At 31.4% G+C, this 115,343-nt stretch carries 121 protein-coding genes (1 of these 121 running past the window's edge); 69 read left to right on the top strand and 52 right to left on the bottom strand.

Annotated elements, in window-relative coordinates:
* The 7 genes from Q361_RS09605 to Q361_RS09575 form a co-directional block, all read left to right on the top strand.
* Positions 1–212 carry the end of an SDR family oxidoreductase gene (locus Q361_RS09605; RefSeq protein ID WP_169929290.1) on the top strand. The gene continues 670 nt to the left of window position 1, outside the view, so only the last 212 of its 882 coding nucleotides appear in the window; the start codon falls outside the window, past its left edge; the stop codon is at positions 210–212.
* 112 nt (positions 213–324) lie between these two features.
* Positions 325–1,092, top strand: a complete 768-nt coding sequence (locus tag Q361_RS09600; RefSeq protein ID WP_103726511.1) for a ParA family protein — start codon at positions 325–327, stop codon at positions 1,090–1,092.
* 3 nt (positions 1,093–1,095) lie between these two features.
* Positions 1,096–1,995: a ParB/RepB/Spo0J family partition protein gene (locus Q361_RS09595; RefSeq protein WP_103726510.1), complete on the top strand. Its 900-nt coding sequence runs from the start codon at positions 1,096–1,098 to the stop codon at positions 1,993–1,995.
* Positions 1,995–2,558 (top strand): DUF5683 domain-containing protein, encoded by a 564-nt coding sequence (locus Q361_RS09590; RefSeq protein WP_245874624.1) that lies wholly within the window; start codon positions 1,995–1,997, stop codon positions 2,556–2,558. Before Q361_RS09595 ends, Q361_RS09590 begins: the two co-directional genes overlap by 1 nt.
* Before the next feature lie 72 nt (positions 2,559–2,630).
* Positions 2,631–3,332 (top strand): 4-hydroxy-tetrahydrodipicolinate reductase, encoded by a 702-nt coding sequence (gene dapB, locus Q361_RS09585; RefSeq protein ID WP_103726509.1) that lies wholly within the window; start codon positions 2,631–2,633, stop codon positions 3,330–3,332.
* A 10-nt stretch (positions 3,333–3,342) separates the two neighbouring features.
* Positions 3,343–5,103, top strand: a complete 1,761-nt coding sequence (gene lepB / locus Q361_RS09580; protein ID WP_103726508.1) for a signal peptidase I — start codon at positions 3,343–3,345, stop codon at positions 5,101–5,103.
* A gap of 66 nt (positions 5,104–5,169) precedes the next feature.
* Positions 5,170–5,781 carry a WbqC family protein gene (locus Q361_RS09575; RefSeq protein ID WP_103726507.1) on the top strand — a complete coding sequence of 204 codons (612 nt, stop codon included), beginning with the start codon at positions 5,170–5,172 and terminating at the stop codon, positions 5,779–5,781.
* A 6-nt stretch (positions 5,782–5,787) separates the two neighbouring features.
* Here the strand turns inward: Q361_RS09575 and Q361_RS09570 are convergent, their stop codons facing one another.
* The 6 genes from Q361_RS09570 to Q361_RS09545 form a co-directional block, all read right to left on the bottom strand.
* Positions 5,788–6,837: an endonuclease/exonuclease/phosphatase family protein gene (locus Q361_RS09570; protein WP_103726506.1), complete on the bottom strand. Its 1,050-nt coding sequence runs from the start codon at positions 6,835–6,837 to the stop codon at positions 5,788–5,790.
* A 3-nt stretch (positions 6,838–6,840) separates the two neighbouring features.
* Entirely contained in the window at positions 6,841–7,731 is an 891-nt protein-coding gene (locus tag Q361_RS09565) for a rhomboid family intramembrane serine protease (RefSeq protein WP_103726505.1), read from the bottom strand.
* A gap of 7 nt (positions 7,732–7,738) precedes the next feature.
* Positions 7,739–8,533: a rhomboid family intramembrane serine protease gene (locus Q361_RS09560; RefSeq protein WP_103726504.1), complete on the bottom strand. Its 795-nt coding sequence runs from the start codon at positions 8,531–8,533 to the stop codon at positions 7,739–7,741.
* Positions 8,533–10,383, bottom strand: coding sequence for a DNA mismatch repair endonuclease MutL (gene mutL / locus Q361_RS09555; protein ID WP_103726503.1), 1,851 nt, complete (start codon positions 10,381–10,383; stop codon positions 8,533–8,535). Before mutL ends, Q361_RS09560 begins: the two co-directional genes overlap by 1 nt.
* Positions 10,384–10,502: 119 nt before the next feature.
* Entirely contained in the window at positions 10,503–10,991 is a 489-nt protein-coding gene (gene ribH / locus Q361_RS09550; RefSeq protein WP_103726502.1) for a 6,7-dimethyl-8-ribityllumazine synthase, read from the bottom strand.
* A 116-nt stretch (positions 10,992–11,107) separates the two neighbouring features.
* A complete protein-coding gene (locus Q361_RS09545; RefSeq protein ID WP_103726501.1) occupies positions 11,108–11,914 on the bottom strand; it encodes a tetratricopeptide repeat protein in 807 nt (268 codons plus the stop codon).
* A gap of 146 nt (positions 11,915–12,060) precedes the next feature.
* Between Q361_RS09545 and recF the strand changes: the two genes are divergently transcribed.
* The 5 genes from recF (at position 12,061) to Q361_RS09520 (ending at position 16,135) form a co-directional block, all read left to right on the top strand.
* On the top strand, positions 12,061–13,140 hold the full coding sequence (gene recF, locus Q361_RS09540; RefSeq protein ID WP_103726500.1) for a DNA replication/repair protein RecF: 1,080 nt from the start codon (positions 12,061–12,063) through the stop codon (positions 13,138–13,140).
* 65 nt (positions 13,141–13,205) lie between these two features.
* A complete protein-coding gene (locus Q361_RS09535) occupies positions 13,206–13,943 on the top strand; it encodes a thioredoxin domain-containing protein (RefSeq protein ID WP_103726499.1) in 738 nt (245 codons plus the stop codon).
* Between the two features lies 1 nt (position 13,944).
* Positions 13,945–14,619, top strand: coding sequence for a DUF2461 domain-containing protein (locus tag Q361_RS09530; protein WP_103726498.1), 675 nt, complete (start codon positions 13,945–13,947; stop codon positions 14,617–14,619).
* Between the two features lie 2 nt (positions 14,620–14,621).
* Complete coding sequence (murB, locus tag Q361_RS09525) at positions 14,622–15,635, top strand: UDP-N-acetylmuramate dehydrogenase (protein ID WP_103726497.1); 1,014 nt, start codon at positions 14,622–14,624, stop codon at positions 15,633–15,635.
* A complete protein-coding gene (locus Q361_RS09520) occupies positions 15,635–16,135 on the top strand; it encodes a GNAT family N-acetyltransferase (RefSeq protein ID WP_103726496.1) in 501 nt (166 codons plus the stop codon). Before murB ends, Q361_RS09520 begins: the two co-directional genes overlap by 1 nt.
* On the opposite strand, the gene Q361_RS09515 is transcribed toward Q361_RS09520, so the two are convergent.
* The 6 genes from Q361_RS09515 to Q361_RS09490 all read right to left on the bottom strand — a co-directional run bounded on the left by Q361_RS09515 (position 16,123) and on the right by Q361_RS09490 (position 22,254).
* A complete protein-coding gene (locus tag Q361_RS09515; RefSeq protein ID WP_103726495.1) occupies positions 16,123–18,777 on the bottom strand; it encodes a peptidase associated/transthyretin-like domain-containing protein in 2,655 nt (884 codons plus the stop codon). The genes Q361_RS09520 and Q361_RS09515 overlap by 13 nt on opposite strands.
* 61 nt (positions 18,778–18,838) lie before the next feature.
* Positions 18,839–19,594: a GLPGLI family protein gene (locus tag Q361_RS09510; RefSeq protein WP_103726494.1), complete on the bottom strand. Its 756-nt coding sequence runs from the start codon at positions 19,592–19,594 to the stop codon at positions 18,839–18,841.
* Between the two features lie 35 nt (positions 19,595–19,629).
* Positions 19,630–20,319: a GLPGLI family protein gene (locus Q361_RS09505; RefSeq protein ID WP_262496233.1), complete on the bottom strand. Its 690-nt coding sequence runs from the start codon at positions 20,317–20,319 to the stop codon at positions 19,630–19,632.
* Positions 20,320–20,337: 18 nt separating this feature from the next.
* Entirely contained in the window at positions 20,338–21,078 is a 741-nt protein-coding gene (locus tag Q361_RS09500) for a GLPGLI family protein (RefSeq protein ID WP_103726492.1), read from the bottom strand.
* Positions 21,079–21,139: 61 nt separating this feature from the next.
* Positions 21,140–21,406, bottom strand: a complete 267-nt coding sequence (locus Q361_RS09495) for a hypothetical protein (protein WP_103726491.1) — start codon at positions 21,404–21,406, stop codon at positions 21,140–21,142.
* A gap of 173 nt (positions 21,407–21,579) precedes the next feature.
* Complete coding sequence (locus Q361_RS09490) at positions 21,580–22,254, bottom strand: GLPGLI family protein (protein WP_103726490.1); 675 nt, start codon at positions 22,252–22,254, stop codon at positions 21,580–21,582.
* Positions 22,255–22,372: 118 nt separating this feature from the next.
* On the opposite strand from Q361_RS09490, the gene Q361_RS09485 reads away from it, so the two are divergent.
* From Q361_RS09485 to gap, 6 genes are all read left to right on the top strand, one after another.
* Positions 22,373–22,987 carry an FMN-binding negative transcriptional regulator gene (locus Q361_RS09485; RefSeq protein ID WP_103726489.1) on the top strand — a complete coding sequence of 205 codons (615 nt, stop codon included), beginning with the start codon at positions 22,373–22,375 and terminating at the stop codon, positions 22,985–22,987.
* Between the two features lie 67 nt (positions 22,988–23,054).
* Entirely contained in the window at positions 23,055–24,167 is a 1,113-nt protein-coding gene (locus tag Q361_RS09480) for a glycosyltransferase (protein ID WP_103726488.1), read from the top strand.
* Positions 24,158–24,712 carry an RNA polymerase sigma factor gene (locus Q361_RS09475; protein WP_103726487.1) on the top strand — a complete coding sequence of 185 codons (555 nt, stop codon included), beginning with the start codon at positions 24,158–24,160 and terminating at the stop codon, positions 24,710–24,712. Before Q361_RS09480 ends, Q361_RS09475 begins: the two co-directional genes overlap by 10 nt.
* Positions 24,713–24,825: 113 nt before the next feature.
* Entirely contained in the window at positions 24,826–25,653 is an 828-nt protein-coding gene (locus Q361_RS09470; protein WP_103726486.1) for an energy transducer TonB, read from the top strand.
* A gap of 135 nt (positions 25,654–25,788) precedes the next feature.
* A complete protein-coding gene (gene lipA / locus Q361_RS09465) occupies positions 25,789–26,661 on the top strand; it encodes a lipoyl synthase (protein ID WP_103726485.1) in 873 nt (290 codons plus the stop codon).
* 573 nt (positions 26,662–27,234) lie between these two features.
* Positions 27,235–28,242 carry a type I glyceraldehyde-3-phosphate dehydrogenase gene (gap, locus tag Q361_RS09455; protein ID WP_103726483.1) on the top strand — a complete coding sequence of 336 codons (1,008 nt, stop codon included), beginning with the start codon at positions 27,235–27,237 and terminating at the stop codon, positions 28,240–28,242.
* Positions 28,243–28,266: 24 nt separating this feature from the next.
* Here the strand turns inward: gap and Q361_RS09450 are convergent, their stop codons facing one another.
* A complete protein-coding gene (locus tag Q361_RS09450) occupies positions 28,267–29,079 on the bottom strand; it encodes a purine-nucleoside phosphorylase (protein ID WP_103726482.1) in 813 nt (270 codons plus the stop codon).
* A complete protein-coding gene (lpxK, locus tag Q361_RS09445; RefSeq protein ID WP_103726481.1) occupies positions 29,051–30,076 on the bottom strand; it encodes a tetraacyldisaccharide 4'-kinase in 1,026 nt (341 codons plus the stop codon). The genes Q361_RS09450 and lpxK overlap by 29 nt, the downstream gene beginning before the upstream one ends.
* A gap of 185 nt (positions 30,077–30,261) precedes the next feature.
* Between lpxK and Q361_RS09440 the strand changes: the two genes are divergently transcribed.
* From Q361_RS09440 to Q361_RS09385, 13 genes are all read left to right on the top strand, one after another.
* On the top strand, positions 30,262–31,356 hold the full coding sequence (locus Q361_RS09440) for a Nif3-like dinuclear metal center hexameric protein (protein WP_103726520.1): 1,095 nt from the start codon (positions 30,262–30,264) through the stop codon (positions 31,354–31,356).
* Positions 31,357–31,358: 2 nt separating this feature from the next.
* Positions 31,359–32,138: a zinc ribbon domain-containing protein gene (locus Q361_RS09435; RefSeq protein WP_103726480.1), complete on the top strand. Its 780-nt coding sequence runs from the start codon at positions 31,359–31,361 to the stop codon at positions 32,136–32,138.
* 79 nt (positions 32,139–32,217) lie between these two features.
* Positions 32,218–33,018: a 23S rRNA pseudouridine(2604) synthase RluF gene (gene rluF, locus Q361_RS09430; protein WP_103726479.1), complete on the top strand. Its 801-nt coding sequence runs from the start codon at positions 32,218–32,220 to the stop codon at positions 33,016–33,018.
* Entirely contained in the window at positions 32,984–33,487 is a 504-nt protein-coding gene (locus Q361_RS09425) for a hypothetical protein (protein WP_103726478.1), read from the top strand. Before rluF ends, Q361_RS09425 begins: the two co-directional genes overlap by 35 nt.
* A 5-nt stretch (positions 33,488–33,492) precedes the next feature.
* Positions 33,493–35,703: a M20/M25/M40 family metallo-hydrolase gene (locus Q361_RS09420; protein ID WP_103726477.1), complete on the top strand. Its 2,211-nt coding sequence runs from the start codon at positions 33,493–33,495 to the stop codon at positions 35,701–35,703.
* Positions 35,704–36,072: 369 nt separating this feature from the next.
* Positions 36,073–37,143, top strand: coding sequence for a 3-phosphoserine/phosphohydroxythreonine transaminase (gene serC, locus Q361_RS09415; protein ID WP_103726476.1), 1,071 nt, complete (start codon positions 36,073–36,075; stop codon positions 37,141–37,143).
* Between the two features lie 2 nt (positions 37,144–37,145).
* Positions 37,146–37,661 carry a hypothetical protein gene (locus Q361_RS09410; protein ID WP_103726475.1) on the top strand — a complete coding sequence of 172 codons (516 nt, stop codon included), beginning with the start codon at positions 37,146–37,148 and terminating at the stop codon, positions 37,659–37,661.
* 3 nt (positions 37,662–37,664) lie between these two features.
* Complete coding sequence (locus tag Q361_RS09405; protein ID WP_103726474.1) at positions 37,665–38,273, top strand: GNAT family N-acetyltransferase; 609 nt, start codon at positions 37,665–37,667, stop codon at positions 38,271–38,273.
* Positions 38,274–38,356: 83 nt separating this feature from the next.
* Positions 38,357–39,313, top strand: coding sequence for a D-2-hydroxyacid dehydrogenase (locus Q361_RS09400; RefSeq protein WP_103726473.1), 957 nt, complete (start codon positions 38,357–38,359; stop codon positions 39,311–39,313).
* Between the two features lie 59 nt (positions 39,314–39,372).
* Positions 39,373–39,939, top strand: a complete 567-nt coding sequence (locus Q361_RS09395) for a hypothetical protein (protein WP_103726472.1) — start codon at positions 39,373–39,375, stop codon at positions 39,937–39,939.
* A 16-nt stretch (positions 39,940–39,955) separates the two neighbouring features.
* Positions 39,956–40,084, top strand: coding sequence for a hypothetical protein (locus tag Q361_RS13970; RefSeq protein ID WP_262496232.1), 129 nt, complete (start codon positions 39,956–39,958; stop codon positions 40,082–40,084).
* 77 nt (positions 40,085–40,161) lie between these two features.
* The gene (locus Q361_RS09390) at positions 40,162–40,590 is read left to right on the top strand and encodes a DUF6146 family protein (RefSeq protein ID WP_169929289.1); all 429 of its coding nucleotides are present in this window, start codon (positions 40,162–40,164) and stop codon (positions 40,588–40,590) included.
* A gap of 9 nt (positions 40,591–40,599) precedes the next feature.
* Positions 40,600–40,917 carry a DUF6787 family protein gene (locus Q361_RS09385; RefSeq protein WP_103726471.1) on the top strand — a complete coding sequence of 106 codons (318 nt, stop codon included), beginning with the start codon at positions 40,600–40,602 and terminating at the stop codon, positions 40,915–40,917.
* 23 nt (positions 40,918–40,940) lie between these two features.
* On the opposite strand, the gene Q361_RS09380 is transcribed toward Q361_RS09385, so the two are convergent.
* The 4 genes from Q361_RS09380 to argS form a co-directional block, all read right to left on the bottom strand.
* Positions 40,941–41,429: a GNAT family N-acetyltransferase gene (locus Q361_RS09380; protein WP_103726470.1), complete on the bottom strand. Its 489-nt coding sequence runs from the start codon at positions 41,427–41,429 to the stop codon at positions 40,941–40,943.
* On the bottom strand, positions 41,429–42,313 hold the full coding sequence (locus Q361_RS09375) for a bifunctional 5,10-methylenetetrahydrofolate dehydrogenase/5,10-methenyltetrahydrofolate cyclohydrolase (protein WP_103726469.1): 885 nt from the start codon (positions 42,311–42,313) through the stop codon (positions 41,429–41,431). Before Q361_RS09375 ends, Q361_RS09380 begins: the two co-directional genes overlap by 1 nt.
* 95 nt (positions 42,314–42,408) lie before the next feature.
* On the bottom strand, positions 42,409–43,752 hold the full coding sequence (gene ffh, locus Q361_RS09370; protein WP_103726468.1) for a signal recognition particle protein: 1,344 nt from the start codon (positions 43,750–43,752) through the stop codon (positions 42,409–42,411).
* Positions 43,753–43,874: 122 nt separating this feature from the next.
* Complete coding sequence (gene argS, locus Q361_RS09365; RefSeq protein ID WP_103726467.1) at positions 43,875–45,653, bottom strand: arginine--tRNA ligase; 1,779 nt, start codon at positions 45,651–45,653, stop codon at positions 43,875–43,877.
* 115 nt (positions 45,654–45,768) lie between these two features.
* Here argS and Q361_RS09360 point away from each other — a divergent pair, with 115 nt between their 5' ends.
* Positions 45,769–48,168 (top strand): TonB-dependent receptor domain-containing protein, encoded by a 2,400-nt coding sequence (locus Q361_RS09360; protein WP_103726466.1) that lies wholly within the window; start codon positions 45,769–45,771, stop codon positions 48,166–48,168.
* A gap of 73 nt (positions 48,169–48,241) precedes the next feature.
* On the opposite strand, the gene Q361_RS09355 is transcribed toward Q361_RS09360, so the two are convergent.
* The 3 genes from Q361_RS09355 to Q361_RS09345 all read right to left on the bottom strand — a co-directional run bounded on the left by Q361_RS09355 (position 48,242) and on the right by Q361_RS09345 (position 49,988).
* On the bottom strand, positions 48,242–48,499 hold the full coding sequence (locus tag Q361_RS09355) for a DUF6576 domain-containing protein (RefSeq protein ID WP_103726465.1): 258 nt from the start codon (positions 48,497–48,499) through the stop codon (positions 48,242–48,244).
* A 9-nt stretch (positions 48,500–48,508) separates the two neighbouring features.
* The gene (locus tag Q361_RS09350) at positions 48,509–49,516 is read right to left on the bottom strand and encodes a 3-oxoacyl-ACP synthase III family protein (RefSeq protein WP_103726464.1); all 1,008 of its coding nucleotides are present in this window, start codon (positions 49,514–49,516) and stop codon (positions 48,509–48,511) included.
* A gap of 136 nt (positions 49,517–49,652) precedes the next feature.
* Positions 49,653–49,988, bottom strand: coding sequence for a YegP family protein (locus tag Q361_RS09345; protein WP_103726463.1), 336 nt, complete (start codon positions 49,986–49,988; stop codon positions 49,653–49,655).
* Between the two features lie 130 nt (positions 49,989–50,118).
* Between Q361_RS09345 and Q361_RS09340 the strand changes: the two genes are divergently transcribed.
* Entirely contained in the window at positions 50,119–52,527 is a 2,409-nt protein-coding gene (locus Q361_RS09340) for a prolyl oligopeptidase family serine peptidase (RefSeq protein WP_103726462.1), read from the top strand.
* Between the two features lie 35 nt (positions 52,528–52,562).
* On the opposite strand, the gene Q361_RS09335 is transcribed toward Q361_RS09340, so the two are convergent.
* From Q361_RS09335 to Q361_RS09325, 3 genes are all read right to left on the bottom strand, one after another.
* Entirely contained in the window at positions 52,563–53,486 is a 924-nt protein-coding gene (locus Q361_RS09335) for an ABC transporter ATP-binding protein (protein WP_103726518.1), read from the bottom strand.
* 113 nt (positions 53,487–53,599) lie between these two features.
* On the bottom strand, positions 53,600–54,295 hold the full coding sequence (locus Q361_RS09330) for an OmpA family protein (RefSeq protein WP_103726461.1): 696 nt from the start codon (positions 54,293–54,295) through the stop codon (positions 53,600–53,602).
* A gap of 58 nt (positions 54,296–54,353) precedes the next feature.
* Positions 54,354–54,824, bottom strand: a complete 471-nt coding sequence (locus Q361_RS09325; RefSeq protein WP_103726460.1) for a lipocalin family protein — start codon at positions 54,822–54,824, stop codon at positions 54,354–54,356.
* Between the two features lie 155 nt (positions 54,825–54,979).
* On the opposite strand from Q361_RS09325, the gene htpG reads away from it, so the two are divergent.
* The 6 genes from htpG (at position 54,980) to Q361_RS09295 (ending at position 61,572) form a co-directional block, all read left to right on the top strand.
* Positions 54,980–56,863 (top strand): molecular chaperone HtpG, encoded by a 1,884-nt coding sequence (gene htpG / locus Q361_RS09320; protein WP_103726459.1) that lies wholly within the window; start codon positions 54,980–54,982, stop codon positions 56,861–56,863.
* 146 nt (positions 56,864–57,009) lie between these two features.
* On the top strand, positions 57,010–59,082 hold the full coding sequence (locus Q361_RS09315) for a prolyl oligopeptidase family serine peptidase (protein WP_103726458.1): 2,073 nt from the start codon (positions 57,010–57,012) through the stop codon (positions 59,080–59,082).
* A gap of 221 nt (positions 59,083–59,303) precedes the next feature.
* Positions 59,304–59,819 (top strand): GNAT family N-acetyltransferase, encoded by a 516-nt coding sequence (locus Q361_RS09310; protein WP_103726457.1) that lies wholly within the window; start codon positions 59,304–59,306, stop codon positions 59,817–59,819.
* A 69-nt stretch (positions 59,820–59,888) separates the two neighbouring features.
* Positions 59,889–60,701, top strand: coding sequence for an alpha/beta hydrolase (locus tag Q361_RS09305; protein WP_103726456.1), 813 nt, complete (start codon positions 59,889–59,891; stop codon positions 60,699–60,701).
* Entirely contained in the window at positions 60,702–61,106 is a 405-nt protein-coding gene (locus Q361_RS09300) for a DUF2721 domain-containing protein (protein WP_103726455.1), read from the top strand.
* Position 61,107: 1 nt separating this feature from the next.
* The gene (locus Q361_RS09295; RefSeq protein WP_146047001.1) at positions 61,108–61,572 is read left to right on the top strand and encodes a hypothetical protein; all 465 of its coding nucleotides are present in this window, start codon (positions 61,108–61,110) and stop codon (positions 61,570–61,572) included.
* On the opposite strand, the gene Q361_RS09290 is transcribed toward Q361_RS09295, so the two are convergent.
* Positions 61,562–62,155, bottom strand: a complete 594-nt coding sequence (locus Q361_RS09290; protein ID WP_103726453.1) for a murein L,D-transpeptidase catalytic domain-containing protein — start codon at positions 62,153–62,155, stop codon at positions 61,562–61,564. The two genes, Q361_RS09295 and Q361_RS09290, sit on opposite strands and share 11 nt — an antisense overlap.
* A gap of 190 nt (positions 62,156–62,345) precedes the next feature.
* Here Q361_RS09290 and Q361_RS09285 point away from each other — a divergent pair, with 190 nt between their 5' ends.
* From Q361_RS09285 to Q361_RS09250, 8 genes are all read left to right on the top strand, one after another.
* A complete protein-coding gene (locus Q361_RS09285) occupies positions 62,346–63,242 on the top strand; it encodes an EamA family transporter (protein ID WP_103726452.1) in 897 nt (298 codons plus the stop codon).
* Positions 63,243–63,324: 82 nt separating this feature from the next.
* Positions 63,325–64,023, top strand: a complete 699-nt coding sequence (gene aqpZ, locus Q361_RS09280; RefSeq protein ID WP_103726451.1) for an aquaporin Z — start codon at positions 63,325–63,327, stop codon at positions 64,021–64,023.
* 61 nt (positions 64,024–64,084) lie between these two features.
* Positions 64,085–64,681: an alpha-ketoglutarate-dependent dioxygenase AlkB family protein gene (locus Q361_RS09275; RefSeq protein WP_103726450.1), complete on the top strand. Its 597-nt coding sequence runs from the start codon at positions 64,085–64,087 to the stop codon at positions 64,679–64,681.
* A 13-nt stretch (positions 64,682–64,694) separates the two neighbouring features.
* The gene (locus Q361_RS09270; protein WP_103726449.1) at positions 64,695–65,519 is read left to right on the top strand and encodes a sterol desaturase family protein; all 825 of its coding nucleotides are present in this window, start codon (positions 64,695–64,697) and stop codon (positions 65,517–65,519) included.
* A 118-nt stretch (positions 65,520–65,637) separates the two neighbouring features.
* Positions 65,638–65,922, top strand: coding sequence for a TIGR03643 family protein (locus Q361_RS09265; RefSeq protein WP_103726448.1), 285 nt, complete (start codon positions 65,638–65,640; stop codon positions 65,920–65,922).
* Between the two features lie 90 nt (positions 65,923–66,012).
* On the top strand, positions 66,013–66,471 hold the full coding sequence (locus Q361_RS09260; protein WP_146047002.1) for a WG repeat-containing protein: 459 nt from the start codon (positions 66,013–66,015) through the stop codon (positions 66,469–66,471).
* A gap of 15 nt (positions 66,472–66,486) precedes the next feature.
* Entirely contained in the window at positions 66,487–68,343 is a 1,857-nt protein-coding gene (locus Q361_RS09255; protein ID WP_103726446.1) for a M61 family metallopeptidase, read from the top strand.
* A gap of 83 nt (positions 68,344–68,426) precedes the next feature.
* On the top strand, positions 68,427–69,143 hold the full coding sequence (locus tag Q361_RS09250; protein WP_103726445.1) for a DUF4369 domain-containing protein: 717 nt from the start codon (positions 68,427–68,429) through the stop codon (positions 69,141–69,143).
* A gap of 79 nt (positions 69,144–69,222) precedes the next feature.
* On the opposite strand, the gene Q361_RS09245 is transcribed toward Q361_RS09250, so the two are convergent.
* The 7 genes from Q361_RS09245 to Q361_RS09215 all read right to left on the bottom strand — a co-directional run bounded on the left by Q361_RS09245 (position 69,223) and on the right by Q361_RS09215 (position 76,200).
* Positions 69,223–70,764: an acyl-CoA carboxylase subunit beta gene (locus Q361_RS09245; protein WP_103726444.1), complete on the bottom strand. Its 1,542-nt coding sequence runs from the start codon at positions 70,762–70,764 to the stop codon at positions 69,223–69,225.
* Positions 70,765–70,804: 40 nt separating this feature from the next.
* Complete coding sequence (locus Q361_RS09240) at positions 70,805–72,244, bottom strand: acetyl-CoA carboxylase biotin carboxylase subunit (protein ID WP_103726517.1); 1,440 nt, start codon at positions 72,242–72,244, stop codon at positions 70,805–70,807.
* Positions 72,245–72,316: 72 nt separating this feature from the next.
* Positions 72,317–72,802: an acetyl-CoA carboxylase biotin carboxyl carrier protein subunit gene (locus Q361_RS09235; RefSeq protein WP_103726443.1), complete on the bottom strand. Its 486-nt coding sequence runs from the start codon at positions 72,800–72,802 to the stop codon at positions 72,317–72,319.
* Positions 72,803–72,939: 137 nt separating this feature from the next.
* On the bottom strand, positions 72,940–75,114 hold the full coding sequence (locus tag Q361_RS09230; protein ID WP_103726516.1) for a B12-binding domain-containing radical SAM protein: 2,175 nt from the start codon (positions 75,112–75,114) through the stop codon (positions 72,940–72,942).
* A gap of 102 nt (positions 75,115–75,216) precedes the next feature.
* The gene (locus Q361_RS09225) at positions 75,217–75,531 is read right to left on the bottom strand and encodes a hypothetical protein (RefSeq protein WP_103726442.1); all 315 of its coding nucleotides are present in this window, start codon (positions 75,529–75,531) and stop codon (positions 75,217–75,219) included.
* Complete coding sequence (locus Q361_RS09220) at positions 75,518–75,919, bottom strand: hypothetical protein (RefSeq protein WP_103726441.1); 402 nt, start codon at positions 75,917–75,919, stop codon at positions 75,518–75,520. The genes Q361_RS09225 and Q361_RS09220 overlap by 14 nt, the downstream gene beginning before the upstream one ends.
* 8 nt (positions 75,920–75,927) lie before the next feature.
* Positions 75,928–76,200 carry a YtxH domain-containing protein gene (locus Q361_RS09215; protein WP_103726440.1) on the bottom strand — a complete coding sequence of 91 codons (273 nt, stop codon included), beginning with the start codon at positions 76,198–76,200 and terminating at the stop codon, positions 75,928–75,930.
* 156 nt (positions 76,201–76,356) lie between these two features.
* Between Q361_RS09215 and pyrF the strand changes: the two genes are divergently transcribed.
* Both pyrF and Q361_RS09205 read left to right on the top strand, forming a co-directional pair.
* Positions 76,357–77,184, top strand: a complete 828-nt coding sequence (gene pyrF / locus Q361_RS09210; RefSeq protein ID WP_103726439.1) for an orotidine-5'-phosphate decarboxylase — start codon at positions 76,357–76,359, stop codon at positions 77,182–77,184.
* Positions 77,181–77,969: an alpha/beta fold hydrolase gene (locus Q361_RS09205; protein WP_103726438.1), complete on the top strand. Its 789-nt coding sequence runs from the start codon at positions 77,181–77,183 to the stop codon at positions 77,967–77,969. The genes pyrF and Q361_RS09205 overlap by 4 nt, the downstream gene beginning before the upstream one ends.
* Before the next feature lie 197 nt (positions 77,970–78,166).
* Here the strand turns inward: Q361_RS09205 and Q361_RS09200 are convergent, their stop codons facing one another.
* Entirely contained in the window at positions 78,167–78,877 is a 711-nt protein-coding gene (locus Q361_RS09200; protein WP_103726437.1) for a DUF4197 domain-containing protein, read from the bottom strand.
* 137 nt (positions 78,878–79,014) lie between these two features.
* On the opposite strand from Q361_RS09200, the gene Q361_RS09195 reads away from it, so the two are divergent.
* From Q361_RS09195 to Q361_RS09175, 5 genes are read left to right on the top strand one after another with little or no spacing between them, the layout of a single operon-like run.
* Positions 79,015–82,440: a methylmalonyl-CoA mutase family protein gene (locus tag Q361_RS09195; protein ID WP_103726436.1), complete on the top strand. Its 3,426-nt coding sequence runs from the start codon at positions 79,015–79,017 to the stop codon at positions 82,438–82,440.
* Positions 82,441–82,449: 9 nt separating this feature from the next.
* Positions 82,450–83,079, top strand: coding sequence for a hypothetical protein (locus Q361_RS09190; protein WP_103726435.1), 630 nt, complete (start codon positions 82,450–82,452; stop codon positions 83,077–83,079).
* Positions 83,080–83,553 (top strand): GyrI-like domain-containing protein, encoded by a 474-nt coding sequence (locus Q361_RS09185; protein ID WP_103726434.1) that lies wholly within the window; start codon positions 83,080–83,082, stop codon positions 83,551–83,553.
* 1 nt (position 83,554) lies between these two features.
* Positions 83,555–84,166 (top strand): uracil-DNA glycosylase family protein, encoded by a 612-nt coding sequence (locus Q361_RS09180; protein WP_103726433.1) that lies wholly within the window; start codon positions 83,555–83,557, stop codon positions 84,164–84,166.
* Positions 84,159–84,494 (top strand): hypothetical protein, encoded by a 336-nt coding sequence (locus Q361_RS09175; protein WP_103726432.1) that lies wholly within the window; start codon positions 84,159–84,161, stop codon positions 84,492–84,494. The genes Q361_RS09180 and Q361_RS09175 overlap by 8 nt, the downstream gene beginning before the upstream one ends.
* 10 nt (positions 84,495–84,504) lie before the next feature.
* On the opposite strand, the gene mtaB is transcribed toward Q361_RS09175, so the two are convergent.
* The gene (mtaB, locus tag Q361_RS09170; RefSeq protein WP_103726431.1) at positions 84,505–85,824 is read right to left on the bottom strand and encodes a tRNA (N(6)-L-threonylcarbamoyladenosine(37)-C(2))-methylthiotransferase MtaB; all 1,320 of its coding nucleotides are present in this window, start codon (positions 85,822–85,824) and stop codon (positions 84,505–84,507) included.
* Between the two features lie 175 nt (positions 85,825–85,999).
* Between mtaB and Q361_RS09165 the strand changes: the two genes are divergently transcribed.
* Positions 86,000–86,419: a nucleoside-diphosphate kinase gene (locus Q361_RS09165; RefSeq protein WP_103726430.1), complete on the top strand. Its 420-nt coding sequence runs from the start codon at positions 86,000–86,002 to the stop codon at positions 86,417–86,419.
* A gap of 56 nt (positions 86,420–86,475) precedes the next feature.
* On the opposite strand, the gene Q361_RS09160 is transcribed toward Q361_RS09165, so the two are convergent.
* The 4 genes from Q361_RS09160 to Q361_RS09145 are packed head-to-tail and all read right to left on the bottom strand — an operon-like array spanning position 86,476 to position 89,297.
* Positions 86,476–87,537 carry a mannose-1-phosphate guanylyltransferase gene (locus Q361_RS09160; RefSeq protein ID WP_103726429.1) on the bottom strand — a complete coding sequence of 354 codons (1,062 nt, stop codon included), beginning with the start codon at positions 87,535–87,537 and terminating at the stop codon, positions 86,476–86,478.
* Positions 87,538–87,539: 2 nt separating this feature from the next.
* Positions 87,540–88,001, bottom strand: a complete 462-nt coding sequence (locus tag Q361_RS09155) for a hypothetical protein (protein WP_103726428.1) — start codon at positions 87,999–88,001, stop codon at positions 87,540–87,542.
* A 1-nt stretch (position 88,002) separates the two neighbouring features.
* Positions 88,003–88,605, bottom strand: a complete 603-nt coding sequence (locus Q361_RS09150; RefSeq protein ID WP_103726427.1) for a SprT-like domain-containing protein — start codon at positions 88,603–88,605, stop codon at positions 88,003–88,005.
* An 11-nt stretch (positions 88,606–88,616) separates the two neighbouring features.
* Positions 88,617–89,297, bottom strand: a complete 681-nt coding sequence (locus Q361_RS09145; RefSeq protein WP_103726426.1) for an SDR family NAD(P)-dependent oxidoreductase — start codon at positions 89,295–89,297, stop codon at positions 88,617–88,619.
* Positions 89,298–89,406: 109 nt separating this feature from the next.
* Between Q361_RS09145 and thrS the strand changes: the two genes are divergently transcribed.
* From thrS to rplT, 4 genes are all read left to right on the top strand, one after another.
* Positions 89,407–91,353 (top strand): threonine--tRNA ligase, encoded by a 1,947-nt coding sequence (thrS, locus tag Q361_RS09140; RefSeq protein ID WP_103726425.1) that lies wholly within the window; start codon positions 89,407–89,409, stop codon positions 91,351–91,353.
* Between the two features lie 76 nt (positions 91,354–91,429).
* Positions 91,430–91,927, top strand: a complete 498-nt coding sequence (gene infC, locus Q361_RS09135; protein WP_103726424.1) for a translation initiation factor IF-3 — start codon at positions 91,430–91,432, stop codon at positions 91,925–91,927.
* Between the two features lie 133 nt (positions 91,928–92,060).
* Positions 92,061–92,258: a 50S ribosomal protein L35 gene (rpmI, locus tag Q361_RS09130; protein WP_103726423.1), complete on the top strand. Its 198-nt coding sequence runs from the start codon at positions 92,061–92,063 to the stop codon at positions 92,256–92,258.
* Between the two features lie 128 nt (positions 92,259–92,386).
* Positions 92,387–92,731: a 50S ribosomal protein L20 gene (gene rplT, locus Q361_RS09125; protein ID WP_103726422.1), complete on the top strand. Its 345-nt coding sequence runs from the start codon at positions 92,387–92,389 to the stop codon at positions 92,729–92,731.
* Positions 92,732–92,820: 89 nt separating this feature from the next.
* On the opposite strand, the gene Q361_RS09120 is transcribed toward rplT, so the two are convergent.
* From Q361_RS09120 to prfA, 4 genes are all read right to left on the bottom strand, one after another.
* A complete protein-coding gene (locus Q361_RS09120; protein WP_103726421.1) occupies positions 92,821–93,663 on the bottom strand; it encodes an isoaspartyl peptidase/L-asparaginase in 843 nt (280 codons plus the stop codon).
* Positions 93,664–93,673: 10 nt separating this feature from the next.
* Positions 93,674–94,546 (bottom strand): cyanophycinase, encoded by an 873-nt coding sequence (locus Q361_RS09115; RefSeq protein ID WP_103726420.1) that lies wholly within the window; start codon positions 94,544–94,546, stop codon positions 93,674–93,676.
* Between the two features lie 47 nt (positions 94,547–94,593).
* Positions 94,594–96,183 (bottom strand): bacillithiol biosynthesis cysteine-adding enzyme BshC, encoded by a 1,590-nt coding sequence (bshC, locus tag Q361_RS09110; protein ID WP_103726419.1) that lies wholly within the window; start codon positions 96,181–96,183, stop codon positions 94,594–94,596.
* Positions 96,184–96,257: 74 nt separating this feature from the next.
* Complete coding sequence (prfA, locus tag Q361_RS09105) at positions 96,258–97,331, bottom strand: peptide chain release factor 1 (RefSeq protein ID WP_103726418.1); 1,074 nt, start codon at positions 97,329–97,331, stop codon at positions 96,258–96,260.
* A 207-nt stretch (positions 97,332–97,538) separates the two neighbouring features.
* Here prfA and Q361_RS09100 point away from each other — a divergent pair, with 207 nt between their 5' ends.
* Both Q361_RS09100 and Q361_RS09095 read left to right on the top strand, forming a co-directional pair.
* On the top strand, positions 97,539–97,937 hold the full coding sequence (locus Q361_RS09100; protein ID WP_146047000.1) for a DUF6265 family protein: 399 nt from the start codon (positions 97,539–97,541) through the stop codon (positions 97,935–97,937).
* Complete coding sequence (locus tag Q361_RS09095; protein ID WP_103726416.1) at positions 97,937–98,431, top strand: DUF6265 family protein; 495 nt, start codon at positions 97,937–97,939, stop codon at positions 98,429–98,431. The genes Q361_RS09100 and Q361_RS09095 overlap by 1 nt, the downstream gene beginning before the upstream one ends.
* 27 nt (positions 98,432–98,458) lie before the next feature.
* Here Q361_RS09095 and Q361_RS09090 read toward each other — a convergent pair whose 3' ends face one another.
* Positions 98,459–98,902, bottom strand: a complete 444-nt coding sequence (locus Q361_RS09090) for a DUF4268 domain-containing protein (RefSeq protein WP_103726415.1) — start codon at positions 98,900–98,902, stop codon at positions 98,459–98,461.
* Positions 98,903–98,994: 92 nt separating this feature from the next.
* Between Q361_RS09090 and Q361_RS09085 the strand changes: the two genes are divergently transcribed.
* Positions 98,995–99,549 carry an NUDIX hydrolase gene (locus Q361_RS09085; RefSeq protein ID WP_169929288.1) on the top strand — a complete coding sequence of 185 codons (555 nt, stop codon included), beginning with the start codon at positions 98,995–98,997 and terminating at the stop codon, positions 99,547–99,549.
* 41 nt (positions 99,550–99,590) lie between these two features.
* Positions 99,591–100,400, top strand: coding sequence for a lysophospholipid acyltransferase family protein (locus Q361_RS09080; protein WP_103726413.1), 810 nt, complete (start codon positions 99,591–99,593; stop codon positions 100,398–100,400).
* Here Q361_RS09080 and Q361_RS09075 read toward each other — a convergent pair.
* Positions 100,397–101,014, bottom strand: a complete 618-nt coding sequence (locus Q361_RS09075) for a hypothetical protein (protein WP_103726412.1) — start codon at positions 101,012–101,014, stop codon at positions 100,397–100,399. The genes Q361_RS09080 and Q361_RS09075 overlap by 4 nt on opposite strands.
* A gap of 14 nt (positions 101,015–101,028) precedes the next feature.
* Positions 101,029–101,511, bottom strand: a complete 483-nt coding sequence (locus tag Q361_RS09070; protein WP_103726411.1) for an RNA polymerase sigma factor — start codon at positions 101,509–101,511, stop codon at positions 101,029–101,031.
* Positions 101,512–101,777: 266 nt separating this feature from the next.
* Here Q361_RS09070 and Q361_RS09065 point away from each other — a divergent pair, with 266 nt between their 5' ends.
* Together Q361_RS09065 and Q361_RS09060 are read left to right on the top strand one after the other, a co-directional pair.
* A complete protein-coding gene (locus tag Q361_RS09065; RefSeq protein WP_103726410.1) occupies positions 101,778–103,082 on the top strand; it encodes an NAD(P)/FAD-dependent oxidoreductase in 1,305 nt (434 codons plus the stop codon).
* Between the two features lie 49 nt (positions 103,083–103,131).
* Positions 103,132–103,542, top strand: a complete 411-nt coding sequence (locus tag Q361_RS09060; RefSeq protein WP_103726409.1) for a hypothetical protein — start codon at positions 103,132–103,134, stop codon at positions 103,540–103,542.
* A gap of 10 nt (positions 103,543–103,552) precedes the next feature.
* On the opposite strand, the gene Q361_RS09055 is transcribed toward Q361_RS09060, so the two are convergent.
* Positions 103,553–104,614, bottom strand: coding sequence for a DUF3810 domain-containing protein (locus tag Q361_RS09055; protein WP_103726408.1), 1,062 nt, complete (start codon positions 104,612–104,614; stop codon positions 103,553–103,555).
* Between the two features lie 147 nt (positions 104,615–104,761).
* Here Q361_RS09055 and Q361_RS09050 point away from each other — a divergent pair, with 147 nt between their 5' ends.
* From Q361_RS09050 to Q361_RS09040, 3 genes are all read left to right on the top strand, one after another.
* Entirely contained in the window at positions 104,762–106,225 is a 1,464-nt protein-coding gene (locus Q361_RS09050) for an aminoacyl-histidine dipeptidase (protein WP_103726407.1), read from the top strand.
* Positions 106,226–106,373: 148 nt separating this feature from the next.
* On the top strand, positions 106,374–107,402 hold the full coding sequence (locus Q361_RS09045) for a hypothetical protein (RefSeq protein WP_103726406.1): 1,029 nt from the start codon (positions 106,374–106,376) through the stop codon (positions 107,400–107,402).
* Positions 107,362–109,593: a hypothetical protein gene (locus tag Q361_RS09040; RefSeq protein ID WP_103726405.1), complete on the top strand. Its 2,232-nt coding sequence runs from the start codon at positions 107,362–107,364 to the stop codon at positions 109,591–109,593. Before Q361_RS09045 ends, Q361_RS09040 begins: the two co-directional genes overlap by 41 nt.
* 42 nt (positions 109,594–109,635) lie before the next feature.
* Here Q361_RS09040 and Q361_RS09035 read toward each other — a convergent pair whose 3' ends face one another.
* The 6 genes from Q361_RS09035 to Q361_RS09005 all read right to left on the bottom strand — a co-directional run bounded on the left by Q361_RS09035 (position 109,636) and on the right by Q361_RS09005 (position 114,217).
* Positions 109,636–110,361: a hypothetical protein gene (locus tag Q361_RS09035; protein WP_103726404.1), complete on the bottom strand. Its 726-nt coding sequence runs from the start codon at positions 110,359–110,361 to the stop codon at positions 109,636–109,638.
* A 54-nt stretch (positions 110,362–110,415) separates the two neighbouring features.
* A complete protein-coding gene (locus Q361_RS09030) occupies positions 110,416–110,706 on the bottom strand; it encodes a hypothetical protein (RefSeq protein ID WP_103726403.1) in 291 nt (96 codons plus the stop codon).
* A gap of 133 nt (positions 110,707–110,839) precedes the next feature.
* The gene (locus tag Q361_RS09025; RefSeq protein WP_211290373.1) at positions 110,840–111,430 is read right to left on the bottom strand and encodes a hypothetical protein; all 591 of its coding nucleotides are present in this window, start codon (positions 111,428–111,430) and stop codon (positions 110,840–110,842) included.
* A 747-nt stretch (positions 111,431–112,177) separates the two neighbouring features.
* Positions 112,178–112,804, bottom strand: a complete 627-nt coding sequence (locus Q361_RS09015; protein WP_146046998.1) for a hypothetical protein — start codon at positions 112,802–112,804, stop codon at positions 112,178–112,180.
* A gap of 226 nt (positions 112,805–113,030) precedes the next feature.
* The gene (locus Q361_RS09010; RefSeq protein ID WP_146046997.1) at positions 113,031–113,534 is read right to left on the bottom strand and encodes a hypothetical protein; all 504 of its coding nucleotides are present in this window, start codon (positions 113,532–113,534) and stop codon (positions 113,031–113,033) included.
* 176 nt (positions 113,535–113,710) lie between these two features.
* Positions 113,711–114,217, bottom strand: coding sequence for a hypothetical protein (locus Q361_RS09005; protein ID WP_103726399.1), 507 nt, complete (start codon positions 114,215–114,217; stop codon positions 113,711–113,713).
* A 287-nt stretch (positions 114,218–114,504) separates the two neighbouring features.
* Here Q361_RS09005 and Q361_RS09000 point away from each other — a divergent pair, with 287 nt between their 5' ends.
* The gene (locus Q361_RS09000; protein WP_103726398.1) at positions 114,505–115,287 is read left to right on the top strand and encodes a HipA family kinase; all 783 of its coding nucleotides are present in this window, start codon (positions 114,505–114,507) and stop codon (positions 115,285–115,287) included.
* Positions 115,288–115,343 lie beyond the last annotated feature (56 nt).

The raw sequence follows: 115,343 nt of genomic DNA, 5'->3' as shown, positions 1-115,343 counted from the left end.
TACCTCTTAAAAGAGTTGGAAACCATCAAGAATTGGCAAATCTAGCCGCTTATCTTGTTTCTGATTTTTCATCTTATATTAATGGAGAAGTGATTACCATAGATGGTGGAGAATGGCTACAAGGTGCAGGAGAATTTAATATTTTAGAAAAAATTCCGCAAGAAATGTGGGATATGCTAGAAATGATGATAAAAGCCAAAGGAAGCAAATAAGTTATTAACATTTCATGTAATTCATTTTAAAACTTTTACAATTTTGTTAAGAAAATACAATTGACAAAACAATAATAAATTGTATTTTTACCGCCTAAATCGAGTAAGATACATGGGTAAAATTATTGCAGTCGCCAATCAAAAAGGAGGAGTTGGAAAAACCACAACTTCAGTAAATCTTGCTGCTTCATTGGGTGTTTTAGAAAAAAAAGTATTACTGATAGATGCAGATCCTCAAGCAAATGCAACTTCTGGTCTAGGCATAGATGTTGAGAGTGTAGAAATAGGAACTTATCAAATATTAGAACATAGCAATACACCAAAAGAAGCTGTAATTGCTTCTTCTTCTCCAAATGTAGATGTAATACCAGCTCATATAGATTTGGTAGCTATTGAAATAGAACTTGTAGATAAGGAGCAAAGAGAATATATGCTTAAGCAAGCATTAGAATCTATTAAAAATGATTACGATTATATACTTATAGATTGCGCTCCTTCGTTGGGGCTACTTACACTAAATGCTCTTACTGCCGCAGATAGTGTGGTAATTCCTATTCAATGTGAATATTTTGCTCTCGAAGGATTAGGAAAACTATTAAATACGATAAAAAGCGTACAAAAAATACACAATCCAAACTTAGATATAGAAGGGCTTTTACTCACTATGTACGACGCTCGACTAAGATTGTCAAATCAAGTAGTTGAAGAAGTGCAAAAACATTTTAGTGAAATGGTTTTTAAAACTATTATTCAACGAAATGTAAAACTTAGTGAAGCACCTAGCTTTGGTGAAAGTATTATAAACTTTGATGCTACAAGCAAAGGAGCTATAAACTATATTAGCCTAGCTGAAGAAATTATACAAAAAAACAGTAATTAAAATATGGCAAAAGCAGTTAAGAAACAAGCTTTGGGTAGAGGACTATCTGCATTATTAAAAGATCCTGAAAACGATATTAAATCGATAGACGATAAAAATGCCGATAAAGTTGTAGGGAATATTATTGAACTTGATATTGATTCTATTGAAATTAACCCGTTTCAACCAAGAACCAATTTTAATGAAGACGCCTTACACGAACTTGCCACTTCTATAAAAGAACTTGGTGTTATTCAACCTATTACTGTTCGTAAATTAGATTTCGACAAATACCAATTAATTTCTGGAGAGCGACGTTTAAGAGCTTCAAAACTTGTTGGTTTAGAAACCATTCCTGCATTTATACGTATTGCCAACGACAATGAATCGTTGGTTATGGCATTGGTAGAAAACATACAACGTCATGATTTAGACCCTATCGAGATTGCTCTTTCGTACCAACGATTAATGGAAGAAGTTCAACTTACACAAGAACAAATGAGTGACCGTGTGGGTAAAAAACGCTCTACCATTGCCAATTATTTACGATTATTAAAATTAGATCCCATAATTCAAACAGGTATTCGGGACGGTTTTATATCTATGGGACACGGTAGAGCTATTATTAACATAGAAGACCAAGACGTTCAAACAGATATTTACCAAAAAATTGTAAGTCAAAACCTTTCGGTACGCGATACCGAAGCTTTAGTAAAAAAATACCAAGATAGCTTAAGACCAAAAGCTTCTAGAAACACAAACAAACAATCTTTTGAAATTGTAGAAGAGCAACAAAAAAGTTTCAACGATTTTTTTGGAACAAAAGTAGAAGTAAAAATTTCGGGTACAGGAAAAGGAAAAATAGCTATACCATTTCACTCTGAAGAAGATTTTTATAGAATATTAAAAAAGATTAACGGCTAGTGAGATTCATTTTTTTGATATTATTTTTCTTGTTAAGTCTACCTATTGTTTGGAGTCAAAATATACCAAACAAGCAGGAAACAAACTTAATTGTAAAAGACTCTGTTACTTTAACACCAAAAATAAATCCGCTAGCACCTTCAAAAGCAGCTTTTTACTCTGCTGTTTTTCCAGGAATGGGACAAGTTTACAATAAAAAATATTGGAAACTACCTTTGGTATATGGCGCTATTGGAACCAGTTTGTATTTTTATATCAATAATAATAAAAAGTATCATTTGTATAGAGATGCCTACAAAAATAGATTGGCAGGTATATCAGACAATTACAGTTATTTGGATAATACCAGATTAATACAAGCTCAAAAATTTTATCAAAAAAACAGAGATTTATCAGCACTTTTAATGGCTGCTTTTTACATATTAAATATTGTAGATGCCAATGTAGATGCACACCTTATGCAATACAATGTAAATGATAATCTATCTCTTAAACCCGATTTATATAAAAATGATTATACAGCAAAGCAAAACTTAGGGCTTACATTGTCTTACAAATTTTAGCTTTAGATTAACAATTTTCAAAGTAACAATACTTAAAAATAGGCTACTTATTAGCTCATAATACATTTTAGAATGAAGATAGCATTATTAGGTTATGGCAAAATGGGAAAAGTAATAGAGCAAATAGCGCTACAACGTGGTCATAGCATTGTTTTAAAAAAATCTAGTACTGATACATTTCTTGGAATTGAAACTGCCGATGTTGCTATTGATTTTAGTGTGCCGCAATCTGCTGTAGAAAACATAACATATTGTTTGCAAAACAATATTCCTGTGGTATCTGGAACTACGGGTTGGGTCGACCATTATGATACTATGGTCGATTTATGTAAAACAAAAAACGGAGCTTTTATATATGGTTCCAATTTTAGTTTGGGTGTAAATTTATTCTTCGAACTCAATGCGTATTTGGCTAAAATGATGTCAAAATTTAAAGACTATCATGTAAGTATGGAAGAAATACATCATACTCAAAAGTTAGATAAACCAAGCGGCACCGCTATTTCATTAGCAAAAGATATCATTGCCAATTCTACAAAAACAGATTGGAGTATTGAAAACAACAATGAAACCAACATTTATATAGATGTAAAACGCTTAGAAAATGTGCCTGGTACGCACAGTATACTATATCAATCTGAGGTAGATAGTATAGAAATTACACACACAGCTCACAACAGAAACGGATTTGCACTAGGAGCTGTACTAGCTGCAGAATGGTTATTTGGAAAAAAAGGCGTATTCACAATGCGCGATGTACTTAATTTAGAATAAAAAACACTATATGAACACTACAGAATGGATAATACTGATACTACTAATTCAGTTCATACACGGTCTAGGAACTTTTAAACTCTACGAAAAAGCAGGTAGAAAATCATGGGAAGCTTTTATCCCGATATATAATGCTATCATTTGGATGAAAATAATTCACAAACCAACTTGGTGGACATTTTTATTATTTTTACCTGTCATAAACTTAATTATGTTTCCTGCTACATGGGTTTCTTCTTTGGCAGCATTTAAAAAACCAGGCATGAAAGATGAAGCAAAAGAAACGTTATTAACCATTTTTACACTAGGTTTTTATTTATATACTTTCAATTTTAACCCTCAAACAGAATATATTGCCGAGCCTAAAAAAAATACCAAAGAAACGGCCTTTAGCTCGATATTGTTTGCTATAGTTGTAGCCACTTTTGTACACACCTATTTTATTCAGCCCTTTACAATACCTTCATCATCACTTGAAAAGTCATTACTTATTGGCGATTTTTTGTTTGTAAGTAAGGTAAACTATGGACCAAGAGTTCCTATGACTACCGTAGCTGCACCTATGGTTCACGATACACTTCCGTTTATTAAAACAAAATCGTATTTATACAGCGATAACGACACAACTTCTTGGAAAAATAAATTGCAACTTCCTTACATGCGCATTCCAGGTTTTGAAAAAATAAAAAACAACGATATTGTAGTATTCAATTGGCCAAGAGATACACTATATCATATGTATTTAGAAGCCGATAGACGTTACGACAAACCTATAGACAAAAAAACAAATTATGTAAAACGTTGTGTAGCCATACCTGGCGATAAAATGCAAATTATTGATGGCTTTGTTTATATAAATGATAAAAAATTAGAATTACCCGAAAGAGCCAAACCTCAATATAATTATACTATTTACTCAAAAAAAGGTATAAGTGGTAGCTTATTATCTGATGTAGGTTCAACCGAGTTTTTTAGAACTTATAAAATTCAGTTCTATAATGAAACAGAAGTAAATGCTGTAAGGCCATTTTTGGTTGCAGATCTTCAAGAATCAAATACAAAAGGATTTTATTTGGCATACACAACGTCTAATGGTATTCCTGATGAAATTATTAAAAAATATAATCTATCTGTAGAAGAAGTGATAGAAAATAAAATGATGGCAACTCTAACCTTTGATGCTGTAGATAAGTTAAAACAAAATAAATCTGTAGACTCTGTTATAAGAGTTATTAAAAAAGGTCGTGAACATGGTATTTTTCCAGACCAATCACATGATGGCGCAGACGAAACAAAATATGCTTGGAGTGGCGATAATTATGGCCCAATTACGATACCGCAGGCTGGAAAAACAGTTTCTCTTACTATAGATAATCTTCCGCTATATAAAATATTAATTAGAGAATATGAACACAACAAACTTGAGGTAAAAGGAAACGATATTTATATAAACGGTAAAAAAGCCACATCGTACACCTTTCAACAAAATTATTATTGGATGATGGGAGACAACCGCCATAACTCGCTAGATGCTCGTTATTTTGGTTTTACTCCTGAAAATCATATTGTTGGAAAACCTGTTTTTATTTGGATGAGTTGGGATAGTAATGGTAAAGGTATTCTAAATAAAATTCGTTGGGAACGATTGTTTACTACCGTTTCTGGAGAAGGACAACCAAAATCTTATTTCAAATACTTTTTAGTATTTTTAGCACTGTATTTTGTTGGAGAATATTTCTGGAAAAAGAATAAAAAAAATAAATCCGAATAAATATAGATATTTTATAGCTAAGAGTTTAGGAATTGTTTCTAAACTCTTACGCTTTTACATATACAAATGAATATACTACTCTACCCTAGCTATTTTCCTTCTATAAGTCACTTTATTGCTATAGCAAAATCAAATTTGGTTACGTTTGAAATAGAAGATAATTTCCAAAAGCAAACCAATAGAAATAGAATGTATATTTATAGCCCAAACGGAATACAATTACTAAATATACCTGTAAAACATAGCAAAGAGGCACACCAAAAAACAAAAGATGTTCGTATTGAAACCGCTTTCAATTGGCAAAAACAACATTTTAAATCGCTAGAAGCAGCCTATAGAACTTCTCCTTTTTTTGAATATTTTGAAGATGAGTTTTATCCAATATTTGAAAAAAAACATGAGTTTTTATTGGATTTAAACTACAAAACTATGGAAATAGCTTCCAAATGTTTGCAATTGGATTTTGATTACAACGAAACCGAAGAATACTTTACCGAAGTACCAAACAAAATAGATTATAGAAATTTAGTAAACGGGAAAAAAGACTACACCGTAATAACGCCATACAAACAAGTTTTTGATGACAAACATGGCTTTCTTAATAACTTGAGTATTTTGGATTTGTTGTGCAATGAAGGAAGATATGCCTTAGAATACTTAAAAAATCAAACGCTGTAGAGAATTTTAGTTAATACTCTCCAATCTTGTAATTACAGGGTAATGATCTGAATTTTTAAAGTTGGAGAAGTTTTCAAAAGATTTTACTTTTAATGATTTATCAGCAAAAATATAATCAATTCGAGCAGGATAATACTTAAAATTGTAGGTTTCCCCAAAGCCTTTTCCTGCCTCTTCAAAACAGTCTTGAAGTCCTCCTTTTATATTTCGGTATACATAAGAAAAAGCACTATTGTTCATATCACCGCAAATAATCATCGGATAATGGCAATTCTTTTTATGATTTACCAAAATTTCGGCTTGAGCTTGTTGCTTTTTAAAGGCTTCACTTATTCTATTAAACACCATTTGCGATTTACTTTTGTTGATAGCATCTACATTGTCTTGCATTTCAGTAACATCGGGAGATATTTTAATAGATTGTAAGTGCATATTATAGATACGCAAAGTGTCCTTACCTTTTTTAATATCAGCAAAAACCACCAAATTATCCGACTCGGGAAACTCTATATTACCTTGATTAATTATTTTGTATTTAGATAATATGGCTTGCCCTGTTTTTATGTTTTTTCCTTGCATAAAAATATATTTATGCTTGTATACTCGTAAATCTATATGTGCATTTTCAGAATACTCTTGAATACATAAAATATCTGGGTTTTGTTCGTTAATAAAAGTGCGTATCTCCTGCCCTACTGTTTCTTTGGGCAACCACTGAAATAGGTTAAATAAACGCACATTATAACTCATTACCGTAAAATCGTTTTCGGATACAGGTAAATCTCGATGCGAAAATTTATAAAATTTATTGATAAAGGTAATTCCTATTAACAAAAGTATGCCTGAAAGAAGCATTTGTTTTTTAAATTGAAAAAACCAATACACAAAAAACAACCCATTTACAATTAAAAACAAGGGTAAAATAAGTGTGAGTACAGACAAAAAAGGAAAGAAATTTGGAGATAAAAAAGGCAATACATAAGCCAATATGGTTAGTACTACAACTACCATATTGATAAAATACACCAATTTATTAAACCAAGATAATTTCTTCATTTACTATTTTCCGGCTTTAAATAAAAATTCCTTTTCTTCTTTGGTTAAACTATCATAACCTGATTTACTAATCTTTTCTAGAATTTCATCTATTTGTTGTTGCTCTTTGTTTTTAATAATTATTTTGGTTTTAGGAGCACTTTTTGGAGCTGCTTTTTTGTGATAATTTACATGAACTTTTTTAAAGGGTACAGCATTATCTTTCTTAAACAAAGTAACTATTTTATCGATAGCTTTATTAAAAAAACTAGTAATATCTGTTCCATTTATTAACGATTTTGCAAAAATAAATCCAAATAATGCACCACCTATATGCGATAAATGTCCACCTGTATTACTTACTGTTGCTTGTACTAAATCTAAAAAAATAAAAACAAAAGCAATATGCCAAAGTCGAACAGTTCCAAAAATTGATTTTATTTCAAGATAAGGTTGGTATGTTGTTACAGCAAACAAAAGTGCCATAATTCCGGCCGAAGCACCTACCAAATAAGTGGTTCCAACACCCAAAAGCGCAGGCAAATATTGATAACCTAATATATAAATAAACCCCGAAAAAATAGAACCCAAAACATAAACGGCAAACAATTGTTTTTGTGTAAAAAAAGAAACAAACCAATTAGAAACAAAATGCAACATTAGCATATTAAACAGCAAGTGCATAGCACCATTGTGGAAAAACGCATAGGTAACTATAGTCCAAGGCATACTCGCTAAATGTTGCCATGAAGACGACAAACTTATATAGCTTAAGTAAGGTATATTAATAGCAAACAGCTTGAGTACTGCAAAAACAACTTCGGGAATTACATATAAAAATACATTCCAAAAAATTATTTTTAGAGCAATATTGCCTGTTTTGTATTGGTATTTTAAATCCTTTACTATGCTCATTGTATACTTAATTCCATCGGTTGTGATTAAACTTATTGTTGCGCCAATACATCATGATTATAAAACCAAAAACAGCACCTCCTATATGAGCAAAATGTGCAATTCCTGCGCCAAAAACAGAAAACCCTGTAACTCCAGAAAACAAATCCAAACCAATTAAAATTGGAATAAAATATTTTGCTTTTATAGGAATCGGAATAAACATCATCGCCAATTCTGCATTTGGAAACATAAATGCAAAAGCTACCAACAAGCCATAAATTGCACCAGAGGCACCTACTGCAGATGTTTGATAAGACTGTATAGCTTCACTCAGTAAATTAAACTGCTGTTGGCTTACATGCAGTCTTGCTAGTATATTACTTGCTTCTCCATCTACAGCACCAGGGTTATAGCTGTAATTAAGAAGTGTTTGTATATCTTGTGGCGTAAAATTTATAGAAGACAATTGGTGTAACGTATTATGAATAACATAATAGTTTACTCCTGTATGTATTAATGCTGCTCCCAATCCGCAAGAAATATAAAAAAACAAAAACCGTTTGCTCCCCCAAAAATGCTCCAATACATTACCAAAAGAAACAAGAGCTATCATATTGAACAAAATATGAGTTAAATTGGGCATTTGAGCGTGCATAAACATACTCGTAATGGGCTGCCATATTCTAAAATTAGGATTTTCAAAATAGTATAGCGAAAATAGTTTGTAATTAAAATCTACATTTCCTATAAATTGGGTTCCTAAAAAGAAAACAATATTAATAATAAGTAGCTGTTTTACTACTGGTGTTATATTATTCATTATCTAAAAAATTTTTTATCCAATTCTTCTACATCAATAGTAATAAAAGTGGGTTTATTAAAGGGTGATACATCGGGTTCTTTACAAGCAAAAAGCTTATTTACAATAGCTTGCTGTTCTTCAACAGAAAGTTGAACACCGCTTTTTATAGCCATAGACTTTGCCATAGATTTTGCTACAGAATCATTCTGACTAAATCCAGCATTGGGAATTCCTTCGTGCAACTGGTGTAATAATGTATCTAGCACTGAGACGACCTCTCTTTCTTGAATAGATACAGGCACACCTTTTAAAATCAAGCCGTTGTCGTGTATGGTTTCAAACTGAAAACCTATCGCTTCTAGAGGTTGTTGCAATTCTTTTAGTAAATGTAATTCTAGAGTTGTGTACGACAACTCCAAAGGGAACAACAATTGTTGGCTTGGAGCTTGAGACAAAGTTAAATGAGTCAAAAATTGTTCGTACAATATTCTTTGATGGGCTCGGTGTTGATCTATTACAATTAATCCAGATTTTATAGGACTTACAATGTATTTTTTTTGAATTTGATAACTTATACCAAAATTATTCTCAGGTTCATCTTGTTCTTGAAACAAAGAAGATGTAACCACTTCATTTTCAAAGACAATTTCTTGTGCAGACTGTTGTAACCCCACATAAAGTGATTCCCAGTTTGCCGAAGGCTCTCTTTTATAATGAGAAGTTCCCGAAAACCCAGATTTTACTTTTTTTGGTTCTTCTTCTTTAAAAGGATTGTAAGTTGCATCTACTTGTATGGTAGGAAAACTAGCTTCTTTATTTTGAAAACTATAAGGTGTATCTAGATTTGGATCTCTATCAAAATCTAAAACAGGAGCAACATTAAACTGACCTAAACTATGTTTTACAGAAGCTCTAAGTATGGCATAAAGCGCCTGCTCGTCATCAAACTTTATTTCGGTTTTTGTAGGATGAATATTAATGTCTATCGTATGGCTAGGAACATCTAAGTAAATAAAATACGAAGGTTGTGCGCCTTCTTTCAATAAACCTTCATAAGCGCTCATTACCGCATGATGCAAATAACCACTCTTAATAAATCGATCGTTTACAAAAAAGAATTGTTCTCCACGTGTTTTTTTAGCAAATTCAGGTTTTCCTACAAACCCATGAATCTTTACTATTTCGGTACTTTCTTCAATAGGCACTAACTTTTCATTCGTTTTAAAAGAAAACAAATTCACTATCCGTTGGCGGTAGTTTCCAAAAGGCAAATTAAAAATTTCGTTTCCGTTGTTGTACATCGAAAAATTAATTTTTGGATGTGCTAGCACCACTCTATGAAATTCATCTAAAATATGACGAAGTTCTACCGTTTCCGATTTTAAAAAATTTCTTCGAGCAGGAATATTAAAAAATAAATTTTTTACTAAAAATGAAGTTCCTTTGGGCAACACAGCAGGATCTTGTGTCGTAACTTTACTGCCTTCTATAATAATATGCGTACCCAATTCATCTTGTTCTTGCTTGGTTTTGAGCTCCACATGAGCTACGGCGGCAATAGAAGCTAATGCCTCTCCTCGAAATCCTTTGGTGTGAAGCGAAAACAAATCTTCAGCGTTTCTAATTTTTGATGTAGCGTGGCGTTCAAAACACAACCTAGCATCTGTAACACTCATTCCTACACCATTGTCTACTACTTGTATAAGTGTTTTACCAGCATCTTTTATAATAAGTTTAATATCGCTAGCCTTGGCATCTACAGCATTTTCAAGCAACTCTTTTACAACAGAAGCAGGTCTTTGTACCACTTCGCCTGCCGCAATTTGATTGGCTACATGATCTGGAAGTAATTGTATAATGCTAGACATAGTTAAAACGTAAAAGAAATTGCAAGATAATCTACAAAAATAATCAAAATTAGTAGCGCGATTAGGTTAATAGATTCATAATTTATGCGCTGGTTTATAAAAATATTTAGAAACAGTTATTAAATATTCTTTCTTAAATAAGCCATTTTTATTGCTGCAATAGCCGCTTCAGTGCCTTTATTTCCATGTTTACCACCACTACGATCTATAGATTGTTGCTCGTTATTATCGGTAAGCACACAAAATATTACAGGCACATCATGTATAACATTCAAATCTTTTATACCTTGAGTAACACCTTCACAAACAAACTCAAAATGCATCGTTTCTCCTTTTATAACACTACCTATAGCAATAACACAATCTACATGTTGTGTTTTAATCATTTGACTAGAGCCGTATATGAGTTCAAAACTACCTGGCACATTCCAAGTAACAATGTTTGATTCTAGAGCACCGCAGTCAAGCAATGCGTCTATAGCGCCTTGATATAGCCCTTGTGTAATATGACTATTCCACTCAGAAACTACAATACCAAAACGAAAATCAGCCGCATTGGGTATCTCGTTTTTATTATATTCAGAAAGGTTTTTATTTTGTGTAGCCATTTTTATAGTAAAATTTAGAATGTTATAAGAACAAAAAATGCGAACTCAGATTGTATCTTAAAATTCGCATTTTTATAGTAAAAGTTAGGTATTAAACCGTAATTTGTTTTTTTATATTATTGTGCCATACCAATTAAAGCATCAATATTTTGAGCTTCTGGTGCTAATTCAAACTTATCTTTAATTTCTGTAAAATATTTTACAGCATCTGCTTTTTTATTCAATTGTAAGGCTGTTTGCCCAGCTTTAAATAAAAATCGAGGTGTAGTCAATTCATTTTCATTTTGATGTGCTGCTTTTTCATAATATTCTAATGCTTTGTTTGCATCATTTTTTTGAGACCAAGCATCACCTATAGCTCCTGTTGCTAACGGACCTAAAAATCGATCTTTAGAAGAGAATTTTTCTAACTCTTTTACAGCGTCATCGTATTTTTTCAAATTCAAATAAGCAATACCTGCATAGTAATGTGCTAAATTTCCAGCAGCTGTACTAGAATATTGGTCGGCAACTCCTAGAGCACCTTGTTTTCCTTCAGAACCTTTTAACACTAAATTAAATAAAGAATCTTGTTTTTTAGTATCTTGCTCATCTAGAGCCAACTGAAAGTTTTGTTGCGCTACAAACAAATCGTTTGTTGCTTCCTCTTCATTGGGAGCTACTACAAAACGTTGGTATAATAAATAACCTATAGTTACAAGTGCAATAGCACCTAATACGCCCAATATTATCTTTTGGTTTTTGGCTACCCACTCTTCTGTTCTAGAAGCAGTTTGATCTAATGTATCAAATGCTTTGGCTGTAGTACTATCTTTTGCATCAACATTTGGAACATCTTCAATATAGTTGTTATCCAATTGTACATTGTCTCCTTCAACCTTTTCTTTAGGTGCTTTATAACCTCTTTTATTATATGTTGCCATTTAGTATTAATTTATCGAGCGCAAAAATATAATATTTATTCAAATTTAAAAGTCATTTTTGTCGATATTTTTCAATAATTTGCGCACTTCTAAAAAATACATGATAAATTAAATGTATTTTCTGCAAAATTTAGTACTGTTTTTACATGTTTTTGAAAAAATTATCCTTACTCAATTATAAAAATTTTGACGAAGCAAATTTTGAATTTGACTCTAAAATTAACTGTTTTGTAGGCAAAAATGGTATTGGAAAAACCAACTTACTCGATGCAATTTATCATTTGGCAAACGGCAAAAGTTATTTTAATCCATTGGCATTACAAAATATTAAGCATACTAAAGATTTTTTTGTAATTGACGGTATTTTTGAAAAACAGAAAAGAACCGAGCAAATACTTTGTTCCTTAAAAAAAGGACAAAAAAAAGTATTAAAACGAAATGGTAAAGTGTATGAGAAATTTTCGGATCATATTGGATTAATTCCTCTGGTAATAATTTCTCCAAGTGACAGCAACCTTATTGTTGAAGGTAGCGATACTCGAAGAAAGTTTCTTGATAGTGTTATTTCGCAACTAGATAAAGATTATTTACAAAAGCTTATTCAGTATCAAAAAACACTTGCGCAACGCAATGCTTTGCTAAAGTATTTTGCACTCAATCATACTTTTGATAAAGAAACTTTGGAAATATACAACCAACAATTGGCTCAATTAGCAAAACCAATTTTTGAAAAACGAAAAGTTTTTTTGGAAAATTTTGTACCTATTTTTGAAAATTATTATCATGCTATTTCAAATGGCGTTGAAAAAGTAAGCATAACCTACCAAAGTTCTCTTTTTGAAGCAGACTTATTGACTTTATTAGAGCAAAATTACAATAAAGATAAGGCTTTACAGTATACCTCAACTGGAATACATCGAGACGATTTAGACTTTCTTATAGAAGGATATTCTATAAAAAAGTTTGGTTCACAAGGGCAACAAAAATCATTTTTAATAGCCTTAAAACTTGCTCAATTTCAATTTGTACAATCGCAAAGTGGCGAAAAACCCATACTTTTATTTGACGATATTTTTGATAAACTAGACGAATATCGTGTAAGTCAAATTATTAAAATGGTAAACCAAGAAGAATTTGGGCAACTCTTTATATCTGACACCCATGCAGAACGAACAGAAAGCATTGTAAAATCTACACATCAGAGCTATAAAATTTTTAATTTGTAACAATAGTTATACATTAACTATCTTTACCCTATTATTTTTGAAAAAAATTTAAACGGACAAATACAATGAAAACAAACTTTTTAATACTTACGCTTACCGCTTTACTTTTGGTAAATTGCAAACAAAACACTGAGTCTTCTTCTACAAAAACAGCTACAGAACTCAAGGTTACAACTATACAAACCATAGCTCCTGCCGAGTTTGCCGAGGCTTTATCTAAAGAACCGAATGCGCAACTTATCGATGTGCGATCGCCAAAAGAGTTTGATTCCGATCATTTGGAAGGTGCTATAAACATAGATTACAATAGCCCTGAGTTTAAATCGGAAATCGAAAAATTAGATAAATCTAAACCAACATTTGTATATTGTTTAAGCGGAGGAAGAAGCGCATCGGCTATACAAACCATGAAAGAATTAGGATTTACAAACCTTACTGAACTTGAAGGTGGTATGCTTAAATGGCGAAATTCTGGTGTACAACAAACCGCTGCTGTAGAAGCTAAGGGTATGACTAAAAACGATTTTGAAAAATTAATCAATTCAGACAAAAAAGTTTTAGTCGATTTTAATGCTACTTGGTGTGGTCCTTGCCGAAAAATGGGACCTTATTTAGACAAAATGAAAGAAGAATTTAAAGGTAAAGGTATCGCAATTGTTAAAATAGATGTCGATGAAAACCCTACGCTATCGAGCGAACTTAAAATAGACGGAATTCCGCACTTGATGCTTTTTGAAAATGGTAAAAAAGTGTGGGAAAATGTAGGCTATTTACCCGAAGAAGAAGTTCGAAAACATTTATAATATGGTTACTGCAGAAGCATTTCAATTTTTGGAAGAACTTAAAATCAACAATAATACCGAATGGTTTCACAGTCAAAAAAAACGCTATGAAGACTATAAGAAATGGTATTATGCATTGATTGCCGACTTGCTGGAGGAAATGAAAAAACACGATCCAAAGCTAGAACCCTTGGAAGTTAAACATTGTACTTTTAGAATAAATAGGGATATTCGTTTTTCTAAAGACAAATCTCCTTACAAAACCAATATGGGTATTTGGTTAAGTCAAAATAAAAACAGTAAAAATAGTCCAGGATATTATCTACACTATGAAAAAGGAAATTCTTTTATAGCTGGTGGCGTGTGGTGTCCAGAAAGTGAAGAATTAAAAAAAATACGCAAGGAAATTGCTTTTTTTTATGATGATTTAGAAAATATTGTATCTAATACTAATTTTAAATCGACTTTTACAAAACTTAGTGATGATGAGTCTAGTAAACTAAAAAAAGCACCTAAGGGTTATGAACCCGAACATCCCGCAATAGAATTTTTAAAACTAAAGAGTTTTACTTCTTCGTATAAAATTAATGATAAAGACTTTAACAAATCTAACTTTGTACAAGAAGTAACTCAAAAGTGGCTACATTTAAAACCTTTAAACGATTTTCTTACTAGAGCTCTAGAAACAGAAGAATAACTATGCAAATTCAAGAACATTTCCCTTTAAAAAAATACAATACATTTGGTATCGAAGCGTTTGCAAAACGATACATCAAGGTAACCAATTTATCTGAATTGGAGCACGTATTGCATACTTACAAAAGCGACAAATTATTTATTTTGGGTGGCGGAAGCAATATGCTTTTAACTCAAGATATAGACGCTTTGGTTATACATATTGACATCAAAGGAAAGAAAGTTGTTGAAGAAAATGAAGATTATGTTTGGGTAGAAGCAAATGCTGGTGAAAATTGGCACGAATTTGTAGTGTGGTGTATTGATCAAAACTTTGGCGGACTCGAAAATATGTCGCTTATACCTGGTAATGTAGGTACAACCCCTGTACAAAACATAGGTGCTTATGGCACAGAAATAAAAGATACATTTGTACGCTGTACCGCTATGGAAATAGCTACACAACAACTGAAAACATTCAGTAGAGATGAGTGTCATTTTTCGTATAGAGAAAGTATTTTTAAACAAGAAGCCAAAGGAAAATACATTATAACTTCGGTGGTTTTTAAACTCACAAAGCGCCATCATAACATAAATGTTGAATATGGCGATATAAAAAATCAATTGGCCTCAAAACATATAGAAAATCCTACTATAAAAGATGTTTCCAATGCCGTAATTGCAATAAGAGAAAGTAAATTGCCAAATCCAAAAGAATTGGGAAATAGCGGTAGTTTTTTTAAAAATCCTATTATTACAAAAGATCATTTTAATGCAGTACAGCAAAAATTTCCAGATATAAAACATTTTCAAGTATCGGATACTTTGGTTAAAGTTCCTGCTGGTTGGCTTATAGAACAAGCGGGTTACAAAGGCTTTAGAAAAGGTGATGCAGGCGTGCATAAAAATCAAGCATTGGTTTTAGTAAATTACGGAAACGCCACAGGACAAGATATTTTAAACCTTTCAAAAGAAGTACAAAAAGCTGTTTTAGATAAATTTGATATAGCTATTGAAGCCGAAGTTAATATCATATAATGAAAATTATAGAAACCAATCGATTCTATTTAAGAACGTTTCAAGAAACAGACGCTTTCCATTTATTTTCCCTAAACAGTGATTGTGAAGTATTAAAATACACAGGTGATGTACCATTTGAAACTGTAGATGATGCTTTAGAATTTATAAAAAATTACAGAGCCTATCTAGATTTTGGTATGGGGCGCTGGGCAGTAATTCTTAAAGAAAACAATGCCTTTTTAGGATGGTGTGGTCTAAAATACAATCCCAAAACCGAACAAGTAGATTTAGGATTTCGATTCTTTCAAAAATATTGGAATAAAGGTTATGCTACAGAAGCGGCTCAAGCTTGTATAGAATATGGCTTTACAAAATTAAAACTTCAAAAAATAGTGGGTAGAGCTATGCAAGAAAACAAAGCTTCTATACAAGTTTTAAGAAAAGTAGGTATGACGTATGTAAGCACTATAGATTTTGAAGAACATCGAGGGGTTTTGTATGAAATTTATAATTTATAACTTAAACTTAACAATACAATTCTCGGTAAAATATAGGTTGTTTGCTGTGATATTATGTAATCTGAAAAAGAATAATTATTTTTTTGTTTAGTATCAAAAACATTATTCACAGATAATTCAAAAGTAAAAGGATTGTTTTTCTTTTGGTAACGTAAAGAACAATCTGTAACTTGAAAAAAGTTTATGCTTTTACTGTTTTCAAAATTTGACAAGCTTACATAGTTTACTTTAAAAATTAGATTCTTAAAAAAGGTGATTTCGGTTTCTGCTCTAAACTCATTGGAGCTAAATCGAGAAGTAGATAAACCTGATAATTGGGTAAAGTTTTTTGTATATCCTAGCATAAAATCGGGCCATTTTTTGTGAGCTGTTTTTACAGAAGCACCAATACTTTGATTATTTCTATTTGTAGAAAAATTTGCATTATTTGTAGTTTGGATATAATTGTACCAAGATAAACTTGTTTTTAGTTTACATGTAAATCGGTATATTTTTTTACTCACATCTGTTAATAATCTCCACGAAGTTTCTGGATTATTTGTAACAACAGGAGTGTTTATTTGATTAATTCCAGAAAGTACCACCTGATTACGAAGTGTTTGTTCTTTTTTGTTAAAATACAAATACGCATTCATTAGTATACCCCGAAACATATTCATTTTATTGTAATACAAACTAGCGTTATGATACTGTTCGTTTTGCAACATTGCGTTTCCTTTGTAAACCAAATTATAGCTTTGCAGTGTATAATTTTCGGCATACGCAGAGGCTTCAGCAAAAGAATTTATCAACTTATAATCAAACTGTATTTTCTCAGATTTGTTAAATTCATATTCGCTTGTAAACTGTGGTTGCCAAAAGTTTTTAGTAATAGTATTGTTGTTGATTTGTTGCGTAATTAAATGGTATTTATGAAAATAAATTGCTGGTTTGTTAATCCATTTTCCAAGTTTAAATTTATACTCAAGTCCAACATAAAAATCATTTAATTGATAATGCAAACGATTACCAAAGCCATCAAAATTATTTACAAGATTGGTAGACAAGACTTGTTGCTCTTGTGTGCTAAACAATGTGTTTTCAAAGTTGTTACCAAACACAGAATAAATATGGTTTTTATTGTTTACTATCCAATAATGTTTGCCTAAAATATCAACACTATGATTTTGTATTTCTTTTGTTTGATTTATAACATAAAAAGCATCACTAACTATAGGTATAACCCCCGATAAAAAAGGTTGATCGGTAAACCAATGATTTTGTGGTTTTGTTTTTTGGTAAGCATGATTAATTACAAATGTTGTATTGTGGTTATCATTGTAAGATTTATGCCATTCAAAATAATCTTTAAAAGATATATTGTCTGCTTTGGATAGCGTTTGAAAATTGGTGTTTAGGGTATTCGTAACCGATTTTAACAAATTATCAGTATTGTTATTACTTGCTTGAAATTGAATATTATAAAAAACTCGACTTGTTTTACTAAAATTAAAATCAAACTTTATGTTGGTAATACCCAAAATTGATTTTGAACTATTATTTAATGTTTTATTTTCGAATGAACTAAAACTGCTCTGTAAGTATTGATTATTACTTTCTTGAAATGCATTTAATAGTATTTTAGAAAAAATTGAATAACCAGAAATTGTGATTTTTTTATGAGCTGTAAAGCTATAGTTTAACGCTCCAAATTGAGACTTATTTTGCACGACATCTGTATTATCGTTTGTAAATGAAAATAAGTTGGTAAGCGATTTTCTACCCGAAATAAAACTGCTTATTCCTCCATCAAAACGTAATAAATCTTCAAATGTAAAAGTACTTCGACCTACATTGTTTATATCACCAATAAAGCTAATATTGTTTTTAGGTGTATAATAAAACAAAGCTGCATGAGCTAGATGATACCCTGTAGTATTTGCCACTTCTGCGGCAGCTTCTAGGTCTCCAAACACAAATTTCTTTTTATCAGATTTGAGTTTTACATTCATAGCAAGATCTTCACTATCTGACACTTGTTTCATAAAACCAACTTCATTAAAATGGTCTATTACTTCAATTTTATCTAGAGCATTTGCCGGAATATTTTCAACAGCAAGTTTACTTCCTCCTCCAAAAAAAGATTTCCCTTCTACAAGCATTTTAGTAACCTTTTTTCCTTGAACCGTTACATTGCCTTTTTTATCTACTTCTACTCCAGGCAATTTCTCAAGAACTTCTTTCATTTTGCGCTCGTTACCATTTGCAAACGCTTTTATATCGTAGGTTAAAGTATCTTTCTTTATATCTATGGGTTTATACTCATGCTTTATTATTACTTCTTTTAGAGTTTCTCCTGTTGGCACTAACTTAAAATCGTGATTTGTAATGGTGCTATTGGGCTGTATTACAAAAATTTCTTCTTTATAGCTTATGTAAGATACACTTACCTCATATTCAATACCGTTTTCTAGTTCAAGTTTGTATCTACCCAAATTATCGGCTATGGCAAATTTAAGAGAGGCTTTTTGTTGAAGTGGCTTGGCTATTATATTGGCACTTTCTAAAGGCTTTAAAGTACTCTGGTCTAAAACTTTACCTGTAAGCGTTTGAGAAAAAATGATGTATGGAAAAAATAGAAAAAGAAATAGTTTTTTTGGCATTATGTGTAAGTTATGATTTTATGAGATTTAAGGATAACCGCTTCGACTAAATTTAAAATAACTAATTATTATTTTTTATTTTTTGAATTTCACGGTATATTTTTGCATTAATATCTTGAAATTCACTTTCTGTTACCTCCATTCCTTTGTTGGGTTTATCTACTTTATCTGTTGTATTTAAATTAATTTTTGTTGCATATAAATATTTTATTCCGTCTAGTGTACCTTCTAAAACTAAACCAGGTAAACCGTCTAATCCCATAGGGCCAAAACTTGAAGGTATATCTGGTGTAAACCAAACCACAGGATGCAAAATGGTAGTAGTTTCTCTACCTTTATCTATCTTCTCTATCGTTGTTATTGCCTTATAACATTTAAAACCATTTACAACTTTGGTTTCACTTGTGATTTCCCAATTATATTGTTGAAATGGTACTGATACGTTAAATTTTTGTCCTTGAAGCTCTGCTTGATACATTTTTTCTTTTTGCTTATTATTTTTATAATATACAAGAGTACCTCCGTTAATTATGGTTGCAATTCGGTAATCATGGTTACTTTTTTCTTCGAGTTTATCTACTATTTGATAAATACTTGAAATGGAATCAAATACTAATGAAAATTGTATTTTTTCTTGGTTTTTCAAAAATTTTGAAGGAACATCTTTCTTTATAGTATCTTTAGCATGCATATCTACTCTATTCAAACCTCCCAAAGCTATATTATAAATAACTGTAGTACTTTTTTGAGCATGCAATAGTAGAGTATTACATAGTATAAAAATAAATAGTAGAAACTTTATTTTTCTTAATATCATAAGCAACAAGGTTATATGCCACAATATTATTTTGGCTAATCGTGGTTATCAAAAATTTGTTTTTCGAGTAACTCTTCCAATTGCTTTTCTGTTACTACTTTACCTTTTGAAGGTTTTTTAATATTGACAGTTTCTTGTTTATTTAATTCTATTTTAACGAGTCCGAATAATGTGCTTCTTTCTTGTAATTCGAGAATTAATCCTGGCAAACCACCATAACCTTTAGGTCCATAAGGCGCTGGAATTTTTGGACAATACCAAGCAATAACAGGAAAAGTAAATGAATCTATCGTTTTTGTAGTTGTGGCTTTATAACACAAAAAATCATTTATCATTTTTGTTTCATTTGCAAAATTCCAATTGTAAACACAATCTTTTTGAACAACAAGATTTCCTAAACCTTCTATTTCTACTTGATTAAATAAAAAATCATCAAACTTGTTTTTGTAATAAACTCCGTTTACTCCAGAAAATGAAAGAGAAAAACTAATATTTTGATTATCCGACTCTAAGTGTTCATTGGTATAAAAAACCATTTCACTTTCGTTAAAATCAATAGTAAATGTAATGTATTTAGCATTTTGTTTTGCTATTTCGTAAAAACTAGAAATTTCACTTTTTTCAAATTTTTCGTCTTCTCCAAAAGTTAAACTATATTGAGCAGAGCCGTTTTTAATTTGCCCCATTACATACAACGGTAATAATATGTATAATAAATATTTCAAATGCGGTTAAATAATTTACTAATTTCTATCATTGTGAATTTTTATGAGCATGTTTTCTACATCTTTAAGTGTAATTTTTTTGCCTTCTGTAATTTTTTCAATTTTTGCATCTTTTACATCAAATTCAATTTTTGAAGCATAAAAATACATTTTATTGTTTATTGATGCTTCCAATACTAAACCTGGCAAACCATCTAACCCTATTGGCCCAAAAGAACTCGGTATACTTGGTGTAAACCATACTTCTTTCATTATTGTTAGTTTTCTTTTTGTAATTGGGTTATAAATATCCTCGTAGGTTGTGGTTGCTTTGTAACAAAGATAGCCATTTATGGTTTTGCTTTCGTTGGTTATATTCCATTTGTATTGGTCGTATGGCAATTCTACTATATATTTTCCATCAAACGATGAGTTATCAAAATAAAATTTTTCTTTAGTTTCTATGTTTTTATAATAAATTTCGTTATCAATTTCAAAATTTAATAGTTCTTTATCATTGTCATTCTTCATTACTTCAATTTTCTTAAACTGAGATTCAGTGTTATTGTACAGCAATTCAAACTCTCTATTAAATTCAAGTTCAAAACTTTTTTTAAGTTTTAAATACATTTCGCTATTAGCAACTGGATTGCTTGCATTTTTTAGTTTATCTGCTTCTGTTTCGGTATTATATCTGGCTTTTTTGTATATTACTCGTGTTGTTTGAGAGTAGACATAGAAAAAATTTAGCAACATTAAAATTATTATTAACTTTTTCATATAATATTATTTAAAAAATTACAACCAAACACAAAATTGAATTTGGTTGTAATTGGAATTATTAATGTTGTGAATTCATACAATTATTGTACATCATATTGTATAATGAATTATACATTTTCGAGCTTTCAATACAACCAAAACTGTCTTCAAAAAGTTCCATACATGCTCCTGCTACTTGATTGCAATCTGCTACAACAATCTGATTAGATTGTTCATTTTTTTGCACTTTATTCTCTTTCACTATTTCCTCATCGGCCATTGTACTTGCCATACTAACACCGCTAAAAGCTATAAAAGCTAGTGCAGTAAAAATTACTTTTTTCATTTTCTTAAAATTTAAAATTAAACATTTGCGTTGGTTAACCAATACAAATGTGAAAAAAAAAATGATAATTGCAAATTTTTATGTTAAATTTATCAATGAAATACTCAATAAATATATTTTTTGTAAGTAAAATATGTAGTTTTTTTTTGTTTAAGTACATTATTCTAGTGTATTTATTCTTTTAACTTATATACTTTTCTAAACAAATCTTCCATAGTAATCACTTTTTTATGAGTGTCAAAAAAGATATTATTTTCTGTAGATTTTAAAATAGTCTGCGCTGTATAGGTAACTATTTTATCTTCTAGTTCCAATATAAAACCCTCTGGCACACTTATACCTTTTGGGCCACAACCAAAAGCCAATTTTTCGGTGTACCAAGCTGTTATGGGATATAAGGTATCTAGCTTTCCGTTTCCATAATCTATTTTTAAAACACAAGATGCTTTCTTGCATGTATATCCTAAAATTTCCTTTACATCGGTGGCATATTCCCAATGGGTTATATACCTGTAAGACAGTAATGTATCTTTATGTAAGGGTTCTTTTTCTTCCAAAAAAACTACATTAGAATTATTTTGTTTATAATAATTTCCTTCTGTATACGTGGCTGCTTCTAGAATAGAATAGTCATCACGAGATAATTTGCTAGGATTTTGAAAATATTTCATAAAAGTATCATTAAAAAGCAAAGTGGTAGTGTAAAGCTTTACCTTATCTTGAGCGTTTTTACCCAAATAGTCTTCTATCATATCTACATCTGTATTAAAACTTATGCTGTATGTTACCTCTTGTGTTTGACTAAAAATTATGGAGGTATACATCAATAAAAAGGTTATTTTTTTCATATTTAATGGGTTTGACAATTTATTAACGCTTTGTTTTTATGTTTATTACTAATAAACATTACAAAATGGCAAAATCTATTAAGTATATTTGCTATATTAACATTCTATATAGATACAAATGTACATTCCTAAAATATATGCCCTCGAAAATTTAGAGGAAATTCTAGAGTTTATCAAAAAATATAGTTTTTGTACTTTGGTAAACCAAAATCACGAAAAAATTTGGGCAACACATATTCCTTTACTTCTAGAAAAAACCAATGAGCAGTTGCTATTGCATGGTCATATCTCGAAACTAAATGAGCAAGGCAAGCTATTTGAAAGCAATCCATCGGTATTGGCAATATTTACTGGACCTCATAGTTATATATCACCTTCTTGGTACGACCATGAAAATGTGCCTACTTGGAACTATACAGCCGTACATGTTTATGGAACACTGACTGTTTTATCGTATGAGGAAACATTAGTATCGTTGCAAAAAATGATGAATCATTACGAAAGTGAGGCTCAAAGTTCTATTCGTTTTGAAAATTTATCCAAAAAAGTACAGCAAGAAGCAAAAGGTGTTCTCGCTTTTACTATTGCCATTGAAGATATACAAGCCGTAAAAAAACTATCTCAAAACCGAGACGATAAAAATTACAACCATATTATTACCAAACTTGAACAAAGCCAAAACAACCAAGCGCAAGAAATTGCTTTAGAAATGAAAAATAATAGAAAATTATAAGCAGAGAATAATATTCTATATCATTGTCAAATTTTGTATTTTTGCACCCGTTTATTAATTTTTACAAATGTACTTATTAGATATATTATTTTGGTTTTTTATTCTTATTGTAGCAATTCAATTTGTATACTACATTATTATCTTTGGTAAATTTTCTTTTGCTAAAAAACAAAATAATACCCAAAAAAATCTTCCCGTATCTGTAATAGTATGTGCAAAAAACGAAGAAGAAAATGTAAAAAAATTTATACCTTTTTTAGCAAAACAAAATTATCCCAATTACGAAATAGTGCTTATAGACGATGCTTCTAGAGACGAAACTTTAGAAATTTTTGAAGCTTTTGAAAAACAATACTCAAACATAAAACTAGTAAAAGTTGAAAACAATGAGGCTTTTTGGGGTAATAAAAAATTTGCACTCACTTTGGGAATAAAAGCTGCAAAAAACGAATATTTGGTTTTTATAGATGCCGATTGTTATCCAGAATCTGAAGATTGGTTGAAAGAAATTACAGCTTGTTTTTCTATAGAAAAGAAAATTGTGTTAGGTTACGGTGCTTACGAAAAAATTAAAAACTCATTCTTAAATAAATTAATTCGATTTGAAACCTTACTTACTGCAACGCAATATTTTTCGTGGGCAAAATTAGGCAAACCTTATATGGGTGTTGGAAGAAATATGGCTTACAAACGCGAAGAATTTTTTAGAGTAAGAGGGTTTATGGATCACATGAAAATACGCTCTGGTGATGATGACTTGTTTATCAATCAAGCTGCAAACAACCAAAATACCGCTATTTGCTTTACCGATAAAAGTTTTACCTATTCGATGCCTAAAACACGCTTTAAAGATTGGTTTATGCAAAAAAGAAGGCACGTTTCTACAGCATCTCACTATAAACTTAGTGATAAAGTAAAACTTGGTTTATTTTATACTTCGCAACTCTTATTTTATATACTTGCCATTATTTTGTTAAGCACTTTATTTCAATGGATTGCAGTAGTATCCATAGTTGCGTTTAGATTTATTTTTGTGTATATTTCTATGGGATATTCAGCAAGTAAACTAAAAGAAAAAGATACCTTGTATTGGTTGCCTTTTATAGAAATCGCGCTTATACTTACTCAATTTCAAGTATTTACTACTAATCTATTTTCAAAACCTGTACATTGGAAATAAAAGATTATATAGTCAAAGCCAAAGCTGGCGATCAAGTCGCTTTTACTTACTTACTCGATAAGTATTGGAATGAGGTATATGGCTTTATGCTAAAGCGTACCGAAAACGAAACCGATGCCGAAGATATTACCATTGAAACTTTTTCAAAAGCATTTGACAAAATAGCAAATTACAACCCAGATTATCAATTTAATACATGGCTTATTGCTATTGCAAAAAATGTTCATATTGACTTATTACGAAAGAAAAAATCTTCTTTGTTTATCGAAATTACAGATGAAGAAGATCACCAAGCATACAATGTAGCCGATTCTTCTCCTTCTGCTGAAGATGATTTAATTACCGAACAAAATCTTTCTCAATTGCTACAATTCATTAAAGAATTGAAACCTCATTATCAAGAAATTATACAGCTTCGTTACTTTCAAGAGCTAAGTTATCAAGAAATTTCCGAACAACTTAACGAGCCACTAAGCAACGTAAAAATCAAACTATTAAGAGCAAAAAAGTTACTTGCTGAAGTTATTTTGCAAAAAAATAAATAGCTGTAAAATTAAATTTCACTTTCATTACAATATAACACAATTGTTTGCGTTATTATTACAAATAACCGCTATATGACAAAAAAATACCTAACAATTAATAAATTTTATAAATTATGTTCAACGTTAGTATTTTTGAAAAAAAATGGCTTGATCTTGTTTTTGAAGGAAAAAACAAAGAATATGGAGCCTATCAATTGCGTAGAGAAAACTCAAAAACAACTTTTTTTGCTTTTCTTACAGGAATAAGCATTATAGGAAGTGGTGTTTTTATTTTAAGCTCGTTTGCCACCACAAAACCTATAGTAACAGATGATGGACCAATATTAAAACCCGCTGTATCAATTGACGAATTTGTACATCATGTGCAAAATCTATCAAAGGAAAAAAAATTGGTTACACCTCCAAGTAACAAAAGCGAAACAATGCCAAAAAAACCATCTTTAGCCAATTTGGTGGTATCTAGCAGTTCGCAAGCACAACAAAATATTTTAACCAACGAAGATTTATTAAAACAACAACAAAATACATCTTCTACGGGAGTTACTGGAGGTACAGGTCAAAACGTAGGACAATTAGGTGGTGGTACAGATACAGGCGGAACAAATACAGATTCAAGCGGAAATGGTGGTGAAATTTTTGATACTTCTGCTGTTGAAATAGAACCAAGTTTTCCTGGTGGAGTAGACAAGTTTCGTCAGTTTATTGGCAGTAATTTTAGATTTGAATCAGACGATGATGAAAGTATAAACCTCTTAATTCAATTTATTGTTGAAAAAAATGGTCAGATTACCGATGTTGAAGTCGTTAAAAGCAATAATGAAGAAGCCAATAAAGAAGCTGTACGTGTGCTTAAATCTTTAAAAACAAAGTGGAATCCTGGTAAAATGGGCGACAAAGCTGTTCGTGTTCAATATAAAATTCCTATTCGAATCAATCCATAAATAATCTGATTTTAGTTTTTAGTTTGGTTGTGCCTGTTTGCTATTGTAAACAGGCATTTTTAGTTATTTTTATCAATCAATATAAGAATTTATAGATGTAAATATTAGTATCTTTGCAGGCAATATATCTTTACTATGGAAAACTCTTCAAACAATATATTTCCTCCGGTAGGAAAACCAAAATGGCTAAGAGTAAAGCTCCCTACAGGAAAAAACTATACCGAACTGCGCAGTTTGGTAGACAAATATAAACTCAACACCATTTGCACATCAGGTAGTTGCCCTAATATGGGCGAATGTTGGGGCGAAGGCACAGCAACTTTTATGATATTGGGCAACATCTGCACACGTTCTTGTGGATTTTGTGGTGTAAAAACAGGGCGTCCAGAAGATGTAGATTGGGACGAACCCGAAAAAGTAGCACGCTCTATAAAACTCATGAATATAAAACATGCAGTAATTACAAGTGTAGACAGAGATGACTTGAAAGATATGGGTTCTATAATTTGGCAAGAAACCGTAGAAGCTATACGAAGAATGAACCCGCAAACTACCTTAGAAACACTTATTCCAGATTTTCAAGGCATACACAAACATATAGATAGAATTGTAGAGGCAAATCCAGAGGTAGTTTCACACAATATGGAAACAGTCCGTAGGCTAACACGTGAAGTACGCATACAAGCAAAATACGATCGTAGTCTTGAAGTTTTAAACTATTTAAAAGAACAAGGTATTCGTAGAACCAAGTCGGGTATTATGTTAGGATTGGGCGAAACACAAGAAGAAGTTATCGAAACCATGCACGATATTCGCAACCAAAATGTAGATATCATCACCATTGGGCAATATTTGCAACCTAGTAAAAAACATTTACCTGTAAAATATTTTGTTACACCCGATGAATTTGCAAAATATGAACAAATAGGTAAAGAATTAGGTTTTAGACATGTAGAAAGTGGTGCTTTGGTACGCTCTAGCTATCATGCCGAGAAACATATTTTATAAGAATAAAACTATTAAATCTAATGGATTTTTTTAGACAATTTCATTCTTTAATATTAGTATTAGAAGAAATAACTCTAATAGAGTTACAATAATATAAAAAGAAAAAGAATTATATCTAACATCAAAAATCTTCATTGGATTTATTAATTGAATGTTATTTTTTTCTATTAATTTATCTACAATTTTATTATAAAAATTTATTAATAAAGCCAATGATAGAAACATAAAATCAAGACTAATTATTATAGGTAAAGCTTCGGTAATACTATTATTGGTCCAAAAACTATTAATGAAAAATATAAATAGGATTACAAAATAATATATAATTAAAAATATTAAAGGATTTTTTTATATTGGTAGAACCATTTATAACAAACGAAATTTTTTATAATTAATATTACTAAAAATAAAATAAATCTACTCATCAAAAATTTAATTTAAACATCCATTCATTTAAATCAAATATATGTATATTATTAGTTAGTATAATATCCTTTTTTATAATAATCCTAATTTTGAAATCCTTTCAAAAGAACGACTTGAATTAGACACAATTTCGGCAGTAAAAATACAATGGAAAAAATAAAAATTGCTATAAATGGTTTTGGTAGAATAGGAAGAAACCTTTTTAGACTACTTATCAATCATCCTACGATTGAAGTCGTTGCTATAAACGATATTGCAGACAATCGTACCATGGCTCATTTACTTAAATATGATAGTATTCATGGTAAACTACCACAAGAAGTTACTTTTACAAATGATGCCATTTTGGTTGATGGAATCCCTTTCTTATTTTTCCATGAAAAAGAAATTAGCCGTCTTCATTGGAAAAATTTGGCTGTTGATTTTGTAATTGAATGTACAGGAAAATTTAAAACTTTTGAAGAAATACAGCAACATATTGACGCTGGAGCAAAAAAAGTAATTCTTTCTGCACCTAGCGAAGTAGAAGAAATTAAAACCATAGTGCTTGGTGTTAATGAATTTACTTTAAACGGTACTGAAACAATAGTTTCAAATGCAAGTTGTACAACCAACAATGCTGCACCCATGATAAAAGTAATTGATGAACTTTGTGGTATTGAACAAGCTTATATCACAACGGTACATTCTTATACTACAGATCAAAGTTTGCACGATCAACCTCATAAAGACCTTCGTAGAGCGCGTGGTGCAACACAAAGCATAGTGCCTACTACTACAGGTGCTGCTAAAGCTTTAACCAAAATTTTTCCTAAATTGGATACCAAATTAGGAGGTTGTGGTATACGAGTACCTGTGCCCGATGGTTCACTTACCGATATTACTTGCAATGTATCCAAATCTATTTCGATAGAAGAAATCAATTTGGCATTCAAAACAGCATCTCAAACATACTTAAAAGGCATACTAGATTATACTGAAGATCCTATTGTTTCGGTGGATATTCTTGATAACCCTCATTCGTGTGTATTTGACGCTCAACTAACTTCTGTAATAGACAATATGGTGAAAGTTGTAGGATGGTATGATAATGAAATTGGATATTCTAATAGATTAATAGATTTAATACTCTACATGAATTTGATAAAAAAATAGTTGCTCAAAAAGCAACTATTTTTTTTAATATTGATGTATTAATTCTCTTATAAGTTTTCTTACATGAGGTTCTGCTTGCTGTGCAGCCTTGAGTACCTCTGCATGATTTACTTCTTCTATGTTTTCTTCATCGCCCATATCGGTAATTACAGAAAGTCCAAAAGTTTCAAGCTCCATGTGTCGTGCTACAATCACTTCGGGTACTGTAGACATACCTACACAGTCTGCACCCAAAATTTTCACCATTTTATACTCATGCAAAGTTTCAAAAGTAGGACCTTGTAAACCTAAATACACGCCATCGTGAACTGTAATGTCATTTTCGTTGGCTATTTGTTTAACTTTTGAAATCATAGCTTTGCTATATGGCTCGCTCATGTTTACAAATCTTGGACCAAATCGCTCATCATTTTTGCCTCGCAAAGGATGCTCGGGCATCATGTTTATATGGTCTGTAATACAAACGATAGAACCAACCTTGTATGAGGTATTTACACCACCAGAAGCATTGGAAACAATCAGTTTTTTAACGCCTAAATATTTCATTACTCGAACAGGAAAAGTAACTTCTTGCATAGAATATCCTTCATAATAATGAAACCTTCCTTGCATAGCTACTACATTTTTACCTCCTACTTCACCAAATACCAAAGCACCTTTATGCCCTTGTACGGTAGAAACAGGAAAATTGGGTATTGAAGCATAATCCAATACATATTCTACATCTATATCGTTTGTAAAACTCCCTAATCCAGAGCCTAAAATAACACCATATTCTGGTGTAAATTGGGTTTTTTCTAAAATAAAATCAACCGTTTCTTGAACTTTTTCCCACATAATCTACTATTAATTTATCAAAATTGTCTCCACCAGAAATAAACTTACTTTGAATAGGTAAATAATATAATTTTTCAAAATAATTGTTAGGCATACGCACATAATCTTTTTCGGTGGTTACAATTGGTTTATTATTTGCTTTATTTTTTATTGTAACACATTCTTTTTCAGAAAAATAATGATGATCTGGAAAAACCATAATCTCATCATTTTCATTTTGCAAATATCGAAAAAATGGTTCAGGTTTGGCTATACCTGCTACCAATACTTTATTTGTGTGTTTTATTTGTTGTACTTCTATATCATCTATATTACTGTACAGCTTGTTGTCATAACCAATAGTTGTAAAAAACACAGATGCTTCTTTTTTACTATAAGGCTTTATTTTTTCAATATATTTTTGGCGCACAATATCCGACAAATCATTGGGGCATTTTGTGACAATTATCACATCGGCTCTTTTTGCTCCAGGTTTTGTTTCTCTTAAATTTCCTGTAGGCAACACAAAATCTTTTACAAATAAATCGTCAAATGCTGTGAGCAAGATGTAAAAACCTGCTTTAACTTTTCTATGTTGGAAAGCGTCATCAAGTAAAATTACATCAGGCTTGTATTGGTTTATTAAGTTTTTTATGCCTAAAGTTCTATTCGCCTCTACTGCAACGGTAACTTGAGGAAACTTTTTATAGATTTGAAAAGGTTCATCTCCAATCATTTCTAGAGTTGTAGATGAATTCGCTACCAAAAAACCTTTGGTTTTTCTTTTATATCCTCTACTTAATGTTGCTAATTTATAATGAGGTGATAATAAACGTATCAAATATTCTATTTGTGGGGTTTTACCTGTACCCCCAACACTTAAATTTCCTACGGCTATAATTGGAATTGAAAAACTAGTAGATTTTTTAAGTTGAACATCGTATAAAAAATTACGAATTGTAGTTATCAAACCATATAAGATAGAAAAAGGAAAAAGAATTTTTCGCAATAAATTCATACGAGCAATTTAGCAAACTATTTTAATCATTATAGTAATGATACGAGCCTATAATAAGCTGTAACACTATAAAAATGATTATTACCAAAAGCAAAGATACAAAACACAACGGTAAAAAATCTTCTGTACCAAATTTAAACTTTCATTTAGTATCTTTGAAACTTAAAAAAACACAATACTTTTCTATGCAAATAAGTTCTGTAATTACTGTTTTAGAAGAATTAGCTCCTCTAGCCTATGCTGAAGATTTTGACAATGTTGGCCTATTGGTAGGCGATAAAAACACTATTTGTACAGGAATTTTGGTATGCCACGATGCTTTGGAACAAGTAATTGATGAGGCTATAGCAAAAAATTGTAACCTCGTAGTATGCTTTCATCCTATTCTATTTTCGGGCATTAAAAAAATTACCGGACAAGATTATGTTCAAAAATCTGTAATAAAAGCTATAAAAAATGATATTGCTATTTATGCCATTCATACAGCTCTAGACAACCATAGAAATGGCGTTAATAAAATATTTTGCAATGCACTGGGCTTAATAAACACTAAAATATTAGTACCTAAGCAAAATTTTATACAAAAACTAGTTACCTATGCCCCTATTGATTGTGCAAATGCTGTAAAACAAGCCTTATTTAATGCTGGCGCAGGCAACATAGCAAACTACGACAACTGTAGTTTTACATCGGAAGGAATTGGAAGCTATAGAGGTAACGAGCTCAGTAATCCAACAATAGGTACAAAAGGGGTTCTTACACACACACTTGAACAAAAAATAGAAGTTATTTTTGAAAAACATCTACAAAAACAAATCATTAATGCTTTATTTTCAAGTCATATCTATGAAGAAATAGCTTATGAAATTTATAATCTAGAAAACAAACACCAACAAGTTGGACTAGGTATGATAGGCGAACTTGAACATGAAATAAACGAAATAGATTTTTTACATTTTGTAAAGAAAACCATGCAATGCGGAGGAATAAGGCATTCAAAATTATTGGGTAAAAACATTAAAAAAGTAGCTGTTTTAGGAGGCTCTGGAAGTTTTGCTATACCCAATGCAATTACAGCTCAAGCCGATATTTATGTAACGGCCGATTTAAAATACCACGATTTTTACAAAGCTGAAAACAAACTAGTTGTTGCTGATATTGGTCATTTTGAAAGTGAAAGATTTACAAAAAATTATATTGTTGATTTTCTTAAAGAAAAAATTACTAATTTTGCAATCGTTTTATCAGAAATAAATACAAATCCAGTTAAGTACTTATAAATATGGCTACTACAAAAGAAATGAGCGTTGAAGAGAAGTTAAGAGCGCTATACGATTTACAAATAATCGATACCAGAATTGACGAAATTAGAAATGTAAGAGGTGAATTACCTCTAGAAGTTGATGATTTGGAAGACGAAGTAGCAGGTTTAACGATACGTTTGGAAAAGCTTCAAAATGAATTGGTAAGTATTGATGAACAAATCAAAACTAAAAAAAGTGCTATTGAAGAACATCAAGCAGCTATAAAAAAATACAACGAACAACAAAAAGAAGTAAGAAATAATAGAGAATTTAACTCATTGTCAAAAGAAATTGAGTTTCAAGAACTTGAAATACAATTGGCAGAAAAACAAATAAAAGAGTTAAAAGCATCTATCGAGTTTAAGAAAAATGTAGTTGAAACTTCTAAAGAAAAACTAGAAGAAAAATTAACTCACCTTACACACAAAAAATCAGAATTAAACGATATTATGGCAGAAACTCAAAAAGAAGAAAACTTTTTGTTGGAAAAATCTGCTGAATATGAAAAAATGATAGACGAACGCTTACTTGCGGCTTACAAAAGAATTCGCGGTAGTGTACGCAACGGTTTAGCTGTAGTTTCTATAGAGCGTGGTGCTTCGGCAGGTTCATACTTTACAATTCCACCACAAACACAAGTAGAAATTGCCTCTCGTAAAAAAATAATTACAGATGAGCATTCTGGTAGAATTTTGGTAGACAATGCCTTAGCACTAGAAGAAAAAAATAAAATGGACGAACTTTTCGCCAAACTATAAAAAATTAAACCACGCTTAGTCGTGGTTTTTTTATGTTCTAAATGAATTAAATACCGAAACAAAAGTTTATTTTTGCGGTATGGAAGAAAATTTAGTTCGAATAAACAAATTTTTATCAGAAATTGGCTTTTGCTCGCGCCGAGAAGCCGACAAACTTATCGAACAAGGCAGAGTAACTATAAATGGTGCTGTTCCAGAAATGGGAACCAAAGTAAGTGCTAACGACGATATACGTGTAAACGGTAAACAAATAGGAGAAAAGAAACAAGCTAGAATTTACCTTGCTTTTCATAAACCTGTCGGTATCGAGTGTACAACCAATACTTCTGTTAAAAACAATATTGTAGATTATATTAATTACCCCGAAAGAATATTTCCAATTGGCCGACTAGACAAAGCTAGCGAAGGTCTAATTTTTATGACTAATGATGGAGATATAGTAAATAAAATATTAAGAGCAAGAAACAATCACGAAAAAGAATACATTGTTACCGTAAACAAGCCTATTACCGAAAAATTTATTGAAAAAATGAGTAATGGCGTTCCAATTTTGGAAACTGTTACCCGAAAATGTAAAGTAACAAAAATAAGTCAGTTTGTTTTCAAAATAATACTTACACAAGGATTAAACAGACAAATACGCAGAATGTGCGAATATTTAGGATACGATGTTGTAGCCTTAAAAAGAACAAGAATAATAAATATTTCTTTGGATATTCCTGTAGGAAAATATAGAGATTTAACCACCAAAGAGGTAGAAGTTCTCAACCAACTTATTGCACCGTCTAGCAAAACCGAAGAAGCTAGTTTACCCAAACAAAATGTAAAAAAATCAAACCCAAATCATGAGCAGAAATCTCGATATAAAAAAAGAAATTGAACGTTACCACAAAAGTAATTATTCCAAAAAAATAGCAATACAACGCCTACTTGAAGAAGGTTTTACACAAGAAGAAATAAATGAGCATATTGCCATTTTTAACCATGTAGATACCGATTATTTTGACACGCTATCTTACTTTTTCCCTGGATTAGTGTTTTTAATTATGGTATTTATGGCAACAGTTTACAGTGCTTATGATTTTAATAATTATTTATTGAAATTTTTATTTATTATCATTGCTGCATCAATTATTTACATCATAAAATTATACTATCAAAATAAAACAATAGCTAAATTAATTACGCTTGTACTCACAATACTAAGCTTGGCAGCAATACTGTATTTGTATGTTTCACATAGTATTAAATTAGTACCTTTTGTAGTATTTATTAGTTTTAACATACTTATATTATTAAGTGTTTTTAAAAGTTTAAAGATTAAAAATACGACAATTAAAAATCAATAAATTTTATGGCAAAAAAACTATTCATTCTATTTTTTGTTGTGCTCAACATAGCGCAGGCTCAAGAAAAGCATCTTAAAAACATACAAAAATTAACATTTGGTGGTGATAATGCCGAAGCTTATTTTAGTCCCGATGGATCTAAACTTACACTTCAAGTGACCAATTCAGAAATTGGAGCAAGTTGCGACCAAATTTATTTATTAGATTTAAAATTAAAAGAAATTAATACACAAAGCCTACAAAGAATTTCTACTGGAAAAGGAAGAACTACATGCTCTTATTTTATGCCAGACGGAAAACATATACTATACGCCTCTACACATGCTTATAATAATGCTTGCCCCGAACCTCCAAAACCTATCGACGGAAAATATCTATGGGCAGTATATCCAGAATTTGACATTTATATGGCCGACTTACAAGGCAATATTGTAAAACAACTTACCAATACACCTGGCTATGATGCCGAAGCTGTTGTATCGCCCGACGGAAAAAAAATTGCTTTTACAAGTACTCGTAGTGGCGATTTAGAACTCTACACAATGGATATCGATGGCAGCAATATAAAACAAATTACAAATGGTTTAGGTTACGATGGAGGAAGTTTTTTTTCGCACGATAGTAAAAAATTAGTATTCCGTTCATCAAGACCAAAAACCGATGAAGCCATAAAAGAATATAAAGATTTGCTAGCCAAAAACCTTGTCGCTCCTACCGAAATGGAAATTTATACATGCAATATAGATGGTAGCGATTTAAAACAAATTACACATTTAGGAAAAGCAAATTGGGCTCCTTTTTTTCATCCTTCAGATAAAAAAATTATTTTTTCTTCCAATCATCATTCTACTAAAGGTTATGATTTTCAGTTGTTTACGATAGATACTGAGGGTAATAATCTACAACAAATTACGTATGAAAGCGAGTTTAATGCCTTTCCAATGTTTTCTCCCGATGGCAAAAAATTAGTGTTTTCGAGCAATCGTCAGCAAAGCAAACCTAGAGAAACCAATGTATTTATTGCCGATTGGGTAGAAGGTGATGCTAGCGAAATTACACAAGAACCAAACTTAAAAAAGCATATTCAATTTTTGTCTTCAGATGCCTTAGAAGGAAGATTAACAGGCTCTAAAGGAGAAAAAAAAGCAGCAGAATATCTTGCAAAAGAATTAAAAACATTAAAACTAAAACCTTACAACAAAACATTTTTTCAAGATTTTGATTACAAAGTAAGGCTAAACCCACACGATACATTACAAGTTGCAGCAAACTCTGGCCGAAATGTAATTGGATATCTAGATAATAAAGCCAAAAAAACAATAGTTATTGGTGCACATTACGATCATTTGGGCAGAAACGAACACAACAATTCTACCAAAGCAAATTCAAAAGGTGAAATACACAACGGAGCAGATGACAATGCCTCTGGAGTTTCTGCTGTACTTGAATTGGCTAGAATGTTTAGTACAAATAAAACAGTAGAAGATACCAACTATATTTTTGCTTTTTTCTCTGGAGAAGAAGATGGACTAATAGGCTCGAAACATCTTGCCGAAACTTTAAAAAATAAGTTTCCAAACATAACTGCCATGATAAACCTAGATATGGTTGGCCGATTGGACAAAGATAAAAACCTAACCGTTGGAGGTATAGGCACTTGCCCCGATTTTAAAAATATTGTAGAAAAAAATAAACCCGCAGGGTTTCATGTAACATTAGACGAAAATGGCATTGGCCCCTCAGATCATACTTCATTTTATTTAAAAGATATTCCTGTTTTATTTTTCTTTACCGGAACGCACAACGACTACCACAAGCCTAGTGACGATGAAGATAAAATAAATTATTATGGTGTAAAAAACATTACCGATTATGTATTTAGAATTTCAAATGAATTGTCGAATCTAAGTACTGTAACTTTTACAAAAACCAAGATTAATGCTCAAAAAACAACTCCAAAATATAAAGTTACATTGGGTATTATGCCCGATTATACAGATAAAGGAGATGGTTTACATATTGATGGTGTAACTGAAAACCGCCCTGCTCAAAAAGCCGGACTTAAAGAGGGTGATATTCTTACAAAAATTAACGATTGCGTTATAAAAGAAGTATACAGCTATATGGAATGCCTCTCAAAACTTAATGCTGGTGATGAAGTTACAATTGAGTTTAAAAGAAATGGTGAATCCTTTGTAGTAAAAACAAAACTATAAATAACAAAAACGCCTCTACTATTTGAGGCGTTTTATTTTAAGATATTGTTCCAAAAGCAAATGCCTTATAAATAGTAAACTTTAATCCGTTTCGAAAGTATTTTTCTAGAATAAAACTAAAAACAATACAACATTCAAATCCATTCAATAGTAATATATTACATGAAAGCCTTTTATTTAGCACTTAAAAAAAATCAACGTTTTGCAAAAATCGTTACTCAATATACATCAAATTAACAATTTTGTTATCAACTATAACGTTTTCGTTAATAACCTAGTTCTTTTTCTATAGATTATAAATTTTGTTATAAAACCTTATGAACGAATTTTGCAACTCATATTCTTATTATCTCTAAAAAACGTATCCAAATGAAAAAACATAACTACAGTGCAGGTCCATGTATACTTCCGCAAGAAGTGTTTGAAAAATCGGCACAAGCCTTACTCAATTTTAACAATTCTGACTTATCAATATTAGAAATATCACATAGAAGTAAAGACTTTGTAGCTGTAATGGAAGAAGCCCGAAACTTAGTTTTAGAACTGCTAGGTTTACAAAACAAAGGATATCAAGTTTTATTTTTGGCTGGAGGTGCTAGTTTAGAATTTTTAATGGTGCCTTACAACTTAATGAAAGTAAATGGAAAAGCAGCTTATTTAGAAACAGGCACTTGGGCTGTTAATGCAATAAAAGAGGCAAAATTGTTTGGAGAAACTCAGATAGTAGCGAGTTCTAGCGATAGTAATTTTAATTTTATTCCAAAAAATTACGAAATTCCAACAAACGCCGATTATTTTCATTGTACAAGCAACAATACCATTTTTGGTACACAAATGAAATCATTTCCAAAAACCAATATTCCTTTGGTTTGCGATATGAGTTCGGATATTTTTTCAAGAACTTTAGATTTTGAACAATTTGATTTAATTTATGCTGGAGCTCAAAAAAATATGGGTCCAGCAGGAACAACATTAGTGGTTGTAAAAGAAGAAATTTTAGGAAAATCTGGTCGTACAATTCCAAGTATGCTCGATTATCAAAAACATATTAAAGCAGAAAGTATGTACAATACGCCGCCTGTTTTTCCTATTTATGCTTCTTTATTAACATTACAATGGCTTAAAAACAAGGGTGGCATTAGTGCTATAGAGCAAAAAAACCAAGCCAAAGCCACACTATTGTATAACGAAATAGATAGAAACCCATTGTTTAAAGGAACTGCAGCCGTTGAAGACAGAAGTATTATGAATGCCACGTTCTTATTACACGATGAAAACCACACTTCTATTTTTGACAAAATGTGGAAAGAGGCAGGTATTTCTGGTTTGGCAGGCCATCGTTCTGTAGGCGGCTATAGAGCATCTATGTACAATGCTTTACCTATCGAAAGTGTGCAAGTATTAGTAGATGTAATGCAAGCATTAGAAAAAGCAGTTTAGGTATGAAAAATTTATTTCTTTTTTTAGCATTAGTTTTTATAACACAGAATTCTTTTTCTCAAAAAAAGGAAAGCGAAAACTCTGTTCAAATTAAAAATGTAATTAGTACATTCATGCAATGTCTTGTAAAAAAAGACAGTGTAAAATTTTATAATCTATTTTACGACAAACCCGAAAAAGTAGTTTGGTGTGGTGTTTTTAAAGAGAAAACTCAACAAGAACGTTTAAAAAAAGATAGCTCCAAAAAAGATAATTTTTCAGGCGATTACAAAACATTTTATAGAAGTATCTCAGATTCAGGAACCGATGAAGAAAAATTTTATAACATTATTATAAAAGAAGATGGCGCCATTGCTACTGTAATTTTTGACTACAGTTTTTGGGAAAATAACGTTAAAATAAATTGGGGTAAAGAAAGTTGGGGTTTAATGAAAATTAATGGAGAATGGAAAATTACAAGCGTAATTTTTTCATACGAAACTGAAAAATATAATCCAGAACCCAAAAAGAGAAAATAAATAATGAATTTTAACTGCAAAGAAGATTATATTTTAGAAAATGATGTTGTGCGTTTACAACCACTACAAAATTCTGATTTTGAAAAATTAGTTGTATTTTCTATAAACGAACCCGAACTTTGGAGTTACAATGCAAATGGCCCAGATAGCCCAGAGCATTTGAAAAAATATATTGAAAAGGCTTTATCACAAAGAGAAAAACTAGTAGAATATCCATTTATTGTTTTTGATAAAACTAAAAATAAATTTGCAGGAAGTACACGTTTTTACAACATCAATCTAGAAGCAAAACATTTAGAAATAGGTTTTACTTGGTATGGTAAAGAGTTTCAAGGAACCTTGCTAAACAAAAATTGCAAATATTTACTTTTGGAATTTGCCTTCGAAAAAATGAATTTAGAACGTGTTGGTTTTAGAGCTAATAATTTAAATCAAAGAAGCATCAATGCCATGAAAAGCATAGGTTGTATCAAAGAGGGAATACTAAGAAATTTTAATACAGATGCTAAAGGAAATCGTATTGATGCAATAGTATTAAGCATTCTAAAAAATGAATGGTTTACATCAGTAAAAAACAATTTAAAAAACAGAATTAGTAATACCAATTCGTAAAAAAGTTTACAAAAAATAAAATATAATACTTAAACCCTACTTACCCCTAGTAGGTTTTCCCCTTTTGGGGTTAGGGGGCATACATGAAAGTTTTAGCCAACGACGGAATTTCACAAGCTGGAAAAATTGCTTTAGAAAAAGGTGGATTTGAAGTAATCACTACAAAAGTAGCTCAAGAACAAATTGCAAACTATATCAATCAAAACCATATTGATGTACTATTGGTACGAAGCGCAACCAAAGTACGAAAAGATATTGTAGATGCTTGCCCTAGTTTAAAAATAATAGGTCGCGGAGGCGTTGGCATGGACAACATTGATGTAGAATACGCTCGCAGTAAAGGACTTCATGTGATTAATACTCCTGCATCGTCTAGCGAAAGTGTAGCAGAACTTGTTTTTGCTCATTTATTCTCAGGCGTTCGTTTTCTACAAGACTCCAACAGAAATATGCCTTTGGAAGGCGATACCAACTTTGAAAATTTGAAAAAAGCATACGCAAATGGTATAGAACTTCGTGGGAAAAACTTGGGTATTATAGGATTTGGGCGCATTGGACAAGCCGTAGCCAAAATGGCAATTGGTTTGGGTATGCACGTTTTGGCTTTTGATAAATTTGTACCAGAAGCTAGTATAAGTTTAGATTTTTTCGATGGGCAAAAGTTAGATTTTACCATAAAAACAATTTCTTTTGAAGAAGTTTTAGAAAAATCAGATTTTATTACATTACATGTGCCTGCACAAAACGGATATGTAATAGACAAAGCCGAAATAGAACTTATGAAACCTAACTGCGGTATTATAAATTGTGCGCGAGGTGGTGTAATTAATGAAGTGGCTTTGGTAGAAGCTTTAGAAAACAACACCTTATCTTTTGCAGGTCTAGATGTTTTTGAACATGAGCCTTCTCCAGAAATTCAAATATTAATGCACCCAAAAATATCACTTACACCACATATTGGTGCCGCTACTCTAGAAGCTCAAGATAGAATTGGCACAGAACTTGCCGAACAAATTATACATTTACTGAAAAGAAATTAAATTTTCATTTTTAGTAAAAAAATTATACATTTGATTAATAACAAATTAACAACAAAAAAATGTTTGAACAACTAACAGATTTAGTAAAACAGTTTGGAGCAGATGCAGTAGTAAATAATCCTGCCGTTCCCAACGAACAAAATGATGCTGTACTAGAACACGCTAGCGGAAATATACTAGATACTCTAAAAAATATTGCTTCGCAAGAAGGTGGTGCAGATTTAATAGGAAGTTTATTTCAAGGTGACAATGCCGAAGATGGATCTAATCCCGTAGTACAACAAATTACCAATCAATTATCGGGAAGTTTGGGAGAAAAATTTGGCTTAAGTGCCGATGATGCTTCTGGTGTAGCTGGAAGTTTAATTCCAAAAGTTTTAGGCTCGCTTATTGGTGGTGCAAAAGACCCTAACAATTCAAGCATACAAATTACAGATATTATTGGAGCATTAACCAATGGAAATGGCGGAGGCGGCATCATGGATGCCATATCTAAATACGGAGGAATGTTTGGATTAGACCAAGATGGAGACGGACAAGTAGGTATGAGCGATGCTGTTTCGGCAGTTACAAAAAACTCTGGAGGCTTAGGCGGACTTTTAGGAAAATTGTTTGGTAAAAAATAAACTAAATATATTATTTATGGGAAGAATAGGAGGTTCTGAGATAATTATCTTGATTTTACCAATAATTATAGTATTTCTTATTGGCTATTTTATAGGAAAAGGTGCTGGATATAGAAAAGGTATACAAGACTGTTTAAAAAAATAGAATTTCAAAAAATACAGTGTTAAAAGCATCAGTTTATTCTGATGCTTTTTGTATTTTTATATCATAAAATAATACCGATGAAGAAGATATTATTTGTTGTTTTATTTCTATCTATTACAATTGTAGCTTGTACAGCAAAACACAAAGCAATAAGTGAAGACAAACCCAAACTAGAAAGCGATACGATTAAAATAGCCAACAGCGATATTGAGTATGAAGTAATCATTATCGATGCTGGATTTAGCAGTTGGTTTAATACTTTTGCCAAAAGCAGAAATTATTATTCACAATCTTATCTAGAAGCAAGAAACAGGGTTTGGGTACAAGAATGGAACCGAAGAGCAATGCTACCTATGCAATACAATAGTATGCTGTATGAAATGCAAATAGATTACCAAAACAATATAAATTATGGGTACGAAGTAAACTATATGCTCTATCATTATTTGGTTTATTTTCAACTTACAAACAAACAATCTTTAGGCGGATTTGTAGCAAGGTTATAATAGTATTTTATGAGCAGTTTAAAAAAGAAGTGGAATATCACGAGTAATTTTCAATTCGTATTAATTTTAATTGTATTTGCAGTTACAGGTTCTACATCTGCATATATTGCCAAACCAATACTTAGTTTTTTAGGAATAAATAAATCTGATTTTTCTGCTTGGTTATATTATCCTTTATACATTATTCTTATTTTTCCTATATACCAAGTGTTATTACTTTTCTTCGGAACAATATTTGGACAATTCAAATTCTTTTTTGAAATAGAAAAAAAATTTTTATCAAGAGTAGGATTAGGATTTTTATTCTCCAAAAAATCATCAAAATAAGTAATGATTATTGTTTTGAAAAACTACAATACATACTCCATAATGTAATCGTCCATTACAAAACCATTTCCAATATCTATTACTGTTTCGGAAGCTACAAAAAAGCCATATTTTTCATAAAAAAACTTTGCTTTATTGTATTTATTTACATTTAAAAACAGAGCTATATCTTTATTTTCAAGTGCTTTATCTTTTATGTAATCAAGCATTAAAATACCATACCCTTGTCCGTGCTCACTGGGTTCTAAATACAGTTTGTGCAGTTTTGTTTTTTGTTCCAAATGATGCTCATACGATGCAAAGCCAATGTACTTTTCTTCCTTTTTTAGAAGAATAAATCGATGTCCCGCAGTGTATTGATCTTCCAACGAATTTAAACTATATCCTTTATTAAGCATATAATCTATTTGTTCTTTTGAAATAATTTCCACATAGGTTTTATTCCAAATACTGTAGGCCAAAGCCTGAATAATTGAAAAATCGACTTGAGTTGCTTCTACAATTTGAACCATTATAGCTTAAATTTTTTCTGTTCTCTAGCTAGCAATGTATTTTTTAACAGCATGGCAATAGTCATAGGGCCTACTCCACCCGGTACAGGTGTAATAAATGAAGCTTTTTTTGATACATTTTCAAAATCTACATCACCTACAATTTTATATCCTTTTTCGCTAGTTTCATCTGCTACACGAGTAATACCAACATCAATAACAACAACCTCATCTTTTACCATTTCGGCTTTTAAATAGTTTGGAACACCCAGTGCTGTAATAATAATATCGGCTTGTGTTGTAATTTGGCTAATGTTTTTTGTATGACTGTGGGTTAAGGTAACTGTAGAATTTCCTGGAAAATGATTTCGTCCCATTAAAATACTCATTGGTCGCCCTACAATGTGACTTCTTCCTATAATAACGGTATGTTTTCCATCGGTAGGTACGTTGTATCTTTCAAGTAATTCTAAAATTCCGAAAGGAGTAGCGGGTATAAATGTACTCATATCGAGTGCCATTTTTCCAAAATTTTCAGGATGAAAACCATCTACATCTTTACTCGGATCAATAGACATAATAATATGTTGTGTATCTATTTGCTTGGGCAAAGGCAATTGAACAATGAAACCATCAATAGTATCATCTTCATTAAGCTGTTTTATTTTTTTGAGTAATTCTGTTTCTGATGTTGTACTAGGCATCTTAACCAAAGTAGACTCAAAACCTACTCGCTCACAAGCTTTTACTTTGCTGTTTACATAAGTAAGACTAGCCCCATCATTACCGACAATTATGGCAGCCAAATGCGGAACTTTTTCGCCATTGGCTTTCATTTTTTGAACTTCAGCAGTAATTTCATTTTTAATATCTTCTGATACTTTTTTGCCGTCTAGTAGTTGCATAATTTGTGTGTTTCTTAATTTTAATTTTTGTTTTTGTAAAAAAATTAAGGTTTAAACTTTCAACTCTTGAAACTTTAAACCTTAACTTATTTATTTTACGTTCTTGGCATGCCTTTCATTCCGCCCATCATTCGCATTAAATTTTTACCTCCTGCTCCTTGCATCATTTTCATCATCTTGCTCATCTGGTCAAATTGTTTTAAGAGTTGATTTACTTGCTCTATTTTTGTTCCAGATCCTTTTGCTATGCGTATTTTTCTTTTGGCATCTAGTAGAGAAGGTTTACTACGCTCTTTGGGTGTCATGGAGTGAATAATGGCTTCTATATGCTTAAAGGCATCGTCTTCTATTTCTACATCTTTTAAAGCCTTGGAAGCACCAGGAATCATTCCTACTAAATCTTTCATGCTTCCCATATTTTTTATTTGCTGAATTTGTGCTAAGAAATCGTCAAACCCAAATTCATTTTTAGCAATTTTCTTTTGAAGTTTTCTTGCTTCTTCTTCATCATATTGAGCCTGAGCACGCTCTACCAAAGACACAACGTCTCCCATACCCAAAATACGATCGGCCATACGAGAAGGGTAGAATACATCAATAGCATCCATTTTTTCTCCAGTACCAATAAACTTAATAGGTTTGTTTACTACCGATTTAATAGATAATGCAGCTCCACCTCGTGTATCACCATCAAGTTTTGTAAGTACTACACCATCAAAATTTAATCTGTCGTTAAATGCTTTGGCTGTGTTTACAGCATCTTGACCCGTCATAGAGTCTACCACAAACAAAGTTTCACTCGGTTTAATAGCTACATGAACATTGGCTATTTCGGCCATCATTTCTTCATCTACAGCCAAACGACCAGCAGTATCTACAATAACAACATTAAATCCGTTTGATTTTGCATATTGAATAGCGTTTTGTGCAATAGATACAGCATTTTTGTTTTCGGGTTCAGAGTAAACCTCTACACCTATTTGGTCTCCTACTACATGCAATTGATTGATTGCCGCAGGACGGTAAATATCACAAGCAACTAAAAGAGGTTTTTTGTTCTTTTTAGTTTTTAAAAAATTAGCCAATTTACCCGAAAAAGTAGTTTTACCACTACCTTGTAAACCCGACATTAATATGATGCTAGGCGTGCCCGATAAATTAATCCCCGATGCTTCGCCACCCATTAACTCGGTAAGCTCATCTTTGACTAATTTGACCATTAATTGACCTGGTTCTAAAGTAGTCAATACATTTTGCCCAAGTGCTTTTTCTTTTACTGTTGATGTAAAATCTTTGGCTATTTTAAAGTTTACGTCGGCATCGAGTAACGCTCTACGAACTTCTTTTAAAGTATCGGCAACATTAACTTCTGTAATTTTACCATGCCCTTTTAATATATGGAATGCTTTGTCTAGTTTATCGCTAAGGTTGTTAAACATAGTTAATTTTCTTAAAAATGAAGTGCAAATTTAAGCATTTGAAATTGAAGTACGAAAAGTATATAACTAAAAAAGAAAGAGAAAAAGCTCTTTCTTTTTTATATTCAATTCTAATTTTTTTTTTACATTCTTTCTGGCACTTCTATTCCTAATAATGAAAATGCAAGCTGAATTGTATCGGCTACTTTTTTGGAAAGTTGTACTCTAAAAACTTTTTTATGAGCATCTTGTTCTCCAAGAATTGAAACAGACTGATAGAAAGAGTTATATTCTTTAACCAAATCGTAAGTGTAATTGGCTATCAAGGCTGGGCTATGGTTTTGTGCTGCATTTTGTATCAATTCAGGAAACAATGCTATTTGTTTGATAAGTGTTTTTTCTTTTTCGTGCAAATCGCTCAAATCTATTTGTTGCGAAAAATTGAAATCTGCTTTTCTTAAAATAGATTGTATACGAGCATAAGTATATTGAATAAATGGGCCTGTATTTCCATTAAAATCTACCGATTCTTCTGGATTAAACATCATTTGTTTTTTAGGATCTACCTTTAGCATAAAATATTTTAAAGCTCCTTTACCAATAATGTTGTATAGTTCCTTTTTGGCTTGTGCATCATACCCTTCAAGTTTACCTAGTTCTTCAGAAATTTGTTCAGCAGTTCGCGTCATTTCTGCCATCAAATCGTCTGCATCTACTACTGTACCTTCTCTAGATTTCATTTTTCCAGAAGGTAATTCTACCATACCGTAACTTAAATGATACAAGTTTTCTGCCCAATCAAATCCGAGTTTTTTAAGTATTAAAAAGAGTACTTTAAAATGATAATCTTGCTCGTTACCCACAGTGTACACCATACCACCTACATCTGGAAAATCTTTAACACGTTGAATGGCTGTACCTATATCTTGTGTCATATACACCGAAGTTCCGTCGGCACGAAGAACCAATTTTTCATCTAAGCCATCTTGGGTTAAATCTATCCAAACCGAACCGTCTTCTTTTTTGTAGAAAACACCTTTTTCCAAACCTGTTGTTACGACATCTTTACCTAATAAATAAGTATTTGACTCGTAGTAATAACTGTCAAAATCTACTCCTAGTTCTTTGTATGTTTGAGCAAAACCATCGTATACCCATTGGTTCATTGTTTTCCATAAACCTACAACCTCATCATCTCCAGCTTCCCATTTGCGCAACATTTCTTGAGCTTCGAGTATACTAGGTGCTTGTTTTTTGGCTTCCTCTTCTGTAAGTCCGTTTGCTATTAATTCATTTATTTCTGTTTTATACTGTTTATCAAATACAACATAGTATTTCCCAACCAAATGGTCTCCTTTTATACCTGCTGTTTCAGGCGTTTCTCCATGTCCAAACTTTTGCCAAGCAAGCATCGATTTACAAATATGTATACCTCTGTCGTTAATAATTTGGGTTTTGTAAACTTTTTTACCCGATGCTTTTAAAATTTCGGCTACGGCATAACCTAATAAATTATTTCGTATGTGTCCTAAATGTAAAGGTTTGTTTGTATTGGGCGAAGAATATTCTACCATTACGGCTTTATCATTTGGATTGGGTGTTACAAAACCAAATTTATCTTGAGAAAATATAGTAGAAAATAGTTCTGTATAATAACTATCGGCTATTACAATATTTAAAAAACCTTGAACTACATTAAACTTGGTTACTATTGTTGTGTTTTGTAATAAGTAATTGCCTATGGTAGTTCCTATTTCTACAGGGGTTCCTTTTATTTGTTTTAATAAAGGAAAAATAACCATTGTAATATCGCCTTCAAAATCCCTACGAGTAGCCTGAAATTCAATTTTATCAAGTTCAACATTGTAGTGTTTGTTTACTGCATCAAAAATATGGGGCTGTAATAAATTTTGAAGTGTCATAATTATAAATTTTAGGTTGCAAAGATAAATTTTTAGAAACTTTTTTAAAGCTTTTTGTAACAAAAACTAAATGAAGCATACTTAATAATTGAGCAAATTTGAAAATTAAATCTAAATGAAACTAAAATCAATTTTATTTCTTTTGTTGTTAAACAGTTATTATCTGGTAGCGCAAAACGGAATTATTACAGGAAAAGTTATTGACAGTAAGAGTAAAAGCCCTTTGAGCTTTGTAAACATTATCTTGAAAGAAAAAGGAAAAACCGTAGGTGGCGGCGTAACTTTTGACAATGGGAGTTTTTCTATAAAAGGATTGGGATTAAAAAATTATGATATAGATATTCAATACATTGGATATAAAACCATTCATAAACAAGTAAGCCTATCTACTGAAAACCGTGTACAAAGTTTGGGTGTAATTGCCTTAGAGGAAGAAGCCGCTAAGCTACAAGAAGTAGAAATTGTAAAAGAAAAGTCTACTATTGAGCAAAAAATAGATCGAAAAGTGATTAATGTAGGTAAAGATTTAATTTCTGCTGGTGCTACTGCTGGCGAAATATTAAACAACATACCATCGGTAGCCGTAGATCCGCAAACCAATGCTATAAGCCTAAGAGGAAATGAAAATGTTCGCGTATTGGTAGACGGAAAACCGACCAATGTAGATGTAGCTCAACTTTTAAAACAAATTCCTTCTGCATCGATAAAGCAGGTAGAGCTTATTACCAATCCTTCTGCAAAATATAATCCTGAAGGAATGAGTGGTATTATTAATATTGTTTTGAATAAAAATGCTTCAAAAGGTTTTAATGGTAGTGTAAACAATGGTGTAACTTTTGGAAAAACACCAAAAATAAATTCGTCTATAGATTTAAATTACAAAGTAGGTAAAGTAAATCTTTACGGAAATTATGGTTTTAATCACGGTTATCAAGCAAATCATGGATATATAAATGGATACAATCCGACAAAAGAAAGCAATGTAGATTTTAATTTTAGAAATAAAAACACATCGCATTTATATAAAGTTGGTATGGATTTTTATATAAATGATATGAACACCATTTCATTCTACACAACACAAAACGATTTTAGAGCAACGGGTACAAGTTTAACTACTGTAGATTATTTTGATAATTGGCTTAATATAGACCAAAATCAATCGCAAGATTCTAAAAACAAAAATCAATCGCAAACTTACAATTTAGACTACAAGCACTTATTTAACAAAGAAGGAGAAAATATAGAATTGGAAGTAAACTACAACCAAAACAATGGTAAAGAATTGTCTTATTTTAATACTTACAGCAATGCTTTTTCAAATAGTTTTTCTAATAATGTTTCGAGCTTGAATAAAAACACCAAAGCCAATTTAGATTATACTAAACCGTTTAAAGATAATAGTAAACTAGAGCTTGGAGCAGAAACTAGAATTGAAAATACATCAAATGGTTTCGACAAAAATGCAACCTACAATTCTGATTTTTATTACGAAAGAAACATAAATTCACTCTATGCAACCTATGGAAAACAATGGACAAAGTGGGGAATGCAAGTAGGTGCTCGATTTGAAAACTACACAGCAAAAGCTACTTTTAAATCTGTTGATGCTACAGATGAAAACAACAATGGAAATACTACTGAAGTTATTACTAAACCGTTTAGCGATGTAATCAATACGGTATATCCTTCTGGATATATTTCGTATAAACTAAATGATAAAAACACTTTTTCTTTTAACTATTCACGTCGTGTAGATCGCCCAGGTATTGGTCAAGTAAACCCTATTAGAGAATGGAGTACTCCTACTGTAACATCTGTTGGTAATCCTTATTTAGTACCACAATTTACCAATTCATTTGAATTTAGTTATAGCACAAGAACCAAAATTGGTACGGTAAATACTGTTGTATTTTATAGAAATCTTACTGATGAAATTACTCGTGTAGTAGAAATTGATCCAAATGATGCTACAAAAAATATATTGTCATATACCAATTTCAAAAACAACAATTCGTATGGCGCAGAAATTTCGAGTAATTTAGATTTTACAAAATGGTGGAGCGCAAATGTTTCTGCCGATATATACTTTAGAACTATTAGAGGAACTGTTTCTAATAACTTTGTAGAAAAACAAGCCCAAGTTTTTAACACACGTATTAATAACACCTTCAAAGCCAATAAAAATTTAAGATTTCAATGGTTTGCCATGTATAGAGGTAATGAAAGAAGCTTACAAATGGACAGAAAATATATGTTTAGAACAGATATTGGTGCTAGTTTAAATGTTTTAAAAGGTAAAGGTACTTTGAGTGCTCGTTATAGTGACATTTTTAAAACAATGCATTATAGATTTGTAGGCGATTTACCATACAACCAAGAAGGTGCTTTTTATTGGGAAAGCAATACATTATACATAGGCTTTAATTACCGATTTGGCGGTGGAAAAAATGCTGCTCTACAACGCAAACAACGCGATAAAAATGAAACACAAGGAAGCGGAGGAATTATGTAATAAATTCTAATGCATAAAAAATCCCGAATTACATTTTAAATGAAATGTAATTCGGGATTTTTAATTATGTGTTCTAAAGTTTACCAGACAACTCGTTTAGTCTATCTATTTCCAATTTGGTTAAACTTTTTAATCCTTTATTGCTTACTTTTTCCAATAAAACATCAAGTTCTTTTTTCTCTTGGTATTTTTGTTCGTTGTATTTATCTTCAATAGTTTTATATTTTTCAGTAGTAGTAAAGCTGTGTAATGATTTGTTTTTTTGCACAACAAAATAATACAACAAAAAAAGCAGTAAGACTACTATTACAAAAAATGCAATCGAGTTCATACTAAAAAATTACCATCTCACAATTACGCTTCCCCAAGTAAATCCAGAACCAAATGCTGCAAGAACAACCAAATCTCCTTCTTTTATTTTACCTTGTTCCCAAGCCTCTGTAAGTGCTATTGGAATTGAAGCTGCTGTAGTGTTTCCATATTTTTGAATATTATTGTACACCTTATCGTCAGCTAATTTGAATTTTTGTTGTATAAATTGTGAAATTCTTAAATTAGCCTGATGAGGAATAAGCATATCAATATCTGAAACCTGTAAATCATTGGCTTTCAAGCCTTCATTTATTACTTCACTAAAGCGTACTACTGCGTTTTTAAATACAAACTGACCATTCATATAAGGGTAATAACTTTCGTCATTTGGGTCGTTCTCTGCGATAATATCAGTTACCCAACGTTTTCCCATGCCAGGTGCTATAAGAGCTAATTCTTCGGCATGTTGCCCTTCGGCATGTAAATGTGTAGACAATATTCCTTTTTTAGTATCTTCTTCGCGAGTAAGTACAGCGGCTCCTGCTCCATCACCAAAAATAACCGATACTCCTCTACCTCGAGTTGTCATATCCAAACCTCCCGAGTGTAATTCTGAACCAATAACAAGTACATTTTTATACATTCCTGTTTTTATGTATTGGTCTGCAATAGAAATAGCATATACAAACCCCGAACATTGATTTCTTACATCCAATGCTCCTACAGTACGCATACCTAAATCACGTTGAACCAAAACTCCTGGACCTGGAAAATAATAATCGGGGCTAAGTGTTGCAAAAACAACAAAATCTATATCTTGTGCCGTTATGCCTGCTCTCTCTATAGCTATTTTAGCAGCTTTTACACCCATGCTTGTTGTGGTATCTTCGCCTCTTATTACATGTCTACGTTGTTGAATACCTGTTCTCTCTTGAATCCATTCATCATTGGTGTCCATTATCTTGGATAAATCATCATTGGTAACAATATTTTCAGGTACGTAAAAACCTAATCCGCTTATTTTTGAATTATACATTGTTTCGAATTGTTTTGTTAAGTCAAACAAAGTTAATAATATTTTAGCACTAAATTTTAACAGATTTCATTTAGTTTGATTTCTATAAACTAAAAAACCTCAGTTCTCACTGAGGTTTTTATACATATATTTTTTACTAAGCTGCTGTTTCGTCTACTATTTCGGCATCTGGAGCATTTTTTTGAACCGATGCAATACCGTTATCTCGAGATGCTGTGCTTTCGTACATTTCACTAGTTCCTATTATTTGTCCGTTTCCTGCTTTTAAATTAAAATAAAACTTACCGTTTTTTGATTCCAATTTTTCAAATCGAGATAAATCGGCGCTGTTTTTCTTTACAGATTCAACACCATTCAAGCAAGCCGCTTTGGTTGTATAGCCTTCGCTTGCTAATATTGCCTGACCGTTTCCTGCCTTTAGAGTAAATTGACATTCTCCATTTTTTCTAGTTGTAATTACAAATTTTCCCATAATTAAAATAATTTAGTATATAAAAGTACTGATTTTAAAATAATTATAAAAAAATATTTAAGCATAAATTAACAATCTCTATTTGTAACAAATAATTTAGATAGACTACTAATAAACAAATACTAATTTTATGAAGAAACTTATCTACTTTTTTTCATTGCTTTTATCTCAATTTGTAGTAGAAGCGCAAGAAAACATTACTTTTCAAAAACCATCGCCCGAAATTTTAGCTCTTGCAGATTACCAACGTGCTCCAAGTGTAAGCTTAGATTCTCAAAAAAAGTTTATGCTACTAAGTTTTAGAAATACATACAAAACATTAGACGATTTAAACCAAGAAGAGCTTCGATTGGGAGGTTTGCGTATTAATCCTGTAACAAATATTTCGAGTACTGTAACTTACATTAACAATCTTAAACTAAAAAATCTTACAACCAATAGAGAGTATGATGTAACTGGTTTACCAGAGAACCCAAAAATTACAAACATATTTTGGTCGCCAAACGAAAGTAAAATTGCTTTTACTCATACTACAAACAAAGGTGTTTCTTTGTGGGTGCTCGATGTAGAAACAGGGAATGCAAAAGCAATAACTTCTGATAATTTGAATGCTAATTTAGGAAATCCTTTTAGCTGGAAAGACAATACAAGTTTACTGATAAAAGTATTGCCAAAAAATAAACCTGCACTTATTAATACAACCAAAGATTTACCAAAAGGACCAACAGTATCTATAAGCGATGGTTCTAAATCTCAAAACAGAACATATCAAGATTTATTAAAAAACCCTATTGATGAAGCAAATTTTGAAAACATTGTAACTTCTGAGCTTTATATTGTTAGTACAGATGGAACTCAAACTTTTTTTAAAGAAGCAGCCATGTATGCTGGCGAAAGCATATCGCCCGATACAAATTATGTAATGATAACTACCTTACAAAAACCTTTTTCATATATAGTTCCTTTAAATCGATTTCCTCAAATTACATCGGTTTACGATTGGAAAGGTACACTTATACAAACGGTAAATAATGTTCCACTTACCGAAATAATGCCAAAAGGTTTCTCTTCTGTAAGAAAAGGTAAACGCAGTATGAGTTGGAGAAACGATATGCCTGCAACTTTGTTTTATGTAGAAGCACTAGACGAAGGAGACCAAAGTAAAAAAGTAGATTTTAGAGATGAATTATTTTTATGGAATGCTCCTTTTACAACGCAACCTAAATCTATCGCAAAAACCATACAGCGCTATGACGGTATTATATGGGGCGATGAAAATATGGCTTTGGTTTACGATTCTTGGTATGATACCCGCAACGAAAAAGTATACTTTATAAATCCGTCTACGTTTAATGAGAGTCCTAAAATTATTTCTGATAGAAATTCTCAAGATATTTATAGCGACCCAGGTAATTTTGAAACCAAAAAAAACAAATATGGAAGACAAACTTTGGTAATTGAAAACAACAACCTATATCTTATTGGTGACGGTCATACCAAAGAAGGCCAATTCCCATTTATAGATGCTTTAAATTTAAACAATTTTCAGAAAAAACGATTGTATCTATCAAAATTAAAAAACCAAAAAGAAGATATCCTCTCATTAGAAAATATTCAAAAAGGTGAAGCCTTAGTTATGCTTCAGTCTAAAAACGAATACCCTAATTATTACATTAGAAACTACAAAAATAATAAAGTAAAAGCCATTACATCGTTTAAAAACCCATTTGAAAGTATTAAGAATGTGTACAAAGAAGTTATTAAATACAAAAGAAAAGATGGTGTAGAACTATCGGGAACATTATACCTTCCTGCGGGTTATGATTTTAAGAAAAAAGAAAAACTACCTTTATTAATATGGGCATATCCTGCCGAATATAAAGACAAAAATACGGCTGGGCAAAATGATAAAAACCCAAATGAATTTACTTTTCCAAATTATGGTTCATTTGTGTATTGGGTAACCAAAGGTTATGCGGTATTAGATGACGCATCATTCCCTATTATTGGCGAAGGCACTACCGAACCTAATGATACTTTTATTCCGCAATTGGTTTCAAATGCCGAAGCTGCTATAGATGCTGTAGACAATTTGGGTTATATTAATAGAAAGAAAGTGGCTATAGGCGGACATTCTTATGGTGCATTTATGACCGCCAATTTACTCACACACAGCAACCTATTTGCTTGCGGAATTGCTCGCAGTGGTGCTTACAATCGTACACTTACACCTTTTGGATTTCAGAGTGAACAACGCAATTATTGGGATATTCCAACTATTTACAATGAAATGTCTCCTTTTATGAATGCCGATAAAATGAAAACTCCATTATTGTTAGTTCATGGTGATGCAGATAACAATCCGGGAACATTTACACTACAATCTGAACGCTATTTTCAAGCACTTAAAGGGCTAGGCGCACCTGTACGCTTAGTACTTTTACCTAAAGAAGCGCATGGATATGTTGCTAAAGAAAATATTTTACATTTGCTTTGGGAACAAGACCAATTTCTAGAGAAATATTTAAAAAATGAATAAGTTTTAGATAATAAGAAACTGCTTTTGGCAGTTTCTTATTTTTTTAGAGCAATGCAAACTTTTGAATTTAATGCGTATTCTTTTTGAGATTCTACAAATAAAACAACATCGTCAGAAAGAAGTTCTAATAGATAATCTTTCCCTCTATAATAACAATTTTTCACTACTGCTTCAATAGGTGATTGATCTATTATTTGAAATTGATTTGGATACAAATAGGTTGGTTTTTCTCGAACATATATTGTATTTACATCTCCAAACAACGAAGCTGTGTAATAATTGATAGGATTTTGGTATACCTTTTTTGGAGTATCTTTTACAATGATTTCACCTTGCTTTAAAACAATTACTTCATCTGTAAAAGATAACATATCTGTACTATCATGAGTAGCGATAATAGTTGTAATTTGTTTTTCTTTTAAATAACTAAAAATATTTCTACGCAGGCTATTTTTTCTAAAATTATCTATATGACTAAAGGGTTCATCTAGTAGTAAAACTTCTGGTTCTTTGGCTAGCACTTTGGCCAAAGCCACTCTTTGCATTTGTCCGCCACTTAAATATTGAGCTTTTATTTGTGCAAAATCAGACATTTCTACTACTTCGAGCAATTCTGTAATACGTTTTTGCTTTTCTTCTGGAAAAAAGTTTGATAAATATTTGCCTACATTTTCGGCTACGGTAATATAGGGCATCAAATCGAAATCTTGGGCTAAATATTTCATGTATTCCATACCTGGTATCAAATGATATTTTGGCCCTAATACCTCATTGTCATTCCAAAATATTTGCCCGTGATTTAAGTCATACAAACCGTAAATTAATTTTAAAAGAGTACTTTTTCCGCAACCGCTTTCTCCAATTATAGCTACTGTTTTACCTTTATCTACGGTAAAAGAAATAGTATTTATAATGGGTCGCTCTTGATAAGAGAATGAAATATCGGTTACCTTTAGCATAATATTTTTATTTAGTATAAAACACTTTAAAATTTTATGTATTGTTAAAACAAAAAGTCTTAAAGCAAATATAACTTTAAGACTTTTCATTTTAAATTTTTTTGATAAAAATATTATTGTCCTGCTTCTTTTTTAGCGTCTTGAATCATTTTATCATTAGCTACAATAGAAAATTCTACTCTGCGGTTTTGTGCTCTACCAGCATCTGTTTCGTTATCTGCAATAGGATCTGCTTCGCCCATACCTACTACTTGAAAACGAGACACGTTTAAACCTCTAGAAGATAAATACGATTTTACAGCATCGGCTCTTTGTTCAGACAATTTTAAATTGTAATCATCTGCTCCTTTGGCATCTGTATATCCAAAAATTTTGATATCTGTATCTGCATATTCTTTAAAAACAGGCACCAATTTATCTAAATTTGCTTTGGCTGTAGCTGTAAGTGTCGATTTGTTAAAATCAAAATTTACAGAGTTTTCTCCAAGAGTTAATTTTATACCCTCTCCTATTCGCTCTACTTGAGCTCCTGGTAAAGCATTTTGTATTTCTCGGGCTTGCTTGTCCATTTTATTTCCAATTACGCCACCAGCAACACCTCCAATTACACCTCCAAGCACTGCTCCAAGAGCACCATTACCACCTTTACCTATATTGTTACCCAAAACACCTCCAAGCACAGCGCCTGCTACAGCGCCTATACCAGCTCCTCTTTGTGTGTTATTGGTATTTTTTACCGCTGTACAACTTGTAAATGTAGTAGACAACAAAAAACTTCCTGCTACTGTATATAATGCTATTTTTTTCATGTTTATTTTTTTTAGAATTAAGAAATAGAAATTAAAATAATTAAAGTGTCGTTATTATTTAATTCTTTTGAAATTGATAGGTTACATCAACCATTTTACCTCCAATATTTACCTTATCTACCAATTGGAAACTTGTTTCTGTTTGGTTTGCTACACGAAGTATATAGCCATCAAGCATTTTTTTTGATTTTGTTCCGTTTAAGTATTTCAATACAAAATTACCTTCGTTGTTTACATACCATGTAATATCTGAACTATAGGCTGTACAACTTGACGAATTTAAAGCCATATTTCCTTTATTATTATTTGAAATAAAATGCCAAACACTACCTACAAAACATTTAGAATCGGCCAAGTCAAACGAAGTAACTTTCATATAATCTGAACCTGGAAAAGTAACCGAACTAATTGTCCAATCGCCTTTTATGGCAACTTGTGATGTTCTGTCTAACTTCGTTTCTGTAACTGATTTAGATTTACAGCTTACCAACAATAAAACTGTAAACAGTACGAGTAAAATTTTTTTCATATTTATAAGTATTTTCTGCAAAGATACTGTATTCCATTCAAATTGATTTGTATCGGTTTTATACAATTTATACTACGTCAATTTGTCAGTTTTTAACTTTTGGTATTTTATTTGAAAAACATTATTTCAAAAGTATAACCTTAAAAGTAAAAAATATGTCAACAGGAAAAATTAATGTTTCGGTAGAAAATATCTTTCCGTTAATTAAAAAATTTCTATACAGTGACCACGAAATTTTTCTTCGTGAATTGGTTTCCAATGCAACAGATGCCACTTTAAAACTAAAACATCTTACCAATATTGGCGAAGCAAAAGTTGAATATGGTAACCCTATTATTGAAGTTAAAATAGATAAAGAGGCAAAAAAACTCCATATTATAGACCAAGGAATTGGTATGACTGCTGATGAAGTTGAAAAATACATCAACCAAGTAGCCTTTTCTGGAGCAGAAGAATTTTTAGAAAAATATAAAGATTCTGCCAAAGATGCAGGTATTATAGGTCATTTTGGTTTAGGTTTTTATTCTGCTTTTATGGTGGCAGAAAAAGTTGAAATTATCACAAAATCTTTTAAAAATGAGCCTGCTGCACATTGGACTTGTGATGGAAGCCCAGAATTTACTTTGGTAGAAAGTGATAAAAAAGAGAGAGGAACAGAAATAATTTTGCATATTGCCGAAGATTCTACCGAGTTTTTAGAAGAATACCGCATACGCGAATTACTGACAAAGTATAACAAATTTATGCCTGTTCCAATTAAATTTGGAACCAAACAAGAAGCATTACCAAAGCCAGAAGATGCTCCAGAAGATTATAAAACAGAATATCAAGAAGTTGATAATATTATTAATAACCCAAACCCTGCTTGGACAAAACAACCTACAGACTTAACCGATGAAGACTATAAAAACTTTTATCGCGAGTTGTATCCAATGCAGTTTGACGAGCCTTTATTCCATATTCATCTCAATGTAGACTATCCGTTTAATTTGACTGGTATTTTATATTTTCCAAAATTAGATGCTAACCTTCAAGTTCAAAAAGACAAAATACAATTGTATCAAAATCAAGTTTTTGTTACCGATAATGTAGAAGGTATTGTCCCTGAATTTTTGGTGATGCTTCGCGGGGTTATCGATTCGCCAGATATTCCTTTAAATGTATCGCGCTCGTACCTTCAAGCTGATGGAAATGTAAAGAAAATTTCCAATTACATAACCCGTAAAGTTTCCGATAAATTAAAATCATTATTTAATGAAAATAGAGAAGATTTTGAAAAAAAATGGAACGATATTAAAATAGTTTTAGAGTACGGAATGCTTTCTGAACCAAAGTTTTATGAAAAAGCAGGCGATTTTGTATTGTACCCAACAACAGATGATAAGTATTATACATTGGCCGAACTAAAAGAAGCCATAAAAGATACTCAAACAGATAAAAATGGAAAACTAGTTGCTCTATATGCTTCTAATAAAGAATCACAACACGCCTATATTGAAGCAGCCAAAAGTAAAGGATATCAAGTATTGCTATTAGACTCTCCTATTGTTTCGCATTTGATTCAAAAACTCGAACAAGACAATGAAAATCTAACCTTCACTCGTGTAGATTCTGATCATATTGAAAAATTAATTCAAAAAGATGAAGAACAAATCTCTAAACTTTCAGACGAAGAAAAAGAGAACTTAAAAACAACTATAGAAACTTTTGTTCCCAAAGAAAACTATACTGTACAAGTAGAAGCTATGGATAGCCATGCTGCCCCATTTATTATTACGCAACCCGAATTTATGCGTCGAATGAAAGAAATGAGTCAAACAGGCGGTGGCGGTATGTTTGGAATGGGTAATTTTCCAGATATGTACAACTTGGTTGTCAATACAAATTCAGAACTTGCTAGCACAATATTAAATGCTGATGAAAATGCCAAAGAAAGCTTGGTAAAACAAGCGCTAGATTTAGCTAAAATTTCACAAGGTTTACTTAAAGGAGAAGAACTTACTGCTTTTGTAAAACGAAGTTTTGAGTTGATTAAATAACTCTAATTATTCTGTAAAATTCAAATCTACAATGATTTTTCAAATCATTGTAGATTTATTTGTATATTTAAAAAAAATTAAACCCAAATTTCAAGAGTTTAAATTTAATTTAGGTTTAATAAAAATTAATATTAAATCTATATAAAATGAAAAAAAAACTCATAATTATAGCTGTGTTTATTAAGTCTTGTATAATTGTGGCGCAAGAAGATAAATACCAATGGCTAGAAGAAGTAGATAGTAAAAAATCACTAGAATTTGTAGAAAGTTTAAACAAAAAAACAGAAGAAATTCTTACTAAACAAACAAACTATCAAGCGCTCTACAATAACATACTTACAGTAGTAAACTCAAAAGAACGCATTGTTTATCCTACTATATATGGGGAATATGTGTACAATTTTTGGCAAGACAAAGATCACGTAAGAGGTATTTGGCGCAGAATGAAAAAAGCAGATTACATAGCCAATAAAACCCAATGGGAGATAATTTTAGACATAGACAAATTATCAGAAAAAGATAACATAAAATGGGTTTTTAAAGGAGTAAGTGGTTTATATCCAAACTATTCTAGGTTTTTAGTAAATCTCTCAAATGGCGGTGGAGATGCTGTAGTGGTTAAAGAATTTGATGCTACAAAAAAAGAATTTATAGATAACGGTTTTTATGTTCCAGAATCTAAAACAAGCATTGCATATTTAGATGAGAATACGGTCATAATTGGAACTAATTTTGGAGAAGGAAGTCTTACAACTTCTGGTTACCCAAAAATAGTAAAATTGTGGAAAAGAGGAACTGCTATTACTGAAGCCAAAACCATTTTCACAGGAAAAGATACAGATGTGTATAACTCTGGATATGTAATACATGAAGAAAATAAAAGCTATTTTATAATTTCAAATTCTGATACTTTCTTTACAAAAAAAACTTTTTTATACTGGAACAATAAACTATTAGAATTAAAAATACCTAATGATGCTGATATATCTGGTATATTAAAAAATCAGCTAATTATTTTACTTAAATCTGATTGGACAATAAATAATAAAACATTTAAACAAGGTTCTATTGTAAGTGTAGGCTTTAATGAACTAATTGAAAATAAGTTTAGTATAAAAAATATTTATACACCTACTGCTAGCTCTAGTGTTTCAGGTATTTCTACTACAAAATCTATGCTTATATTCAACATTTTAAATAATGTAAAAGGAGAATTATATAAAGGTGTCTATCAAAATCATAAATGGATAAATACAAAACTTAATGCTCCAGATTTTGGAACTATAAGTATTGTTGCAACAGATGATACTTGTGAAGATTTTTATTTTAATTTTCAAAATTTTTTAGAACCCACAACGCTCTACCTTAGCAATGCAACAAACAATAGCATTCAAAAAATAAAGGCTCTACCGTCTTTTTTCCCTTCAGATAAATATAAAGTAGAACAATTTAAAGTAGCTTCTAAAGATGGTGAAATGATTCCCTATTTTGTAGTAAGCTCAAAAAACATGACTTTAAATGGTACCAATCCAACTTTATTATATGGTTACGGTGGATTTGAAAACCCTGAGTTACCTTTCTATTCTGCAGGAATGGGTATATCTTGGTTGGAAAATGGAGGTGTGTATGTATTAGCAAATATTCGTGGTGGAAGCGAATTTGGGCCAAGATGGCATCAAGCAGGATTAAAAGAAAAACGTCAAAATATATATAATGATTTTACGGCTATAGCTGAAGATCTGATTGCTAAAAAAATTACTAGTCCTAAAAATTTAGGCATCATGGGGGGGAGCAATGGCGGATTGCTTGTAGGAGTAGCTTTTACACAACGTCCAGATTTATACAATGCAGTAGTTTGTCAAGTACCACTTTTAGATATGCAACGTTACTCCAAGTTATTGGCAGGTGCAAGTTGGATAGGTGAATATGGTAATCCCGATATTCCCGAAGAATGGGAATACATAAAAAAATATTCACCTTATCACAATCTTAAAGATAACACAAAATACCCTGAAGTATTCTTTATGACTTCTACTCGAGATGATCGTGTGCATCCAGGTCATGCGCGAAAAATGGCGGCTAAGATGATTGATATGGGCTATCCTATTTTCTATTATGAAAATACCGAAGGCGGTCATGGAGGATCGTCTACCAATGAACAACGTGCCAAATTCAATGCTCTATATTATAGCTATTTGTGGATGAAACTAAAAAATTAATCATAAAAAAGGCTGTTTTAAAAGTATTATTTTGTTAAGAAAAATTTATTTCTGCTTCTATAGTATATTGATTTACAAACTATTTAGATTTCGAAACAAGCTCGGAATGATATAAATTAAACTTTTAGTACAGCCTATTTCATATATTTATGTTATACAATATATAGATGTAAAATCTCCACAAAAAATATATAGCATATTACAAAACAATAAGTCTTTTTATGGAATTTATATTGCGTACTTGGCAAATTTCAGATGCTGATTCTTTGGTAAAATATGCCAACAATCGCAACTTAACAACCTATTTTACCAACAGATTCCCTATACCATATACAGAAAGCGATGCTAAAAATTTTATTGAAATTGCCCTAAGCGACACTCAACCACTAAAATATGCTATCGAAATTAATGGAGAAGCTGTAGGAGGTATCGATTTTCATCCACAAGCAGACATTCTTTGTAAAAACATGGAAATAGGCTATTGGATAGGCGAACCATTTTGGGGTAAAGGCATTATGACTGATGTAGTGCAAGAAATAGTTAAAATTGGTTTTCAACATTTTGATATTGTTAGAATTTTTGCCAAAGTTTTTGAAAACAACATTGGTTCTCAAAAAGTATTAGAAAAAGCAGGATTTTCATTAGAAGCACGTTTTACAAAAATTATTTATAAATTTGATACATATCAAGATGAATTAGTTTATGCCATACGAAAAGAGCAACTTCATATAACTTAAATTGAAAACAAATCCAATGCAATAAAATCAATTAAAACAAAAAACCACCTCAAAAAACCTACTTTAACAATGAAAAAAGCCACTACCCTACTACTACTGTTCTTTATGTTTACTTCTTTTTCACAAAAAAAATCACCTCTTTCTATTGGAGAAACTGTAACATTAGAATCAAAAATTCTTTCCGAAAAAAGACTTTTAAATATATATTTACCAGATACTTACAACCAAGAAAGTATAGATTATCCTGTAATTTATTTATTGGACGGCTCTACAAACGAAGATTTTTTGCACATAGCTGGTTTAGTGCAATTTTTTAACTTACAGTTCAAAATGCCAAAATGTATTGTTGTAGGCATTGCCAATGTTGATAGAAAACGTGATTTTACACATCATACCGATTTAAAAGACTTAAAAACTAAGTTTCCTACTACCGGAAAATCGAACGATTTTATCAATTTCATTGAGCAAGAACTTCAGCCTTACATTGAATCCAATTACAAAGTTTCTGATAAAAAATATTTAATTGGTCAATCGCTTGGAGGGCTACTTGGTACCGAAATTCTTTTAAAAAAATCGTACTTATTTAGTAATTATATTATTGTAAGTCCGAGTTTATGGTGGGATAATGAGTCTATGCTTAATAATGCTAAAGAGTTATTTAGCAGCCAACTAGACATACCGATAACTGTATACATTGCTGTAGGAAAAGAAGGAAGTACAATGGAAGAAGAAGCCAAAAAACTTTATGAATTATTGCTCAATTCCGGAAAGAAACAACTTACTACTACATTCAAATATTTTGAGAACGAAAACCACGCTACTATTTTACACAACAGCATATATAATGCTTTTTTAAATGAATTTCCCTTTAAAGAAAAGTAAATGAATTTACGCATAGAAACTCCAGCACTTTTATTCTCGGCTACATCATTAATTTTATTAGCATATACAAACCGTTTTCTTACTATTGCTCAAATCGTAAGAGGATTGAAAAAAAATTACGAAGACAATCAAACCAAAAGCATTTTATTAGAAATTAAAAATCTTAATTTGCGCCTTTCCCTAATTCGGTATATGCAATTATTTGGTGTACTCTCTTTATTTTTATCTGTGTTTACAATGCTCGTTATTTATTTAAACATAAGCTATTTAGCCATTTATATTTTTGGATTAAGTTTACTCTCGTTACTCATTTCTTTAGGAATTTCTTTTTGGGAAATAAGTATATCTGTCAATGCGTTACGCGTGCATTTAAAAGATTTAATTGAAGAAACAAATAAAAAATAATATGGCTTTAGACTGGATTTCTGTAATTAAAAATATACCTGAACTTGTGAGTAGTTTAGGTGGGTTAATAAAAAATAATAGAGCTACAAAAGACTTACTTATTCGGGAACTAAAACTCAATATAAAGGCATTTGAAACTGCTTTTAAAAACAATACTATTCTGTATGATAAATTGATTGATTTATTAAAAAACGATACGATAAAACAAGCTCGAAAAGATCGTTTTCAGTTTAGTTCAATAAAATCTGGAGAAATATCAAAAAATCATATTAAAGATCCTCGAAACAGTAAATATCTTGGTAAAGATTGTAGTTGGCTTTTTAAAAATATAGATGAAAAAATTGAAGATTTACGCCAACAAAAAGACTATCATGGAACATTACATTCTATTGAAAAGACGAATATTAAACTCCAATTTTCCAACTTATTCTATAAAATGAAGTTATTGGCAGAATTTATCCAATAATCCACAACAAAACAGGTTTTTTTGATTGTTTTAATTTTGCATCAATACGTTTCATAAACTCGTTGGAAACTGCAGGGCAACCCCAACTAAGCGGACTCACATTTGGATAAATCTCTTGATTATCTACTTCACTCCACGAATGTAATACCACCACACGTTGTACTGCCTCCTTGTTGGTTGTTTCCAATCCGTGAAGCCAATACTTTACGTGTATGCCCCAAGCACTATAATCTCTTTTACCTATCTTGAATTTTCCTTTCATAGAGCAATGACTATCTATTCTGTTGTCAAACTTTGCTTTTTGCCATTTTGAAGGATTTTCTTGATACTGATCGCAACTACCATGTGTTACTAAATTTTGCAACAACACCTTTTTATCATTAAAATCGTATACAAAAAATCTATTTTTTCCAGAATGAATGCTTAAATCTATTAGAATATAATACCCTATATCAAAATTATTTTGTTTACAATAATCAAAAGCTTCTTGATGATAAGAATTATAATTTTTAGACTGCGCTATACTCACAGTATTTTGACAAGAATAAAAAATAAAAACAAGACTTAATATATTAAATTTCATTGGAATACATTATTAATTATTAAATAACCTTTATGCTATTACTAGTTAAACTCTTTAAGTAACGCCAAACTTATTTTTTTATTGGAACAATATTTAACTAAAACACTTTTTGGTTCAATTTTCAGAGAATAATATATAAACCTAACTAAAGTACCTTTTTTGTATATTTGCGCCCGCTTAAAAAATTAACATGTCTAAAAACGAAGTATTAAAAGGACTTTTTTTGGTAGGTTTGGGCGCAACCAGCTACGGAATGCTCGCAACATTTGTAAAACTTGCCTACAACGAAAATTACACTACAGCAGAAGTAACTTCTTCTCAATTTATATATGGTATACTTGGTATGCTTATTATTAACGGATTTCAAAAACTAAAATCCAAACAACCTGTTATAAATGCTAGTAAGAAAAATATAGTACAGCTTATGCTTGCTGGCACATCGTTGGGTATGACAAGTGTATTTTACTATTTGTGTGTAAAATATATTAATGTTTCTATCGCTATTGTACTATTAATGCAAACCGTTTGGATGGGAGTACTTCTAGAATGGATACTTGATAAAGTTGTGCCAAGTTCCAAAAAAATTACGGCTGTAATTGTTGTGCTATTGGGAACTATTTTGGCTACAAATATGACGTCGGCATCTTCTTTACAAATAGATTGGAGAGGAATTTTTTGGGGATTACTCGCTGCTGCCTCTTTTACAACAACTATGTTTACTGCCAATAAAATTGCATTAGGAGTTTCATCTGCACAAAGAAGTTTATATATGCTTTTAGGAGGTGCAGTTATTGTATTTGCTTTTGCCCTTTTTACACAAAATACACCTTTCAATTTTGAAATATTTTACAAATGGGGAATTTTCTTAGCACTATTTGGTACCATTATTCCTCCAATCTTGCTTAATGCTGGGTTTCCAAAAACAGGCATTGGGCTTGGAAGCATTATTTCTTCTTTAGAATTACCCGTTTCTGTATTAATGGCCTATATCATTCTAGGTGAAAAAGTAGTGTTTATCCAATGGCTAGGTATCGTGTTGATTATAGCTGCTATTGTTATTATGAATACCAATTTTAAGAAAAAATAGTATTTGTCATACTTTTTCTACAAACTCATTTTCAAGCAATTAATTCAGTACATTCGTTTTAACAACTTAAAACTTATATCTTATGAAAAAATTATTTGCTGAATTTTTTGGAACATTTTGGCTTGTATTTGGCGGATGTGGTAGTGCTGTTTTTGCTGCTGGTATACCCGATATTGGCATTGGATTATTGGGCGTTTCACTAGCCTTTGGACTTACTGTAGTAACTATGGCGTATGCTGTAGGGCCTATTTCTGGAGGGCATTTTAACCCCGCAGTTACTTTAGGCTTATGGGCAAGTGGTAAATTTGAAGCTCATAATATAGTAAAATATATTGTAGCGCAATGCCTAGGAGCTACTGCTGCTGCTGCAATATTGTATTTAATACTCAACGGAGCAAACTCTTTTTCTGCTAGTGGTGCAGGGGCTTTTGCTACCAACTTCTACGATCAACCTGTGTATCATAATCGTAGTTTTAGTATGCTTTCGGCTTTCCTTACAGAATTTGTATTGACCTTGTTTTTCTTATTAGTTATTCTAGGTGCTACAGACAAAAGAGCCAATGGCAAATTTGCGGGCTTGGCAATAGGCTTGGCTCTTACATTAATACATTTAATTAGTATTCCTATTACCAATACATCGGTAAATCCTGCGCGTTCTACTTCACAAGCATTATTTGTAGGAGGATTAGCATTACAACAACTTTGGTTATTTTGGTTAGCTCCAATTTTGGGAGGAATTTCAGGAGGAATAATTTATAAAACTCTATTGGCTAAAGAATAAAAACGTATTATTCTAGATATAAAAAAGCAACATTAGTGTTGCTTTTTTTATATATTTGACTATGCTTTTCCCTTCCGAAAAAATAACAATAGAACTACCAAAGGCATCTTTGGAATATTTTCCTAACTTTTTTGATTTACAAAAAGCAAACGAATTATTTTCGCTGTTGCAAAACACCATTCCTTGGCAACAAGATACGATTACCGTGTTTGGAAAAAATCATTTACAACCAAGACTAACAGCTCTTTACGGCAACAACAACAATCTTTATCAATACTCGAATGTTGTTATGAAACCACATCCATGGAATTCTTTACTAACTTTTATAAAAGAAGCCATAGAAGATGAATTGCACAATACATTTAACGCCGTTTTATTAAATTATTATCGAAATGGAGCAGATAGTATGGGTTGGCATGCAGATAATGAAGCATCTCTTGGTAGAAACCCAATAATAGCTTCTGTAAGTTTTGGTGCTACTAGACCTATTCAATTTAAACATAACACACTAGAAAATTTAAAACATAAAATAAATTTAGAACATGGAAGTTTATTGGTGATGAAAGGAGAAACACAACACTTTTGGAAACATCAAATACCAAAAACATCAAAACCTGTAGGGCCGAGAATAAATCTTACTTTTAGAAATTTATTGTAAACTCATTTTAAATATGGATAAACTAATTTTATATTTTGAAACCATTCCTTCGTGGCACAGAGCACTAATTCTTGCAGGGGGAATAGCCATTTTTTGGATTATTGAAAATGCAATACCTTTTAAAAAATTTGTATACAATAAATGGCAACACGCATTTATTAATATTTTTTTTACTGTTACAACAATAATTGTAAACTTTACGCTAGCCATAATACTTTTAAAAACATCCGATTTGGTAAACCAATACCATATAGGTATTTTACATTGGTTTTCTATTAAAAATGTATTTTTATACACTCTAATAGGATTATTATCAATGGACTTTTTTGGCGCTTACTTAGCTCATTATGTAGAGCATAAAACAAAATTTTTATGGCGATTTCATTTAATACACCATACCGATACATGGGTAGATTCAACCTCTGGAAACAGGCATCATCCGGGAGAAAGTGTTATTCGATTTTTATTCACCACCTTTGGAGTTATCATTACTGGAGCACCAATGTGGTTGGTTTTTATGTATCAAACGCTTTCGGTTGTATTTACTCAGCTTACACATGCTAATATTTGTTTGCCAAAAAAAGTAGACCACATTTTATCGTACATATTTATTTCTCCAGATATGCACAAAATACATCATCATTACAAATTACCCTATACAGATAGTAATTATGGAAATATTTTCTCTGTTTGGGATAGATTATTGGGCACCTACAGCTATATGCATAGAGAAGATATTGTATTTGGCATAGATACGCATACAACCGAAAAAGAACACAATACTTTGAATAATCTATTAAAAATACCTTTTCAACCCTATAGAAATCCCGAAGTGTAAATCTATGCTATTATTTCTATAAAATATTTTTGTAAAAATTACATTCAATTATTTTTTTTACTAATATTGGAACATATTTTGATATAAACACGTAAATAGGTATTAATGCTTTTAACTAATGAGAAAGGGTAAAAAGGTAGAATTAAACAACGAGCAAATAGAACGCGTTGTTATTATGGCTCAAGAGGAAAAAAAACCTTTTGAAGTAATTAAACAAGAGTTTGGAATTACAGAAAATGAAGTGACCGAATTGATGCGAAAAAAACTATCAAAAGATAATTTTGAACTTTGGAAAAAGAAAGTCACCGCAGGCAAACCCAAACCCAAACCAATACGAACCAATGATTTTGAAGTCGATGATGAATTGGACTCAAAGTATTATATAAAAAACAAATTTGATTAAAGTTGCTCTATAGAGTAACTTTTTTTGTTGATAACTGTAACAATTGATAACAATCAATTACTTATAAAAGTAAAAAGCACAATAATTTTTATGATAAAAAATCTGCTAACACTCTTTATATGCTTACTTTTTGTAAATGGATTTTCTCAAAATACATATAAAAAAGTATATGCTACAGGCGTTTATAAAGCTGATTGGGCATTGGTAAAATCTATCAATGGACTTTATGGTTTTATTGATACTAACGGAAAAGAAATAGTAACTCCTATTTATAAAAAGATTGAGCCTTTTGGGGTATTTCAACCCAATTGGGCACTTGTAAAATCTATCAATGGGCTTTATGGTTTTATTGATAGTAACGGAAAAGAAGTCGTATCGCCTTTATATAGCAAAATATTACCTTTTAACGAGCTCGATAAAAACATAGCTCTAGTAAAATCAATTACAGGCACTTACGGAATTATTGACAATCACGGAAATATAATTGTACAGACCCTGTATGATTTAGAATACATTAAAAAAAACTATAAAACCTTATTGAATCAATAAGAAATCTTAATGAACATGAAAAAAATAATGCTCTCCTTAGCAGCTCTTATTACTATATACAGCTGTAAATCTGTTTCGCCTGCTGTAAATGAAGCACCAAGCAAAGAAGTAAAAGTAAACATCGATTTGGTAAATGTTACCAACGATAAAGTTACTGTTACAGTAACACCTCCGCAATTTACAGAACACGAAGTTATTTTCCATTTACCAAAAACAGTTCCTGGTACTTATAGTACAGACAATTACGGAACATTGGTAGACAATCTAAAAGCTTTTAATAAAAAAGGTAAAGAAATCGAGGTTAGCAAAAAAGACGATAATTCTTGGGTAATTACATCAAGTGAAAGTTTGTCTAAAATAACCTACGAAGTAAACGACACCTACGATACCGAAAAAAGCATGACTTTTGGTAAAGGAATTTTCTCGCCTGCTGGTTCAAATATTGAAGCGGGTAAAAATTTTGTACTAAACAACCATTGTTTTGTAGGATATTTTGAAAATAAAACCGATTTGCCTTACAATGTAACAATAGCACACCCCGCAGATTTATGGGGAGCAACCTCTCTTACAGATACAAATTCTAGTAATACCGTAGATGTGTTTTATACCCAACGATATAATGAACTTGTAGACAACCCAATCATGTATGGCAAACCAGATTCGGTTACCTTTACAGTAGATGGTATGGAAATTTTATTTAGCGTGTACTCACCTACTCGAAAACACAGTGCTAAATCGTTATCTGCAGATTTAGAAAAAACAATGCGGGCGCAAAAGAAATTTCTAGGCGCTATTAATAACAATAAAAAATATACCGTATTGCTTTATTTATCAAGCCTTACAAAACCCGATGCTCGTGGTTTTGGTGCATTAGAACACAACAGTTCTACAACGGTTTGTTTTCCAGAAGTAATGCCTAGTGCTGCTTTGGGAGAGCAAATAAAAGATGTAGTATCACATGAATTTTTTCATATCGTTACGCCATTAGGTGTACACTCAAACGAAATACATTATTTTGACTTTAACAATCCAAAAATGTCTAAGCATTTATGGATGTATGAAGGTGTTACCGAATATTTTGCCAATTTATTTCAAGTAAATCAAGGATTGATAAATGAAGATGAATTTTACAATAGAATGGTAGAAAAAATAAAACATGCCAAAATGATGAACGACACCATGTCTTTCACTACCATGAGTGCCAATGTACTTGTAGAACCTTATAAAGACCAATACTTAAATGTATACGAAAAAGGTGCACTTATAGGTATGTGTATAGATATTATTATTAGAGAAAAAAGTAATGGCGAAAGAGGCATTCTTGATTTGATGCAGAAACTTACTCATGAATACGGCCCAACCAAACCTTTTAATGACGATGAACTTTTTGCAAAAATTACCGAATTTACGTATCCTGAAGTAGGTGATTTCTTAAAAAATCATGTTGAAGGAACTACTCCTATTAATTACGAACATTACTTTGCTAAAGTGGGTGTGGTAAATGGTACTACAAAAAAAGCGACCAACCCGTTTATTAAAAACAGTACTTCTTGTATTACTGCCGAACCAAATACTAAAGAAATTTTAATACGAGATACCGAATTGACGAACTTTTTAAACGCATTAACCATTAAGCAAGGTGATATTTTAGTAAGCATAAATGGTAAAAAATATACTTTTGAAACTATTTCTGATTTAATGACCGATGTAGAAAAAATTAAAGAAGGTGATGCTGTAAACGTAATCATAAAAAGAAATGGTAAAGAACTTGAATTGAAAGGAAAAGCCAAATTGGATTATACAGAATCCAAAGGTTATAAATTTTTAGACACGAGCAAAGAAATGTTAAAAAATGCTTGGTTAAAAAAATAAAGTAACCTTTTTGTACACAAATCCTCAATTATAACTCGTAATTGAGGATTTTTTATTTATTTTGCTCAAAAATTAAACAAACAATGCGTAAATCAATACTTGCCATAGGCTTTTTATTTTTAAGTCTTACTTCATGTAATAAAGAACTTCCAAAAAACACCCTAGAAATTTCTGGAAATATTGAAGGATTTAAAAAAGGAACAATCTATGTTCAACGGGTAAAAGACACACAACTTATTGCTATAGATACCGTAAAAATAAATGGCGATTCACATTTTACAAGTACTATTAAGCTAGATGAACCCGAAATGCTTTATTTATTTATAGACAGAGGCGTAACCAATTCTGTAGACAATAACCTATTGTTTTTTGCAGAACCTGGCAAAATGACAATAGATACCAATCTTGATTTTTTTACCGCCGATGCAAAAATTTCTGGTTCTAAAAACCAAGAATTGTATGAAGAATATAGAAAAGTAGTTTCAAGATACATCGATGCCGATTTAGATTTGATAAAAAAACGTTTTGAATCATCAAAAACAAACAAATCAATAAGCTCTTTAGATTCAATAGATCGTGAAAGAGATGAAATTTTGAAGAAAAAGTATTTGTATACTACCAATTTTGCTGTAAACAATGGTAAATATGCTGTAGCGCCTTATATTGCTTTGGCTGAAATATCAGATATTAATATAAAATACCTAGATACAATTCAAAAATCAATGTCGGCAGAAATTTCAAAATCTATTTATGGTAAAAAGCTGAATACATTTATTAAAGAGCGTAAGTCTAATCCATAAACTATTTTTGAAATAAAAAACGGCTGTTTCTACTTAAAGTGAAACAGCCGTTTTTTAATACTTAAATTAAAACAAGATTTTACAACGGAATATTTCCGTGTTTTCTGTTTGGTATAGGAACTTCTTTATTTTCAAGCATACTAAAAGCTTTCAATAACTTTCTTCTTGTATCTCTTGGAATAATTACCTCATCAATAAAACCTCGTTGCGCAGCAGTATACGGGTTAGCAAACAATTCTGCATATTCGGCTTCTTTCTCTAAAAGTTTTGCAGCAGGATCTGCCGCTTCGCTAATTTCTTTTTTGAAAATAATTTCTGAAGCTCCTTTAGCTCCCATAACTGCAATTTCGGCAGTAGGCCAAGCAAAATTCATATCGGCTCCTATGTGTTTTGAATTCATAACATCATAAGCTCCACCATAAGCTTTACGAGTAATCACGGTAACTTTTGGAACAGTAGCTTCACTAAGTGCATACAACAATTTCGCTCCGTGCACAATAATACCATTCCACTCTTGATCGGTACCTGGTAAAAACCCTGGTACATCTTCGAGCACGAGCAATGGGATATTAAAACAGTCGCAAAAACGAGTAAAACGTGCTGCTTTTATCGAGCTTTTCACATCGAGACAACCTGCCAAATACATAGGATTATTGGCTACAATACCTATGCTTCTACCTCCCAACCGAGCAAAACCTACAATAATATTTTCGGCATAATCTTTATGAATTTCAAAAAACGAATCTTCATCTATAATGCCATAAATTACATCGTGCATATCATAAGGCTTATTGGCATTATCTGGCACAATAGTATCCAATTGCTCACGAATTTCTTCACCTAAAGTATACGGGAGTTTTGGTGTTTTTTCTTTATGATTTTGAGGCATATAACTCAATAATCTTTTAATATCTTCTAAACACTCTATTCCGTTTGGCGAAGTGATATGTGCTACACCAGATTTGGTAGAATGAGTGCTTGCACCTCCCAATTCTTCTGAGGTAACTTCTTCATTTGTAACTGTTTTTACAACATTTGGCCCAGTTACAAACATATAACTATTGTTTTCTACCATTAAAGTAAAATCGGTAATCGCAGGCGAATATACAGCACCACCAGCACAAGGCCCCATAATAGCTGATATTTGAGGAATTACACCACTAGATTGTACATTGCGATGAAAAATATCGGCGTAACCTCCTAGCGAGCGTACACCTTCTTGAATACGTGCACCTCCAGAATCGTTAAGTCCAATCATTGGAGCGCCACTTTTCATGGCCATATCCATAACTTTGCATATTTTTTCTGCGTGAGTTTCAGAAAGCGATCCTCCAAAAACAGTAAAATCTTGTGCAAATACATACACCAATCTTCCATTTATTGTACCATAGCCAGTTACTACCCCATCGCCATAGTAAACCTCTTTATCCATACCAAACTCGGTGGTTCGGTGTGTGACTAACATACCTATTTCTTCAAAAGAACCTTCATCTAATAGATATTCAACTCGCTCTCTAGCTGTTAATCGTTTTTTTTCGTGGTGTTTAGCAATTCTCGCTGCACCTCCACCCAATTTTGCCTGAGCAATTTTATCGTTTAATATTTTAATTTTATCTTCCATTTTGTTAATGAGTCAATTAGACAATCTATCAATGTGCCAATTAGTTGGGTAATCTTAGAACTTTTTTGTCTTCTATATAGTGTTGCAGAGCCAAAAGAGCTGCAATTTCTGCCTCGGTTTCTAAATGCGATTTGAGTTTATCGGCATCGTAATATTTTTTCACAAAAGAAGTGTCAAAATCACCCGAACGAAAGGCTTCGTGTTGCATTACAAATTTTCCAAAAGGCAATGTAGTAGCTACACCTTCTACATGGTAATGATCTATTGCTTCAATCATTTTTTCAATTGATTCTTCTCTAGTTTTTCCGTAGGTAACCAACTTAGACAACATAGGATCGTAGTAGATAGGAACGTCCATACCTTCTGCTATACCGTTATCTACTCGAATACCCTCGCCTACTGGCAATTGATATTTGCTAAGAAAACCTACATTGGGTAAAAAATCGTTTAGTGAATCTTCTGCATACACACGTAGTTCCATAGCATGCCCTGTTATTTTAAGGTCTTCTTGTTTTATTGGTAAAACTTCTCCGCGTGCTACTCTAATTTGTAGTTCAACCAAGTCTAATCCCGAAATCATTTCGGTAACAGGATGTTCTACTTGCAAACGAGTATTCATTTCTAAGAAATAAAAATTATGCTGATCATCCATTAAAAATTCTACTGTACCTGCACCAACATAATCACAAGATTTAGCCACTTTTACAGCGGCTTCGCCCATTTCTTTTCGTTTTTCTGGAGTAAGTATAGACGATGGAGCTTCTTCAACTACTTTTTGATGACGTCTTTGTACACTACATTCTCTTTCAAAAACATATACCACATTTCCGTGTGTATCTGCCATAATTTGAATTTCAATGTGGCGAGGTTTGGTTACATATTTTTCTATAAAAACAGAGCCATCACCAAATGCCGATGTAGCCTCGCTTATTGCTCTATTCATTTGAGATTCAAAATCTTCTTCTTTTTCTACGACTCTCATTCCTTTACCACCACCACCTGCAGAAGCTTTTATAAGTATTGGAAATCCTACTTCTTTAGCGGTTCGTTTTGCTTCTTCAATATCCGTAATGGCATGATCTACACCAGGAACCATAGGAATATTGTAGTGCATAACGGCTTCTTTTGCGGCAAGTTTACTTCCCATTATTTCTATAGCTTTTGATTTTGGTCCTATAAAAATAATATCATTTTTTTCGCATTCTTGAGCAAAAGATGAGTTTTCACTCAAAAAACCATACCCTGGATGTATGGCATCTACACCCAATTGTTTGGCTACTTCAATTATTTTATCGCCTCTCAAATACGATTGACTAGAGGCTGCTTCTCCAATACAAACTGCTTCATCGGCATATTTTACATGCAACGCATTTCTATCGGCAGTAGAATATACAGCAACTGTGCTAATGCCCATTTTTTTTGCTGTATTCATTACCCTTATGGCAATTTCTCCACGATTGGCAACTAATATTTTGGTTATTTTTTTCATCGTTATATTATTTCAAAATTCAAGTATTAGATAGACTTTTTCAAATTACTAAAAACTTGTTTTTTATTCAAATTCTATTAATAATTGTCCTTTATCTACTGCATTTCCTTTTTGTACCGCAATCGATTTAATTTTGCCGTCTCTTGGTGAAAGAAAACTGTTTTCCATTTTCATGGCTTCCAAAATCAATAATGGATCGTTTTCTTTTACTTCCTGCCCTACTTCTACGTTTATTTCTAATATTAAACCTGGCATTGGGGCTTTTATAGCATTTACTACTTTAGTGCGCCCTTTTTCAATACCCATATTTTTTATAAGCATATCCAAAGCATCAGAGATAGCCACTTCGTAGACGTTGTTATTTACCGAAACCGTATATTTTTTGTTGATAAAATCAATATGGGTGATTTCTGCTTTGAAAGACTTGTTGTTTTTAAGTACATGATAGTTTGATTTGTCTGTTGGCAAAGCATCAAGGTTTTTCAAATCACTTTCAGATAAGTCAAAACTATAGGTTTGATTTACCGAAAGCTTATAAGTTGTGCTCATAAGAATTTGGTTTTTAATTTTGGTAAAGTTAAAAAATCGAAATCGATTGCGCTATGATATTTATCAAGAATATTGCTTATTTAATATAGTTTTATACTATAGTTTCGGTTTGATTATTCTTATGTACTACATAACATCTACAAAACAAGTAATCCATCATTTTTGAGTTTTAACATAGGCTTGGAATGCCAAAAAAGCTCAAAATTTGGCATTGCTTTTTCAAAATCTTCTTTTAGTTGTTGTAATGTAAGGGTTTTTGTGTTATTGTAAACACACGTTATTTCAAGCATATTTATGAGCCATTGCGCTTCTTGCGCTGGAAGTTTCATGATAATCGTATCATAATTAACATGAAATAGCAACTCCCATTTTCCTTTACTTATTTTACAAGTAGGCTTTGGTAAAAAGTTTATTATTTTTGCTGTAGGTTTGTCAAATAGTGCTTTTTCGTTATGCAGACACTGTTCTATATAATTGTAAGAAATTTTTGTCTTTTTAATTTTAAAATCAAACCATTCTTGCAAATCATAATCCAAACCTATTCCATGCATGTAATTGAATAGCGATTTTTTTAAACCAAACGCAAACTTATCGTGATTGATACCTGTTTTGTCTTTAAAATATATGTCATTATGGGCAAACTTAATTTCAGAATTATGATGCGGAATTACACCAAAATTATCTGGATTTTTTCCAACAGGGCTATGTGCTGTCATCGCAAATTGATGCCAAAAACCACTCTGTAAAATATTTAATTCAAACATTTGTCTTACCATTTCTAGGCTATCTATGGTTTCTTGTACTGTTTGAGTAGGAAAACCATACATTAAATACGCATGCACCATAATACCCGATTCTGTAAAATGATGGCAAGCTTGAGCAACCTGAGCTACTGTAACGCCTTTTTGTATTAATGCCAATAATCTATCTGATGCTACTTCAAGCCCTCCAGAAACAGCTATACAACCCGAGGCTTTAAGTAGTTTACAGAGATCTTTTGTAAAACTTTTTTCAAATCGAATATTCGTCCACCATGTAATCACCAATTTTCTTCGAAGAATTTCTAAGGCAACTTCGCGCATTAGTGCAGGTGGTGCGGCTTCGTCTACAAAATGAAAACCTGTTTCACCTGTTTGCGCTATAAGTTCTTCTACCCTATCAACTATAATTTTAGCATGAATAGGTTCGTAAATTTTTATATAATCTAATGAAACATCACAAAAGGTACATTTTCCCCAATAACAACCGTGTGCCATAGTAAGTTTGTTCCATCTGCCGTCGCTCCATAAACTATGCATTGGGTTTGCAATTTCAATAACCGATATATATTTATCTAAAGGCAATCCCGAATAATCTGGAGTTCCTACTACATTTTGCTTATAATCTGGTTTTGTTGAATTATTTACAAATATTACTTGTTTGTTTTCAAGTACAAACGTTCTTTTGTATTCTTTATGTTGCTTGTTTTGCGTTGCTTGATATAGCAATTCTATAGGTAGCTCTCCATCGTCTAATGTGATGTAATCAAAAAATTCAAAAACTCTTTCATCTTTCAAACTGCGTAATTCTGTATTGGGAAATCCGCCACCCATAGCTGTTTTTATTTGTGGGTAGTGTTTTTTTAAATAATGCGCTACTCGAAAAGCACTGTATAAATTACCTGGAAATGGAACTGAAAAACAAACGAGTTTTGGTTGTTCTTTTTCTACTATTTTTGTGATAAGTTCAAGTGCTATATTGTCTATGTAGGTAGGTTGAGATTGCAATGTTTGATACAATTCATCAAAAGAGTTTGCACTTCTTCCCAAACGCTCAGCATAACGGCTAAACCCAAAATTTGCATCTACACATTCTACTATATAGTCGGATATATCTTCAAGGTACAAAGTTGCTAAATGTTTGGCTTTGTCGAGTATACCCATTGTTCCAAAAGCCCATTCCATATCATCTAGCTGATTAAATCGAGAGGCTTCGGGTAAAAAATTGCCCGAACATATTTGACGCGAAAGTGTAGAATTATCACCTTGCAAAAAAGCGATTACAGCATCAATTGATTGAATATACTGTTCTTGTAAAGCAAATATTCTTTGTGCATTGGAAGAAATTTTACGTTTACTAATGTTTGCTCTTGAAAATTCAAACATTTGCTGTAAACCTTGTTTTGAAAATAATTTCAAAATAACCTCAATACCCAAATCTATTTGCGTACTTGGTATACTTTTAGTATTGAGAAAGCCTTTTAAATAGGCAGTTGCTGGGTATGGAGTGTTAAGCTGAGTAAAAGGCGGTGTTACTAATAAAATTGAGTTCAAATTTGCTTTTTTTGACAAATTTAAAGTATTTTATACATAATTATAAAAAAACCAAATTCTTATACTTTTCGTTTAAAATTTATTTGTATTCTACTGTAAAAATTAAACCTTTTTTGAGAAAAACTGAACCGCGTAATCAATTCCTTTTTTTAACCAACTAGAAGAATGTGAACTATTTAAAAACACTTTTTTGGACACGTAGCCCAAAGCTAAAATGGCTAATGATTTTAGCATATCTTTTTTTTCTTCAGAACTTGGTAAAAAACTTTGAATACTTTGGTTAATTAAATTCTTTGGTTTTAAACTATCAGTAAACTGTTGCGCCTGCGATTTTAATTCAATAAAATCTTTTTTTTGTTTCGCTTCAAGTATAGCAATGGCTTTATCTAGTTTTTCTGACTTATCAATTTTTCTCATAATCTTCTTTTTTTTCTACAGAAGTTACTATTTCGTCAATATCTAAATCTTTCAGCATTTTATCAATAATTAAATTGCTTACAGGTACTTTTACTAAACTTTTGTTGAAAAATATAAGTACTAATGCCAAAATTAAATAAAAGCCCGAAACTATTATAAAGCCTATATAATAATCGTGTAACAACTTACCTATGTATAAACTAATACCAATGTTGATAAATAATGTAAACATAGCCAAAACAAACGCTATAGACAATCCAGATAATAAAGCCGAAACGGTGTCGGCAGTTTTATCTACCAACTTTAATTTATATAAATCTAAAGTAGTTTTTACATAGTTTTCAACTTTGGCAAACAGCAAGTCTTTATTGGTTTCAAAAGAGCTCATAAGCTAGTTTATAAAATATTTTTATTGATATTTTTAAGGTTTTCCAAATTATGCTCTACCTCCTCAGCTACATTTTCTTTACTCAACAATTCATCTGCTTTTGATGCTACTTTGCTTGCCAAATCATCAAAATTTGATTTTAAATTATTTACCAAATCTTCACCTTGCTCTTTTAATTTCTTTCTTGTTTCAGAACCTTTTTCTGGAGCTAATAATACGCCTAAAACTGCACCAACAGCCATACCACCCAAAAAACCTAAAATTACATTACTTGATTTCATAATTTGATTATTTAAATTAAACTTCACGTATAAAGATAATCATTTCAATGAAAATACATGTCATTTTTTGTAAGAATTAACATATTGAAATGTATTTTTGTGTGTAGTTTACTCAAACATATTGAGGTATTTTATGGAAAATAGTAAATTTGCAAGATGACAACAACACAACTCATAGAACAAATACGTAAAAAACAATCCTTTTTATGCATTGGTTTAGACCCCGATTTAGATAAAATCCCAACGCATTTACATCAATATGAAGATCCAATTTTTGAATTTAACAAAGCTATTATTGATGCCACACACCACCTGTGTGTAGCCTACAAACCCAATACTGCTTTTTATGAATGTTACGGCATTAAAGGTTGGAAATCATTAGAAAAAACAATACAATACCTCAACAATAAATACCCAGAAATATTTACCATAGCCGATGCTAAGCGTGGCGATATAGGCAATACATCTACCCGATACGCCAAGGCTTTTTTTGAACAACTTAATTTTGATAGTATTACAGTGGCGCCTTATATGGGCAAAGATTCTGTTGAGCCTTTTTTATCGTTTAAAAACAAACACACTATTTTGCTTGCTCTTACCTCCAATGAGGGTGCTTTAGATTTTCAAACACAAAACACAACAGATACAACATTGTATAAAATGGTTTTGGAAAAATCTAAAACTTGGAAAAATGCAACGCAATTAATGTATGTAGTAGGTGCCACAAAAGCAGAATATTTTAAAGAAATACGAAATATTGTTCCTGATAATTTTTTATTAGTACCTGGTGTTGGCGCACAGGGAGGCAGTGTTGAAGAGGTTTGCAAATACGGCTTAAATAAAAATATAGGGCTTTTAATAAATTCGTCTAGAGGTATTATTTATGCTTCAAACCAAAGTAACTTTGCTGTTCAAGCGCAAATAGAAGCGCAAAAACTTCAGCAAGAAATGCAACTTGAATTAACAAAACACTCAATTATTTGATTTCATATACTACATATCCTAATAGTTCATCTACCGAATGGGTAACTTTTGTGCATGGAGCAGGAGGAAGTTCTGCCATTTGGTTTAAACAAATTAAAGCTTTTCAAAAGCATTTTAACGTATTATTACTAGATTTACGAGGTCATGGAAATTCAAAATCGGCTACCTCGCAATCGCTAAAAAATAAATACACTTTTAAAGGACTTTCTCACGATATTATTGAGGTGTTAGACGCCTTAAAAATACATAAATCGCATTTTGTTGGTATATCATTGGGTACTATATTAATACGGCAGTTGGCAGAATTACAACCCCAAAGAGTAAATAGCATGATAATGGGCGGAGCTATTTTGAAAATGAACTTTCGCTCGCAAATTCTTATGAAGTTTGGGAATGTTTTTAAATACGTTTTGCCTTATTTGGTACTGTACAAATTGTTTGCTTTTATAATAATGCCTAAACAAAATCATAAAAAATCAAGGTTATTGTTTATTAACGAAGCAAAAAAATTGTATCAAAAAGAATTCATTAAATGGTTTAAACTTACTTCCGAAATAAATCCGTTATTAAAATGGTTTAGACAAGTAGAATTAAATATTCCTACATTTTATATTATGGGCGAAGAAGATTATATGTTTTTGGGCTCGGTACAAAAAGTAGTACAAGCACATCAAAAATCATCTTGCTTAAAAATTATAGAAAATTGCGGTCATGTAGTAAACGTAGAGCAAGCACATATATTTAATAACGAAGCTATTGGTTTTATTCAAAAAATTAATCAATAAATACTTGTTTGTTAGTAAACATAAAACAAAAAAACACCAACTTTCTTTATTGAAAATTGGTGTTTTTTAACTAACCCTAACCAAAACAAATTATAAAACTGTTATTATAACAATGCAAATATCCAACTTTATTTTGATAGGTTGTGTTAAGAGAATGTTATTTATATATAATTGATTCTTAAAACTTTGTAAAAAAATTATTTTGAATCTTGCATAGCAAAAACTTTCTTCAGCAAATCTGAAGTTCTAGCATTTAAATTGGTTCTAATATCTTGTTCTTCTACTGCAATCATTTTAAAAACACCTTCCATAGCCTTGTTGGTAGTATAATCGGTCAAATCGGGGTTTACTTTTTTTACCAAAGGAATACTATTGTATTTGGTAATAATGTTAGACCAAATTTTATCGGCTCCTACTTTGGAAAAAGAATTTTTAATAACAGGATTAAATTTTGAATACAATGCTGTTGATGTTGAACTTTGCAAATAGGTTGTAGCGGCAGTATTATTGCCCATCAATATATTTTTTGCATCTGTAAACGTCATATTTTTTACAGCGTCTACAAATATGGGGGTAGCCTCTTTTACCGCATCTTCTGCTGCTCTATTAAGTATTCTTAGTCCGTCATCGGCCAAACTACTTAGTCCTATTTGGCGCAACTTCTTGTCTACAGTTTGTAGTTCATCGGGTAATAAAATTTTAACGGCTTCGTTTTTAAAAAAACCATCTGTTGCTGTAAGTTTTACTACTTGTTTAGAAATACCATTATGCAATGCCTCTTTAAGTCCTCCGGCAATATCTACATTTCCTTGTTCTAAAATAGTTGGCAATTGGTTAGCAACTTGCTGTAATTCTGCACAGCTTAGCAGTGTAGCTCCTGCAATAGATAAAAAGAAGGCTTTTTTCATGATTTTTTAATTTTATTTTAATACTTAATTAATTACAAAGATAGTGCCTCAAATGTTAATATTTATTCCAATTAAAACTACAGTAAAAAATTATTAAATTCGTAAATTGCAACCCTAATTTAGATTTAAAATTACAAATGGAACAAGTACAGCCCTATATTCCTAAAAATAAAGTAAGAATTGTAACAGCTGCATCACTTTTTGATGGTCATGACGCTGCAATTAATATCATGCGAAGAATTATTCAAGCAACTGGTGTTGAAGTCATTCATCTTGGTCATGATAGAAGTGTGGAAGAAGTGGTTAATACTGCTATTCAAGAAGATGCAAATGCCATAGCGATGACATCTTATCAAGGTGGTCACAACGAATATTTTAAATATATGTATGATTTGCTTAAAGAAAAAGGGGCTGGTCATATTAAAATTTTTGGTGGCGGTGGCGGAGTAATTTTACCTTCTGAAATAGAAGAATTACAAGCTTACGGAATTACACGTATTTATTCTCCAGACGATGGTCGTGCCATGGGATTACAAGGAATGATTAATGATTTGGTTCAAAAAGCTGATTTTCCTGTTGGAGATAAATTAAATGGTGAAATCAATCATTTAGAAGATAAAGTTCCAACTGCAATTGCAAGAGTAATTTCTGCTGCAGAAAATTTTCCAGAAATTGCAAAAGAAACTTTAGATAAAATTCATGCTAAAAATCAAAATTCTAAAATTCCAGTATTAGGAATTACAGGAACTGGTGGAGCAGGTAAATCTTCTTTAGTAGATGAATTAGTAAGACGATTTTTAATTGATTTTCCTGAAAAAACGATTGGATTAATTTCAGTTGATCCATCAAAAAGGAAAACTGGTGGAGCACTTTTAGGAGATAGAATTCGAATGAATGCGATTAATAATCCTAGAGTTTATATGCGTTCTTTGGCAACTCGTCAATCGAATTTGGCATTGTCAAAATATGTAAACGAAGCCATAGAGGTTTTGAAAGCAGCTAAATATGATTTGATTATCCTTGAAACTTCAGGAATTGGACAAAGTGATACCGAAATTTTAGAACATTCGGATGTTTCATTATATGTAATGACACCAGAATTTGGAGCAGCTACGCAGTTAGAAAAGATTGACATGCTAGATTTTGCCGATTTGGTTGCCATAAATAAGTTTGACAAACGTGGAGCTCTTGATGCTATTCGTGATGTAAAAAAACAATACCAACGCAATCATAATCTTTGGGATGTTAATCCTGATGAGATGCCTGTTGTAGGAACAATTGCCTCACAGTTTAATGACCCAGGTATGAATACATTATACAAACGTATAATGGACAAAATTGTTGAAAAAACAAGTGTTGATTTACAATCTACTTTCGAAATTACTCGCGAAATGAGCGAGAAAATTTTCGTTATTCCTCCACATAGAACACGTTATTTATCTGAAATTGCTGAAAACAATAGAAAATATGACGAAATTGTTCTTTCGCAAGTTGAAGTGGCACAAAAACTATACGGAATTTTTAAAACTATTGAAGTTGTAAATAAAAAATCAGTTCAGATTTCTAAAACAGGAATAGACGAAACTTCAATAAATAGAACCGAAGAAAATAAAGTCTTTTTGGAATTGTTGTTGCAACAATTTGAAAAAGTTAAAATGGATTTAGATGCTTATAATTGGGAAGTAATTTTAACTTGGCAAGAAAAAGTAAACAAATACAAAAATCCAGTTTATAGCTTTAAAGTTCGTGACAAAGAAATTAAAATTCAAACACATACCGAGAGTTTATCTCATTCACAGATACCAAAAATTGCACTTCCAAAATACCAAGCTTGGGGTGATATTTTAAAATGGAATTTACAAGAAAATGTTCCTGGAGAATTTCCATTTGCTTCAGGATTATATCCATTTAAACGTGAAGGTGAAGATCCAACAAGAATGTTTGCTGGTGAAGGTGGACCAGAACGAACCAATCGTCGTTTTCATTATGTTTCTTTAGGAATGCCAGCCAAACGACTTTCAACTGCCTTTGATAGTGTAACTTTATATGGAAATGATCCCGATTTACGACCTGATATTTATGGAAAAATTGGTAATGCTGGAGTTTCAATTTGTTGTTTAGACGATGCCAAAAAACTCTATTCTGGTTTTGATTTATCGCATCCAATGACTTCAGTTTCAATGACTATTAATGGGCCGGCTCCTATGCTTTTAGGCTTTTTTCTGAATGCAGCTATAGATCAAAATTGTGAAAAATACATTAAAGAAAATAATCTAGAAGATGTAGTTGAAACAAAACTTAAAGAAAAATACGAAAATAAAGGCTTACAACGCCCTCGATATAACGGAGAATTACCCGAAGGAAATAATGGTTTAGGTCTCATGTTACTCGGTATAACTGGCGACCAAATCCTACCAGAACATATTTATCAAGACATAAAAACAAAAACCCTAGCACAAGTAAGAGGCACTGTTCAAGCGGATATTTTAAAAGAAGATCAGGCACAAAACACCTGTATTTTCTCTACAGAATTTGCTTTGCGATTAATGGGTGATGTACAAGAATATTTTATAAAACAAAATGTACGCAACTTCTATTCGGTTTCTATTTCAGGATACCATATAGCCGAAGCCGGAGCTAATCCTATAACACAATTGGCATTTACTTTGGCAAACGGATTTACTTATGTAGAATACTATTTAAGTAGAGGCATGGATATTAACGACTTTGGACCAAACTTATCGTTCTTTTTCTCGAATGGTATCGATCCAGAATATGCTGTAATAGGACGTGTGGCTCGTAAAATTTGGGCAAAAGCCATGAAGTATAAATATGGCGCCAACGAAAGAGCACAAATGCTTAAATACCATATACAAACGTCTGGACGTTCACTGCACGCACAAGAAATTGATTTTAATGATATCCGTACCACATTACAAGCGTTGTACGCTATTTATGACAACTGTAATTCACTTCATACCAACGCCTACGACGAAGCCATAACAACACCTACCGAAGAGTCTGTACGTCGTGCTATGGCTATACAATTAATCATTAATAAAGAATTAGGTTTAGCTAAAAACGAAAACCCAATACAAGGTTCATTTATCATTGAAGAATTAACCGATTTGGTAGAAGAAGCGGTATTGAGAGAATTTGATAGAATTACAGAACGTGGTGGAGTATTAGGAGCAATGGAAACCATGTACCAACGCAATCAAATTCAGGAAGAAAGTATGTATTACGAAATGCTAAAACATACAGGAGAATTTCCTATAATTGGTGTAAATACATTTTTAAGTTCCAAAGGTTCTCCAACTGTTTTACCAGCAGAAGTTATTCGTGCTACCGAAGAAGAAAAACAATTTCAAATTCAAACCTTACACAGTTTAAATAGTTTGTATGCAGATCAAGTAAAACAAGAAATAGCCACAATACAAGAAGCAGCCATAAATAATCAAAATATTTTTGAGAAATTAATGGAAGCCACCAAATATTGTTCACTTGGTCAAATTACTAGTGGTTTGTTTGAAGTTGGTGGGCAGTATAGACGCAATATGTAATTATTTTTAATGAAAAAATACATTCTATTACTATTTTGTTCTTCAGTACTTAGCCAAAATCCTTTTTCTAAAGAATATCCTAACAACATTTTAGCAATAAAAGGTTGTGGGTATATAAATTTACTAGATGGTGGTTTTGGTTCAATTATTGGCCTTGAGAAAAGTTATTTTAAAAATCATTCAATTGGTGCAAAGTTTATATATAATGCATTTACACCTCATAGAGAAGATACTGCAAATAATTATGAACCAATAGACTATTCAAAAGATAAAGATATTTCATATATTATTGAATATAAATATTATTTTGATTTCAATATTATAAAAGATAAAGCAGTTATTCCATATTTTTCAATCTCATATAAAAACGGTAAAAGAACTTTTGATAATGATGTGAATTATCCTCATGATTTTTATCATAGAGAAACTAAATATAATTTATTTGGGCCTGCAATAGGAACATTAGTTGTTTTGGGTGAATCAAAAAAATGGACTATTGATACACAAATTGGATATTTATTAGGAAATAAAAATAGAAAAACAGAATATGTTTTCCCAATTCAATTTAATCAAAATGATATATTCAATACAGATCTTTTTCGATTTGAAATAATGTTGACTTATACTATTGATTTGTAAATGAATCCAATCATAAAAACCTTTCCAACAACAAAATTCATAGGTAAAAATCTTTTGTTTACCTATACAGATTATCGTGCTTTTGAATTGTGGAGTAGTTTTATGCCTAGACGAAATGAAATTCAAAATGCTATTGGTTCTGAGTTGTACAACATTCAAATCAATCCTGATGATTTTGATTTTCAACCAAATAAACCATTTGTAAAATGGGCTGCTGTTGCCGTTTCATCATTTGAAAATATTCCTGAAGGAATGGAAAGTTTACTAATTCCAGAAGGTTTATATGCCGTTTTTAATTATAAAGGAGACCAAGCCAATGCTTCCGAATTTTTTAGAAAAATTTACACCAAATGGCTTCCAAATTCAAATTACGAGCTAGACAATAGACCACAATTTGAAATTTTAGGAGAAAAATACAACCGTAATCATCCCGAATCTGAAGAAGATATTTATATCCCTATAAAACCCATTTAGAATGACAACTTTGGAAAAACACCCTGATTGGTTTTACGATTTCTATCCTATGGAAATTTTACTTTTAGGTAGTTTTCCTCCTCACAGTTCTAAACATGCTTTTCCGTTTTATTATCCAAACAAACAAAATAGATTTTGGAAAATTTTAGCTCATATTGCCAACAAAACCTTGACTCATGATTTATCGAATACTGAACTAGCTGTAAACGAACGCAAAAATTTGATGAAATTTTTACACATAGGAATTCATGATGTAGGTAAAACAATTCTTAGAAAAAACAACAGCTCTTTAGATACTAAAATTGATGTTATAGAATACCAAGACATTAAAAAAATTGTTAAAAATCATCCCGAATTACAGCAAATACTTCTTTTAGGTTTTTCTTCAAAAAATAGTGCGACACAAACTTTTATTAAGTATTTAGAGCATCAAAAAATACTTACCGAATTTCCTGTAGATTTTAAACTCAAATCTCAACAAAGTTTTACTATCTTTATAGACAACAGAAAAATAAAATGTTCGATACTCAATTCCACCTCTTCGGCAAGTGCTATTGGTATTGATGCTTTAATTGATCAATTTTCAAAATATATCCTTGTGCCTAATGAGTAATCAAAATTTAGAAAATGCTATTCTTTCTTTTTTTGAAGAAATACCAAAGTATTATGGATATAAAACTGAAATTTCTGAGGGTTTAATTACCGATATTCAAAATTTTAATGCCAAAACAACCACTTGGAATCTTTCGGAATTTAGCCTTATTCGTTCAGCATATCGTGTAGAAGGTAATCGATTTATGATGGAAGGCAGTAAAATGTATTATGAAATTGCAGCCGAACATATCATTAGCCTTAAAAAAACAGGCAGCAATGCTTATGAATTTATAGAGCAATACAGTGCAAATGTTTTTAGAATGACTAAAATTTGTTTTCTTGAATAATCAAATTTGATTATTCAAGAAATTGTATGCGTACAGCTCCATCTTCATCAATGTGTGTGAGTGTTACTTTGTGCAATGTATTGATGAGTTCTGGATTCCATGGGTATTTTACTTTTACATAATTTTCGGTAAAACCATAAATATAGCCTTCTTTGTTTTCGCTCTCAAAAAGTACAGTTCTAGAAGTTCCAATTTGACTCTCATAAAATGCACGACGTTTTTTAACCGATAATCCTCGTAACATTTTACTTCGTTTACTTCTTACATTGTTAGCAACTACATTGGGCATTTCTACAGCCTCTGTATTATCTCTTTCAGAATATGTAAATACGTGTAGGTAAGAAATATCCAATTCTTGCAAAAAATAATAGGTTTCCAAAAAATGCTCGTCTGTTTCTCCCGGAAAACCTACAATTACGTCCACACCAATACAAGCATGAGGCATTACTTGTCTTATTTTAGAAACCCTTTCGGCATATAACTCTCTTATATATCTACGCTTCATTTTATTTAAAATAGCATTGCTTCCGCTTTGTAACGGAATATGAAAATGTGGAACGAAAGTTCTACTTTGTGCTACAAAATCAATGGTTTCGTTTTTAAGCAAATTAGGTTCTATAGATGATATTCTTAAACGTTCAATGCCTTCGACTTTGTCCAAAGCTTGCACCAATTCTAAAAAAGTGTGTTCATGCTTTTTATTGCCAAATTCTCCTTTGCCATAATCACCAATATTTACGCCTGTTAGCACAATTTCTTTAATTCCTTGTGCTGAAATTTCAGTGGCATTGCGCAATACATTTTCTAAGGCATCACTTCTAGAGATACCTCTTGCCAAAGGAATAGTACAATAGGTACACTTGTAATCGCAACCATCTTGAACTTTTAAAAAAGCCCGTGTCCTATCGCCAATAGAATAACTTCCTACATAAAAATCAGCATCTTCAATCTCACAACTATGCACTTCTCCCCTATCATTTTTAGATAAGTCGTTTATGTAATCTGTAAGCTTAAATTTTTCTGTAGCACCGAGTACCAAATCTACACCATCTACAGCGGCTAATTCTTCTGGTTTTAATTGTGCATAACAACCTACTGCTGCCACAAAGGCTTTTTCGTTAATTTTTAAAGCTTTTTTTACAATTTGTTTAAATTGTTTGTCTGCATTATCTGTTACCGAACATGTATTGATAACATAAATATCGGCAGGTTCTTCAAAATCTACTCTTTCAAAACCGTCTTGTTGAAAATTTCGGGCAATGGTAGATGTTTCCGAAAAATTCAATTTGCATCCTAAGGTGTAGAATGCTACTTTTTTATTTTGCACCATAATAACTCTCAATTGATGAAATCGTTGTCAAAAATTGAGCGTTGCAAAGATACTATTTAACTTGGTATTTAACAAAACACAAAAGAGTGTTTGGTAATCGAGAAAGTTTTTACACAATAATTTTCATTCTATGCCAAAAAGAGTACTTTTGCAAAAAATTTAAAAACAAATAAAAATGGCAAACAATAGAACTTTTACCATGATAAAACCCGATGCTGTTGAAAAAGGACACATTGGTGGAATATTAAACATGATTACTGAAGGTGGTTTTAGAATTGTAGCAATGAAATTGACACAACTTACTGTGGCTGATGCTCAAAAATTTTATGCTGTACACAGCGAAAGACCTTTCTTTGGTGAATTGGTAGAATTTATGACTCGCGGCCCAATTGTTGCTGCAATATTAGAAAAAGATAATGCTGTAGAAGATTTTCGTGCTTTGATTGGTGCTACAAACCCAGCAGAAGCGGCAGAAGGTACTATTCGTAAAAAATATGCTACTTCTATTGGTGAAAATGCAGTTCATGGTTCAGATTCTGATGAAAATGCTGCTATTGAAGGTGCTTTTCACTTTGCAGGTAGAGAGCAATTTTAATACATATTAAATTATAAAAAAGCATCCGTTTTAATATTAAAACGGATGCTTTTTATTTATAAGTCATTGGCTAGTGCTGTAATTCTTTTAATATCTTGTTCTTTACTTTTGGGATAAATAAGCAATACATCTGCTTTATCAACAATAATATAATCGTGTAAACCGTCTATTACAACTATTTTTTCGGCATCGGTTCTAACAATATTGTTGCTTGCATTTTCCAAAATTACTTTGGCGTTTATTACTCCGTTTTTATAATCGTCTTTTTCTAGTTTTTCATGCAACTGCCCCCATGTTCCTAAATCATTCCAATCAAAATTTGCAGGCAAAACATATACATTATCTGCATTTTCCATAAGTGCATAATCTATAGAAATGTTTTCGGCTTTGGCATAGTTTTGTTCAATAAAGCTACGCTCATTATCTGTGTTGTAAGCTTCATGTCCTTGCAGAAAAAGCTCACTCATTTGAGGCTGAAATTTTTCAAAAGCTTCTGTTACAGCTTTTACACTCCAAATAAATATACCTGCATTCCACAAAAAGTTTCCAGCATGTAAAAATGATTTTGCTGTTTCGTAATTGGGTTTTTCACGAAACTGATGCACTTTTTTTATGTCATTTTTATCTGTTTTGTCGTATTCGATATATCCAAATCCTGTATTTGGAAATGTGGGCGTAATACCCAAAGTCATTAAAGCATTATTGGCTTCACAAAATTGAAAAGACTTTTCTAGATTGTCACAAAACGCTTTTTCATCTTCAATCCAATGATCGCTTGGAGCCACAACCATTAAGGCTTCTGGATTCATTTTTTTAATTTTCCAAGAGGCATAAGCAATACAAGGAGCAGTGTTGCGCATCGCTGGTTCTAGCAACACTTGATTGGGCTTTATTTGAGGTAACTGCTCTAAAACAATATCATTATAATTTGCATTGGTAAGTATAAATATGTTTTCTTGAGGAATTAAACTAGAAAGCCTACTGTAGGTTTTTTGGATAAGCGTTTGCCCGCTACCCAACATATCATGAAATTGTTTTGGAAATTCGGTTGTAGAAACTGGCCAAAATCGAGAGCCTACGCCACCTGCCATAATAATGGCGTAATAATTTTTGTTCATATTTATTTAAAAGTATGAGGTGTCTTCATTTTTTTAATTACAGATACAAATATATTTATAATAAACAAGATTTGCAGACAGATTAATATTAATGTTATTATTAAATAATATATAGAGTAATTAGGTGTATCTAATAAATAATCAATTCCTTTTTCTTGAGCGGGAAGTTCGTTAGACAAATAGCCTATGCAAAAGAAAAACAACATCATTATAATAGTACCTAAAACATGAAACCAAATGACCATTCTTGACAAATTAATCTTAAAAGAGTCTAAAAATAAATACAATAAAGAAGCACTTCCAAACAAATAAGCATAAAACAACATTGAATATTTTACATTTAGCACATAATATGAATCGTAGATATTACATACAATTGTAGGTTCTGAATTTGCGAGAAAACAAAAAATAGTTAATAAAGCAAATCCTACTATAAGTAATAAATATGGCTTGTTTCTTATCATTTTAATTTGCTATTCGTTCTACTTCGGCATTAGCATTAAATAGGTATATTTTGCTTGTTTTTAACTCGATACACTCATAACGTTTTACACGCAATCCTTTTTTTTGAAAAATTCTACCATTTTTTATTCTAAAGATACTACCGTTGGGTATTTCATGTATAAATTCTACATCGGGTTTGCGCTCATCAAATTGCTTTAATGCAAAAGCAAGTCGAGCATCTGTATCGCTACTAGCCGCAGGATTTCTAAAATGATTGGCTACTAAAGGTAATATCGCATTAGGAAAAACTTCGGGTCGAATAAAAGGCAACATTAGGCTTTGAAAAGTTAGTTTCCATTCGGTTCCATGAGGTTTTATAAATCTACCGTACTTTTCAAAAGCTACTAAGTGAGCAATTTCGTGAATAAGAGTAATTAAAAATCTATATTTATTTAAATTGGCATTTACGGTAATTTCGTGTTTTCCTGAAACGTCTTTTCTGTAATCGCCGTGTCGCGTTTGCCGTTCATGAACAACTTTTAAGTGAACATGGTAGTTTTTTATTAATTCAAAACATGGCAAAACAGCATACTCTGGCAAATATTTAGATAAAATAGCATTCAAAACAAAAGCAATTAAGGTGTTGTAGCGCTCACTTGAAGCACTTTACCGTTGTAATATTTATTTCCAGTTAATGTAAAATCATAAATATATTGAGCCATTTCTAGCGCATTTAGCGGAGCTTTATAATTTGGAAAAGCTTCTTCCAACATTTCGGTTTGCACAGCGCCAAGTGCCAATACATTAAAAGCTATACCATGCTCCTTATACTCTTCTGCCAGAAGTTCCGAGAGTGTAATAACCGCTCCTTTACTAGACGAATAAGCCGCTAAACCCGGAAATTTCATACTCCCTTGAATACCACCCATAGAGCTTATAGTAACCACATGACTTCCTTTTTTCATAAAAGGTAAAACTATTTGTGTTAAGCCTGCTACACCAAAAACATTTACACGATAAACATACTCAAAATCCTGCAAAGTAATATTCTCAAAGGGTTTATTCACCAAAGCGCCCGCATTGTGTATTACAGCATCTACATCGTGCCAAGTGTCTGTTAAAAAATGCTTTACTCGTTCTAGTTCGGCTTCTTTTGTAAGATCTACTTCTAAACAGGTAATATTTTTATTTTGCAACAAATCTGGAGAAACAGTTCGAGATAAAGCCAAAACACAATAATCATTTTGGGCAAAAAGTAACGCCAATTCTTTACCAATTCCTCTAGAAGTTCCTGTAATAATAATGTTTTTGGACATTTATTAATTTTTTTGTCAAAAATAGCTAATTATTTTAAAGATATACGCATCTTATCGCTTTGTATTTTTTCACTTTACACTATATTTGCATTTCGTAAAAATTTTAACAATGATAAAGATTACACTACCAGATGGTTCGGTAAAAGAGTACGCACAAAATAGTACTCCTATGGATGTTGCAAAAAGTATAAGCGAAGGATTGGCTAGAAATGTTATATCGGCTGCCTTTAATGGTACAACTATAGAAACCACAACACCTCTTACGACCGATGGTACGTTAGTACTTTATACTTGGAATGACAAAGAAGGTAAAAAAGCATTTTGGCATTCTACATCGCACGTTATGGCGCAAGCTTTGGAAGAATTGTACCCAGGCATAAAGCTAACCCTTGGCCCTGCTATAGACAATGGTTTTTACTACGATGTAGACTTTATGAACCACAAAATTGTAGATGCCGATTTCAAAAAAATTGAAGATCGAGTTCTTGAAATTTCTAGAGAAAAACATGAGTTTACAATGCGTGCTGTTTCTAAAGCAGAAGCTCTGGCAATTTATAAAGACAATGAATATAAAACAGAACTGATACAAAATTTAGAAGACGGAACCATAACATTTTGCGACCATTCTAATTTTTCTGACTTATGCCGTGGCGGACATATTCCAAATACAGGAATCATTAAAGCCATGAAAATAATGAGTGTTGCTGGTGCATACTGGCGTGGCGATGAAAAAAACAAACAATTAACTCGTGTTTATGGTATTTCATTTCCTAAACAGAAAGACTTAACCGATTATTTAGAACTTTTGGAAGAAGCCAAAAGACGTGATCATAGAAAACTAGGAAAAGAGTTAGAATTGTTTACTTTTTCTCAAAAAGTAGGACAAGGTTTGCCTTTATGGCTACCAAAAGGTGCTGCTTTACGCGACAGACTGGAACAATTTTTAAAACGTGCGCAAAAAAAAGCAGGTTACGAGCAAGTGGTTACGCCTCATATTGGTCAAAAAGAATTGTATGTAACATCCGGCCATTATGCTAAATATGGCGCCGATAGTTTTCAGCCTATTCACACACCAGCAGAAGGCGAAGAATTTTTGTTAAAACCCATGAATTGCCCTCATCATTGTGAGATATACAATAACAAACCTTGGTCTTACAAAGATTTGCCAAAACGTTATGCCGAATTTGGAACTGTATACCGTTACGAACAAAGTGGAGAACTACACGGATTAACTCGTGTACGTGGGTTTACTCAAGATGATGCACATATATTTTGTACACCCGAACAATTGGATAGCGAGTTTAAAAAAGTAATAGATTTGGTATTGTATGTTTTCGGTTCGTTAGGTTTTGAAAATTTTACAGCACAAGTTTCTGTACGTGATTTAGACAATCCAGAAAAATATATAGGTAGTGTTGAAAATTGGGAGAAAGCCGAAAATGCCATTATAAGTGCTGCCAAAGATAAAGGTTTAAACTATGTAATAGAAAGTGGTGAAGCCGCTTTTTATGGGCCGAAACTAGACTTTATGGTAAAAGATGCCTTAGGCAGAAGTTGGCAGTTGGGTACTATTCAGGTAGATTACAATTTACCCGAACGATTTGACCTAACCTACAAAGGATCAGACGATAAGTTGCACCGCCCTGTTATGATTCATAGAGCTCCTTTTGGATCTATGGAGCGTTTTATAGCCATTTTACTAGAACATACTGCTGGAAATTTCCCACTTTGGCTTATGCCAGAACAAGCTATTATACTGTCTTTGAGCGAGAAATATGAAAATTATGCTCAAAAAGTTTTAAGTTTGCTAGAAAATCACGAAATTCGCGCCCTAATTGACAACCGTAATGAAACTATTGGCAAGAAAATTAGAGAAGCCGAAGTTCAAAAAATGCCATTTATGCTAATTGTTGGTGAAGAAGAAGAAAAAAATGGTACAATATCGGTAAGACGACACGGTCAAGAAGGAAAAGGAAACAGTACTGTTACTATTGAAGAATTTGCTAAAATAGTACAAGAAGAAATAAATAAATCATTAAAAACATTTGAAGTTTAACTAAAATTTTAGAGCCATAGCAATAAGAAACAATAGAGGTTATAAACCTCGTGAAGAAAAAGTAGCCGCACACCGAATCAACAACTTGATTAAAGGTGTTGCAGAAGTTCGTTTGGTAGGAGAAAACATAGAACCTGGTGTTTACAAAATTACCGAAGCTTTAAGACTTGCAGAAGAACAAGAAGTAGACTTGGTTGAAATATCTCCCAATGCCGTTCCGCCTGTATGTAAGTTAATGGATTATGGAAAATTTCTTTACCAACAAAAGAAAAGAGACAAAGAGCTCAAAGCAAAATCTACACAAATTGTAGTGAAAGAAATACGTTTTGGTCCTCAAACTGATGAACACGACTATGAATTTAAGAAAAAAAATGCCGTCAAGTTTCTTCAAGATGGAGCTAAGCTAAAAGCTTTTGTTTTCTTTAAAGGTCGTTCTATAATTTACAAAGAGCAAGGACAAATTTTATTACTTCGTTTGGCACAAGACTTAGAAGAATACGGAAAAGTTGAAGCTATGCCAGTATTAGAAGGAAAAAGAATGATAATGTATATTGCTCCGAAGAAGAAAAAGTAGTTTTAAGTTTAACGTTTCAAGTTGTTAGAAAGTAATCTTAAACTAGAAACATGAAACAAAAAATGAAGAGCTTGCTAAGCAAACTCGAAATAACAAGTAAGTAAGTTAAATCAATAAATAAATTTGGGAAATTATGCCTAAAATGAAAACTAAATCTAGTGCCAAAAAACGATTCAAAGTTACAGGCTCTGGAAAAATTAAAAGAAAACACGCTTATAAAAGCCACATCTTGACCAAAAAGTCTAAGAAACGTAAATTAGCTTTAACTCATGCTGCATTGGTACACCCAGCAGATGAGAAAAGTGTGAAAGAACAATTAAGAATTATCTAATAGCAAATAGCTTTAATGCTGTGAGCCTTTAGTATTCTTTAGGTTAAAATTATTAAATAACCCTGGAGTGGGCATTATTAAGAGTCTATACAATATAGAACGCCTTACTACAAAAAAACAAAAAAATTATGCCAAGATCAGTAAATTCAGTTGCTAAAAGAGCAAGAAGAAAAAAGATAATGAAGCAAGCCAAAGGTTACTTTGGTCGTCGTAAAAACGTTTGGACAGTTGCTAAAAATGCGGTAGAAAAAGCGATGCAATATGCATACCGCGACAGAAAAGCTAAAAAGAGAAATTTCCGTTCTTTATGGATTGTTCGTATCAATGCAGGTGCGCGTCTAGAAGGAATGTCTTATTCTCAATTTATGGGTAAATGTAAAGCTAATGGTATTGAACTTAACAGAAAAGTTCTTGCAGATTTAGCGATGAATCACCCAGAGGCTTTCAAAGCTATCGTGAATAAAGTAAAATAATAAACGTTTGTACAACCTCGATTTAACTTACTTATAAAAAATCCCAACTTTTTCAAGTTGGGATTTTTAGTTTTATGTACCTATATTCATTACTGAAAAACTTCTTCATTTATACCATCAAAACTTGCAAAAACCATACTTGGGTGCGAATCTTGATGAAATATGTTTCCGTTACTATCAATTGCGATAGCTCCTGCAAAACCATCAAAAGGTTTTAGTTCTGCAAAGGTTTTTGCAAAAGCATCTTTAAGAGTAAAGCCATCTGTAACTCTTGTAACTATTTTAGCAGCAACAGCGCCACTTGTAATATCTTCTCCAACACCTGTAAGACTTACTCCACAATAGGCATTACAGTAATTGCCTGCTACGGTAGCAGAATCTGAAATTCTACCTACAAGTTCAAAACCTTTTCCACCAGTAGAAGTACCCACAGCTATTTTGCCATTGCTATCGAGAACTACACATCCTACAGTACCTAAACCCAATGAGGCTAGTTTATCTTGATACTCTTGTTTGCGTTGTGGAATTTCGGTGGAAAATTGTGGAAATCCATTTTTTCTTGCATACGCTATAGCGCCTTCTCCACCAAGAATTCTATCATCTTCTTGCATTAAAACTTGAGCCACTTGGATAGGATTTTTTACATCTTCTATATTAATTACCCCACTCATTTTCATCGAAATACTATCCATTAACGAAGCGCTCATGCGTATTTTTCCATCGCTTTGTATTTGCGAACCAATACCTGCATTGAACAACGCATCATCTTCTAGCAACGAAACGGCATGTACCACTGTTTCTAGAGCTGTATGTGTTTGCAAATAGGCATAAGATTGTTTTACAATACGGAGTAAAGCCTCTTGTTTGGCAATTTTAGTTTCTTGATTGGTAGACGATTCTGAAAAAAAACCGCCATGTATTATTATTTTCATAAGCTACAAACTAAACGTATTGCGACGATTTTATTGTCATTTTAAACGTATCCAAATCAAACGTATCGTGTTTACTCATCACATGGGTAACAAGATGATTGATTGAAATAGGTTGTCCTAACTCTACTTGGGTTAAATTGGTATCTTTTACTTCTCTTCCATCTACTAAAATAACAAGTCCAGAGCCTATAGCTTCCATTTGTCTGCCATTTTTTATTAATAAACCTGTATCTTCTCCAAGACCAATTCCTAAAACTTTTGGGTTACCTACAACAGCTTGAAAAAGGCGCCCAATACGACCTCGTTGTACAAAATGAGTATCGATAACCACATCATCAATCAATCCTAAACCAGAGGTAATTTTAACTTCTCCTTTAAGCAAAGCTTCACTACTACTACCTTGATAAATCATATTATTGGAAGCTGCTGCTGCTCCTGCCGAAGTTCCTGCGTAAATAAAATTGGTGTTTTTGTATTTGTCTATCAAAATATCGTCAAAAGGAGTACCACCTAATATAGATGTAAGCCTAAGTTGATCGCCTCCTGTAAACATAACCACATCGGCAGCTTTGAGGCGTTCTATAATTTCTGGTTCTGAGGCTTGTTCTCTTTTTTCTATATAGAGAACATCTACATTGTGTGCGCCTAGATAGCTAAATGCTTTAACGTATTCTGGTCCTATTTGTCTCGGAATTTTTGAAGCTGTTGTAATGACTTCTATCCTAGAATTTTCTTTATGTGCAGATTCTTGTATGATTCTTTTTAAAATACCTTCTTCAAAAAAGTTTAAATTTTTGGTTGCATTGGTATCCAAATCGGTTTCTGTAAAACTTCCTTTATCTACAGCTCCGCCTATAATTATTAATTTTCCATGTATTTTCATGGCGTAAAAATAACTATTTCGTTAAATTTTGCCAATCATTTTTTAAATTAATTAGGCAATAGAATAATACTAAAGTTTTGAGATAATGGGTCTAAATGATTGAACAAAAGTGTAAACAAAAGTGAGCCATTGTTTTGGTAATATTCAGAGAAATTTGACACTCGCTCTTGTAGTGATTGTTTTGGAAACAATATAGCTTGAATGGCAAGTATACGCTTTAGTTTATCTGCATATACTTTTTTTTCTGCTTTGAGTAAACGTTTTTCTAGATGTTCTAATCCTAAAATTTGCTTTTTTTCTTGAGCTTTTAATGCTTTTAAAAACGATTTATCTGTGCGTGCTGCTATATCTTGCAAAGAATTAAACTGTTTTTTTAAGTGCTCTTTTTGATCGGAAAAATCAATATTAAATTTTGAAAATTGTTTTGCTTTTTGGGTAGATAATAGTGTTGATGGTAAAAATAGGTCATTCCAAGTAAGATGGAGTTTTTCTATTTTTTTTTGCATCTTTTCAGTAAGTAAAACAACCGAATTTCGGAGTAAAAGTATAGGAAAAGTAACGCCCTGTACATCAAAATTTGATTTTAACTCAAACCAATAGGCTAGCTCGCCACCGCCACCAATATAGCATAAATTGGGTAATATCGTTTCTTGATACAATGGTCTTAAAATTACATTTGGGCTAAACTTTTCTGGATTGTTTTCTAGTTCTTGCTCTAATTCTTGAGCAGTAAAACGAATAGTTGTATTATTTACTTTATAAACATCGTTTTCCAATACAATACGCTCTCGCAAGTTGTTGTCTATATAAAACAAGTTAATCTCTCTTGGATTTACCTGAATATCATAATTGTCTTTAAGTTTTGTTATTGTATTTGAAACTTCTCGGTAAGAAATTTGCTGCATTAATTCTTGTTTCACATACGGCACAAACAATTGTTTGAGTTCTTTACTATCTCCATCAACAATAATTAAACCTTCGTTTTGAAACAATTCATTAACTAAAAAACGTGTCGCAGAAGCCAAATTAGAATGTTCTAAATAAGCTTGTTTAAAAAGCTCTTTTAAATAAGTTGCATGTATACCCGAACCTATTTCATTACAAAACTTTTCATAAACCTCATCTAAACCCTGCGTAGATAGCCTACCAACGGCTCCAGAGGCTTCTGGATTATTCCATTGCAACTTGGTATTATGGTATTGAAAATGATTAATTTCTGCAAAATCATGATCTTCTGTAGCCATCCAATATATGGGTACAAATTGATGTTCTGGATACTCTAGTTGCAGTTGTTTGCAAAGATTTATAACCGAAACAATTTTATAAATAAAATATAAAGGTCCTGTAAAAATATTGAGCTGATGCCCTGTAGTGATACTAAAGGTATGTTTGTCTTGTAAGGCATCGATATTGTTTTTTGTATTCTCAGAAATAGCAACCTCCTGATATTGATTGCGCAACGCTTGTACTAGAACTTCTCGATAATCGTGATTGTAAGTATTTGCTTTCTCTTCTAGTTGGAGTTTAAAATTTTCCAATGAAGGAAATCGATTATAAAACGACTTCAAATCTTGATGTTGATTGAGATAATCTATAATTATTTTTGAAAAATAACCCGAGTTTTGGTAAGACACCATAGCGTACAAATCTTAATAAAAAGTAAAGGTATAAAATAAAGAAAGGCTAACATAGATGCTAGCCTTACGTATTTTTAAAAAATTTCGCTTTCTTTGAGTTTTTCCATATTGGAAACCAACTGAAGCTCGTCTATAAATTTTTGAATTTTACCACTCATTACACCATCCATATCAAAAATATCCATACCAATTCTATGGTCTGTAACACGCCCTTGTGGATAATTGTAAGTTCTAATTTTTGCCGAACGGTCTCCGCTACTTACTTGTGAGTTTCGCTTTTTAGCATCTTCTTCTTGCTTTTTTGCCAACTCCATTTCGTACAAACGTGAACGCAATACAGACAAGGCTTTATCTTTGTTTTTGTGTTGTGATTTTTCATCTTGACACTGTGCCACCAGACCTGTAGGTATGTGCGTCATACGAACAGCCGATTTTGTGGTATTTACCGATTGACCTCCTGGCCCTGAAGAACAAAATAAATCAATGCGTACATCGTTCATATCAATTTGCACATCAAATTCTTCTGCTTCGGGCAATACCATAACAGTAGCTGCCGAAGTATGTACACGACCTTGCGTTTCTGTTTGTGGCACACGTTGTACACGGTGTACACCTGCTTCAAACTTGAGTGTTCCATAAACATCTTCGCCTGTAACTTCAAAAATAACTTCTTTAAAACCGCCCGATGTTCCTTCGTTCATATCTACAACCGAAGTGCGCCAGCCTCTAGTTTCACAATATTTAGTGTACATTCTATATAAATCGCCTGCAAATATCGAAGCTTCATCTCCCCCAGTACCTGCACGTATTTCTACCATTACGTTTTTGGCATCTTCTGGATCTTTGGGTATGAGCATAAATTTTATCTCTTCTTCTAGCTGTGGTAAACGCTCTTTTGCTTCGTCTAGTTGCATTTTTGCCATCTCTACCATTTCGGCATCGCTACCATCGGCTAGTATTTCATTGGCTTCGTTCAAATTGTCTGTAAGCCTAATATACTCTTCTCTTTTTTCTACAAGAGCTTTTAAACCTTTGTATTCTTGATTGAGTTGTACGTATCGTTTTTGATCTGCAATAACGTCTGGCTGAATAATCAAATCTGAAATTTCATCAAAACGTTGTTTTACAAATTGTAATCTATCTAACATGGTGTGTTATTTTTTTGGAAGTGCAAATTTATGTTATTTGTTTTAAGTTTAAAGTTCTATCTAAAAAGTTTTTTTTATTATTGTATTTGATTAGTCTATTTTTACGAAATTCACGCTATGAAATACTTCTATATTGTTATTTTGTTTTGCTTTTTATCTTGCAAAAACGAAACCGTAAGCCCTAATTTGATAGGTAAAAAATCTTTAGTGGAAAAAGCAAACTGGTTTTTAGGATCTTGGGAAAACAAATCTGATATGGGAGATTTTTATGAAAAATGGCAACGTGTAAATGACTCTCTCTATCAAGCTGAAAGTTTTATTTTGGTAAAAAAAGATACTGTTTTTTACGAACAAGTTCGGTTGAAACAAAAAAAAGATAGTTTGTATATGATTGTTTCTGTGCGCAATCAAAATAAAGAAAAACCTGTTGTGTTTTATTTAACACAAAATTCCGAGAATCAACTTACATTTGAAAATCCAAAACACGATTTTCCTACTAAAATAGTTTATAAAAAAGCAACTACCGATAGTATTGTAGCGAGTATAGAAGGCAAACAAAATGGAAAAAAAGTGCAAGAATATTTTCCAATGAAAAAATCAAAATAATGAGATATTTAGTAATTATAATAGTGGCGGTATTTGTTTTTTCTTGTAAAAAATATGACATTCATGGCAATGAAATAAAAACTTACGAAGAGCTTGAAAAATCAAAATGGCTTTTGGGCGAATGGCAAAAAAGTGATAGTTTGGGTATACTTACAGAAAAATGGGAACTGCTAGACGACAGCACATTTGTAGGTCATTCATACTTTATTATTAATGAAAAAGATACGGTACACAACGAAACCATGCAACTCATGCAAGTAGACAAACATCTTATTTACAGCACTACCACTAAGGGCGAAAATAATGATAATGAAGTGCAATACCAACTTACAGAAGAGCAAGATAGCTTGTTGAATTTTGAAAATCCGAAGAAAGATTTTCCAAAAACGATAGCTTATTTTAAAAAGAAAAATAACATATTGGTTATACAACAACTCGGCAGTGCTTCTAGCAAAAAAGTTCAAAAAAACTATTACCTAAACAAAGTAAAATAGCTTTGCACTTGTGTATAATTACAAAGATTAGGTATTGATTTCTAAATCTCGGATATAATCTTCATACTCATAGAAAAACAATTCAAATTGAGTCATTTTTTCGGCAAAAAAATCAAAAACAATATCCCATGTTGCTTGGTTGTTTACGCTTATATTTGAGATACTACAACTTATTTTGTTAATTATTTTTCCGGTGGGCAAGTAAAAATTTTCATAAAACAAGGCTTCGGGCAAATAATCTTCTAACAAAATGGTTTTTAACGAAACTATTTTTTCAAAATAAATTCTCCGCAATTCGTCTTCTTTATTTTCTATAACAAGGCTAACTTCAGCGTTTTTATTATCTACATCAAACTTAAAACTAAAATCCTTAATTTTGGTATTGTAAAGCAACCATTTTCTAGGATACTTTTGGGCAAATGCAATCCAAAAATCCTTTTTAATTTTTTGTGCTTCTTCTTTACTATACATACATTATACGTATTATGCTTTTAACAGAATTTTCAAATATAATAAGTAATTTGCAATCTGCATCCTTATTACCTAATGCGCATCAAAAAATTATGTCTGTAGAACGGCAAAAAGCTCTTAATGAAAACTTAGGTGCTATTGTAAATGCCAAAGAAGCAGCTGTTTTGGTACTGCTTAATCCGATACAAAATAAAATGTATGTTACGCTTATAAAAAGAAATAGTTATGACGGCGTACACTCCAATCAATTTGCTTTTCCTGGTGGTAAAGTAGACCCTACAGACGAAAATTTGCAAAGCACAGCACAAAGAGAAGCATGGGAAGAAATAGGTATTATGCCCTACGAATACAGCGTATTGAAACCTTTATCAAAATTATATATTCCGCCAAGTAATTTTTGGGTATTTCCATTTTTGGCTTATACTACATCAAACGTTAAATTTAATTTAAACCCTAGAGAGGTTGTAAGCACGTTACACATACCTCTAGACTATTTATTACAACCTGATGTAATTACCGAAACAGAGATTTCTACCAGCTATGCAAAAAACATTCAAGTACCTTGTTTTATATATCAGAATAATATTATTTGGGGAGCCACCGCTATGATTTTAAATGAGCTTAGAGAAATGATGTTGAGCCTTTGATAAGGTTTTTGTAACTTTGGGGTTTTTAATTTGAAAATTTCATGGGATTATTTAGAAGAAATCCATTTGGACATATATTATTTTTAAAAAAGTGGCTCATTCGAATTTTTGGTATCATTACACACAAAAGATACAGAGGTTTTAATGAACTAAAAATAGATGGTTCTGAAATAATAAGAGCATTACCCGATAGAAATGTGTTGTTCATTTCCAATCACCAAACTTATTTTGCTGATGTAGTGGCTATGTTTCATGTATTTAATGCCAGCCTTAAAGGTAGAGCCGATAACATTAAAAACATTGGATATATATGGCAGCCCAAACTCAATATTTACTATGTAGCTGCTAGTGAAACTATGCGAGAAGGTTTGCTACCTCGTATTTTAGCCTATGCTGGAGCCATAACTGTAGAGCGCACTTGGAGAGCCAAAGGAAAAGATATTCAGCGAGAAGTAAATCTAAACGATACTGAAAATATTAAAGTAGCACTTTCAGACGGTTGGGTTATTACATTTCCGCAGGGCACAACCAAGTCTTTCAAACCCGTAAGAAAAGGAACAGCCCACATAATAAAACAACACAAACCTATTGTTGTACCAATTGTAATAGATGGCTTTAGACGTGCTTTTGATAAAAAAGGATTGCGTATAAAAAAGAAAAACATATTGCAATCTATGGTAATCAAAGAGCCTTTACAAATTGATTATGACAATGAAAGCATTGACGAAATTGTAGAAAAAATAGAAATAGCTATAGAGCAACATTCTTCGTTTTTAAAAGTAGTTTCGGCAGAAGAAATCAACGAAAAAGAAGAGTTAAACAAATTACGCCATTGGAGAAAGAATTATTAATTTTCTAAATTAATTTTTTTCAATTCTTCGTAGTTTTTAGATAAATTTCGCAGTAACCACCCATATACAAGTTTATAAAACACCCAAATTATAGGGATTATAATTAGTAAAGAAACGGCTACCGAAATTGCCATAGTAACAGGTTCTATATGTGCTTTTAGGCTATTGTTTTTACTGTAAGCGGCTGTAAAACCATCTATAGCACCAAAAACACCAAAAAAGCTACCAATAGCTATATTCCAAATAATATAAATATTTACAATTTTTCTGGTATTCAATATGGCTTCAATAAGTCTTTTAGAAGAATCTACTACCGATATTGATTTGTAGTTTCTGTAAAACAAATAAATAAAACCTAAAACAATTAAATAATTTACTTTTTCAAAAATATTTAAGTAAGGATGCAATTCGGTAAATTTTTTAGTAAAATCATCACTTAAAAACAATCCTATCCCATTAAGCACCACAAATTCTATAATACTCACAATTAAAATCCACTTTACAACAGATGACGATTTTTTATGGATCATGCTGTAAATTTCGTTTTCGCTAACTTCTTTAAACTGCGACTGTGTTTTTTGCCAGTCTTTTTTTAATAAATCCAACTCTTTCATAATCACTTTTTATATTACGGATTTAATATTTTTTTTAATTTACCTTTTATTCTATTCATTTTTACTCTTGCGTTTACTTCAGAAATACCTAGCGTTTCTGCTATTTCTGTATAATCTTTATCTTCCAAATACATAAAAACCAATGCTTTTTCAATATCATTAAGCTGATGAATGGCTTTGTACATCAACTTTAATTGTTCTTCCTCTTCGGGGTTGTATTCTTCCTGACTGATAAAAAAACTACACTTTTCGTATTCTGTTGTTTTTACTTGTTTAACATCTTTTCTATACAGTGTTATAGCTGTATTGAGCGCTACTCTATAGGCCCAAGTAGAAAATTTTGCCTCGCCTCTAAATTTTGGATATGCTTTCCATAATTGTATTGTTATTTCCTGAAACAAATCTTTATGTGTATCTTCTGTACAAGTATACAGCCTACATACTTTGTGTATAAGGTTCTGATTTTCTTTTAATAAAGATACAAATTGTTGTTCCATAACGTAAATTGCTATCTATTGGTAAGATAATCTTCTATATTGTTACAATGATACTCAAGATTTTTATTACAAAAAAATGAAAAACATTACCTTTGAAAAAATTATGCTACACTACCCTTGTTTAATATACACATGGTAGTTGTAATTGTTTCAATTTATAAAAGTATATAAAATCGCTACACGAAAAAGTATTATACAACAAAGTGCTCAAAACAAAGTTTAACTAGCGTATTATACAACCTTTAATAACAAATAAGTATCTGTATATGAACATTCCCGATAGTAGTCAAAAAAGAATTGTAATTATAGGAGGCGGTTTTGCAGGCGTTACTATCGCTCAAAAACTCAACCATAAAGGATTTCAAGTCGTATTGATAGACAAACAAAACTACCATACTTTTCAACCCTTGTTGTATCAAGTAGCTACAGGAGGGCTCGAAGCTGGCTCTATTGCTTATCCTTTACGAAAAGTAATTCAGGGGTTTTCAAATTTTTATTTTAGAATGACTTCTGTAAAAGAAATCGATACCCAAAACCATAAAATCATATCAGAAATTGGAGAATTGCGTTATGATTATTTAGTAATTGCCACAGGATCCAAGACTAATTTTTTTGGAAACAAAGAAATAGAGCGCAATGCGATGTCTATGAAAACCATTCCGCAATCGTTAAACATACGAAGTTTTATTCTTGAAAATTTTGAGCAAGCTGTTTTAACAAAAGATGTAAACGAACGAAACGCATTGATGAACTTTGTTTTGGTTGGTGCAGGCCCAACAGGTGTAGAACTTGCAGGAGCTTTGGCAGAGATGAAAAAAGAAATTTTGCAAAAAGATTATCCCGATTTGGATATTCAAAAAATGCAAATTAACCTTATACAAAGCAACGATAGAGTACTCAACACAATGAGTGAAAAATCATCGATAGCCTCCGAAAAGTTTTTAGAAAATTTAGGTGTAAAAGTGTACAAAAACCTCAGAGTTACCAACTATGATGGCCGGACTGTAACCACCAATACCGATATTGTTTTTGATACAGCAACCGTAATCTGGACAGCAGGTGTGCAAGGAGCCGCTATACATGGGCTTAAAGCCGATGCATTGGTAGATCGAGTAGAAAGAATTAAAGTAAACGAAATAAATCTCGTAAAAGGGTACGACAATATTTTTGCGCTCGGCGACATTGCTTGTATGGAAACAACTCAATACCCACAAGGTCACCCCATGATGGCGCAACCCGCTATGCAACAAGCCGCTTTGTTGGCAGAAAATTTACCAAAGTATATTGCTGGCAAGCCCACAAAACCGTTTGTATATCACGACAAAGGTTCTATGGCAACTATTGGGCGAAACTTAGCCGTTGTCGATTTACCTAAATACCATTTTAGTGGCTTTTTTGCTTGGTTTGTATGGATGTTTGTGCATTTATTTTCATTAATTGGTTTTAAAAACAAAGCGGTTGTATTTATGAACTGGGTATACAATTATGTTCGCTACGATAGAGAAGGCAGATTGATTGTTAGACCTTACAAAAAGAAAAGTTTTGTAACGTTTACAAGCGACGAAGTGTAGTTTTTATTTATTATTCTAAAAAAACATTACTGTAATCACACTATTTGATATGTATAAAAAGCTTATAAAATACCGATTAATAGTGATTATTTTCGCTATTATTTTATGCACTTTTTATGTAGATTCTCCTTTTAATGGAAATTACTATAAAGCTTCGCCAATATTTATTTACCTATTGGTAACATTTTTTAACTTGCTTATCTATGTATTTCCAAACGATAAACTAATTGCTTCTGAAAAAATATTTTTTTCAGTCTTAGTGTCGGCTATTTCGTTAGTTGTTGCATTTTTTTTAATTCATCTTGTTCTTGGATATATTTATGGATATGATACCAATTATTATGACGAATTAAAATCGCATACACTTTTAAATAGTATACTATTTTATTCATTATCGACTGCTTTGGGGATTTTCAGTCTTGCGATTTGGCTAAAGTCTAAAAAACCGATTTATGACTAAATAACCAACTTTAAAGTTGATAGATTGTATAATAATTAATCAATAAGCCTACATATTTACTATAACTCTTTATGCCATCTTTTTGTTGATTTACTTTTAAATATTGGTCGTAAAAGGCATGGAAACCTTTGTCTATAAAACTATCATACTGTTGCCAAAAAAGTTTTGTTTCTTTATAGTTTTGTAAAACACCTTGGTTAATTTTAGATTTTAATTGTTGAAAGGATTTTACATCATCTTCAGCAATCGTATTCATACAATAGTTTAAAGCGTTACTCAATGCCGAATATTGACAATACAAATCGTCAGTATCTATACCCGCTAAAAAACCGATGAAATTGCATTCTGCTTCGCTTCCATAGCCAAGCTGATGTGCCATTTCATGACATAATACATTGGGGTAAGTGTACAAAGGCAGTTTATTATTTACTTGTGCTTCTCCTGTAAAAGGATTAAAATACCCACTAAAACCCATATAGATAAGCGGTACACTTAACAAAGACTGCTTTCTACTACTTATGGTATAGCTCAAATTAGGGTATTTTTTTGCCAAATTATCGTAGCCTTGTTGTGTAATACTATCAATATGAGAAATGGTATACGTGGGTACAACTTTTTTAAGTTTATTGTGTGTCAATTTCACCTGAATTTCATTGGTTTTAGCAATAAGTTTCTCTGTAAAGGCAATTAATTGAGTGTTCGTATACTCGTTGTTTACATTCATTTTTTTATGTAGCGGAACGCGGTAATAGTTAAACGCCCACAAAAAATGAAACAAAAAATAAGCCACCGACACAACATTTACAACATTCAACACATTCTTTTTCCATTGTAGTCGCCATGATTTTCTTGTTTTCCAAAGTTGTATTAACAAATAAAAAATAAAAAAAACATACACAATATCACCTACCGAAAAAGGAATTTTACCAAAAACTGTTCTTGTTATTTTCGAAATATACACATACAAACCATTGCTGTAAATTTGTTCAATTATTTCAGGAAAAAAGGCTATCACTTTCAGAAAAACAATTTGAAAGATTAAGAATAAAGTAAGAGAATATTTTCTTTTCATTATTACAAACAAAAATGTAAATATAATCACAAATCAATTTGCAAAGAAACTAAACTTTGTAACTTTGTATTTTACTATTTTATAAATCGAGCTTCAGATGAAACAGGTTTTCAAAATCTGTGAACTATGTAGCAAAAAACAAACCTAATGAGTCAAGAAATAAGAAATTTAGAGCCCAAAGCCCTTTGGAATAAATTTGCCGATTTGAATGCAGTACCACGCCCTTCAAAAAAAGAACAGCGTGTTATTGAATTTATGAAAAATTTTGGCACTAGTTTAGGACTAGAAACTTTTGAAGATGAAATACACAACGTAATCATCAGAAAACCCGCAACTCCAGGAATGGAAAATCGTAAAACCATTGTGCTACAAGGGCATTTGGATATGGTACACCAAAAAAACAACGATACAACGTTCGATTTTGATACACAAGGTATTGATATGTATGTTGATGGTGATTGGGTGAAAGCAAAAGGAACAACGCTTGGTGCAGATAACGGGCTTGGTGTAGCGGCTATTATGGCCATTTTGGAAAATACCGATATTCCGCATCCAGCCATTGACGCACTTTTTACAATTGATGAAGAAACAGGCATGACAGGTGCTTTAAACTTAAAAGGTGGTATTTTAAAAGGAGAAATTCTATTAAACCTCGATACCGAAGAAGACGACGAAATAGATATAGGATGTGCTGGTGGGGTTGATGTAACCGCTACAAGAACCTATCATGAAGAAGAAACTCCCGAAGGCTCTGTGGGTTATACCATTACAGTAAAAGGATTGAATGGCGGACACTCGGGTATGGATATTCACAAAGGTTTAGGAAATGCCAACAAAATCATGAATCGCCTTTTATTTGATGGCTTTGAAAATTTTGGGCTTCAAATTAGTGAAATTTCTGGCGGAAGCCTGCGCAATGCGATTCCGAGAGAAAGTGTAGCTAAAGTGATTGTTGCTGCAATGTATGACGAAGCTTTTGTGTTTGACATGCAAGAAGTTATTAGCGATATTAAAGCCGAATTCAAAACAATGGAACCTAATTTGACTATCGAAATTGAGAAGTCAGATTTACCTGCAAAAGTGATGGATTTAGGCGTTCAAGAAGGCTTACTTCGTGCGATTTATGCAGCTCACAATGGCGTTTACCGCATGAGCGCCGATATGCCAGATTTGGTAGAAACTTCTAATAATATTGCAAGAGTTATCGTAAAAGATGGTGAAATTTCGATTCAAAATTTAACACGTTCTTCTGTAGAAAGTTCAAAATTTGATTTGGCCAATGCCCTGCGTTCAGCTTACGAATTGTTTGGTTGCGAAGTAGAATTTGGCGGAAGCTATCCAGGTTGGACGCCCAATGTAAACTCTGAAATATTAAACCTTTTGGTACAAATTTATGAAAAACAAAACGGTTCTAAGCCTAGTGTAGTAGCATGTCATGCTGGTTTAGAATGTGGTATTTTGGGCACTAATTATCCCGAAATGGATATGATTTCGTTTGGCCCAACCATTCATGGGGCACATAGTCCAGACGAAAGAGCGAGTATTTCATCTTCGCAAAAGTTTTGGAAGTTCTTGCTCGAGATATTAGCGAATATACCCGTTAAGAATTAGTAGATTACTTTTACAATATATCACCGAGCACAGTCGAAGTGAATGTATTCAAACCTCGTTTAGAAATAAACGAGGTTTTTTATTAAACTAAGTAAATAATATATAATTTTAATACAAATTTACGTTATAACCAAAAATCACTAACCCAATGAAAAAAACACTGTTTTTAGCTTTACTTTCTGTAATCCTTTTTTCATGTAAAAATGAAAATAATATAAAAAATGTAGAGCGAGCATTTTATTATTGGAAAACAAGTGATTCAAGACTTCAGGAGCAAGCCGATTCTATTTTGAAAACTACGAATACAAAAAAATTGTATGTCAAATTTTTTGAAGTAGAGCATAATGAATTAATGGGCAACATTCCGTTTTCAAAAAACAGAATGAATATATATGATACTATTATTGAAATCGTTCCTACCGTTTTTATCAAAAATGAAGTTTTTTTAAAAAGTTCTTTTAATGAATTGGATTTACTTGCCGACAATATTAATTTTCTTATTAATAAATATAGAACAGAAGACTTTGAAAAAGGAATTGTAGTAAAAGAATTCCAAATGGACTGCGATTGGACAATTAAGTCTAAAGACAAATATTTTTACTTTTTAAAGAAATTAAAATCAATATCATCAAAAGAAATTAGTTGCACATTGCGTTTGTATCCATACAAATATCGAGAAAAAATGGGGATTCCTCCTGTTGATAAAGTAACCTTAATGTGTTATAATTTATTAAACCCTCTAGAAAGTCCTAAACAAAATTCAATATTGGATATTGAGGAATTATCTAAATATTTATCAGGCACTTCAAAATATCCTTTACATGTTGATATTGCTCTTCCAATTTATTCTTGGATGCAATTATACCAAAACAATCAATTTCAAAATGTAATGTACAACAATCATGAATATCTTATAAAAAATATGAAAAAGATAGATGATTTGTGGTACGAAGTAACTGAAGATGTTCAAGTAGATGAAAACTACATTAGGATTGGCGACAAAATAAAGTATGAGCAAGTTACTAAAGAAACCATTGAAAAAACTATAGCTTTATTAAAGAAAAATATTGATTTTGATTCAACAACAACCATTGCATTATTCCATTTAGACGATGCACCACTTCAAAAATATACCAATGAAGAAATTAATAGTATATATACTTCTTTTAGCAAATAGTTTTTCTTTTGCTTGTGGTTTTTATCCCTATGGCGAAGATATTAGAATGCAATTTTTAGACAGCAATCATTTTAATTGTCAATTATTTGATGGCTTTCATTACTCTGCTAATTATTATTATAATGCTAGTTCATTAAAAGAGCAATTAATTATTGAGCCTAATGATAAACTTTGGTATGAATACTGTAAAAAAAAGGTACCAATTGATGCTATTATTGAAGCCGTTTATAAAATTCCAATCCAAAATTTCAGTCAAAAAAGCGGTAACAAAATGATTGCATTTTTATACCAGCAAAAAGATTTTGAAGCTATCAACTACTTGAAATTTGCTAAGTCTTGCGAAATTGCAAATATGTTTTATAGTGACCCTTGGGAGCGTACAGAAACTATTGAAATAAAAATTATTAAAAATAAAGTAAACGATGCTTTGAAATTTGCCGAGAAAACGAACAATTTGGAATTAAAACTTCGCTACAAATTTTTAGCAATACGAATGGCTTTTTATGGCGGATTAAGTAAAGATGTAATTCGTATTTACAACACAATAACTAATAATAATCTAAATAGTATTAATTATTGGTCTATGTATTTTAGAGCCATAGTTGAACCAGACAAAGCATTACAAAACTTTTTCACCTCTCAGGTTTTTGCAAACGCTACTGATAAAAGATTTCCAGTATATTCATTTTATAACAAAGAAGTTCCAATTACTGAAGTTTTAAAACATGCTAAAACAAAACCCGAGAAAGCCAATGTTTATGCTTTTGCTGCTACCAAAAAACATGATAGAGCTTTGGAGTATATCAAAAAAGCATTTGAATTGAACCCAGAATCTGATTTTAATATTTTTATACTTTTAAGAGAACTAAACAAAATAGAAGATTGGGTTTTAACACCGTATTACACCAATTTTAATCCTTCGATTTCAGGAAATGACTATTGGAATGAAAATCGTATTTTCTCTTACCAAGCATTGGAAAAGAGAATTAACAACGATAGAAAGTATGCTAATGAGCTATTATTATTTTTAAATTCTATCAATTTAAATAATGTACAAATAGAAGTATGTAAAGCGCAATTATCATTTATTACTAAAAAGTATGATAAAAGTTTAAATCTAGTTCATTTATTAGAAAAAAAACTTACTTCAACAGATAGTTTATTTAAAGATGTTCAGATAATCAAAGCATTAAGTCTAACGGCTAATCAACAAAATAACAAAGCCATAATTACGCAAGAAGTTCAATCGATTTTGTTAAAAAATAAAAAAAATAAAAAGTTTTTATTTGCAATAGCACGCGAGTTAGAGTATCTTGGAAATACTACTGATGCTGCATTTTTGTTTTCTAAAGTAAACGATATTAATAGGAATAGTTATTATGATAGTTATCAGCCAAATATATCTTGGAAATCTCGTAAGCACAAGCGTGGCTCTTATCGCGATTATTTTTATGATTATTTTGGATATGTAGACATACTATATACCCCGAAACAAGTAGAAAATATAATAAAGAAAGCAGAAATAACAAAGACTAATTGCCATTTTGAAGAATGGTTGAAAAGTAGGATTATTAATGAAAAATCGAGACTTTTTGATTTATTAGGCACAAAATATATTAGACAAAATAATCTTAACAAAGCCTTAGAGTTCTTTAAAAAAGTGGATAAAAAGTACTGGAATGATTATTATTCTAACTGGAACATTTATAGTAATGGAAGCAATAGTTTTGATAAAAATCCATTTTTTGAATTTAATTACACTCCTGATTTTATAAAAAATAAAGAAACATTCTATGTAACCAAAACTTCTTACACTCGCAAGTTGATTGAATATCTTAATAAAGCCAACAATACGAAAGAGAAAAATAGAGATTACTATTATTTTATAGTTGCAAATGGATATAAAAACATGACTATAAGTGGAAATTCTTGGATGATGCGAAGATATAGTGTTTCTGCATATGATGTAGAACCTTTTCCTGAAGATGAGGCTGAATTTCAAAACAGCTTATTATCCAAAAAATATTATAGATTGGCTTATAAACATGCAAAAGCAAAAAAATTTAAAGCCCTTTGCTTGTGGCTTGCTGAAGATTATAAAAAACTCAAGCAAGTTCAAGAAGATGAATACTATGAATTATCGAATAAAAATTGCTATGCTTTTGAAGACTATTTTAACACTAGAAGATAAAAAACAAAACCTCGTATATTTCTAAACGAGGTTTTGTTGTTTCTAATTCGTTTCGTATCGAAGTTTGTGGTCTTTAATTAACTTTTGACTTTTCTTTTGGATAGCATTTGGTAATTTTTTCCAATTTTCATCATACTCTATGTGATAGGTATCTTCTTCATTTCCTGACGGATAATAAGATGTTGCTTTACTTTTTTGTATGTTATTCTTGTTAAAAGTATACACAATTTGTTTATAAGGTTTGGCATCTAGGCCATCGCTTTTTCCTAAATAAGACAAATAAAATTCTGGAATCCCATCTTTATTTTCATCAGAAATGGAGCAATTTGGATAATCAAATTCTGGCCAATATACTTCATTTCCAAAATCTTGAAATTTAGCTTTTTGAATAACACCACCGTGATCGTAAGCTACAATTAAAGCATACAAATTATGCTCGCTAAAATTAGTTGAATCTACTACTTCGGTATTTGTGGTTGGATATGGGTTGGAATCTTTGGTTCGTTTCCACTTTTGGGTTTTAAAATCAAACTCTTCCGAAACACTTGTGTTTTCATAATCAAGAATTCTTGAAAGTTTCAAAATTTGTTTTTTAAAGATAAAATCAAAAATACCATAAGCACTCTCGCAATGTACAATCATGGTTGTTTTGCCGTAGGTTTTATTTTCATAATTATACTCCAAATCTTCAAATTGCCGATTGAATTGCAAAGAATCTTTCGGATAGAAATAAGTTACTTTTATGCTTTTTGTTTGACCAAATGACATACATAAAACTAAAAAACTTAAAAATGTATAAAAAAACCTTCTCATAAAACACTATTAATTTCCTGCCACTGCACTACCAAAAATTCCTACAGCAAGTTCTGCCCAAAGCAAAAAAAGTAAAATTAAAATAATGACACAAATCAAGATACGATGCTTGGTGTTTTTTGCTTTTTTTAAAACAAATTGAATAACCAAACCTGTTGTAAAAAGTAAAACACCTGCAACAATAAAATCAAATACCGTCCAATGGACTTCATCAGTAAATTGCATCGCTAGCAATGGAATTAGCAATAGAATGAATACAATTGCAAAAACGATTAGTAAAGTTTTGAATTTTGGCAACATATTTATTTTTTAAATTTCTGGAAATGAGCGAATTTTCAATCTTCAGAATTACTTAATTTCTGTTAAAGATAAAATTTCTTGCGAAAGAGAAACGTCAATTTAGCACTTTTCTTGCAATAGTACAAAACCCTTGTTAGCGGTAGTAGTTTTTTATTATTTCACCATATTTTTCCGTGTAAGTTCGAAACATTTCAGCCCTTGTTCCTAAATAAAAAACTTCATTTCCATTAATAACTAGTTTTTCAGGTGATTTTCCATTACAAAATCGTCCTCCCGAATTTAGTGCTTTATTAAGTATCTCATAATTTTGTTTGGCAATAGCATTCGTTGGAAATTCGTATACCAAAATGACAAAATCTGGATAAAAGTCTTTGGTTCCTTTTTCAGGTTTTTTACTTCTTGCAAAATATTTTCTAATTCCATTTCCGCGAATTAATTTTACACTATTTTCTTCACAGTTGTTATAAGAAAATCCGCCTCTGTTTTTTCGTTCTTTAAAAGTAAAATCTGCTTTCTCTAATTTTGTTTTAAGCTCATGAATAAGTTTTGTATTATCAGTAGAATTTACAGTATAAATTGTGTCATATTTTGTGTTTTTATTTGGCATTTCTTCCATAGAAAAGTTTTCAATGTCTGTGTCGTTTTTGTTGGTTTTGCTTTTTAGATTTTCATTGCAAGATGTAATTAATAAAAAGACTATTAAATAACTTAAATATTTTTTCATAAGTGATTAAAATTTTTAACGTCGGTTCTTAAAATTATCGCAAATTTACAGGTATTTTCAAAGTATAGGTTTATATTGCCTAGATTTCCATTAAGACTTAAGTCTAATATAAAAAATAGATTGTTCCAATAAACACTCACACCCAAATTTCGTAAACCGCTGTTATGGCAGGTTTAATATTTATAACGTTTTCTATTTCTGATTGATAAAATAATATTCACTAAAAATATCATAAAGTTTGTTAGACTAATAAAAATTGCTGCAATATGACTTATGAATTCATTAGTAATTAATGAAACAAATATTAAAATTATATTGATAATTGAAAGTCGATTATTTGTTTGAATTTTGGTGATTTTTAAAAGACCAAATATTAAAATAAAGATTGCGCAAAGAAGTAGTAAAAGAATTATGCTAAAGTATTTATCTTGATAAGCCCATCCAACAGTTCTATTAATTCCAATTTGTTGATAAGCAATAAAAACATATGATATTGCGCCCGAAATTAGACTTAACAAAAACATGTTTTTTTTAAAAAATTCCATTTCTATTTATTTTTGTTATTGTTTATACAGTTTGTTACGGAAAACTTACCTATAACGAAGAAGGCTTATAGTATGGTTTTGCCTTGTTCAAAATCCAAGTTTTACGAAATCTCGAAAAGCTTCGTACTGGTGCAAAATCAATATTAAATTAAGTAAGTCTTAAAACCCATATTTCACAAACCATTGTTTCCAGAAGGTTTTGTTATTTCCCACAATTTTGTTCATACAAGTCAACGAAATAAGTTACACCTTTTTTGTTATATTCTTCTTTGGACAACGATTTTAAAAACTGTGGACAAACTTCTTCAAAATATGCGGTTAGTGTCTTTTTTAAATTTGAAAAACAATTCATACATACATTTAATCCGTCACCTCCAAACTCATCTAACATTAAAGCAAAATCTTCATTCTGTCTTTTTATGTAATATGTTCCACCGCCACCTGTTTTTGTTCCTGGATTATAAGCATAATAACCCGCATATAATGAAATTTTACCTTCTTTAATAATTCGTGCCCAAATTTTTTTGTTACCTGGTTTTATTTTTTTTGGATTAAATAAACCTTGATCTGCTAATTTTAGAGTGATATATTTTATTATATCATTTTTACCATTAATGATTTCAAAACTATTAACATCATCAATTTTATATTTTTCAGTCTTCTCTTTTTCTTCTTCTTTGAATTTAATTTTTGAATCATCTGGATATTCTGGTAATTCTATATATCCATTTTTTGAAGTACCATCATTAAAAGTAATTTTTGCTTTGTGAAAATTTGCAGAAACCATTAAAGGAATTAAAATAACGAATAGTAATAAAGTTTTTTTCATATTTTGTTTTATTTGTGGTTATTATGTTTTGAGCTTTTGGTTTTTAAAACTTTTTGGTAACGTTTCGTAACTTCAAGAAGTGGCGAACCTCGTAAGTGCTTAATTTTTCACTAAGATAAAAAAACTAGAGAAAGAAAAATGTGAATTTAGCCGATTTTTCGCTATTTCTTGAAATGGCTGTTAGGCGTAGTTTTTTCATTAATGAATATATCAATTAAATATACTTTTACAATAGTTTTAGAATCTTACCTTTAGTATAGTATTTAAAAGATTCAAAAAAATTAAGTTCTATAAAACCTTTATTTTTAATGTTTGAGGAAATGCATTTATTTATATCATTATAATTTTTGTAATTACTTTCAGATATTCTTAAGACAAGTCTTTTATTTTTTACTAAATACAATACTTTAAAGCTACCGCTTTTTCCACGCTCAATTGTATTGAAGCAATAATCTAAACTTTTCCAATCAATTTTTTTAAATTTATATATCAATATTTTATAGACTATAATTTCATCTTTTGAAAATTTTAGCCTATCCAAGAACTCTTGAATAATAAATAACATCCAAGAAGGTATAATTAGAATTGGAATTAAAATTAGGTTTGCAACTCTAAAATTATTTCCAATGATTATGAAATTAGTAAAAATTATTATCCATAAAATCGCAAAAGTGCATCCAAAAAAACCAAATAAAATTGTGCTTAAGTATGATTTTGATTTTAATACCATTAGTTTTTGAACTTTAGTTCAATTCTGTTTTTTAATTACGTACAACATCATGCCAGCTTCGCACAAGTGAGGATTGGTTTCTCAAAACTAACCATTTAAGATAAAGTTTACAACCACAAAGCCAATATTTTTTTAGCCTTAAAGCTTCACTTACTCGAAACCGCTGTTAGCTATAGTCATTTTTTGATTAGTTCAAATATTTCTCCGTCTTTGGCAATATATTTAACTAAACCATTTTTTCTGTCATAGTAAAAAGACGAAAGATATCCATCATCTACATTTTGAGCATTAATTTTTTCTTCAAATTTATAAGTATTCTCATAAAATTTGTTAGTAGCTTGAAGTTTGATTTTTTTGGGTTTTGTTTGTTTGCCATTCAAATACGGAGCGGAGGTCAATCCAAAAAAACTTAGTTCTGGATAACTTAAACTTCTATCATTGTTTTTCATTAATGATACAGAACTGTATAATAAAGTTTTTGTTTTGCTTTTTAGGCTAAAACCAATTTCAATGTAATTCAGTTGTTCGAAGGAAACCTCAATACAATTACAATTCTTATTTGTATAATCTTCTACTCTTGAATCAACTTGAAGGGTGTCAAAGTTTCCTAGATTACTTTTAAAAATTAAAATTTGGTTTTTTTCATACGGACACCAATACCTTTCTTCTTCTGTTAATTCCATTTTATTACAGCAAGAACTGAGGGAAAATATTATTAATAAAAAAGTAATGTATTTCATTTTTTGTTTTCCTCAGTAGGTATTAGTTAAAGTTTTGCGATAATTACAGCTAACGTTTCGTAACTCCAAGAAGTGGCGAACCTCGTAAGTGCTTAATTTTTCACTAAGATAAAAAAACTAGCGAAAGAAAAATGTGAATTTAGCCGATTTTTCGCTATTTCTTGAAAGTACTGTTGTACGAAGTTTTTATTTTGATATATTTGCTTCTATTCCATTTATTTTAATATTCAATGCAAGTACTTCAAACAATTGAAGAAATTCATAAAGTTTTTGATACACAAGGTAGTAGCCCATTACTAGTTACTTGTGAAGATTTTAGAGACTGGGTTTGTAAATATGATAGATTTCCGAAATATTTGTTTAATGAACTTATAGCGTCTGAATTTGCAAAATTGTGGGGAATTAAAACTCCTGAAACAACTTTTATCAGGGTAAAACCTGAACATATACCCAATGAAAAATTTCCTCAACTTCAATTAGCATGGTTTGATAAAGAATGTTTTGGTTCCTTGTATCTTGAGAATTCTAAAGAAATTGATTATTCCATTGTTTCAATGTTTGAAGAAAAATCATTTAGAGACAAATTATCAGATAAAGAAGATTTTTTAAAAATTGCATTATTTGACATATGGATCGCAAATGAAGATAGAAATCATAATAATTTTAATTTACTTTTATTTGTATCACCAGAAAAATTAAATTTTTTCTATGCCATTGACCATGTTAATATTTTTAATACAAGTTTTCTTGATTATGGAATTGCAGAGTTAACAGAAGACGATTCAATAATAAAGACGGATCTTGCAAAAATATTATTTGGTAAAAGCAGGAAATTAACAGATATTGTGAATAACTTAGTTGAAAATTTTTACCTTTGCACAGAAAAATGTCAAAATAAATTAGATGTAATATTAGATTTAGTTCCAGATTCTTGGAACATTAATAAGGAGCAAATTAAGGATAGAATTATTAATAATACCCGTTGTGCATTATTAAGCGAGATTTATTTTTAAGTTGTTAATGTTTCTTTGAAATACAAATTTATTAAAAAATTGAATAGAAGTTAGAG

Origin of the sequence: Flavobacterium croceum DSM 17960 (assembly GCF_002917885.1) — a bacterium.
In the GTDB taxonomy this organism is placed as follows: Bacteria; Bacteroidota; Bacteroidia; order Flavobacteriales; family Flavobacteriaceae; genus Flavobacterium; species Flavobacterium croceum.
Note: the sequence above shows the minus strand (reverse complement) of the source record. Positions and strands in the feature narration are given on the sequence as shown.

What these genes read in the sequence shown, in the direction of transcription:
- Q361_RS09265 (WP_103726448.1), top strand. Translation starts at nt 65,638, where the DNA reads ATGAGAAAGGGTAAAAAGGTAGAATTAAACAACGAGCAAATAGAACGC.
- Q361_RS09360 (WP_103726466.1), top strand. Translation starts at nt 45,769, where the DNA reads ATGAAACTAAAATCAATTTTATTTCTTTTGTTGTTAAACAGTTATTAT.
- Q361_RS09340 (WP_103726462.1), top strand. Translation starts at nt 50,119, where the DNA reads ATGAAGAAACTTATCTACTTTTTTTCATTGCTTTTATCTCAATTTGTA.
- rplT (WP_103726422.1), top strand. Translation starts at nt 92,387, where the DNA reads ATGCCAAGATCAGTAAATTCAGTTGCTAAAAGAGCAAGAAGAAAAAAG.
- Q361_RS09515 (WP_103726495.1), bottom strand. Translation starts at nt 18,777, where the DNA reads ATGCCAAAAAAACTATTTCTTTTTCTATTTTTTCCATACATCATTTTT.
- Q361_RS09270 (WP_103726449.1), top strand. Translation starts at nt 64,695, where the DNA reads ATGGATAAACTAATTTTATATTTTGAAACCATTCCTTCGTGGCACAGA.
- Q361_RS09375 (WP_103726469.1), bottom strand. Translation starts at nt 42,313, where the DNA reads ATGCAACTACTAGACGGCAAAAAAGTATCAGAAGATATTAAAAATGAA.
- Q361_RS09305 (WP_103726456.1), top strand. Translation starts at nt 59,889, where the DNA reads ATGAAAAAAGCCACTACCCTACTACTACTGTTCTTTATGTTTACTTCT.
- Q361_RS09480 (WP_103726488.1), top strand. Translation starts at nt 23,055, where the DNA reads ATGTACTTATTAGATATATTATTTTGGTTTTTTATTCTTATTGTAGCA.
- Q361_RS09425 (WP_103726478.1), top strand. Translation starts at nt 32,984, where the DNA reads ATGAGCAGAAATCTCGATATAAAAAAAGAAATTGAACGTTACCACAAA.
- Q361_RS09055 (WP_103726408.1), bottom strand. Translation starts at nt 104,614, where the DNA reads ATGAAAAGAAAATATTCTCTTACTTTATTCTTAATCTTTCAAATTGTT.
- Q361_RS09035 (WP_103726404.1), bottom strand. Translation starts at nt 110,361, where the DNA reads ATGTCATTTGGTCAAACAAAAAGCATAAAAGTAACTTATTTCTATCCG.
- Q361_RS09245 (WP_103726444.1), bottom strand. Translation starts at nt 70,764, where the DNA reads ATGGAAGATAAAATTAAAATATTAAACGATAAAATTGCTCAGGCAAAA.
- Q361_RS09175 (WP_103726432.1), top strand. Translation starts at nt 84,159, where the DNA reads ATGAGTAATCAAAATTTAGAAAATGCTATTCTTTCTTTTTTTGAAGAA.
- Q361_RS09045 (WP_103726406.1), top strand. Translation starts at nt 106,374, where the DNA reads ATGAAAAAAACACTGTTTTTAGCTTTACTTTCTGTAATCCTTTTTTCA.
- Q361_RS09040 (WP_103726405.1), top strand. Translation starts at nt 107,362, where the DNA reads ATGAAGAAATTAATAGTATATATACTTCTTTTAGCAAATAGTTTTTCT.
- Q361_RS09060 (WP_103726409.1), top strand. Translation starts at nt 103,132, where the DNA reads ATGTATAAAAAGCTTATAAAATACCGATTAATAGTGATTATTTTCGCT.
- ribH (WP_103726502.1), bottom strand. Translation starts at nt 10,991, where the DNA reads ATGGCTACACAAAATAAAAACCTTTCTGAATATAATAAAAACGAGATA.
- Q361_RS09330 (WP_103726461.1), bottom strand. Translation starts at nt 54,295, where the DNA reads ATGAAAAAAATAGCATTATATACAGTAGCAGGAAGTTTTTTGTTGTCT.
- Q361_RS09090 (WP_103726415.1), bottom strand. Translation starts at nt 98,902, where the DNA reads ATGTATAGTAAAGAAGAAGCACAAAAAATTAAAAAGGATTTTTGGATT.
- prfA (WP_103726418.1), bottom strand. Translation starts at nt 97,331, where the DNA reads ATGTTAGATAGATTACAATTTGTAAAACAACGTTTTGATGAAATTTCA.
- Q361_RS09195 (WP_103726436.1), top strand. Translation starts at nt 79,015, where the DNA reads ATGGAACAAGTACAGCCCTATATTCCTAAAAATAAAGTAAGAATTGTA.
- Q361_RS09295 (WP_146047001.1), top strand. Translation starts at nt 61,108, where the DNA reads ATGGCTTTAGACTGGATTTCTGTAATTAAAAATATACCTGAACTTGTG.
- Q361_RS09085 (WP_169929288.1), top strand. Translation starts at nt 98,995, where the DNA reads ATGTCTGTAGAACGGCAAAAAGCTCTTAATGAAAACTTAGGTGCTATT.
- murB (WP_103726497.1), top strand. Translation starts at nt 14,622, where the DNA reads ATGCAAATTCAAGAACATTTCCCTTTAAAAAAATACAATACATTTGGT.
- Q361_RS09225 (WP_103726442.1), bottom strand. Translation starts at nt 75,531, where the DNA reads ATGAGAAAAATTGATAAGTCAGAAAAACTAGATAAAGCCATTGCTATA.
- Q361_RS09570 (WP_103726506.1), bottom strand. Translation starts at nt 6,837, where the DNA reads ATGAAGAAATTATCTTGGTTTAATAAATTGGTGTATTTTATCAATATG.
- Q361_RS09560 (WP_103726504.1), bottom strand. Translation starts at nt 8,533, where the DNA reads ATGAATAATATAACACCAGTAGTAAAACAGCTACTTATTATTAATATT.
- lepB (WP_103726508.1), top strand. Translation starts at nt 3,343, where the DNA reads ATGAACACTACAGAATGGATAATACTGATACTACTAATTCAGTTCATA.
- Q361_RS09120 (WP_103726421.1), bottom strand. Translation starts at nt 93,663, where the DNA reads ATGAAAATAATAATACATGGCGGTTTTTTTTCAGAATCGTCTACCAAT.
- Q361_RS09165 (WP_103726430.1), top strand. Translation starts at nt 86,000, where the DNA reads ATGGCAAACAATAGAACTTTTACCATGATAAAACCCGATGCTGTTGAA.
- Q361_RS09470 (WP_103726486.1), top strand. Translation starts at nt 24,826, where the DNA reads ATGTTCAACGTTAGTATTTTTGAAAAAAAATGGCTTGATCTTGTTTTT.
- Q361_RS09495 (WP_103726491.1), bottom strand. Translation starts at nt 21,406, where the DNA reads ATGAAAAAAGTAATTTTTACTGCACTAGCTTTTATAGCTTTTAGCGGT.
- Q361_RS09345 (WP_103726463.1), bottom strand. Translation starts at nt 49,988, where the DNA reads ATGGGAAAATTTGTAATTACAACTAGAAAAAATGGAGAATGTCAATTT.
- Q361_RS09285 (WP_103726452.1), top strand. Translation starts at nt 62,346, where the DNA reads ATGTCTAAAAACGAAGTATTAAAAGGACTTTTTTTGGTAGGTTTGGGC.
- Q361_RS09235 (WP_103726443.1), bottom strand. Translation starts at nt 72,802, where the DNA reads ATGAGCACAACTTATAAGCTTTCGGTAAATCAAACCTATAGTTTTGAC.
- Q361_RS09450 (WP_103726482.1), bottom strand. Translation starts at nt 29,079, where the DNA reads ATGTGGGAAAAAGTTCAAGAAACGGTTGATTTTATTTTAGAAAAAACC.
- Q361_RS09435 (WP_103726480.1), top strand. Translation starts at nt 31,359, where the DNA reads ATGGCTACTACAAAAGAAATGAGCGTTGAAGAGAAGTTAAGAGCGCTA.
- Q361_RS09565 (WP_103726505.1), bottom strand. Translation starts at nt 7,731, where the DNA reads ATGAGCATAGTAAAGGATTTAAAATACCAATACAAAACAGGCAATATT.
- Q361_RS09595 (WP_103726510.1), top strand. Translation starts at nt 1,096, where the DNA reads ATGGCAAAAGCAGTTAAGAAACAAGCTTTGGGTAGAGGACTATCTGCA.
- Q361_RS09075 (WP_103726412.1), bottom strand. Translation starts at nt 101,014, where the DNA reads ATGAAAGAGTTGGATTTATTAAAAAAAGACTGGCAAAAAACACAGTCG.
- Q361_RS09250 (WP_103726445.1), top strand. Translation starts at nt 68,427, where the DNA reads ATGCGTAAATCAATACTTGCCATAGGCTTTTTATTTTTAAGTCTTACT.
- argS (WP_103726467.1), bottom strand. Translation starts at nt 45,653, where the DNA reads ATGACACTTCAAAATTTATTACAGCCCCATATTTTTGATGCAGTAAAC.
- ffh (WP_103726468.1), bottom strand. Translation starts at nt 43,752, where the DNA reads ATGTTTAACAACCTTAGCGATAAACTAGACAAAGCATTCCATATATTA.
- Q361_RS09080 (WP_103726413.1), top strand. Translation starts at nt 99,591, where the DNA reads ATGGGATTATTTAGAAGAAATCCATTTGGACATATATTATTTTTAAAA.
- Q361_RS09520 (WP_103726496.1), top strand. Translation starts at nt 15,635, where the DNA reads ATGAAAATTATAGAAACCAATCGATTCTATTTAAGAACGTTTCAAGAA.
- bshC (WP_103726419.1), bottom strand. Translation starts at nt 96,183, where the DNA reads ATGGTGTCTTACCAAAACTCGGGTTATTTTTCAAAAATAATTATAGAT.
- Q361_RS09325 (WP_103726460.1), bottom strand. Translation starts at nt 54,824, where the DNA reads ATGAAAAAAATTTTACTCGTACTGTTTACAGTTTTATTGTTGGTAAGC.
- Q361_RS13970 (WP_262496232.1), top strand. Translation starts at nt 39,956, where the DNA reads ATGGGAAGAATAGGAGGTTCTGAGATAATTATCTTGATTTTACCAATA.
- Q361_RS09500 (WP_103726492.1), bottom strand. Translation starts at nt 21,078, where the DNA reads ATGAAAAAGTTAATAATAATTTTAATGTTGCTAAATTTTTTCTATGTC.
- Q361_RS09380 (WP_103726470.1), bottom strand. Translation starts at nt 41,429, where the DNA reads ATGGTTCAAATTGTAGAAGCAACTCAAGTCGATTTTTCAATTATTCAG.
- Q361_RS09050 (WP_103726407.1), top strand. Translation starts at nt 104,762, where the DNA reads ATGAGTCAAGAAATAAGAAATTTAGAGCCCAAAGCCCTTTGGAATAAA.
- Q361_RS09145 (WP_103726426.1), bottom strand. Translation starts at nt 89,297, where the DNA reads ATGTCCAAAAACATTATTATTACAGGAACTTCTAGAGGAATTGGTAAA.
- Q361_RS09190 (WP_103726435.1), top strand. Translation starts at nt 82,450, where the DNA reads ATGAAAAAATACATTCTATTACTATTTTGTTCTTCAGTACTTAGCCAA.
- Q361_RS09025 (WP_211290373.1), bottom strand. Translation starts at nt 111,430, where the DNA reads ATGAAAAAATATTTAAGTTATTTAATAGTCTTTTTATTAATTACATCT.
- lipA (WP_103726485.1), top strand. Translation starts at nt 25,789, where the DNA reads ATGGAAAACTCTTCAAACAATATATTTCCTCCGGTAGGAAAACCAAAA.
- Q361_RS09440 (WP_103726520.1), top strand. Translation starts at nt 30,262, where the DNA reads ATGCAAATAAGTTCTGTAATTACTGTTTTAGAAGAATTAGCTCCTCTA.
- serC (WP_103726476.1), top strand. Translation starts at nt 36,073, where the DNA reads ATGAAAAAACATAACTACAGTGCAGGTCCATGTATACTTCCGCAAGAA.
- Q361_RS09510 (WP_103726494.1), bottom strand. Translation starts at nt 19,594, where the DNA reads ATGATATTAAGAAAAATAAAGTTTCTACTATTTATTTTTATACTATGT.
- Q361_RS09220 (WP_103726441.1), bottom strand. Translation starts at nt 75,919, where the DNA reads ATGAGCTCTTTTGAAACCAATAAAGACTTGCTGTTTGCCAAAGTTGAA.
- Q361_RS09390 (WP_169929289.1), top strand. Translation starts at nt 40,162, where the DNA reads ATGAAGAAGATATTATTTGTTGTTTTATTTCTATCTATTACAATTGTA.
- Q361_RS09395 (WP_103726472.1), top strand. Translation starts at nt 39,373, where the DNA reads ATGTTTGAACAACTAACAGATTTAGTAAAACAGTTTGGAGCAGATGCA.
- dapB (WP_103726509.1), top strand. Translation starts at nt 2,631, where the DNA reads ATGAAGATAGCATTATTAGGTTATGGCAAAATGGGAAAAGTAATAGAG.
- Q361_RS09070 (WP_103726411.1), bottom strand. Translation starts at nt 101,511, where the DNA reads ATGGAACAACAATTTGTATCTTTATTAAAAGAAAATCAGAACCTTATA.
- Q361_RS09350 (WP_103726464.1), bottom strand. Translation starts at nt 49,516, where the DNA reads ATGTATAATTCAAAAATAAGCGGATTAGGTTTTTACGTACCTGAAAAT.
- Q361_RS09410 (WP_103726475.1), top strand. Translation starts at nt 37,146, where the DNA reads ATGAAAAATTTATTTCTTTTTTTAGCATTAGTTTTTATAACACAGAAT.
- Q361_RS09545 (WP_103726501.1), bottom strand. Translation starts at nt 11,914, where the DNA reads ATGGCAACATATAATAAAAGAGGTTATAAAGCACCTAAAGAAAAGGTT.
- Q361_RS09185 (WP_103726434.1), top strand. Translation starts at nt 83,080, where the DNA reads ATGAATCCAATCATAAAAACCTTTCCAACAACAAAATTCATAGGTAAA.
- Q361_RS09000 (WP_103726398.1), top strand. Translation starts at nt 114,505, where the DNA reads ATGCAAGTACTTCAAACAATTGAAGAAATTCATAAAGTTTTTGATACA.
- rluF (WP_103726479.1), top strand. Translation starts at nt 32,218, where the DNA reads ATGGAAGAAAATTTAGTTCGAATAAACAAATTTTTATCAGAAATTGGC.
- Q361_RS09300 (WP_103726455.1), top strand. Translation starts at nt 60,702, where the DNA reads ATGAATTTACGCATAGAAACTCCAGCACTTTTATTCTCGGCTACATCA.
- Q361_RS09200 (WP_103726437.1), bottom strand. Translation starts at nt 78,877, where the DNA reads ATGAAAAAAGCCTTCTTTTTATCTATTGCAGGAGCTACACTGCTAAGC.
- Q361_RS09010 (WP_146046997.1), bottom strand. Translation starts at nt 113,534, where the DNA reads ATGGTATTAAAATCAAAATCATACTTAAGCACAATTTTATTTGGTTTT.
- mtaB (WP_103726431.1), bottom strand. Translation starts at nt 85,824, where the DNA reads ATGGTGCAAAATAAAAAAGTAGCATTCTACACCTTAGGATGCAAATTG.
- Q361_RS09260 (WP_146047002.1), top strand. Translation starts at nt 66,013, where the DNA reads ATGATAAAAAATCTGCTAACACTCTTTATATGCTTACTTTTTGTAAAT.
- Q361_RS09530 (WP_103726498.1), top strand. Translation starts at nt 13,945, where the DNA reads ATGGTTACTGCAGAAGCATTTCAATTTTTGGAAGAACTTAAAATCAAC.
- Q361_RS09485 (WP_103726489.1), top strand. Translation starts at nt 22,373, where the DNA reads ATGTACATTCCTAAAATATATGCCCTCGAAAATTTAGAGGAAATTCTA.
- recF (WP_103726500.1), top strand. Translation starts at nt 12,061, where the DNA reads ATGTTTTTGAAAAAATTATCCTTACTCAATTATAAAAATTTTGACGAA.
- Q361_RS09065 (WP_103726410.1), top strand. Translation starts at nt 101,778, where the DNA reads ATGAACATTCCCGATAGTAGTCAAAAAAGAATTGTAATTATAGGAGGC.
- Q361_RS09405 (WP_103726474.1), top strand. Translation starts at nt 37,665, where the DNA reads ATGAATTTTAACTGCAAAGAAGATTATATTTTAGAAAATGATGTTGTG.
- Q361_RS09355 (WP_103726465.1), bottom strand. Translation starts at nt 48,499, where the DNA reads ATGAACTCGATTGCATTTTTTGTAATAGTAGTCTTACTGCTTTTTTTG.
- Q361_RS09310 (WP_103726457.1), top strand. Translation starts at nt 59,304, where the DNA reads ATGGAATTTATATTGCGTACTTGGCAAATTTCAGATGCTGATTCTTTG.
- Q361_RS09400 (WP_103726473.1), top strand. Translation starts at nt 38,357, where the DNA reads ATGAAAGTTTTAGCCAACGACGGAATTTCACAAGCTGGAAAAATTGCT.
- Q361_RS09335 (WP_103726518.1), bottom strand. Translation starts at nt 53,486, where the DNA reads ATGCTAAAGGTAACCGATATTTCATTCTCTTATCAAGAGCGACCCATT.
- Q361_RS09015 (WP_146046998.1), bottom strand. Translation starts at nt 112,804, where the DNA reads ATGAAAAAAACTTTATTACTATTCGTTATTTTAATTCCTTTAATGGTT.
- Q361_RS09095 (WP_103726416.1), top strand. Translation starts at nt 97,937, where the DNA reads ATGAGATATTTAGTAATTATAATAGTGGCGGTATTTGTTTTTTCTTGT.
- Q361_RS09290 (WP_103726453.1), bottom strand. Translation starts at nt 62,155, where the DNA reads ATGAAATTTAATATATTAAGTCTTGTTTTTATTTTTTATTCTTGTCAA.
- Q361_RS09420 (WP_103726477.1), top strand. Translation starts at nt 33,493, where the DNA reads ATGGCAAAAAAACTATTCATTCTATTTTTTGTTGTGCTCAACATAGCG.
- pyrF (WP_103726439.1), top strand. Translation starts at nt 76,357, where the DNA reads ATGACAACAACACAACTCATAGAACAAATACGTAAAAAACAATCCTTT.
- gap (WP_103726483.1), top strand. Translation starts at nt 27,235, where the DNA reads ATGGAAAAAATAAAAATTGCTATAAATGGTTTTGGTAGAATAGGAAGA.
- Q361_RS09275 (WP_103726450.1), top strand. Translation starts at nt 64,085, where the DNA reads ATGCTTTTCCCTTCCGAAAAAATAACAATAGAACTACCAAAGGCATCT.
- Q361_RS09255 (WP_103726446.1), top strand. Translation starts at nt 66,487, where the DNA reads ATGAAAAAAATAATGCTCTCCTTAGCAGCTCTTATTACTATATACAGC.
- Q361_RS09215 (WP_103726440.1), bottom strand. Translation starts at nt 76,200, where the DNA reads ATGAAATCAAGTAATGTAATTTTAGGTTTTTTGGGTGGTATGGCTGTT.
- Q361_RS09155 (WP_103726428.1), bottom strand. Translation starts at nt 88,001, where the DNA reads ATGATAAGAAACAAGCCATATTTATTACTTATAGTAGGATTTGCTTTA.
- mutL (WP_103726503.1), bottom strand. Translation starts at nt 10,383, where the DNA reads ATGTCTAGCATTATACAATTACTTCCAGATCATGTAGCCAATCAAATT.
- rpmI (WP_103726423.1), top strand. Translation starts at nt 92,061, where the DNA reads ATGCCTAAAATGAAAACTAAATCTAGTGCCAAAAAACGATTCAAAGTT.
- Q361_RS09180 (WP_103726433.1), top strand. Translation starts at nt 83,555, where the DNA reads ATGACAACTTTGGAAAAACACCCTGATTGGTTTTACGATTTCTATCCT.
- aqpZ (WP_103726451.1), top strand. Translation starts at nt 63,325, where the DNA reads ATGAAAAAATTATTTGCTGAATTTTTTGGAACATTTTGGCTTGTATTT.
- Q361_RS09005 (WP_103726399.1), bottom strand. Translation starts at nt 114,217, where the DNA reads ATGGAATTAACAGAAGAAGAAAGGTATTGGTGTCCGTATGAAAAAAAC.
- thrS (WP_103726425.1), top strand. Translation starts at nt 89,407, where the DNA reads ATGATAAAGATTACACTACCAGATGGTTCGGTAAAAGAGTACGCACAA.
- Q361_RS09490 (WP_103726490.1), bottom strand. Translation starts at nt 22,254, where the DNA reads ATGAAAAAAATAACCTTTTTATTGATGTATACCTCCATAATTTTTAGT.
- Q361_RS09315 (WP_103726458.1), top strand. Translation starts at nt 57,010, where the DNA reads ATGAAAAAAAAACTCATAATTATAGCTGTGTTTATTAAGTCTTGTATA.
- Q361_RS09115 (WP_103726420.1), bottom strand. Translation starts at nt 94,546, where the DNA reads ATGAAAATACATGGAAAATTAATAATTATAGGCGGAGCTGTAGATAAA.
- Q361_RS09160 (WP_103726429.1), bottom strand. Translation starts at nt 87,537, where the DNA reads ATGAACAAAAATTATTACGCCATTATTATGGCAGGTGGCGTAGGCTCT.
- Q361_RS09030 (WP_103726403.1), bottom strand. Translation starts at nt 110,706, where the DNA reads ATGTTGCCAAAATTCAAAACTTTACTAATCGTTTTTGCAATTGTATTC.
- lpxK (WP_103726481.1), bottom strand. Translation starts at nt 30,076, where the DNA reads ATGAATTTATTGCGAAAAATTCTTTTTCCTTTTTCTATCTTATATGGT.
- Q361_RS09535 (WP_103726499.1), top strand. Translation starts at nt 13,206, where the DNA reads ATGAAAACAAACTTTTTAATACTTACGCTTACCGCTTTACTTTTGGTA.
- Q361_RS09575 (WP_103726507.1), top strand. Translation starts at nt 5,170, where the DNA reads ATGAATATACTACTCTACCCTAGCTATTTTCCTTCTATAAGTCACTTT.
- Q361_RS09600 (WP_103726511.1), top strand. Translation starts at nt 325, where the DNA reads ATGGGTAAAATTATTGCAGTCGCCAATCAAAAAGGAGGAGTTGGAAAA.
- Q361_RS09385 (WP_103726471.1), top strand. Translation starts at nt 40,600, where the DNA reads ATGAGCAGTTTAAAAAAGAAGTGGAATATCACGAGTAATTTTCAATTC.
- htpG (WP_103726459.1), top strand. Translation starts at nt 54,980, where the DNA reads ATGTCAACAGGAAAAATTAATGTTTCGGTAGAAAATATCTTTCCGTTA.